This is a genomic window from Bacillus sp. SRB_8 (assembly GCF_003264205.1).
GTDB lineage: Bacteria > Bacillota > Bacilli > Bacillales > Bacillaceae_G > Bacillus_A > Bacillus_A mycoides.
In genome coordinates this window covers 1-115,343 of record NZ_NADT01000004.1, presented here as the reverse complement: position 1 = coordinate 115,343, position 115,343 = coordinate 1, and the positions used below count along the sequence as shown (strand labels likewise).

Genomic DNA, 115,343 nt, shown 5'->3' with positions numbered 1-115,343 from the left:
TCGCCAATACGCAGGGAAAGTACGCCAAGTAATTTCAGGATCAGTCGGATTCGACGATTTCGAGTGGGGCGTAACATTATTCGCTGACGATGTTCTTCAATTTAAGAAGCTTATATATGAAATGCGCTTCGATGAAGTAAGTGCCCGTTACGGTGAATTCGGTACATTCTTCGTTGGGAACATTTTACCAGACGAAAAAGTAGAGAAATTTTTACACATATAATAATGAAAAAGGAACGAATTTCGTTCCTTTTTTTATTATCCTCTATATTTACCCACAAAAAACTTCTTTTCTCTGCAAATTTGAACAAAAATCGACAAATTCTTTTCAATTTCCTTACAAAATTGTAACCTTTCTATATCCAAATTTATGCTAAAATGGTACGAGCTATATGCTAATAACGATGCGAAGGTGATAATGTATATGAAGAAAATCTTGTCTATTTTACTAGCGTCTCTATTGTCAATTTCTTCCTTAGTAGTAACAACATCCCATGCAGAAGAAAAAATACATATAGAGGCAGCTGCTGCACTGCTATTTGATGCGGATACAGGAAAAATACTGCATGAACAAAATCCAGATGAATTACTAGCTATCGCTAGTATGTCAAAATTAATTGTTATTTATGCCGTATTAGAAGCAATTAAAGAAGGAAACATCACTTGGGATACGAAAGTAACTATTTCTGATTACGCTTATGAAGTTTCACGTAATAATGAATTCTCTAACGTGCCGTTCGAAAAAGGACGTCAATATACTGTAAGAGAATTATACCATTCTATCGTTATCTTCTCTGCAAATGGATCTAGTATTGCTTTAGCAGAATTACTTGCAGGAAGTGAAAAGAACTTCTTAAATCTCGCAAATGAACATGCGAAAAAATTAGGGTTAAAGAAATATAAATTTGTAAACGCTACTGGGTTAAATAACGCTGATTTAAAAGGAAAACATCCTGAAGGAACTGATCCGAATGGAGAAAACTCCATGTCAGCTCGCGATATGGGTATTCTTTCAAAAACAATTATTACAAAGTATCCAGAAATGCTAGAGGATACAAAACAAAGATTTAGAAACTTCCCAGATAATCATCCAAAACCAATTCGTATGGAAAATTGGAACTGGATGTTACCAGGTGCTGCTTTCTCTTATGAAGGAGCAGATGGTTTAAAAACAGGAAGCTCTGATACCGCTGGGTATGGTTTTACCATTACAGCAAAACGCGGTGATTTACGTCTTATATCTGTTATTATTAAAACGAAATCAATGGACGAACGTTTCACAGAATCTCGCGCATTAATTGAATATGGATTTAATAACTTCGAAAAACAGAAATTAAAAATAGATAAAAACAACAAAATTTCTGTAGTAAAAGGAAAAGAAGACTACGTAACAGTTGCACCAGAAAAAGAAGTGACAGTAGTTACTGCAAAAGGTAGCAAATCACCTTACAAAATTTCTACTGAAGCAGATAAATCACTTGCTGAAGATGAGCATTTAGTTGCTCCTATTAAGAAAGATGCAAAGGTAGGTTCAATCGTCTTAGAACCATCTGATAAATATGGTTTCTTAGACGGAAATAAAAGTATAAAAGTTACTGCAAAAACGACTGAAGAAGTAGAAAAAGCAAATTGGTTCGTATTAACAATGCGTTCAATTGGCGATTTCTTCTCAAATTTATGGTCTAAAGTATTTTAATGATGAAAAGCTAGCCCACGCTAGCTTTTTTTCTTTTCCTCTCAAAATGTAAAACTTCGTTTGGTTGTCATATCTGCGTCCTTTTTCTCATACGTATGAACTAGTAATTGTTCCACACTTCATCTAGAAAAAACCTCTTTCCGAAGGGTATTCCAAAAAGAGAGGTGACACATAATGGGTGTTATCGCGCATACAGAAGAAGATGTAAAGTTATTAGCTAGACTCATGCGTGCCGAAGCTGAAGGAGAAGGACAACAAGGCATGTTAATGGTTGGAAATGTCGGCGTAAATCGTGTCCGCGGAGATTGCTTAGACTTTAAAAAAGTCCGAAATTTACGTCAGATGGTTTATCAAAATCCTGGTGGTTTTGAAGCAACTCAAAAAGGGTATTTTTATCAACGAGCGAGAGAACAAGATATCGCCTTAGCCCGCCGGACAATTCAGGGACAACGTTTTTGGCCCGCCAACTTTTCCTTATGGTTCTTTAGGCCTGAAGGTCCTTGCCCGCCAACTTGGTATAACCAACAAAATTCAGGACGTTTTAAAAAGCACTGCTTCTTCCAACCATCTGGTGAAGATTGTCCTGGCGTATATTAAGGAATGAAAATGAGGAGGGATTTTTGAATGGCACAGCAACAAAACCCATACTATGGAACAGGTTTTTATCAACCATCCGGAACTTATGTGCAACCACAACAAATGACCCCACAGCAACAGCAGCAACAGCAACAACAGCAAGCGATGCAACAACAAGCTGCTCAGGCTCAACTTGCAGTTTCTCAAGGTATGTTACCACTAGAGCAATCGTATATTGAAAACATCCTTCGTTTAAATAAGGGTAAGCCAGCTACAGTTGTAATGACTTATGAACGCGGTAGTTCGCTTGGTACACAATCTTATACAGGGATCATCGAGGCAGCTGGCCGTGATCATATCGTAATTAGTGAGCCGAAATCTGGAAAACGCTTTTTACTACTAATGATTTATTTAGATTATGTAGAATTCCCAGGAGAAATTACGTATTTACCTGGTCAACAAGCAACTTATGCTCCAAGACCATAAAAAAAAGCTGGCGAATGCCAGCTTTTGTTTTTTATAACCCTTTTACAACTGCAGTTCCGACTAAAATCCACGCCACAATAAACGCTACACCACCAAGGGGTGTAATTGGGCCAAAGAATTTAATACCTGTTGTACTTAATGCATAAAGACTGCCTGAGAACATAATAATCCCAGCTACCATAAGCCAACCTGCAGTGTTTAAAAGTGATGATTGCATTTTGTCCATTAATAGAGCAACTACGAATAAGCCACCTGCATGAAACATTTGATATGTAACGCCCGTCTTCCACACTTCTAACATTTTTGCAGAAATTTTATTTTCTAAACCATGTGCTCCAAAAGCCCCTAATGCAACAGATAGCCCCGCTGCAATACAACCTAGTAAAAAGAAAATTTTCATCTTAATTCCCCTTTTTATTTTTATCATAAGCAATTTTCACATATAATCCAAACGATTTAATCCCTAAAAATCAAATAAAGAATTACCATTTGCACCTTCTTCTTTTATATACACAGGTTCTCCAGAAACTGGAATAACCGGTTGAACTGTTGTTATAGGCTGAGATCCGATTATTTGTGATTGAACTTGTGGTTCTCTATACGTAGAAGGCTCAACTTGTTCATCTAATAATAAATCACATAATGCACGCACAACTAATAAATGCTCTTTTGATTTTTGTCCTTCACTACTTTTTGCCTTTGCAATTTCACTCGCCATTTTATTTAAAACCTTATCGCTAGATACTTGCATTCCTTGTCACCTCTTACTTTGTAGTTCTTTCTCAAATTGCCTCAGTTTCTCCACTGAACCAAATACTATTATCATATCATGTTCTTGCAGTTTTTCCTGCCCCGTTGGATTATGGATAATATCCCCATCTCTTAAAATCACTAAAATTGTTACATCAAATTGATTTCTCACATTACTCTCTAATAAATATTTACTGGCTAAGTTAGAATCTTTACCAACTTGAATTTCTTCAATTACAAATGATTGCTCTATTCCATACAATACTGTATCAATATAATGCACTGTTAACGGATTCGCAATATCCAACCGTTAATACAGTAATCATCGTCATCCAAAATACTTGAAACAAGCTAATCTCTTCAATTGTCATAAATCCTAGCGTTCCTAGAATTACAACAAAAGTCATACATATAACCGCTATCCATAATTGCTTCCGTGCATTCATATTATGTTTCAATTCTTTTCTCTATCTACAATCTTTGCCAGAGGAAATGAAATACGTATATACTAGAAAACGGAATCTATGAAAGAGGTTGATATAATGAAGCTATTTCTTTCTGCCTTACAATGGGCACTATTTATTTTAGCTGGAAGTCTTATTGTACCAATTAGTGTCGCAACTAGTTACGGCCTTAATGGCGCTGAAGCTATCGCGTTTGTACAGAGAACATTATTTGTTCTCGGTTTTGCCGGTCTCTTGCAAGCTATATTTGGTCATAAACTTCCTATCCAAGAAGGTCCTGCCGGCCTTTGGTGGGGAATTTTCTCCTTGTATGCAAGTTTAGGCGTCGTATTATTTGGATCAAACAATGAAACACTTAAGGTCCTTCAGTACGCTTTCCTATTAAGTGGCATCATTTGTATTATTCTTAGTGTTTTTGGACTTATTGATAAACTAGTTCGTTACTTTACACCGACAGTAATTGGAACGTATTTATTCCTTTTGGTCGCACAACTTAGTGGCTCCTTCTTAAAAGGCATGTTTGGCCTTGATGGACAACATACAGAAGTACAGCCAAAGGTATTTATTCTTTCACTCATTGTTATTTTACTATCTTTTTTCATTATGAAGCTACCTATTATTGGACAATATTCCGTTCTTTTCAGTATCGTCTGCGGCTGGATATTATTTGCGTGCTTCGGATTATCTAATCCAGTAACACCTGTGACAGATATAATTCGTCTTCCATCTCTGTTTGTTTTCGGAATGCCTCGCATTGAATGGAACATGGCAATTACGGTAGTTTTCGTCACACTACTACTTCTAACAAATATGTTAGCAAGTATTCGCGTTGTACAAAAGGTTGTTTCTAAGTATGAAGAAAATGCTGCTCCAGATCGCTTCAAACAAGCTGGCATTATAACAGGAATAAATCAATTGCTAGGCGGTCTATTTTCAGCCATTGGCCCTGTTGCCATTTCTGGATCCGCAGGATTTATTGCAACGACAAATATTTATAAGCGCCTTCCATTTATGTTAGGGTCAAGCTTTATCATTCTTGTTAGTATATTCCCAAAGATTACTTCATTCTTTGCAGCCATCCCCGTTGCAGTTGGGTATGCTGCAATTTATCCTGTATTTGCAAGCATGATTGGTCTCGCTTTCCGCGAATATGACACTGTACAAAATAAAGAACAATTATTTAAAGTAGCAGGCCTTTCAATCTTTACAGGAGTCGGCGTTATGTTCGTTCCAGCAGGAGCGTTTTCTACGCTATCACCATTTTTAGCTTCATTTTTAAGTAACGGTCTTGTTCTTGGATCTGTAATGGCTATCTTGCTGGAAATATTATTTTCTCGTTCGCACGAAAAACAACCATCGTAAATTGGAAAACTTCCATTATTGCACTCTATCTTTAGAGTTGTTACGATAATGATAAATTATCATGGGCAACACGCTCATGATAATTTATACTAACAATGCAGAACTTCTCCTAGTTTCATGCAAAGAAGTTCGATGTCTTACTATATATTCCCCACTATCTTCATAAAAATTTATTTCTATTTCAACAAAGAAAGGAATTTTCTATATGACTTATAAAATGATTGTTTTAGATTTAGATGATACTTTATTACGCGACGACCATACAATTTCACCTCGTACGAAAGAGGCTTTAATGACAGCACAAGAGCAAGGAGTTAAAGTTGTACTTGCTTCTGGGCGCCCAACGTTTGGTATGCGCAATGTTGCAAAAGAAATTCGTTTAGAGGAATACGGTAGCTTCATTCTATCTTTTAACGGCGCAAAAATTATTAACTGTAAAACAAATGAAGAAATCTTCAGTAGCACGCTATCTCCTGAAATCGTTCACAACCTATTTGAAATTAGTAAAACTGAAGATGTATGGATCCATACTTATATTGGCGATGATATCGTAACAGAAGAAAATAATCCTTATACTAAAATTGAGGGCGAAATTACTGGCATGCCGATTATTGAAGTAGATGATTTTAAAACTGCTGTTAAAGAACCTGTAGTAAAAGTATTAATGAATAAAGAAGCTGAACGCCTTGTTGAAGTAGAAAAGAAACTACAAAAACAACTAGAAGGTCAATTAAGCGTTATGCGCTCTAAACCATTCTTCTTAGAATTTACTGAATATGGTGTTACAAAAGGAACAAGCCTAAACCAGCTAATCCAAAAACTTGGTATTAAGCGTGAAGAGGTTATCGCAATGGGTGATAGCTATAACGACCAAGCAATGATTGAATTCGCTGGTCTTGGTGTTGCGATGGGCAATGCACCAGATGATATTAAAGAAATTGCAAACTATGTAACAGATACAAATATGAACGATGGCGTTGCAAAAGTTGTAGAGAAATTCGTTTTAAAAACGGAAGTACTTGTTTAATATTTTCATTCATAAAACCTATTTGAAGTCAAATACTTCAAATAGGTTTTTATTTAAATTGCAATGCTTTTGTGACTATATTTTGAACTTTGCACTATTCTCGTAGTGTAAACTTTCTTTTTGTATATAATTAAACAAAATAGACTATTTCATTTTGAAAAAGAATACAAATTTACTATATACAAGCATACATTAAAGGAGGCTACTTCATGTTATCTACACCAATCGGAAGATTAAGAGCAATCGGCTTAATTGAGGGGATTTCTTTCCTATTACTATTATTTGTAGCAATGCCATTAAAATATTTTGCAGGGTTTGCAACAGCTGTTAAAATTACAGGCATGGCTCATGGCGTTTTATTTATTCTATTCATCTTTGCAGTAATTCAAGTAACAATCGTACACCGTAAATCAATTTTATGGGCACTTGGGGCATTCGTTTCATCAGTTATCCCATTTGGTACTTTTGTACTAGATGCAAAACTAAAAAATGAACAATAATAGTAAAAAGGTAGTTAACAATTGTTAGCTACCTTTTTTGCGTTTATATATTCGGAATTTGCCAATCGATTTCTTTTTCATCCATGTTAGATAAAATCTCATTTACTTTAGAGTACGGCTTACTTCCAAAGAAACCTCGTCTTGCTGATAATGGACTTGGATGTACGGACTCGATAATATAATGATTCGTATTCGTAATTAACTTTTTCTTCGCCTGAGCATGGCGTCCCCATAATATGAAAATAACTGGCTTTTCACGTTCATTTAATAGCTCAATTACGCGATCTGTGAAATGCTCCCATCCTTTTCCTTTATGAGAATTTGCTTCACCTTGACGAACCGTTAATACAGTATTTAATAGTAAAATCCCTTGCTCCGCCCATTTTACTAAATAACCATTATTCGGAATTTCATAACCGTATTCATCTCGAAGTTCTTTATACATATTTAGCAATGATGGCGGCGTTTTAATATCAGGTTGTACCGAAAAGCTTAAACCATGCGCTTGATTCGGTCCATGATATGGGTCTTGTCCTAAAATAACGACCTTTGTATTTTCATAACTTGTATACTGAAGAGCGTTAAAAATATCTTCTACCTTTGGATAAATCACATGCTCCTCATACTCTTCTTTTAAAAAGTTAGATAAATTTTGATAGTATTCTTTCTCAAATTCTGACCCCAGTAATGGTCCCCAATCATTCTGCAAAATGTTTTCCATGCCTTCACTTCCTATCCAATTAATTCACCATATCCTGCCTTGTAAATACTACAAATGAAATGATAAGAGATACTACTGCCCAAACCGTTAAATTTATTAAAGAAAATCCCATTGATAACCCTTGTAATGCAGGAAGTTTTCCTGATAAATAATCCGTTAGCGATAAGTTGACACTAAAAATATATTTCGCACCTTCCCAAGACGTTGCGAATGAACTTAAAATGCCGCCTGCAATTAACGCAGCTAACATAACGCCCATACCAGCTGGTGTATTACGAATTAAAACAGAGACCATAAATGATATAGTTCCAACAACGATAGCAACAAACCAAGCTAGTCCGTACGCCATTAAAATGTATTGCCACTGCGGAATAAGGTGTACAAAGTTTGTATTTAACGTTTCCTTATCAATGACGAATCCTGTTAACACAGGTAAATTCCATCCAGAGTATCCAAATACAAGCCCTGATAATGCGTAAGCAAACAAACCGACAAGAAGCAATATGAGCGAAATGAAAAATAACATCGTCACATATTTACTAAGGAGTATTTTCCAGCGCCGAATTGGCCTCGTCAGAAGCATTTTCATCGTACCATCGCTTCGTTCTCCTGAAACAATATCAATGGCGACAATCATAACGAGCAATGGAATAAATAACGTTATTCCTTGTTCAATAAACGCCCTCACAAATGTCGGTGCTCCTGGCGCAGTCGGATTAATATTATGATCTAAATAATATTGTTGTTGTTCCACTCTTACTTTTAACCAATCCCGCCATTCTTCTGGCAATCTAGAATTGTTCAAGCGATTTTGTGAATCAACAATTTGTTGCTGTAATGATACTTTCCAATCGGTCGTACCAAGCCTTTTTTGCGTCGTTTCTATTTCACGATACTGAGCATACACAAAAAGTGGAATCAAGATTGCTAAAATAAGCATGACAACAACAATTCGTTTCTTACGATAAATCTTTTCTGATTCATTTAAAACTAGATTCGCAAATTCACGCATGTTGCTCACCCCTTGTGAGTTCAATAAATAAATCTTCTAGCGTAAATACAAGCTCTTTGACGCTATGTACATCTATCCCGTTTTCTACAAAATGCTTATTCCAAACATTAATAGACGCAACATCCATACGACATAATAAACGCTCATCTTCTACACTAACTTCCTCTATCTCTTCAGCAGCGTCTAACATGCCTTTCGCTTTGGAAATCGGTGTAACGACCCATTCCACACGATCACTCGCTGTTTTGATCAACTCTTCAATAGGTGCAACTGTTATCATTTTTCCTTTATGAATAATAGCAACACGGTCGCATATCAGTTGCACTTCACTTAGCAAGTGACTCGAAATAAATACACTCATATTTTCTTCTTTTACAAGCTTATGTATAAATTCCCTAAGTTCTCTAATCCCAGCTGGATCTAAACCATTCGTCGGTTCATCTAATATGAGCAATTTCGGGTTTCCAAGTAGCGCCTGTGCAATTCCAAGGCGCTGCTTCATACCAAGGGAATATGTTTTTACCTTATCGTGAATACGCTCATCTAAATGAACCATTTTTGCAATTTCAATAATACGTTCATCTGATATATCACCAAGCATGCGCGCAAATTGCTTTAAGTTTTCCCATCCCGTTAAATATGTATAAAGCTCTGGGTTTTCAACTATACTTCCAATTTGACGCATCGCTTCTCTGAAATTTTCCTTAATAGAATAACCACCGATAGAAATAGTACCTTCTGTCGCTTTAATCAGTCCGACTAACATTCGAATTGTTGTCGTTTTCCCGGCTCCGTTCGGTCCTAAAAAGCCAAACACTTCTCCTTGTTTTACATCAAATGAAATGTCCTCTACAAGCGTCTTCTTTCCAATTACCTTCTTCAAGTCTCGTACAGAAAGTATCGTCGTCATTTTATCCCTCCTTGCTCTAGTTTTAATTTACTTACGACGTTTTGGACTAATCGTTCTGCCATATATGTGTAGCCTACTTCATTCGGATGAAAATGATCGGAGTATAATAAATCTTTTCCACGATTTTGGAATAAATCAAATGTCGGTGTAATATATACATTTTTATCATTTAATGCTAACTTCTCTAAAGAAGCATTCCAATCAACAACAATATTTGATGAACCTCTTAAATCTTCTACATCCTCAAAAGGATTGTATAAACCTAGCCAAAAAATAGGACTATCTGTGTTTAATTTACGAATTTCTTCTATAATTTTCTTCGCTTCATTTTGAAACGTTTCCGTATCAGGACGATACGTCTCTAAATCTATCTTTCCGAGCGATTCCCATCCTGGGAATAAATCATTTCCTCCAATTGTTAAAACAATTACATCTGCTTGCTTAATTGAATATTGAGCTCCGCTGCTTTCGATTTGTTTTAATAAATCAGGCATTTTCGCACCACTAACTGCCAAATTGCTTAGTGCAACTTTTTGTTTATAATCTTTTTGTAAATTTTCTTTCATTCGTCCAATATAGCCAATTCCTTCTTTATCACCAACGCCGCGCGTTAACGAATCACCTAAACTAACTACTTGTAACGTTCCTGTTTTCTTTTTCTCTTTTTCCACTACGTCAGTCTTCGTAATTAATTTTGAAGCTTTCGGATTTAATACATCATTTACACCCGAAACAAAACCGTATGCAAATAAACAGAAAGACGCAATTGTAATGAGTAGAATTACTTTTACTAATTTTGATCTCATATCAAAACCCCTTTTAGCCCCTATAGATTGTCCATAATTATACCAAACGAATTTTCGAAAAGCGATTTTCACACCTTCTCTATTATGTCGTTTCCCTATCTACCAAATCTGGTAATAACTCTACATGTTTCACATCTATTTCCTCATCATTAATCTTTTCATATAATAATTCAAATGCCTTTACACCAACATTTTTACTAGAATGCGAAATCGTCGTAATACCTAATATATTTGCCACCTCTTGATCATCACATCCGATAATCGTAATATCCTCTGGGATACGAATTCCTTGTTTTTTCGCCTCCGTTACCATTCCTGCAGCAATATGATTGCAAGATACAAGAAAAGCCGTCGGTTTTACAGACATACGAGCCCATTCCCTGACTACATTGCGCCCATCTTCCACCGTAAAACAGCCCTTAAACTTCCAGGCATCTAACGGTGTTACAACAATCTGTTGAAGTGAATCCTCATACGCCTTTTTTCGCCTCTGGCTATTAATACTATTACTTCTTCCAATGCAATATCCGATACGTGTATGACCAGCATCTATTAAGCTTTTCATCCCGCGCAAAAATACTTTGTAGTAATCAATATGTACACTCGAAATGAAATTCGAATCTATTTCTTCACACATCACAATTGGACCAAACTTCGTATACTCTTCAAGTTTTTCCTTACTATTTGTCCGTGAACATATAATTACTCCATCAAGCTTTTTCATTTTTAACATATGTAAAATTTCAAGCTCTTTTTCTTCGCTATAATTTGTCTGGCAAAGCATCATATTATAATTGTTCTTTGCGGTTTCCTTTGATATCCCCCCAATAATGGCACTGTAATATTGATCATTTACGTGCGGCAATAACACGCCAATTACATTCGTTTTTCCTTTCACTAAATGAATCGCATTCACATTTTGCGTATAATTTAATTCTTCAATAATCGCTAAAATCTCTTTTCGTTTCTGTTCATTCACATACGGATGATTATTGAGTACACGTGAAACAGTTGAAACAGATACCCCAGCAAGTTCAGCAATCTTTCTTATATTAGTCATCTCATTCTCCCCTTCCCCTCAAAAATTCTCGCTTGACCTGGTAAGCTTTCCACAGTATATCCTTTCTTAGCAAATACATTTTGAAAGGATATACAACTATGCTTCGATTCAAACTAGAATATATATTTTTCATTGGCGGTTTACTCATTCTCGCCATCGGTATTAATATGATGACGACAATTACTTCCTTTGGACTTAGCCCTTATGATTCCTTCTTTATTGCACTATATCAAAATTTTGGGATAAGTATTGGTTTTTGGATTTTCATGATTAACTTTATTTTTACCCTGATCGTACTCTTTTGGGACAAAAAACAAATTACAATCGGCACAATTGTCACAATGATTCTTATTTCTCTTTTTGTTGATTGGGTTGGTTCTATTACGACTATTATGGATACTATCCGCTCTCTTCCAAAATATATAACACTTATTTGCGGAAATCTATTCATCGGAGCTGGAATTGGTCTTTACGTCTCTACAAACCTTTGCGCAGCACCTCAAGAGGCTTTCGTTTTAACTGTTGCTGAGAAAAAGAAATGGACATTTAGAAGAACAGAAATTTCATTAGCTTTTTTATTTTTAACATTAAGCTTCTTATTAGATGGGCCAATCTATTTTGGAACAATTATCTTATCCTTTACAACAGGTTGGATTATTCAAGCTTTTATTCAAGTTGGTACGAAGATTTTAAATAGAAAAAACCCTATTAAGCAAGCCGCTTAATAGGGTTTTTCGTTTTATTAGAAAAGATACTACTTAGCATCTCCCTCAATTCGATAATTTGCTTTCACACAATCTATTTCTTCATACGATTGCAATGTATGTAGAATGTACTCATAATCCGCAAGAGAAGCACGATGTGTTACGATTACGATTTCTGCTTTCCCTTTCTCTTCAAGCGGCATTTGAATAATCTTTTCAAAACTAACACCGCGTTCAGAGAACAATGATGTAATTTTTGCAAACACACCAATTTCGTCTTTCACATGGAGTCTTAAAAACTTTTTCACAACAATTTCATCTGGCTCTTTTAGTACCTTTTGATATTGCGGGACTACCGCACTATTTCCGTTTACACCAAGCCTAATATTTTGCATTACAGCAACTAGATCAGAAACAACAGCTGTCGCTGTCGGTAAGCTTCCTGCTCCCGGACCATAAAACATCGTTTCTCCTACCGCTTCACCATACACATACACAGCATTATATTCATTTTGCACCGCCGCAAGAGGGTGTGCATTTGGAAGTAGCGTTGGCTCAACTGTAACCTCTAATTTCTCGCCATCTCGCTTTGCAAGACCAATTAATTTAATCGTATAGCCTAAGCTCTTACTATATTCAATATCTTCTGCTGTAATAGAAGTAATCCCTTTTACCTTCACATCTCCAAGCTCTACATTTGTAGAGAAACCGAGAGTAGCCAAAATCGTCATTTTTCTTGCTGCATCCAAACCTTCTACGTCTGATGTTGGATCTGCTTCTGCAAATCCAAGCTGCTGAGCTTCTTTTAACACGTCGTTATATGCTCTCCCTTCGTCTGACATTTTCGTCAAAATAAAATTTGTCGTTCCATTTACAATTCCCATTACTTTCGTAATAAGATCTGAAGAAAGTCCTTCTACGATGCTTCGTAAAATTGGAATCCCTCCAGCTACACTTGCTTCGTAAAATAAATCAGCCTGATTATCTTTTGCTACCGCTAAGAGTTCCGCTCCGTGTAACGCCATTAAATCTTTATTTGCAGTCACAACGTGCTTCCCGCTTTTTAAAGCTTGTAAAATATATGCTTTTGCATCATCAATGCCGCCCATTACTTCAATGACAACATCAATATTAGGATTATCTAAAATTTCATTCACATCTTGTATTAATAGAGTAGAAGGCACGTCTACTTCTCTCTCTTTCTCAATGTTTTGCACCAATACTTTCGTTACTTTCACTGGACAACCTACTTGGTGTATAAGTCGTTCTTGATGATCTGTAATAATACGAACTACACCACTACCAACTGTCCCAAGACCTAATAACCCCACTTGAATTTCTTTCATAATACTGTCCACCCCTCAAAAATTGTGTTTAGATGCCATTATATAGACAAAAAATCTGAAAAACAATGTATTTTGAATATTGAGAAAAATAAAGGTTAATCTTTACAAATAAAACGCTACCACGTGTTATACAATCATTTACAATATATAAGGGGTTTCTTGATACACGTAATAATTCAGCCAATTAGAGAATAATAAATTCCCATGACTCCTCCACCTAACAATTGGCTCCTCATTTGGATTATTATGTTTAAAATAATTTTTTGGCACATCAATATTTAACCCTTTTTGGCAGTCCCGTTCGTATTCTTGCTTTAACGTATCACAACTGTATTCACTATGTCCGAGTGCGAAAACTTGCCTTCCCTCTTGCCCAATAGCAAGATGAACGCCTGCTTCTTCAGAATTGGCTAATAACGTTAATTCTTTCACTTCTTCAATATCGCTCTCTCGTACTTCTGTATGACGAGAATGCGGAGCAAAAAACACTTCATCAAACCCTTGTAACAATTTCACATGTTGCTCGCGAACCTCATGTTCAAATACACCAAACATTTTTTCCGCAAGAGGATACTTCGGCACACCATAGTGGTAATACAAACCAGCTTGTGCCCCCCAGCAAATATGAAGCGTAGATGTTACATTCGTTTTTGAATACTCCATAATACGTCCAAGCTCTTCCCAATAATCTACTTCTTCAAAAGAAAGAGTTTCAACTGGTGCTCCTGTAATAATGAGTCCATCAAATTTTTCATTCTCAATATCACGGAATGTTTTATAGAAGCTCGTTAAATGATCCTGCGCTACATTGCGAGACAGATGCGATTCCATATGAAGTAAATGAACATCTAATTGCAACGGTGTATTTCCAATTAAACGAAGTAATTGCGCCTCTGTTTCTTGTTTTGTAGGCATTAAATTTAATATAGCAATTTTCAAAGCACGTATATCTTGTGTTACTGCTCGCTCCTTCGTCATTACAAAAATATTTTCCTTCTGCAATACTTTGCGAGCTGGTAAATCTTTATCAATTATGATCGGCATGTTGTTTGCCTCCGACTAGCGCCGCTTCTAAATCTGCAACAATATCAGAAACATCTTCTATACCGACCGATAAACGGATTAAATCAGATGTAACGCCAGCTAAACGCTGATTTTCTGCGCTTAATTGTCTGTGCGTCGTACTAGCAGGATGTATTACACAAGTTCTTGCATCAGCTACATGCGTTACAAGAGTTGCAAGCTTTACATTTGCGATAAATTCTTTCGCTGCTTCTAATCCGCCCTTAATACCAAATGTTAAAACTCCACTAGCACCTTTTTTCAAATACTTTTGTGCTAACGAATAATTTTCATTACTATCTAATCCAGGATAATTCACCCATTCAATGCGATCATGATTAGCAAGCCACTTAGCAACTTCGAGAGCATTTTCACTATGACGCTCCATTCGTAAATGCAATGTTTCAAGGCCAATGTTGCTAATATATGCATTGAATGGGCTCATACAGTTTCCGTAGTCTCTTAATAACTGAACGCGTGCTTTCACAATATACGCTGCTGCTCCAAAATTTTGAACATAGCTTACGCCATGATAACTCGGGTCAGGTTCGACAAGCTCAGGGTATTTTCCATTTGTCCAATCGAAGTTCCCTCCATCTATTACAATCCCACCTAGAGAACTTGCATGGCCATCAATATATTTCGTTGTAGAATGGACAATGATATTTGCCCCATGTTCAAACGCCTGGCATAAATAAGGCGTCGCCAATGTATTATCAACGATAAAAGGTACTTCTAATTCTTTTGCTGCCGCTGAAAGTTCTTTGAAATTCAAAACGTTCATTGCTGGATTTCCTAACGACTCTGCATAAACGAGTTTTGTCTTATCATTAGCAAGTGCCGCAATTTCATCTGCCGTTAAATTAGGATTAAAGAACGTAACATCTATGCCCAGCTTTCGCAAACTCACTCCAAATAAATTAAACGTTCCTCCGTAAACAGTTGAAGAACAAAGTAAATGGTCTCCACTACTGCAAATATTTAAAACCGCAAGCATAATGGCTGCCTGCCCAGAAGCTGTTGCAACAGCCCCTACACCGCCTTCTAAATCTGATAACTTCTGCTCAAATGCAGCTAGAGTAGGATTTCCAATACGCGTATATATATATCCTTCTGCCTCTAAATTAAATAGTGCTGCTAAATCATCTGACGTATCGTATTTATACGTTGTACTTTGATAAAGTGGCAAAACACGCGGCTCACCATTTTTTGGCGAATAGCCACCTTGCACACAAATCGTTCCTTTCCCCCATGATTCTCCCATCTCTCATTCTCCTTTCTTTTATCCCGCTATTTGCGGGCAGTAAGACTCCCACCTCCAAATTCGGCAAATGCGAGGAAGTTAGGTGGGAGATAACTGCCCGATTGATGAAGGCTAATAATTAGCGGGGGAGGGACAAAACCCCCACTGATTAAAGTTTCACTTTATCCAAAATAAAAAACTGCCCCTTCCCTGAAAACAAGAAAGGAGCAGTTTGAAAACACGCTCTAAGGCTCTTTCTTATCTCTCAGGATTATCACCTGCAGGATTTGGCACAATTCCGTTATACGGCTGTTGCCAAGGTTTCATCGGGCCTGTCCCTCCACCTTTTCTTGATAAGACTATGCAATTACCGTTGATTTTATAGCAATAATTTCCTGATGTCAAATAGTTTTTCTGAATGTTCTAAATTAAATGCAAGGAATTTAATACAAACAATAAAAGAAATATATTCCATATTCATTTGAAAAAGACCTTTTAAAAACTCCAATCCATATATAGAATTAAATAAGTGGTTTAACCGCGTTGGTTTCAAATTTTCATGAGATCCCGATATATTGAATAAGCCACCCCCTCAAAAAGATACTATATATATATTCAATTCACACTAGCATATTTAATCCTTTCTACATGAAAATTTACATAACGGAGGTACAACATGACAAATAAAAAGGACATGCACCATATACTAGTCCTATATGGCATTCTTTTAGGCTCTATAGTCGGAGTCACGGTCTGGTCATTTTTAGTCACAATAAATATCGGAATTCACTTTATTTGGGGATACTTACCTACTCTTTTCTCTTCTCCCCCTTATTACACCATTTGTGTAACAATCATCGGTGGTATCCTCGTTGGTTTAACACAAAAATACTTCGGTACATATCCACGTCTTATGCCCGAAGTGATGGCTGAATATAAAAAAACAGGTAGAATTGAATACCGTTTTGTACATAAAGCTACTTTAACTGCGATTATCGTTTTAATATTTGGAGCAAGTTTAGGACCAGAAGCTGCACTTGTTGGAATTATCGGTGGACTTTGTACATGGGTAGGAGATCGCTTTAAATTTGCTTTAAAGGGAATGAATGAACTAACAGAGGTTGGAATTGGTGCCACTTTAAGTGTTATTTTTAATGCACCATTATTCGGTTATTTAGCTCCGAATGAAAATGAGGGTGAACAAATTAATGAATTTTCGAAAGGAAAAAAAGCAATTGTATATTTAGCTACCACTTTTGCCGGTTTTTCCGTTTACTTATTGCTTAGTAAACTCGATAATCGTGGATCCTTTATTGTTGATTTTGGGGAAGGGTCTCTTGCTCTTAATGAATGGATCGCCTTTCTACCACTTGCTAGCATTGGTGCTATAGTTGGTTTCTTTTATTTCAAATTAGAATTCACATTAGAGAAATTAATCCACCCCTTCAAAGAATACAAGGTATCACTTGGAATTATAGGCGGTATTTTATTAGGAATTACAGGAACTTTTCTTCCTTACACGTTATTCTCAGGGGAACATCAATTAAAAGATTTAGTCGTTGAATGGAGCCATTTATCCTTCTGGGTACTACTTCTTTCAGGAATTTTAAAATTATGTATTACTGCCGTTTGTTTAAATACGGGTTGGCGCGGCGGACATATTTTCCCAATTATATTTGCTGGATCAAGTATCGGATATGCTATAGCTTCTATTATCCCTATAGATCCAATAGCTTCTGTAGCCATCGTCACGACAGCTATTTCAAGCTATGCATTAAGAAAACCAATAGCTATAACATTACTATTACTCATGTTTTTCCCGCTCAATTTATTATTACCGATGCTCGGGGCAGCCGCGATTGGGAATGCATTTCCGCTTCCTAAACATAACGAAACTACAAATTAATATAAAAAAACAGCATTAACATGTAAATGTTAATGCTGTTTTTTCGAGTGGCGATTATAATTTTAATTAAAATTTGCTTGCTACTTTAGCTGCTTCTTCAAGACCTGCAGTAATGATTTCTTCTGCTTTATCTGGGAATTGGTTATGTCCCTCGATAATTACCGTTTCCATGTTTGTTGCACCGAAGAAGCCCATCATGCTCGCTACATATTTTACAGCCATTTCCATTTCAGCTGCTGGTCCTTCAGAATATACGCCGCCGCGTGCATTTAATAATGCAATCTTCTTATCTCCAATAAGCCCAACTGGACCTTCTGGTGTATATTTAAACGTTTTACCAGCACGGTTTAAATAATCAATATACGTGTGTAATACGGCCGGAATCGTTAAGTTCCATAATGGGAAACCGAAAACTACTTTATCAGCTTCTAAGAATTGATTTAAATACTTATCAGCAACCGCTACCACTTTTGCTTCTTCTTCTGTTAAATCAAATCCTCTACCTGCTTTGAATGTACCATTAATCATATCTACGCCTACATATGGTAATTCTTCTTTATATAAATCAAGTTCTACCACTGTATCATTTGGATGCGCTTCTTTATAGTTTGCTAAAAATGCCTCGTATAATTTCACACTAACTGCTTGTTCCGCTGGGCGGTTGTTTGCTTTTACAAATAAAACTGTTGCCATTGTTTTTCCTCCTACTACTCACTCTTATGTTGTTATATATCACTTACGAAAAAGGGTACTCCCTTATAATTATTGTTGCTTACAAATACATTTTATCTTTATATCAAAACAATTACGTCCTCACATAGACGTATTTTTCCATAAAAAAAGTCCACCTTCTAAAGGCGAACTAGGTCTTACGACTTTTGTCTTATACGATTCCATTTTTCACTGCATATAATGCTGCTTGTGTGCGATCGGATAAATGTAACTTACTCAAAATACTACTCATATGAGCTTTTACCGTTTTTTCTGTAATAACTAAAACAGAAGCAATTTCTTTATTACTCATCCCTTTCGCCAATAACTGCAATACTTCATTTTCTCTCGCTGTTAATACATCCACTTGAACGGAAGGTTCTTCTTCTTTCTCTTCCTGTGGTAATGTTTGAGAAAGAAGGGCATTTGCTATATCTGGATGTAATTGAATATTACCTTTATACGCGCTTCGAATAGCTTCAACAAGCTGATCTGGTTCGATATCTTTTAAAATATAACCGCTCGCCCCAGCTTTTAGTGCCGGCAATACATGAGCTTGATCAGAGAAACTAGTCAATACAATTACTTTCACGTTTGGATATTCTTTTTTAATACAAGCTGTTGCCTCAATTCCATCCATCTCAGGCATATATAAATCCATTAATACGACATCTGGACTTGTTTCGCCTACTTTCACTAGCGCCTCTTTCCCATTATTTGCTTCACCAACTAATTCAAAATCTTCCTGTGTGCTTAGAAAAAATGCTAATCCTTTTAAAACAACTGTATGATCATCAACTAACAATACTTTTATTTTCACAAACTTCCCTCATTTTCACATCATAATGGTACATTTACTTTTATACTCGTTCGTTTCTTACTACTTACAATTTTAATTGTTCCACCAACTAATTCTACTCTTTCACGCATCGTAGTCATACCGAGTGATTTCTTCTCTTTTATATCCTTTTCTACAAACCCATTTCCTTGATCGACTATTTCTAATGATACATTTTTCTCCGTCATTTTGAAATAAATCGTCGCTTCTCTTACATTCGCATGCTTACTTACGTTATTTAAAGCTTCTTGTCCAATTCGCCATAGCGCTTCTTCTACTACACGCGGCAAATCACGTACACCTGTAACTTGTTCCCGAATTTTCAATCCTAAACTTTCACCATATTGCTTTAAAGCTGGTAATAACCCTTTCTCTAATCCAGCCGGACGGAGCTGCCAAATTAATGTCCTCATTTCTTTTAAGGCACCTTGTGCTAATTCACGCATCTCATACAAAGACTGATCTACCTTTTCATTTTGACCCTTTAAGACAGCTTCAGCGCCTTTCGTCATAAACGTTAATGAAAACAACTTTTGTGAAACAGAATCATGTAAATCTCTAGCTAAACGATTACGCTCTTCCATTCGTACAAGTTCGCGGCGTTTTTCATTTAATCTTAAGTTCTCTATCATTAATGAAATATGATTTGCTAACGCTTGTACTACATCTATCGTATTTATATCAAATTCTCCATTATTAGAACTTACACTTAATACTCCAAATATATGATCTTGAATATGTATCGGAATAGCGATAACTGCCCTATTGGGATGCTCTATATTCCCAACCTGACGCTTTGACAAGACAGACTCTTCTTTTTCCAACGCTTCCTGTGCTGCTGCCCTCAAATCATCTTGTAGTTCACCTTTCTTATAAGAAGCTCTCACAGCTAGTTCATTTTCTTCTCTAATAAAGAATACAACTTGCTCCCATAGAAATAAGCTCCCTATTTGCATTACAATCTCTTCTGGTAATGCATTAAATTTATGAATTGTCCTTAAAGCTTGAATAAAGCGTTCTAACTTTACATAATAATGAGCTCTTCTCTTTTCATTTTCATACAGTTTTGTACGCTTTAATGCCGTTCCAATTTGAAAGGCAACTGATTGTAATAGTACTAATTCTTCTTCCGAAAAATGCGTTTTGCCTGGGCTAGCTACATTTAACACGCCAAATTCATCTTCTCCCGCTTTTAGCGGTACTGTCGCATGATGTACAATCCCTTCTGTATCTCCCCAGTTGTATTCAATCGCATTATTAATTCTCTTACATTCAATAATATTAACTGCTCGCTCTAGTTTTCCTTCCACAAAGCGGTGTAAGCACCAGCAATTCCCCTCACACATCGGTCGTTTATTTTCGAATTTCAATCCCTCTGGTAATTGGTAATCAATTAATTTTGTATATCTACCATTTTCATCCGCAAGGAAAATCCATCCTGTCGTTAAACCAGTTACATTCAACAGCTTTTCCAGCACAGCTTGAAGTACGTGATATGTATCATTTGAGGTATTCAATGTTTCTGCAATCTCTTTTAATATAACTAATTCATTTGTACGATTCTCTTGAAACATAATTCGTCTCCTACATACAAGATTTTAAATAGTACTTAACATAAATCATCTACTTTTCACTTTGTACTTATTCGTAACATTGATATAATGGTGAAAACATAGTTTTCATTATATCACTTGAGGGGGCTTTCATAATGACATTGAATAAGGCACTTACTATCGCTGGTTCTGACACAAGTGGCGGTGCTGGTATACAAGCAGATTTAAAAACATTCCAAGAACTTGGTGTATACGGAATGACGTCTCTTACGACAATCGTAACGATGGATCCACATAACGGTTGGGCACATAACGTATTCCCAATCCCAGCTTCTACATTAAAACCACAATTAGAAACGACAATTGAAGGCGTTGGCGTAGATGCTTTAAAAACGGGTATGCTTGGATCAGTAGAAATTATCGAAATGGTTGCGGAAACAATTGAAAAGCACAATTTCGAAAATGTAGTAGTTGATCCTGTTATGGTATGTAAAGGAGCGGATGAAGCGTTACATCCTGAAACAAATGACTGCTTACGTGACGTTCTTGTTCCAAAGGCATTAGTCGTAACGCCAAACTTATTTGAAGCATATCAATTAAGTGGTGTGAAAATTAATTCTCTTGAGGACATGAAAGAAGCTGCAAAAAAAATCCATGCTTTAGGTGCTAAATACGTACTGATTAAAGGTGGTAGCAAACTAGGCACAGAAACTGCTATTGATGTGTTATATGACGGCGAAACATTCGATCTTCTAGAATCAGAAAAGATTGATACGACAAATACACACGGTGCAGGTTGTACATATTCTGCTGCAATTACAGCAGAACTTGCAAAAGGAAAAACGGTGAAAGAAGCAGTAAAAACTGCGAAAGAATTCATCACAGCTGCAATTCGTCATTCATTTAAGATTAACGAATATGTAGGACCAACACATCACGGTGCATACCGCAAATTCGTTGCACCGAAAGAACTTGTCTAATCTAACATAAAGCTTTTTATTCATAAATTTAAAAATAGATTAAAACCCACAGAACATTTATTGTTCTGTGGGTTTTAATTACTTTACAGAAATCTTTTAAAGTACTCCCCGAATTCCTATGATGCTGAACTAACCTTGTTTCTACCATTTCTTTTTGAATAATATAACGCATCATCCGCTGATTGAATAAATTGCTCAGGTGATTTTTTATATTCTGAAAGCCCCACAGAAACTGTAATTTTAATTTTTTCCCCATTTTGCAGTTGAAATGAATGCTTTTCAACTGCTAGTCGAATTTGTTCCCCTATACGAGTTCCAAATGCTACCCTTTTTTTCGGTAACAACAGAGCAAACTCTTCGCCACCCTTTCGAAAGACTAAATTTGGGAATGGTGCATTTTCTAACAAAATACGCCCTAGTTGTTTTAACACTTCATCTCCAGCAGGATGCCCGTACGTATCATTTACATACTTAAAGTGATCAATATCTATAAGTAATAAACAAAGTGAATCATTTTTCATATGCTTGCTACCAATATGACGATTCATCTCGAAATCAAACTGTCTTACATTTCCTAGATTCGTTAATGCATCTATCGTTGCATAATGCTTCATCGTTTGAAATAATTCATTGGATTGCAATACGTAACTTGCACTTACAAATGTGATGTATGCCGCTACAATACAACAAATTAAATATAATACCACTACATATATATCCTTAAATAAAATATAAAGTGGTAGTATTAAAATAGACAAACTGTACACATTAAACCATATCCATTTTGTAAATATAGAAATCTTCATCCGCCAAATGAGAGTAATGCCAATCCCTATTGCCACGATAGTATAGCAGGCCAATTCAGAGGCTAAAGAATATTCAGTAAAAAATACCCGTGTTATTAAAGTGATCATAACTGTTATACTACTAGCTATCGGGCCACCGATTATAATCGCCAAAACAACAGCTAAATAACGTAAATCCAACATAATATCTTCAATATGCACACCAAAATGCATCAATAATATACTTAATATTCCAGTTAAAATACCGACCAAACATTTCTGCCAAAAAGAGAATCCTTCTTTTAATGGCTTATCTCTTAAAAGCTGAGCACCTACAAAGATAAAGGACAGAATGATTGTCATATTTACAAATAGATCTCTAAACATAAAATAATCTCCCTACTTTTTCTTTTCCATCTATCCCTTTCTATATGTTATTGTATTACGAAATCCCTATAATTCCCAAACTTTTTTATTATATTGTTCCACGTGGAACAGCAAAATAAAAAAGGAGACGAAATTTCGTCTCCTCCATTAACAACATCGCGATATCTTTCCGCCTTTTGCATTAAATCTAGCTTCTTGTGCCTCAGCAAAAAATTGCTTTTGACATAAAATTTTCTCTTCTGGATGATGTAATTTCATGTGATTTACATACGTTTCATAACTTGGAACTCCGACAAGTAAACTAATAAATTGCTTTCTCTTTCCCCATACGTTCCGTAAATTTTTAAGCATAGTTCCTCGACTCACTTTCATCTTTTGGAATATATGGTGCCTCTTTTAACGGCATTGGCTTATTTCTTAATACTTGAATCCAAATTCGAAGTGCAGAAATTAATACAGCAATTACAACTATCATAAAAATTCCACAAAGTGCCGCATCAATATAGTCATTAAAAATAATTTGTTTCATTTGCGCAACATTTTTAGCTGGAGCTAATACCTTACCATCATCTAATGCTCCCTGAAATACTTTCGCATGTGATAGAAATCCTATTTTAGGATTTTCATGAAATAACTTTTGATAACCGGCTGTCATCGTTACAATAAGTAATCCTATAGTCGGAATAAGCGTTACCCAAACGTATGCCTTTTTCCCCATTTTGAATAAAATTGTCGTTCCAAGTAATAGTGCAATCCCCGCTAACATTTGATTTGCAATACCGAAAAGTGGCCATAGCGTATTAATTCCACCGAGAGGGTCAACCACCCCTTGATATAAGAAGTACCCCCAGCCTAATACGCATAACGTTGTAGCAACCACATTCGCTATTGTGGAATCTGTTTTCGCAAACGGCTTGTACACATGCCCTAAAATATCTTGAATCATAAATCGTCCTACGCGTGTTCCAGCATCAATCGTTGTTAAAATAAATAGTGCTTCAAAAAGAATGGCAAAATGGTACCAAAATGCCATCATCGCCGTTCCACCTATTACTTGTGAAAATATATGTGCCATACCAATTGCTAATGTTGGTGCGCCACCTGTACGTGATAAAATGGTCTGTTCTCCGACGTTAACAGCAAGTTCTTTTAATTCATTCGGTGTAATAGCAAATCCCCACGAAGAAATAACTTGAGCCGCTTGTGATACATCTGTTCCGATCAGTGCTGCTGGACTATTAATTGCAAAATAAGTTCCTGGTGTTAATACACAAGCTGCAATCATAGCCATCGCTGCTACAAATGATTCCATTAACATTGCCCCATAACCAATTGGCTGTGCATGACCTTCTTGCTCAATCATTTTCGGCGTCGTACCTGATGAAACGAGAGCGTGGAATCCAGAGACAGCACCGCAAGCTATTGTAATAAATAAGAACGGAAATAAATTCCCGGAGAAGACAGGGCCTGTTCCATCAATAAACTTAGATACTGCCGGCATCTTCAAATCTGGAGCTACAATTAAAATACCAATTGCTAATCCAAGTATCGTTCCTATTTTTAAAAATGTACTTAAATAATCACGTGGTGCAAGGAGCATCCAAACTGGTAATGCCGATGCGATGAATCCATATACGATAAGCATAATAGCAATTGTTTCACCACTAAAAGTAAACATACTTGCAAGTGTTGGATTTTCTGCTACATACTGTCCACCAATAAGCGATAGAACTAGTAGAACAATACCGATTACTGATCCTTCCCCTACTCGCCCTGGTCTAATGTAACGCATGTAAACTCCCATTAAAATAGCAATTGGAATTGTTGCTGCGATTGTAAACATTCCCCATGGGCTTCCAACAAGTGCCTTCACAACTACTAAAGCTAATACTGCTAATAAAATTATCATAATACCTAAAATACCAATCATCGCAATTAATCCTGTAACAGGACCAATTTCATCTTTAATCATTTCTCCTAATGATTTACCATTACGTCTCATTGAAGCAAATAAAATTACAAAATCTTGTACAGCTCCGGCAATAACTACCCCAACGATAATCCAAATAATTCCAGGTAAATACCCCATCTGCGCCGCCAAAATTGGTCCTACTAAAGGACCCGCCCCTGCAATCGCAGCGAAGTGATGTCCGAATAAAACCCATTTATTTGTTGGAACATAATCCTTCCCATCATTTAACGTATGGGCAGGCGTTTGCCTATTATTATCTAGGCCAAAAACTTTCCTTGCTATAAATCTACTATAAAAGCGATAAGCAATCGCATACACTGATACAGCAGCAACTAATAGCCATACAGCATTAATTGTCTCACCTTGTGATAAAGCTATTACACCAAAAGCAGATGCTCCTACCGCTGCAATAACTCCCCAAAGTAAAATTGATTTCAATGTTTTCACGTACAATCCCCCCATTACTACTTCTTAGAGGAGATTGTACTAAATTTTCTGAATATTTAATTTGAATCCTCCTTATCATGAAGGATTTCTAGGCTATTATGTTAAAATTCTCTCATTACTTGTCATAGCTCAATTTTATTTCGAAGCCGTTTTACATAATTACGGCTTACTGGAATCGGTTGCTCATCGTACCTGTCTAAATGCAAATTATACGTGCCATTATAATAAGGTTTAAGTTCTTGTACATATGACATATTAATTAAATAGCTTTTATGTACACGTAAAAAATCATATGCATTTAGTTTATTTTCTAATTCCTGGAGTGTGTATGTTGAAATATACTGATTATTCGTTGTATAAATTGAAACGGTTTTATTTTCCTTATTTTTACTAATATATACAATATCCTCCGGGAGAATATATCTAATCCCCTCATGGCCTTCTATCGGCAGTTTACGCAGATGACTCTTTGCTTTCTCACCTTGTTCTTTTCCCATTTTATATAAAATGAATTGTAAATCTTCTTCACGAAATGGTCGTAATAAATAATAAAACGCTTGGAAACGAAAAGCTGTAATTGCCTCTTCTATATCCTCACCAATAAAAATAAATTTCGTATAACAATTCACTTCTCGTAACAAACTCGAATATTCAAAACCGGTACCATCCATTAATTGCGAATTTAAAAAAACAAAATCAGGTGTATGTTTTTTCATTATTAGCAAAGATTCTGTTCCAGTTTTCGCTTCAAAACATTCTACATTTCGAATGTTTTCAGTAAAGTTCTCAACTAATTTTCTTCGCTCTTCTGTTTCTTCCATGATAAGTAAGATTTTCATTTATCCAGCCACCTAATTCCTTTGTCCATATGTCTTGTTGTATACATTCGCTTTAGTAAGAAACATTCCCTTTTTCTTACTATACCATTATTTATCTAAAAAAACAGAAAAAAGGAAACCACTTTGGTTCCCCTTTTCTTTTATCCCGATTGGTGCGGGCTAATAATCAGTGGTTGATGGACAAAACACCACTGATTAAGGTTTCTCTTTATACTAATTCCCTCTGTTTCGTTTCTTGACCAAGTATAACTACAGCAAGTGCCCCAATTAAAATTGATCCACAGAAAATCGTAAATATTAGCGATAGTGAAGCTTGTGAAGCAACTAAATACCCTACTAATAGTGGTCCAAGAATACCACCAATACGCCCAAATGCAGCTGCCATTCCTGCACCTGTACCGCGAATAGTTGTTGGATACTGTTCCGGTGTATAAGCGTATAATGCACCCCAAGCACCTAAATTAAAGAAGGATAGTAACATACCCGCCACTATTAATGCTGTTAATGAATCCGCAATTCCGAACACATAAGCACTACATGCTGTACCAATTAAATACGTAACCAATACAAATTTACGACCAAGACGTTCAATAAACCATGCAGCTGTGAAATATCCTGGAAGTTGAGCTAAAGTCATAATGAGTACGTACTGAAAACTTTTTATTAAACTAAAGCCTTTCAGTACCATTACACTAGGTAACCAAAGGAACATTCCATAATAGGAAAAGACCACACAAAACCATAGAATCCATAACATAATTGTTGCTTTACGATATTCTCCAGACCAAACCGATTTTATATTTTCAATAACAGATGGCCTTTTTGCAACCTTTTGGAACCTTGGAGAATCGGGTAAATTCCATCTTAAATATAAAGCATATAACGCTGGAACTGCACTTAATACCATAGCAACTTCCCAACCGTATTTAGGAATAACAAAATATGAGATAAGAGCTGCGATTAACCAACCACCAGCCCAAAAGCTTTCTAATAGTACAACTATTTTTCCACGTTCGTGCGCTTCAACACTTTCTGATACAAGAGTAGATGCAACTGGAAGTTCCCCACCAAGTCCCATACCAATTAAAAAGCGTAAAACGAGGAACATCGCGAATGTCGTCGTTAAAGCAGTTAAACCACTACCGATAGAAAATAGTAATAATGTAATAATAAAGACTGATTTCCGTCCTATTTTATCTGATAGTATCCCAAAAAGGAGCGCTCCTACTGCCATACCAATTGAATTAACGCTACCTATCCAACCCATTTCTTGAGTACTTAATCCCCAATCTTTTTGGAGTGCTACGATTACAAATGAAAGCATTCCAACATCCATTGCATCAAATAGCCAGCCAAGCCCTGCTATACCAAGTAGCTTTCGCTTCGAAATTTCTTTTACCTTGCTCACAAGAAGTCCTCCTTACACAGGTGTCTTTACACATCATTTTACATGTGTGTATTGCATAAGTAAAATACTTTCTTATAAAAAATCCCCCTTCATCATTCCCAAAAAGTAAAATGTTTATCAAAAATAAACAAATAAAAAAGTAGCGATGTTCCGCTACTTTTTTGAACGCATTACTTCTTTTAAAAATTCAGCTAATACTAACTGACGACGCCAACGTGTTGGATTACTACATAATCTGTAAAACCACTCTAAATGAATAGATTGAATCCATTTTGGCGCACGTTTTACCTCTCCAGCCCACACATCTAAACTACCGCCTACTCCAACAGCCATTTTCGTTTCTAAACGATGCTTATTGTTTTGGATAAAGTTTTCTTGTCTTGGAAAGCCAAGTGCAACAAGTAATAGATCTGGTTTTGCCTCTTGAATACGTGAAACAATATTCTCTTCTTCTTCTTGTTTAAAATATCCATCTTGTATCCCCACGATAGATGCAGCCGAATATGTCTTCGTTAAATGATCAGCCGCGGCTTGTACAACATGTGGTTTTGCACCTAATAAGAAAACAGATACTGGTTTATTCTCTTCTGATAACTTCGCAAATAAATTACACATTAAATCAAAACCTGCTACACGTTCTTTTACAGGTGTACCAAGCATACCACTTGCTTTTACAACCCCAATACCATCAGGTGTAATTAAATCGGTATTTAGTAATGTTTTATGGAACTCTTCATCCTTTTTTGCACACATAACAATTTCAGGATTTGCTGTTACTACCTGAAAAGTATGAGTTTGCTCCAATTCTAGTTGTTCCTTTAAATATTGGACCGTTTCATCCATTGTCATTGTAGAGAAAGGAACACCTAGAATATCAACCGTTTGTACTGCCATAATTAACTATCCTCTCTATCATTAAAGGTTTTTTGCTATTAATTGCTTATATGTTTCTTTCGTATCTTCATATAATTTTTGAAGTGAGAAGTTCATAGTAGCATGCTCATAAATATGCTTGCCCATTACTGATAACTCTCCAGTTTTCCACTTATCATAAGCCTCTTCTAATGCCGATGCCAATGCTTTTCCATCACCAGTTGGTACAATCCACCCATAAGTTTCATCTGCAATTAACGGTTCGATTTCTCCAGCTCTAGTCACAATTGATGGTACACGTTGATTTGCCGCTTCTAATAAAACTAATGGAAATCCTTCGCTATGGGAAGTTAACAAATTGACATGTGATGAAGCAAATAATTGTTTCACATCTTGACGATGCCCTAAAAATTCAACTTTATCATTAATCCCTTTTTCAGTAGCTAACGCCTTTAGTTCTCTTTCTAACGGCCCGTCACCAACTAATAACACTTTAATTTTCTCCAATTTTGTTTGTTGTAACGCATCGAATAAAACTTCATGTCCTTTAACAGGATGCAAACGCGCTACTTGGATTGCCGTAAACACATCTTCATCAATATTAAACATTTCCTTTTTATTATAGCCATCTGCTTTTTCCTGATCATATTCAATCCCGTTATAGATAACATGCATCTTTTCATTTGAAATACCTAATGCGGCTAAGCTTTTTTTCAACCTATTCGTTACAACAAAAAATAAATCTATATTTTTTAAAGCTTTCAAATTTAATTTAGTAAAAATCCAGCCTTTTAAGCCTTGTTTAGTAAAGTCTTGAAATGGATCACTATGAATTGTCGTAACCCATTTTGCCGCGAATTTCTTCTTCATTAAAGAAACAAAGAAATTCGCCCTAGGACCGTGTGTATGAACTACATCAAATTTTTCTTTATTAATGAATTCACTTATGTTCTTTAAAATGGATAAATCATAGCGAGATTTTTGTGAAAACACATGAACTTTTATTCCTAGCTCCCTTGCTTCTTTCGCAACAATTCCATCTTCAAATACTGCTAATTCTACTTCACCATCCGGAAACTGATCGAGCAGTGAAATAATATGTGTTTTTCCTCCACCATCTTCTGCCCCTGCATTCATATGCAATATCCTCATATTTTTTCCTCCTTTAAATCCTCGCTACATTTCCATCTATCTTTATTTTACTGTACTAAAAAATAAAAGCTAACAAAAGTTAGCTTTTATTTTTATCATTCAATTTCTAAATCTACAATTAGACAAGCTAACACCACTACAAAGTAAATCCCTACTCCTGGTGCTGTCAAAATATGTCCTGCAATATATGCAATACCTAATGCTAATACTAAGCTTGCTGTAATCATTCCATATTTCACATTAAATATTTCCTTAAATCTTGTAACAAATGCTAGTAGGATTCTTACGCCGTAATAAATAAATGGAATCATCATTAACGCAAAACCAATAATTCCGAAATCATAAAACCAATCATGGAAGTCCATTTCGATTAGCTTCGGATCTGGCTCTTTTTGTTCATTATACTTAAAGTTACCTGCGTAACCCATTCCAAATAATTTTTGTGACGTTGGCGCTTCTTTAAAGAACTGCTTATGTCTCTCTTCATATACTTGACGTCCACTGAAAATAAGATTTTCTTGATTTTCTTTCTTTTGCTCTTTCTCAAGCTCTTTCTTAACTTCAGCTTCTACCTTCGCCTTTTCTTCTGGTTTCTCAACTTTATGTTGTTTTTCTTCTTTTTTAATTTTCTCTTTAATTTCTTTTTCTTTTTGACCTTGCTGCGCTACATTTTGTTCTGATAAATAGTTGTTATGAATACCCATATTTTGTGCTAATGGCGTCATTTTAAACGTTCCAACAACACCAGCCAATAGGACAATAGCAATTAATCCATTAAGTACAAGAGACATTTTGTTTGGATTTCTTCTATCAAATAATAATTGTAGTACGATAATCCCGATTACTGCTGCTAACGTAGCACCAATTGAGCCCATCCCTACTTTCGTACCAACTTGAATTAACGAGTAAATCATTAAAAGCGATGGAATCCAATATAAAACGTGTTTCACGCTCTTTGTTTTTTGAATAGAATATAGTACCACAATAGGGAAAATAATAGCTAAGATTGACCCTAGTTCATTACCTGCATAGAACCACCCTCGGGAACCAACTTTCATCCATTGATAACTACCAAAGTCTGTAGATGTCGAAATAGAAATAACCATAATAGCGTTAATGATTAATGTTGAATACACAATACTATTTCTGACTTTGTCACTAATATTTACTTTCTTTTTCAATGATTTTAAAGCTAAAATGTATGATCCTAGCATGATATATATATATAATGCCTTCGCAACAAACTTAACTTCTTCACCAAGTACAATAGGATTCTTAACTAGTTTATTATTAATAAACCCTATCCCTAAAACTACTGCTAATAGTATTAAGTAAATTAAAAACTTCCTATTTTCCTTCTCTTTTGCCTGAATTAAAATGTAAATACCACCAACAGCCATAATAAGAAATCTTACCAAAATTCCAACAGTGGCATTTGACTTTAATAAAACGATGCTAAGAGACGTTAATAAATCTAAAACAGGCTGTAAAATAATAAAAAAGAGCAAAAAATGCTCAAATCTAACCCTAGCTTGATTTGCTAACATTCCAAGACCTCCATACAAAATCTTCACATTATCTTTTAATCATAGTTTTCTACTGTTTAAACACACCTAGCAATTATAACATAACTCATATTTAAATTGAGAACTATTTTTCATGCCGAAACTAGTCAAGTCTAGCATTATTAGTAACCGAAAACATTGTCCTTTAGCTATCCTTCCCTATCCCTATAAAAACTATCTAACACATATGCACTTATTTTCGACCGTACAGAAATATTTTTTTATCATTTTATACAAATGTACAAAACGGACTTATCTTATTGTACCATCCCTCCAACTAAGCTACATCAAAAAACTATACTATTAATCTTTCCACACTTTTTCGCTTTACTTTATTGCTACTTATCAAGCATTTTCAAACGCTTTCTTTAGCTATTTCATCCATTTTTCTACATGTAGCGAAAAGTAATTGTTATTTCCAAAACTTTAGTGTATATTTTTTCTCTGGAACATCTTTAAGAGGAAGGAATTAAAGCCATGTTATTAATCGATATATTTACGTTTCTTGGCATTATCGCCGCTGCCATTTCTGGTACATTAGTTGGTTTAAAAAAAGATCTAGATTTATTTGGTGTCCTTTGTTTAGCTGTAGCTACTGCGCTCGGCGGCGGTATTATTCGTGATATTATGATTGGTAACCTGCCTCCTGTCGCATTTGTAAAACCCATTTACTTTTTCGTAAGTGTACTATCAGCATTATTCACATGTATGTTTTTTGAGCGCATTAATAAACTTCAAGTCGTTATTATGCTTTCTGATGCTGTTGGTTTAGGGGTATTTACAGCTATTGGTGCAAATGCAGCAATGTCACATCACGTTGACGCCTCGTTTTTAGTTGTTTCAATGGGAGTTATTACAGGTATTGGGGGCGGTATTTTACGTGACATTTGCGCTCAAGATATCCCGTATGTATTCCGAAAAGAGATATATGCAATTGCTTCTATTCTAGGAGCAGTTAGTTTCTTAATTACACATGCAATGGGGGCACACATATTAGCTTTCTATGTCTGTTTATTAATAACATTCGTTATTCGTGTAGTCACCGTAATATATAATGTACATTTCCCAGTTTTCTTTAAAACACATGCAAAAATTAATAAAGGCCATTAAGAGAATTCTACATAGAATTCTCTTAATTTATATACAATTCCATATACTATAGAGTAATTGCATATAAAAATAATATAATTACATTAGAATAAAAAAATGAAAATGTTTTATAAACAAGGGGAAGAATGATGCTTGGGGTTTTTAAAAGAAATAAAACAAACACCAGTATAATTGAATTAAGCAAAGGCCAACAAATCATATTTAACGTGCCTGCTAATTCTGAACTAAAAACTCAAATGGATATGCTACATATTTCAAAGGAAGATTTACAAATTGTTAAAGTATTACAGCCATTTATTTATGAGGAAATAGATTGGATAACAGAAAAATTCTACACCAACATCACAAAACAACCTAATTTAATTGCTGTTATTGAACGCTACAGCTCTATTCCCAAATTAAAACAAACTTTAAAGACACATATTAAAGAATTGTTCAGCGGGAATATGAATGAAGATTTTATTGAACAACGTGTTAGAATTGCAAAAAGGCACGTACAAATTGGTTTACATAGAAAATGGTATACCGCTGCTTATCAAGAATTATCCCGCTCCGTCATAAAGATTTTGCAAACGAAAATTTCAACGATAGATGATTTTTCTTATTATATAAACGTAATAAATAAATTATTCATATTAGAACAAGAACTTGTTATTGCAGCTTATGAATCCGAATATGAAAGAATCCAAAAAGAACATGAAAAAGAAAAAGAACTGACAACTATGACGATTACACATATTGCAACAGAACTAGCGGCAGTATCTGAAAAAACAAGCTCTTCTATTCAACAGTTAACATCTAAATCAGAAAGTATCGTAGGAATTGCAAAAACAGGTACATCATTAGCTACGACATCAGAAGAAAAGGCCAATAAAGGAAAAGAACAATTAAATTTGCAAAACAAACGAATGGAAAGCATCCAAACGAATATGGAAACTATCATTACTGATACTCATGAACTTCTTGATATTTCTAACAAAATTAACGAAATCATTGATATTGTAAAATCAATCGCCGAGCAAACAAATTTACTAGCATTAAATGCCGCTATTGAATCTGCACGTGCTGGCGAATTTGGTAAAGGTTTTTCAGTCGTAGCGGGAGAAATCCGAAAGTTATCAGAGCAAACGAAAGAATCAATTTCCAACGTTACAAAACTCGTTGAAAAAACTAATGAACAAATTATACACGTCTCTTCTTCCGTGGAACAAATAAGCTCTCTCGTATCTGAAGGGACAGATAGTATGCATGCGACAGATCAATATTTCCAAGAAATCGTAAAAGATATGTCTAACTCTAAAGAACAAAATAAAAAATTGAAAATGAATTAGAGACTATCTCACAAGTAATGAAGAGTATTCAAGACGATTCCTCAACAATGGCCTTAACAGCGGATAATTTACAACTAGAACTAAACCGATAAGACGAATCGATATAAAGTGGAGATTCTTCATCTCCGCTTTGCATTCATCCTTATCATCCATCTACAAAAAAAGAATCCAAAATGGATTCTTTTATTTTCTGAAAAATATTTTTTGGCAATAAAAATAACTCATATAAACACCAAAGCTTTGTAAAATAAACAAAGCTGGCATAATAATATTATAATATGCCATATCTACTCGGAAGAGCCTTAACGACACGTATCCGGTAATTAATAATACAAACAACATATATCCTTCATTTTGCTGTTTCTTAATTAGAAAATGTAATAAAGCTATGGCCATAAATAATGTCACCACTATATATATAAGCTTTTCACATTTAAAAATAATAGAATTTATTCCCTCGTCTGAAAGCTGGTTAATAACTGGTTTTAACAGTTTAAATCTTTCTACTTCCATTTCTTTTAACTCTTGATCAATGTGCTCTTTTACACTTTTATTTTTGGATGTTTTTTCTTCATTTTGACTTTTTCCAATTAAAACAGATTGAACATAAGTCTGATTAGAAATCGTATACTGTGACATTCCCATCATCTTGATACCATAGCTCACACCAAAATGAGTACTATAAAACAGAATAAGTATTCCCATCATTTTTAATAGTAATTTTTGTTTCGTTGCTGATTGAAATAATTCAATTAACAGCACATATACAACTATAAAAATAGGTAAAAATAACCCCATTGGGAAAATCATATTGCTAAGCGCAAATAAAATGGCTGAAATTACCCACATATAAGGATGGTCTAATCCCTTATATAAAAATATGTAACAAGCACAATAAAATAAAAATATTGCGAGTGATTCCGCCGTTAATACAGAACTCATAAATATATTTGGAATATATAAAGCGTAAAACATTGATGCAATACGACCACACTCTTCTCCAAAGACCATTGACGCAATGCGATAAATGAAAAATGCAGTTCCTGTACAAAATAAAATATTAAATAATTGTAAAGCGAATACCGTATCACCAAATATACGAATGATGATCGATTCATAAATAATAAAAGGTAACTGTGCTATATTTTCTATATTATTGCCAATTGCAATCTGCTTTGCAGACTCATACATAGCTTTCATATCACCTATCATTGGAACATCTACAAATAGAACTGTGATAAGTCTTACAACTGTAGATATGCTTATAAGAAAAACAAGAAATTGTTTATCTGTAAAACGATATTGCAAAATTGATGCTACTAACAAAATAAGAATAACAAAAATCACTAATACAATTGTTATACTTGTTGTACTTCCTCCAAAAAATTGCTTACTTGTTTCAAAAGCCGACCAACAACTATAGGCAAAAAATGCGAGCATCGCACCAATCATTATTTTACTGAAGAAAGACGAAAAATTTGTTCTTATATGATTCATATGTCCATTGCACCTCTATTTCCATTCATAACAAAACGATTCTATCATGAATAAGCACAAGGTTAATAGGGAATTTCTATGACAAATACATAGTCATTACTTTTTCACTTGCAATGTAAGCGAATCCTCTTTTACACTACATTTTATATATGATAAATTTTCTTTCAGTTACATGAATACAAATACAGAAATTTCAATAAAGTGAAACTTTAATCCACGGGGGTTTTGTTCATCCCCCACTGACTATTAGCCCGCAAATAGTGGGATAATCCTCTTTTGGAACACTTTACTTCATTAAATATCTAATATGGGTACTCCACTTACACATGTCACTCTGATTGAAAACAGAAAATAGGGGATGAATATATGGAAAAGAAATTCATGCGAGAATCAAAGGCAATTAAAACAACACGTGTTTTTCCTAACGATTTAAATAATCACCAAACACTTTTCGGGGGGAAATTATTAGCAGAAATTGATAGTATAGCTTCAATTGCAGCTGCGAGACACAGCCGCAAACATTGCGTAACAGCATCTATCGATTCCGTTGATTTTTTAACTCCAATTCACCAAGCAGATTCTGTTTGTTATGAAGCATTCGTATGTTATACAGGAAAATCTTCAATGGAAGTTTTCGTAAAAGTAATTGCAGAGGATCTACTAGCAGGCGAGCGTAGAATGGCCGCAACGTGTTTCATTACATTTGTCGCATTAAAAGACGGAAAACCTTCATCTGTACCACAAGTAATTCCTGAAACAGAGGAAGAACATTGGCTACATACAACTGGTTCAGAGCGTGCAGAAAATAGAAAAAAAGGACGTTTGAAAAGTAAAGAAATGGCTGAAGTGTTAACTTTAAGTAAGCCTTGGAATATGTAACATTAGGATTTTATATTATACATGCACAGGTTTTTTCTTCCTTGCATGTATTTTTTATTATAATAAAGTGTTACACCTTAGCGTTTTTATTCGATGCCTGTTTCCTAAAATCACCCATCAGCTTTTCCTTTATTTTGTTATGCTATTAATGGTATATTAAATAATGTTCGTTTAAAAATAACCATAATATGATTAAGTATATAAGGGATGGTGCGGTAATGTCTATTGAGGTACCAATTTCAATACCAAAAACGTTAATTATTATTCCAGCGTATAACGAGGAAGAAGCAATTGCAGATACATTAACAAGATTATTAGAACTAAAACAGCATTTTACAGCATTAAGCATTTGCGTTATTAATGATGGATCAAAAGATAAAACAGCTCAAATCGTAAAAGATTTCCCTGTTCATCTCGTTAATTTACCATATAATCTAGGTATCGGTTCAGCTGTACAAACTGGATATAAATACGCTTATGAGAACGGATATGATATTGCGATTCAGTTCGATGCTGATGGACAACATAATCCTGATGATTTATACAAAATCATACAGCCTATTGCCGAGGATCAATGCGATATGGTGCTGGGTTCACGTTTTACAGAAAAAACAGCATATAAAGGTAGTATTTCCCGAAGAATCGGTATTTTTTATTTTACCGCTCTATTGAAAGTACTAACAAAACAAACATTTATGGATCCAACTTCTGGGTATCGTGCTATCAATCGAGAAGTAATTAAGATTTTTGCACACAATTATCCAAAAGATTATCCAGAACCAGAAGTCCTTATTCATTTAAAAAAGAAAAAACTTCGCATTAATGAAATATCTGTAAATATGCAAGAGCGACAAGGTGGACAATCTTCCATCACTCCCCTTAAATCTGCATATTACATGGTAAAGGTGAGTCTTGCTATATTGATGCAAAAAATCGTGAAAGGTTGATAATGAATGCATATAATTACCTTTTCATTCATCTTTATTTTATTACTATTCTTCTCAATTATTAATTCCATTCGTCGTGGGACTTTAGAAACAAAATATGCTATTTTATGGATTTTCGTTTGTATTACAATGGCTATTTTAAGTTCTACGGATAAAATTATAAATTGGATTGGAAAACTATTAAACGTAGAATATCCTCCGTCCATTTTATTCTTATTCGGACTATTATTCTGTTTTATCTTAATTTTTGACCTGACGAGAAAAATCTCCAAATTACACCATCAACTTGTAACATTAACGCAAGATTATGCATTATTAAAACAAAAATTAAAGATAACAGATAAGGAATAACTTCCTAACTAAATACTAATATACTAAAGCTCCTGAATTTTGCTTGAAAAATTCAGGAGCTTTTATCATTTCAAATTATTTCTTTCTAATTATACGAGGTACCACAATAGAAAGTTGATTTACAAAGTTTATATGCGTTAAACTTATACAGATGTTCTTGTAGTCTTCTTCCTTTCAAAAGACTTGTATATATGGTACAAAACATAAAAAATTTGAGGAGATAAAAACTCTATGATGGAACAAAAACAACTCGTTTCCGTTGTCATACCTCTGTATAATACGGAAAAATATATTGAAGAAACAATGCAATCAATACTAGATCAAACATATAAAAACATTGAAATTGTAATTGTAGATGATGGAAGCAAAGATCAATCACCTTCCATCGTAAAAAACCTTGTACAAAAGTACCCCGGACAAATAAAATACGTCCCACAAGAAAATCAAGGCGTTTCAGTTGCTCGTAATACAGGAATTGAAAATGCTAGCGGAGAATATGTTGCTTTTCTTGATAGTGATGATTTATGGCATCCAACAAAAATCGAAAAACAAGTTGAAAGCATGCATAAAAACAACATGAACGCTTGTTATTGTGGCTATATGAACTTTTACGAAGAGACTGGTGAAAAAGTTGAGCACACGACAAACTTTATTAAAGGTGATATGACAAAAGCTTTCTTAACGCATCAAGTTGTTGCTCAGACGAGCACTTGGATTTTCAAAAGATCTATCGTGATGGATCATAATATTCGTTTCACACCAGGGTGTAGCTGGGGAGAAGATTTAGAATTTCTATTTAAATTAATGAGCGTTACAAATGTATGCTATGTAGATGAATATTTAACATATTATCGAATCTTATCCGAAGGAAATCTTTCTTCAAAGTATAAAGATTATGAATTAAAAACAGCAAAAGAATTAGAAGTGTTTAATCGAATGAAGGATTGGGTTCATAATAAATCAAAAGACTTAATCGTGAATGATTCTACAGAACTTATTGAAATCCTTGAAACTTATCTATTCCCATATACAGTCATTAACAATGCTTGTATATACATTAAAGGAAGCTCTAAGTTAGATAAATCACAAGTTCAATTAATCAAGGGCGATATAAATAAATATTGTCGCAAAATTTATTCGAAAAATGGAAAACGAAGCAAAAAGCTATACGCAATGCTTTGGTTTGTACGAATAAAGTTTATGTTTTCTTAAATAAAGAATACGCTTTTAAACATACTTTCCGTAAACAAATCAAATTTACAAATAGGACGAAGTGCGTCCTGAAAAATAGAAAGGTCTTGTTCCATGAAAACAAATAAAATCCTTAAAAACGCCTCCTACCTATTTGTAGGAAATATTACTGTTCGATTTGTACTTGCTATTGCGACCATTTTCTTTGCAAGATATGTTTCACCAAAAGAGTATGGGATGTTTACAACTGCTTTAGCAGTTTCCGCTGTTATTTGTTATTTTACAGATGCAGGTTTGACACATACATTTATGCGTGAAGGAACGAGAAGCAACGCTAACATTAGCGTACTAATTAGTAGTTATTTACGTATTCGTTTAGTATTAGCTATCGTAATTTCTGTGCTCTTCGCTATTTTCGCTCAGTTCTTCTATCCTGATGCTTACTTACGTGCGATGGTATATTGGGTTGTACTGCCGACAATGTTTGGAGCCACTTTACAAGGTGTTGGGATGGCTTACTTCCAAGTAACAGAACGCATGCAATTTACAGCGATTATTTCTGTAATACAAGGTGTAACAGCCGCAGCTGCTCTTCTACTAGGAATGTCCTTTAAATGGTCACTTATGATGGTTGCTGCCATGTACGGGATATCCAGTCTCGTAACAGGACTCATCGCCTTTATAATGGTAATTCGCCATACAACAGTTCATAAGGGCTGGGATAAAGGCATTTTAGATCAATTGCTCATTTTCACAATCAATGGCATTATCATTATGCTCTTACCACAGTTAGGGCCCATTATATTAGAAAAAGTTTCAACGTATGAGCAAGTTGGATTCTTTGGAGCTGCTTCTAAAATACCTGCTGTCCTTTATCAAATACCTGGTGTAATTGCAGCAGCCTTTTATCCAAAGTTATTTGCTTTTGGAAATGAAAAGAATATTGATGAACATAGAAAACTATCACAGTTCGAATTAAAACTTATGTCTTTCTTAGGAATGGGAATCTCCATTCCATTTATCGCTGATCCAAGCTTTTGGATTGTTACTTTATTAGGTGAACAATATGCACCAGCCGGTGATGCTCTTGCAATTTTAGCCTTTATGGTTATTTTACAATCTATCAACTATCCACTTGCTGATAATTTAACAACTATTGGTCAACAGTGGAAGCGTGCGACAACGATGGGAATTGGATTAGCTGTCGCTATCGTAAGTTACATCGTATTAGGTGGCCAATTTGGAATGATGGGAGCTGCGGTAGCTGCTATCATTACTGAGGTTACTTTATTAATCGGATTTACTTTATTCGTTCGTAAAGGATTTACATTACTATTCAAAGGGATTGTATTTAATACACTAGCATTTATAATCAGTTACGCCCTATACCGCACAGTATTAATTAACTTACCACCACTGGTAGCTCTAACACTTACTGGTATATTGTACGGTATTATTGGCCTTGCAATTGATCCACAAATACGCGGGTTGATTTTAGGATTTGTAAATAAAAAATTAGTTCGTAAAAACGCTTAAAAGCCAAAAGCTTTTCCTATTAAGAATGGAAAAGCTTTTGGCTTTTTATATACCATCATTTACAGAACATAAATTCTGAAGACTGCACTTCATTATTCTCGAATTTTCAGTGGTTAAAAATGCTATATATTCCATGTCAAATTGACTTACTTTCTGAGAATGCTTTATACTAAATTACAAGTAAACTATGAAACTCAATGCTTGTAAAATATATATGATACAACAAAAATATATATTTTTTTATGCTAAAACTAAAAAACACACCTTCATAATTGGTGTGTTTTTATATGTAACAACTTTCGAAGGAGGATTATAAATTTTTATGAGCATAAAGCCGAACAATAAGATTTTCTCAAAGAAAACTATAATGATTATTCCGATATTATTATTGTGTGCTTTTGCTTTTCATTATTTCTTTTTAACATCTAATCAAGTCTTTTCTGGTACAGGTGATGCATTAAGCCAATTTGGTTTCTTTACATTTCTCCTGCAACATGCCTTTAAAGATGGTAATCTTTTTTGGTCTTTTGATTATGGATTAGGTGGAGATTTATTTGGAGAGTTTAGTTATTATTACAGTACAGCGCCGTTCTTCTGGATTACGCTGTTACTTCCTAAATTAAATATTGAACAAATCTATGATATGAAATTATACATGAGTATTTTAAAAAACTTTTTAGCTATGTTATTCATGTATGGTTCTTTACGTTATCATAAGAAAACAGTCTTCTCATCTTTTATTGCTGCTATTATGTATGGTGGATGTATTACTTTTATGCGCCATTCATTACTTTGGGATTTCATGGCTGATGCCATCGTATTTTTACCATTAGTAATATGGGGACTTGATAAATATATTATAGAAAAGAAACGTGGACTTTTCTTAGTAGCTGCTACTTTAATGTTAGCATCGAACTTTTATTTTGCTTTTATTACAAGTATTTTCATTTTCATTTACGCATTTTTCCAATACTTTGCCACACAGCAAAATAAAACAATCGTCTCTTTTCTAGCCTATTATATTAAAATTGGATTATTATACGGTCTATCACTTGGCTTGGCTGCAGTTTGCTTTATTCCATCAGTCAATGCGGTATTTAGTGCGGATCGGTTAACGAAGAAATTTGATATACCTTTATTCTTTGAAGATACATTTTATAAAGATCTAATGGAAACTATCTTCTTCGTATATGATGCTGAAAATCATCAATTAGCTTTACCAGCTTTAATTTTATTCCTAATCATATTTGGAATGTTTATACGTGATAAACTTGTTAAAAATAAAGTATTCTTTACATTTTTCATGTTCATTCTGTTTATGCTTCCGTATACATACTCTGTATTTAATGGTTTCTCAGCAATGCAATATAGATGGCTTTATTTATTTGTATTTGTAATTGCTCAAACTATAGCATACATCTTAGATTGGATGATTGTTCATAAGAAAGAACATAAATTACCTTATATAATGAGCTCATTAGTATCAATAGGATTATTCATTTATGCATTTTATAGAAAAGTAAATATAAATGTAAGTGATAAACCTTTACAGGTAGTTGACAATATTTTAATCGGAACTATCGTTCTTTCTCTCATTACAGTATGTTTATGGCGTTATCTTTCTAAACCTTTCATACAATTTTTAGTTGTAGTGAACGTACTCGTTAGTACAATTTCCATGAATTACATGTATGCTAATAATATACTTAGTACCGCTTTCGGACAAAGCAATGCTACAAAAGAAGCTTTACATGTATCTGGCTATGATAACAAAGATGAGATTGCTGCCATTCGTTATATACAAGAATATGATAAGGACTTTTATCGTATTCTTAACCCAGGTAGCGCCCATAACACACCAATGTTACAAGGTTATCATGGTACAAGTACGTACCAAAGCTTGATTAATTATTATGTTCATGACTTTATGAAAAATAAATACAACGTATTCCAAGGGTTCGACACTCCTTCGATGTTCTTCCAAGTTGATAGTCGACTACTACTTGAAAATATGTTAGGTGTAAAATATCGCGTACTAAGCGCTGATACAGATCAAAAAAATATCCCATATGGATATAAACTATTAAAACAAGTAGGACCATATAATATTTACAAAAATGACTATGCTTTACCGTTAGGGTATGTATATGATTCTGGTATAAGTGAAGAAGAATTTTCTAAATTAAACTTCGCTCAGCGTGACCAATTATTATTACATGCTGTAGTCGTTAATAATGGAAAAGACTTTTCATTAACTCATTTTGATAAAAAGAACCTTAATTCAAAAGCGGTATCTATCAATATGGAAAAAGTACAACTAGAAAATATGGAAAAAGAGAATAATAAACTCATTGTCCACGGCAATGGAAATATGATTGTACCTATAAATTATCCTATTACTCCTGGAGATTTAATTGTAGAATTAAAGATAAAAAATAAAGGTTCATTCCATGCAGTAGTTAACGGGAAAGATATGGGGAAAGGTGAAGACACTGGTGCATACTCATATCCTTTAGAAAGATTTGTTTATAATTTAGGTAAAGACGATCGCCCAGACCAACTAACTATTTCTATTGATGCGCCAGGTGAATACGAACTTGAAGACTTACAAGCAAATATCGTAAATTACGAAGGTGTACAAAAAGAAACAAAAAAACTAACTGAAAATAGACTTCAAAATATTTATTATAAAAACAACTATTTAAAAGGTGAAATCAACTCAAAAAAGGATGGATTACTATATTTATCTGTTCCATATAGTAAAGGTTGGACTATAAAAGTTGATGGAAAAGAAACAGAATTCACGAAAGCAAATTCTGCCTTTATTGGCGTACCAATTACAAAAGGAGCACATGTAATCGAAATGACTTATGTTACACCTTACTTTAAATTAGGTATGATTATATCAATTATTTCACTAATTATTTGTGTAGCCTTACTAGTTTTTACAAATCAAAAAGGACGCCGAAAATTGCCTTTTAAAAAGCAGCAATGAGCACTCAATAAATCATGAAGCTATCCAAAGCGGATAGCTTCATAAAAAATATTAAATAACGTTTTAACCATTATAAACAAGGAGGGTCAAAAATGACTCTTTCAATAGTCGTACCATGCTACAATGAAGAAAAGATGCTTCGAGCCTTTTATTCAGAGACTTCTCTAGAAATTCATAAATTAACTACCGATTATGAATTTGTTTTTGTAAATGATGGTAGTAAAGATGATACATTAAATATTCTACGTGATTTGGCAAATTCAGATGCAGCTGTTCATTATATATCATTTAGTCGGAATTTCGGCAAAGAAGCCGCTATGTTAGCTGGTTTAAAATACGCTACAGGTGATGCAGTTGTTATTATGGACGCCGATTTGCAACATCCTCCTACACTAATAAAAGAAATGTTAGAAGGATATAACGAAGGTTACGACCAAGTTATTGCAAAAAGAACAAGAACAGGTGATTCACCCGTTCGCTCTTTCGTTTCTCGTCTATACTATAAAGTGATGAATAAGTTTGTAGATATTGAACTAGTAGACGGCATTGGAGATTTTAGACTTTTAAGTAGAAGAGCTGTTGATTCTCTATTATCTTTAAGCGAATACAATCGCTTCTCAAAAGGTTTATTCTCCTGGATTGGATTTAATGAACTAATTATTGGATATGAAAATGTATTACGTTCTGATGGAGAAAGTAAGTGGACTTTTTCTAAATTGTTAAATTACGGAATAGATGGTGTTATCTCATTCAATAATAAACCATTAAGACTATCTATATATCTTGGATTATTAACAACTATTTTAGGGATTTTATACGTAATTACTACATTTATTCAAATTATTGTTGGTGGTGTTGAAGTCCCAGGATACTTCACTTTAATTTCCGCTATATTATTTATTGGTGGTATTCAACTCATTTTCCTAGGTGTTATGGGTGAATACATCGGTCGCATTTATTATGAAACAAAACGTAGACCACATTTTATTGTAGCTGAAAAGAAAGTTAGTGAAGTCAAACAAAAAGCATAATAAAAAAGTTACTTCTACCTACAGAAGTAACTTTTTTTATACTAATATTTACATACCTTTTTTTGCATAGATATAATCGTTTCTTTTAGCCCGCTATAATAAGAAGTTTTAGGTATCTCACCAATATACCTCTCATATTTCTCTCCGCTTAATACAACAGGATTTTCTGTCAAATATAGCATTTCCACAAATTCTTTCATCTGCTTATCAAATAGTCCGATTAAATTTATCATACCTTTTTTTACTGTCATTACTGGTTTTGTATATCCCGTTAATTCTTGTATATGTTGAATCATCTCTTCACCTGTAATGACACCACAACCCGGTATGTTCCAATTTTGTCCATAGGCCTCATCACGTAAAGCTAATTCAACCATTGCTTTTGCACCGCCTGGTGTGAAAATATATTCACGAGCAATCTTTTTATCTCCAACAAAGCTTGATAACTTATTTGCAAGTACCCCATTTAAAGTATGATGAACAAGTGTACTTTCTGCATTTGGACCATAAAAATCAGGGAAATGTGCAATAAACATTTGTACACGAGCCTGTTTTGCCATCATTTCTAGCTGTAACCGAATTTTCCCTTTCTTCGTATGTGGTGCCTTTTTAACTTCTTCCACTACAGGTTCTTCCCCTTGCCTCCCATACGCATAAATAATATCAACTATCCCTAACTTACTGTCGTAATACATTGCTACTTCTAATATATTTTTTAATAATTTTGGTTGCTTCTTCTCCCAATCTGAATATGGAATGTTTACAGCATGAAATATAATATCAACGCCTTTCGCGGCTTCCATTATATCCTCCTGTATAAATACATCTCCCGCTACAACTTTCACATTTTCTTCTCCAGAAAATAATATCTCTAATTTCTCTTTATTCCTCGCAAAGGCCACTACATGAATTCCTCTGCTACATAATTCTTTTACAATTGCATACCCCATTGATCCAGATGCTCCTAGCACTAAAGCTTTTTTCATTATATATCCCCCCTAAATTAATTAACCGCTGTTCAATTAATATTAAAAAGAAAATCACTTACATAAGAAGTGATTTTGAAATAAACTCCACGTGTACTTTAGCTAATCCTTTTACTTCTTCAAATGTTTGATCATTCCCACAATAGTGTGCCACAAACCCATGTAATGATAGAAAAACAGACCATATTGTCATTACATTTACCTTCTCATTACACAAAGAAGATACAACAGTAGCAAATTTTTCGTAACTAACATTTGGGCCATCTGCTAAACATTCTTTTAACTCATCATCTCTAATTAAAAACATGATTTCATAATGACTTTGATTTTGCAAACCAAATTCAATAAAACCAAATAAAACAGCTTTCAATTGTTCCTCTTGTGGTAAATTTTGATCATTAATCTCACCTAATTTTTGATTCAGCAATTGAAAATCTTGCTCTACCATCGCATAGAAAAGCTCTGCTTTATTTTTAAAATGATAATAGATGGCACCATGGCTATATCCTAGTTCTGTTGCAATTTTACGCATTGAAGTATGCTGATAACCTAATTTTATAAATAAGTCTCTTGCTACATTCATAATCATTTCTCTCGTTAATTCTTGTTTAACTGCCCTTCTTGGCGACATTTTTCATACCTCACAATTTAATTAACCACTGTTCAATTAATATTATAACCTTTTCCCAAAAAAATACAATGAGTTTCTTACAAAAAGATACATTTTGAAAGGATAGCATTATACTCAATAATTTAGTATCATGATTCAAGGTACTATTTCAAGTTGGACGGAGGATACTATGAGCTTATTAACAGTAGAAAAACTAGGCCATACATTTGGCGATCGCACATTATTTAAAGATGTATCCATGCGTTTACTAGCAGGAGAACATGTCGGATTAGTCGGTGCAAACGGTGTTGGTAAATCAACATTTATGAATATTATTACTGGTCAACTTATCCATGATGAAGGCCGTGTAGAATGGACACCTGGTACAAATTACAGTTACTTAGACCAGCATACAATTTTAACACCTGGTCGCACAATTCGTGATGTATTAGCTGACGCGTTTTTACCTTTATTTGAAAAAGAAAAAGCTTTAAATGAAGTTGCAGAAAAAATGGGAACGGCAACACCGGAAGAATTAGAGGACCTTCTTGAGCAGATGGCAGAAATCCAAGATGCTCTCGAAGCAGGTGGTTTCTATTTACTAGATATGAAAATCGAAGAGGCAGCAAGAGGTCTTGGAATTGATGCAATCGGTTTAGATCGTGATGTTTCAGCACTAAGTGGTGGACAACGTACAAAAGTATTACTTGCAAAGCTATTACTTGAGCAACCAGAAGTGTTATTACTCGATGAGCCTACTAACTATTTAGACGTTGAACATATTCATTGGTTAACTAATTATTTAAAAGAATATCCACATGCATTCTTATTAATCTCTCATGATACGGAATTTATGAACAAATGCGTTGATGTTATTTTCCATCTAGAATTTACAAAAATGACGCGCTATACAGCGACATACGAAAAATTCCTAGAGTTAGCCGAAATTAATAAAAATCAACATATAAATGCTTATGAAAAACAGAAAGAGTTTATTAAAAAGCAGGAAGACTTTATTGCAAAGAACAAAGCTCGTTATTCAACGACAGGTCGTGCAAAAAGTCGTCAAAAACAACTTGATCGCATGGAGCGTATTGATCGTCCTGAAACAGCAATTAGGCCAGAGTTCTCATTTAAAGAGTGTCGTGCAAGTAGCCGTTTCGTCTTTGAAGGTGAAGATGTAGAAATCGGATATACACATCCGTTATTACCAAAACTAACAATGACAATTGAACGCGGTGAAAAAATTGCCATCGTTGGTTGTAATGGTGTTGGTAAATCAACATTACTAAAAACGATTTTAGGAAAAATTAAACCTTTAAGCGGTAAAACAAGTCTTGGTGACTTCTTAGAGCCTGCATACTTCGAGCAAGAAGTAAAAGCTGATAATATAACACCAATTGATGACGTTTGGAACACATTCCCTAGCATGGACCAACATCAAGTTCGTGCAATGTTAGCGAAATGCGGATTAAAAAACGAGCATATCTCTCGCCCGCTAAATCAATTAAGTGGTGGCGAACAAGCAAAAGTTCGTTTATGTAAGTTAATGGGTGAAGAAAGTAACTGGATCCTATTCGATGAGCCAACAAACCATCTTGATGTTACAGCAAAGGAAGAACTTCAAAAAGCTCTGAAGGCATATAAAGGGACAATCCTTCTTGTATGTCACGAACCAGAATTTTATGAAGGCTGGATTACAAAAACTTGGAATGTTGAAGAATGGTCACAAAATAATTCTTAATTATAATAGAAAATCCTTGCGTTCTATATGCAAGGATTTTTTATATTATAGTATGCCGTAAGCCTCAATCGAAACTCATTTAAACTAGGATATACCGCTAAATTAACAAGCATACCTCTAATGACTGGAATTCTTGGATTTTGCAATCTCATTTCTGCTTCTAAAACATCTAAAGTTACAAGTAACTCATCATTTTCTAATTGATCAGCTAATGTTCGTTTAAATACAATAATTTCACTTAGAAAATGTTCCTTCACCTGTTCCTTAATAAGTTCGGAACTACAAAGAAATTCTCCTAGTCTCTCTTCATGTAGGACAGGTTCCTCCGAAGATTCTAGAAGCCCCTCTACTAAATTATCTATCCTCTGTAAAATAAAGGTCGAAACATAGGATAAATCAATTTCCGGTGCATTTAAAATAATTAATTGTAAATAACCATGGCATATTCCTTCTACCATAATTACCAAATCTAATAAATATGGACTGACTTTGTCACCATAAATGGACAGTAAGCTATTCCGATAAAATGCATGAGACTCTAATTTCATCCTCATCATAAACTCTTCTACTTCTTTATTAAACGGAATTGCATTTTCTCTTGCATGCATAATAATAAATTCTTTATGTTTTTGCACATCAGTAAACTGACAATATAATTGTTTTTCAAATTTTTCACGTGGTAATAAAGATTCTTTTTCAATATCCAGCATTTTCTTCTGAATCTTGTCATAATAATATCGAAGTGTGGCCAATAATAACTCATCTTTTGATTTGAAATATAAATAAAAAGCTCCTTTTGATATACCACATGCGGTTACGATTTCTTGTACTGACGTTGCATTTACACCCTTAGTTGCAAATAACCTCATAGCCATCTCTATAATTAAGCGCTCTTTTTCTTTCATATTCTCTCTCCTAAATTTAATCTCGCATCTTATGTAAATTCAAACTTGATTTTATTCCACATTAACTGAAAATAAAACTCCCCATCTAAAATTTAATGGAGTAAATGGTTTATATAGAAGCCTTTCCATCTATAAAATCCGGTTAGTAAAAGCCAATGATCAGAAAAAGAATAGGAAACCGACTACTTACAGTTTGATTTTATTATACCATCTCTTTTCATTGACGACTGACCAATCGGTCAGTTATATTATGTATTAGACTGACCGATTGGTCAATATAATAAAAAGGGAGCGCAAACATGAACAAAATCATCAATTTCACGTTAAAAAATAAGTTCGCAGTTTGGCTACTAACCATTATTGTTACTATTGCGGGTATTTATTCTGGACTCAATATGAAGCTGGAGACAATTCCTGATATTACAACACCGATTGTAACAGTAACCACGGTTTATCCTGGTGCTACACCAGAAGAAGTAGCTGATAAAATTTCAAAACCAATGGAAGAACAACTCCAAAATTTAAGCGGTGTAAACGTTGTTAGTTCATCATCTTATCAAAACGCATCTTCTATTCAGGTAGAATATGATTTTGATAAAAATATGGAAAAAGCCGAAACGGAAATTAAAGAATCGCTCGCAAACGTGAAACTGCCAGAAGGTGTGAAAGACCCGAAAGTCTCACGAGTAAACTTTAATGCCTTTCCTGTTATTTCATTAAGCGTAGCGAGTAAAAATGAATCTTTAGCTGCCTTAACAGAAAATGTAGAAAAAAATGTTGTTCCTGGATTAAAAGGACTTGATGGTGTCGCATCTGTTCAAATCGCAGGTCAACAAGTAGACGAAGTACAGCTTGTCTTCAAAAAAGATAAGATGAAAGAATTAGGTTTAAGTGAAGATACTGTAAAAAATATGATTAAAGGTTCGGACGTATCGTTACCACTTGGCCTATATACATTTAAAGATACGGAAAAATCAGTTGTTGTCGATGGTAACATTACAACAATTAAAGCATTAAAAGAATTAAAAATTCCAGCTATCCCTTCATCACCGAATGGTCAAGGTAGCCAAAACGCTGGTGCTGGAACACAAGCACCACAGATGAATCCGGCCGCTATGAATGGCATACCAACGGTTACATTAGAAGAGATTGCTGATATTAAAGAAGTTGGAAAAGCGGAATCCATTTCTCGAACGAATGGAAAAGAAGCAATCGGTATTCAAATTGTGAAGGCTGCTGATGCGAATACAGTTGATGTTGTAAATGCAGTTAAAGATAAAGTAAAAGACCTTGAGAAAAAATATAAAGACTTAGAGATTATTTCAACATTCGATCAAGGTGCGCCTATTGAAAAATCAGTCGAAACAATGCTTAGCAAAGCTATTTTCGGTGCTATCTTTGCGATTGTTATTATTATGTTGTTCCTGCGAAACATTCGAACAACACTAATCTCTGTCGTTTCTATACCACTTTCTTTATTAATTGCAGTTTTAGTAATAAAACAAATGGATATTACCCTTAACATTATGACACTTGGAGCAATGACAGTTGCTATTGGACGCGTTGTTGATGACTCAATTGTTGTTATTGAAAATATTTACCGACGTATGTCTTTATCAGAAGAGAAATTACGTGGGAAAGATTTAATTCGTGAAGCTACGAAAGAAATGTTTATCCCGATTATGTCTTCTACAATTGTAACAATCGCTGTATTCTTACCTCTTGGGCTTGTAAAGGGTATGATTGGTGAAATGTTCTTACCATTTGCTTTAACAATTGTTTTTGCCCTACTTGCTTCCTTACTTGTGGCAGTTACAATTGTGCCGATGCTAGCACATTCCTTATTTAAGAAGGAAAGCATGAGAGAAAAAGAAGTACATCATGAAGAAAAACCAAGCAAATTAGCAAACGGCTATAAACGTATACTTGAATGGGCGTTAAACCATAAAATTATTACATCAAGTATCACAGTCCTCCTATTAGTAGGCAGCCTTGCACTTGTACCAATCATCGGTGTCAGCTTCTTACCATCTGAAGAAGAAAAAATGATTATCGCAACGTACAAACTTGAGCCAGGTCAAACGTTAGACGACGTTGAAAAAATTGCAACGAAAGCTGAAAAGCATTTCCAAGATAAAAAAGACGTCAAAACGATTCAATTCTCATTAGGCGGCGAAAACCCAATGAGCCCTGGTCAAACAAATCAAGCGATGTTCTTCGTTCAATATGATAACGATACGAAAAACTTTGAAAAAGAAAAAGAACAAGTCGTTAAAGATTTACAAAAGATGTCTGGAAAAGGTGAATGGAAAAACCAAGATTTCGGAGCAGGTGGCGGTAGTAACGAAATTAAGCTATACGTTTATGGAGATAGCTCTGAAGAAATTAAGCCTGTCGTGAAAGACATTCAAAATATCATGAAGAAAAATAAAGATTTAAAAGACATAGACTCTAGTGTTGCAAAAACATATGCAGAATATACTTTAGTCGCTGATCAAGAAAAGTTAAGTAAAATGGGGCTAACTGCTGCTCAAATTGGAATGGGACTTTCTAATCAACATGACCGCCCTGTTCTTACAACAATTAAAAAAGATGATAAAGATATAAATGTATATGTAGAAACTGAAAAACAAAACTATGAAACGATCGATGACTTAACAAATCGTAAAATTACAACACCACTTGGTAATGAAGTTGCTGTTAAAGATGTTATGACTGTAAAAGAAGGTGAAACTTCTAACACAGTAACACATCGTGATGGCCGTGTTTATGCGGAAGTTAGTGCAAAACTAACATCTGATGACGTTTCAAAAGCATCTGCCGCTGTTCAAAAAGAAGTAGATAAAATGGATCTTCCTTCTGGTATAGATGTTTCTATGGGTGGTGTTACACAAGATATTCAAGAATCATTCAAGCAACTTGGCTTAGCGATGTTAGCTGCGATTGCCATTGTATACTTCGTTCTTGTTGTTACATTTGGCGGTGCCCTTGCACCATTCGCAATTTTATTCTCGCTACCATTCACAATCATTGGTGCACTCGTTGCCTTATTAATTTCTGGCGAAACGTTAAGCGTATCTGCGATGATTGGGGCTCTTATGCTAATTGGTATCGTTGTAACGAACGCAATCGTGCTCATTGACCGTGTTATTCATAAAGAAAATGACGGCCTATCAACACGTGAAGCATTATTAGAAGCTGGTACAACACGCCTGCGTCCTATCTTAATGACTGCAATTGCAACAATCGGGGCTCTTATCCCGCTTGCATTAGGATTTGAAGGTAGCGGCTTAATTTCTAAAGGACTTGGCGTAACAGTAATTGGTGGATTAACAAGTTCAACATTATTAACACTTCTTATTGTTCCAATCGTTTATGAAGCATTAAGCAAATTTAAAAAGAAAAAAGTAAAATAAAAAAATAACCTCGCTGACTGCGAGGTTATTTTTTATTCCCAAACAAGATTAGGAAATCACCATATCCTTCCTTTTCTAAATCTTCTTTTTGAATAAAGCGTAGCGCTGCCGAATTAATACAATAACGAAGGCCGTTTTGTCCCGGGCCGTCTGGAAATACATGCCCAAGATGTGAATCTCCTTCTTTACTTCTCACTTCCGTACGCGTCATATTATGGCTAACATCCATTTTTTCTTTCACACTAGCTGACATAACTGGTTTCGTAAAACTCGGCCATCCACAGCCGCTATCGAACTTATCGAAAGAAGTAAATAATGGTTCCCCCGAAACAATATCTACATAAAGCCCTTCTTCTTTATGATTCCAATACTCATTTTGAAAAGGCGGTTCTGTCCCATTTTCCTGTGTTACATAAAACTGCATCTCGTTTAATCTTTCTTTTAAATGAGCATTATTCTTTGGCCAATGTTGTTTAATAAAAGCATCTCGACCTGAGCCTTTACGATATAACTCATAGCGAAATGTATTCTTCTTATAATATCCTTGGTGATATTCTTCAGCTGGATAAAACGTAGCAGCTGGCAATATTTTTGTCGCAATCGGCTTCGAAAAATTCCCACTTTTCTCGAGCTCTTCTTTTGAAGCCTCTGCCCTTTTATGTTGTTCTTCATTATGATAAAAAATCACCGTTTCATAAGACTGTCCACGGTCGTGGAATTGTCCCCCTATATCAGTCGGGTCAATTTGTCTCCAATATATATTTAACAACTCTTCATACGGCATTTTATTTGCATCAAATGTAATTTGTACTGCTTCATAATGCCCAGTTGTTTCCGAGCACACTTCTTTATACGTTGGATCCTCTTTATGGCCACCTGTATAGCCTGAAACAACCTGTATAATCCCTTCCATCTCTTCAAATGGCGAAACCATACACCAGAAACACCCTCCGGCAAACGTAGCTAACTCTATCTTTTCATTTACAGCCATTATTTCACCCCTATTCTATCTTCTCCTTACAGTATGGCATAAGGAACGTCATGTTATAAAAGAAAAAGCATCGAACATCGATGCTTTTTCTTTACTTCACTTTATTTTTTTCCAACGTCCTTCTCCATTTCATCACTTGTCACATCTAAGACATCTAATAAGAAAATGAAGATTGGAATACCGATAATAAGTCCCCACACACCTAAGAAATGCTCAGAGAAAATTAATATCATAAATGTGTAGAAGATTGGTAAGTTTGTTTTTTGAGACATAAACTTCGGATTTAATACATAACTCTCAAGTGCATGAATTACTGTTACGATAACTACAATATAAACGACATACATAATACCGCCAATATTGTAAGCAATCATACAGAGTGGGAATAACGAGATAATAACACCCGCCACTGGAATTAAACCAAGCAAGAAAATCATTAACGCTAAACCTAGTAATTGCGGGAATCCTAATATCCATAATGCAATAACAGATAAAACACAGTTAACAATTGCAATTAAAAATTGTGCTTCGATTACTTTTCCAAATGAACGTGCAAATTTCTTTCCGAAATACTCTATTTCGTTATAGAAAATTGCAAGTCGGCTTTCTTTAAATTTCGAAGTAAAAGCAACGATACGTGCTTTTTCAAGTAAGAAAAATAAGCTTAAAATTACAGAAAGTAAAACTTGAAGGCCAAATTTCCCAACATTCGTAATAGATTTATACAAAATGTCTACGCCTTGCCCCACATATTTAGAAAGCTCCATATGATTAACAGCATTAACTGCATACTTAATTAATTCACTATCAGGTGGATTTCTTAAAAATACATTAAATTGATAAATCAATTGTGAAATTTGTATTGTTAATACCGGTAAATATTTAAATAGCGTAATGGCAATTCCTGCCACTAACATTACATATAAAAGCGCTATAATAATTTTTCGATTAATTGGCATGAAATGATCTAATTTACGAGAAATAAACTTTTGGAATCGATCCATTAAATACGTCAACATAAACGTAATTAAAATTAAATTTAACATACTTTGCATCCCATACAATATGAGAGCAAGTAATACTAATACGATTAACCTCTGAAATCCTTTGCTTTGAAACAGGTTTTTTATTTGCATAATCGGCGAGTACTCTCTCCTGTCCTATAAAGTAAAACGTTAACAAGTAGATCTCTCTCTATTTTCTACTTATAATTATCCTTTAATATTAAAGCCATTGCGAGCAATTTATATTCAACCCTAACCACCCGTTAATTGTGCTATATATTATGTTACTTCTTATTTTACAATACAATGACCTATTTCAGAACGCATTATACGTAGTATTAATGAAGATTTAAGGAAACTTTTATCCTTCAATAGGTCTTACCACTACTGTAACATAAAAAGCAAGCTATCAGTAGAAATCCGTCCTACAAATAACTTGCTTTTATATTTTTTTTAGTAAGTTTTATCATCCAATAAACGGCATGAACATTGGAATAACCACCACTGTTACGACACCAACCACTGTCACAGCGATACTGGCCATAGCTGCTTCTACTTCACCCATTTCGATACCTACTGCAACCCCTAACGCATGTCCTGCTGTTCCAAGCGCTAAACCTTTAGCAATCGGGTGTTTCACTCTAAATGTTTTTAAGAATAACGCACCTAATGCGTATACGATAACAGCATTAAAAATAACTGCAAATGATGTAATTGCTGGAATACCACCGATACTTTCAGATATTGGTAATGCAATTGCTGTTGTCGCTGCCTGTGGTAGCATTGAGTTCATTACAGCTGTATTTAAACCAATTGCTTTTGCGACAATGAACACCACAACCACTGAACAAATAGATCCAACCACGATAGCCGATAAAATTTGCCACCAATATTTTTTTAACTTATCAACTTGTTTATATAATGGAATTGCAAAGGCGATTGTTGCTGGCTCTAAGAAGAAACTAATCATCTTCCCGCCCGTATTATATTCCTCAAAGGTAAAGTTACCTACCTTTAAAAATACAATCCCTAATACCATTGCTACGAATAGTGGTGTAAATAAGAAGAATCCTTTTGAGTGTTTGAATAAAAACGTTCCGATTCCGTATGCAATTAACGAAACGACGATTCCAAAATATGGAGTCATTGTGCTTGCCATGTTCATTCCCTCCTAACAATATATACTAAATTGGTTACGCAACTTTTCCGTGCTTGCGTCCTTTATTTACTACTTTCAATTCTTTCGTATCTTCTATTTCTTTATCGTCTTTTCCTAAAATAAATTGTGCAAATAATCCTGTTACAGCGAGTAAAATAATTGTTGCGACAACAATTACAGTTAAAATTTGTACAAAATATTGTCCCATTACAACGAGAGAATTAATAACCGAAATACCTGATGGAACGAAAAGGAATCCGATAATACCTGTTAAAGCCGTTCCGAGTGATTCAACTTGTTCCAATTTAATAACTTTTAAACATAATAGGCTAAATAAAATAACTAATCCGATCACCGATGAAGGCATCGGAATTGGTAAATGCGTTGCAATAATATTAGAAACTAACATAATAGCTGAAAATATGAATGCTTGTGATAAGAAACTATATACTTTTTTCGTACTCATTTTGGCCACCTCTTTCGATTTGGTACCTTTATTGTATAAGATAAAAACAAAACTGTAAGCGTTTACATAACGGAACGTCAAATATATAAAATTAGTTACAAAAATAGGCAGACGAAATACAAAAAGCTACTTCTTAAATACGAAGTAGCTTTTTGAGTTCTTTTGCATATGTACGGCTAACAGGTACTTTTGATCCTTCTTTCATAATTAAATTATATGTAGAATTGAACCATGGTTGTATTTCTGTAATATGATTAATATTTGCAATAAAACTGCGATGGACACGCATAAAACTTGCTTGCGGCAACTTCTTTTCCAAAATTACAAGTGTATCGTGTGTTACATATGTTTCTCTCGTCGTTTTTACTGTCACCTTTCCGTCCACAAGTCCTACATATATAATATCTTCAATATTCACGAGTACAATCGATTCTTCAATTGGTAATGCTAATTTATGCATCTCGGCCGTTACATCTACACTCTTTACATCTTGCTTTGTTTCTAACTTTATTTGCTTTTGTTTTTTATATTTCTTTAATGTCTGTACGATACGTTCTTCATCAAATGGCTTTAAAATGTAATCTAACGCATCTACTTCAAATGCTTGCAACGCATATTGATCATATGCAGTAGCAAACACAATTGAAGGTGGGTTTTTCATTTTCTTTAATATATTCGCGATTTCAAATCCATTATCATCAGATAATTGAATATCTAGAAAAACAATATCTGGTTTGTTTTTCATTAATTCTTCTAATGCATCCTCTACACAATCCGCCTCACCAATTATCTCTACTTCTTTTGTTTTCTCTAATAAATATTTCAATTCATCCCGTGCTAACATTTCATCATCAACTACTAATACTTTTAACACTCCGTTTTTCCTCCTCTACTTTTTTCGGAATCACAAAGAGGATCTTTGTCCCTTGCTCTAATTCACTTTCAATTTGAAGCATTGTCTCTTTCCCAAATAACCCGATAAGTCGTTCATTAATATTATATAAGGCTGTTCCCGTCCCTTTCTTTGATGGAACTACCATTTTTCCTAATTGCTCTAGACGTTCACTCTCAATCCCTTGTCCATTATCCTTTACTTCAAAGTGAACCATCCCTTCTTTTTCAAACACATGTACCTCGACTTGGCACACTGGCTGCTTTTTCGGAAAAGCATGGCGCAATGCATTTTCAACTAATAGCTGAAGCACAAATGGTGGAACTAAAGTCACCTTTAGTGCCTCTTCAATGTACATCTTCACTTCATACTTATTCGGAAACCTCGCTTGCTCTAACGATAAATATGCATGTACATGATTCAACTCTTGTTCTAATGGAATAAGTAATTGTCGTGCCCCTTGCAAATTACAACGAAAATAAACGCTAAGCTGCAATAATAATTTCCTCGCTTTTTCTACATCTGTTCGGCATAAAGCCGATACGGTATTAATTGCATTAAATAAAAAATGCGGATTGATTTGTGCTTGCAACGCTTTTATTTCGGCATCTTGCAATAACTTACTTTGTAACTCAGCTTCACCTAACTCAAGCTGTGTGGAGAATATTTTCGCTAGCCCTTCCGCTAACTCTTCTTCAACACGACTTAATTGATTAGGGTTTTTAAAATAAAGTTTTAATGTTCCTATCGTATTTCCATGTGAAGTTAATGGAATAACAACTGCCGCTTGTAATGGACACCCTTCATGTTGACAATTAATAATCTCACGTGATTTTGCCTTCATTATTTTCCCTGTTTTTAATACTTCTTTTGATAAACCTGTTATTAAACTGTGTGAAGGAATATGATGATCTGATGCTACTCCAACGTGAGCTAAGATTTCCTCTGTATCTGTTAAGGATACCGCATCTGTTCCCGTAAAGCGGTGAATAATTTGTGCCACATGTTTACAAGACTCTTCTGTTAACCCTTGGCGGAAATATGGTAACGTCTTATCAGCAATTCGTAATACTTTATGCGTTTGCAAAGCTTTTGCGTTTTCTTCTTGTCGTAAAATAGCTAGTATCATCGAAAGTAAAATGAAACTGCCAAAACTATTTACAAGAATCATCGGTAGCGCAATTGTTTTCACAACACTAAGTCCATCTTCTATAATTAATAGAATCATAAGCATTTCTAAAGTAACGATAAAAACACTTAAAATCGCAGAAAATTTAGGAGTAATAGTACGGTTATATTTTTTGAAAATGTATCCAATATAACCTGTTATAATCCCAGCCAAAATTGATGAAATTGCACAACTTACTGCCGTCGTCCCGCCAAGCATATAACGATGAATACCCGCAATAGAACCTACTCCAATTCCGACGATAGGACCGCCAAGCAATCCACTAATTCCAACACCCATGATTCGTGTATTCGCAATTGTGCTGGATGATGAAACACCTTGTAACCAATTTTCATTCATAATAGTATTTCCTGCTATTTCAATCCCTGTGTAATTGCTTACAATTGTAAACACTGAAAAAATACAAATAAGCTTAAACTTATCTACATATCCGTCTTGCTTATGAAGAAGACGCCGGAACGTTTTAATATGAGAGAGTAAAAATCCTAAAATAACAATAAGTCCGACGCGTTCAATCATCATAAGTACTAAATTTAGCATCTGTGATTCATTCCTTTTTATATTAGTTAGTTTTATTATGGGAAAATAATGAAGCGTGCGTCAAGGAGAATGAAATGTTTTTTGAAATATTTTACACATAACTATCCCCTCTTTATTTGACAATCTAACAGAAGAGTGCTAAAAATAAAGTAATATAATACAGTCCTTTAACCCAACCCCGTGAGGTTGAGAAGGAAGTCGGAATATACTATACGTATGGTCTTTTTTAGGGATACGTATGCTTTTTTGGCCTTCTCATCATATCAGGTGAGAAGGCCTTTTGTTATTCTTCCATAGCGACTGTAAAAGAAAATAAGGAGGAGTAATGATGAACGTCACTACTGATGTACAATCAACAACAGAGGAGACGAAAGAGAAAAGATATAAAACATTGTTTGGTTCTGCGCTAGGATATGCAGCAGAAGGTTTAGACATGTTGCTCTTATCTTTCGTACTCGTCTACATTTTAAAAGAATTTCATTTAAGCCCTGTTGAAGGTGGAAACTTAACATTAGCTACCACAATAGGAATGCTAATCGGGTCTTATTTATTTGGATTTATTGCTGATTTATTTGGGCGTATCCGTACGATGGCCTTCACAATCTTACTATTCTCACTAGCAACAGCACTTATTTATTTCGCAACAGATTATTGGCAATTATTAATTCTTCGCTTTTTAGTTGGAATGGGAGTTGGTGGTGAATTCGGGATTGGGATGGCCATCGTAACTGAAACATGGTCTAAAGAAATGCGCGCTAAGGCGACATCCGTTGTTGCACTTGGATGGCAATTTGGCGTACTAGTCGCTTCACTCCTTCCGGCATTTATCGTCCCGCATTTCGGATGGAGAGCTGTTTTCTTATTTGGACTCATTCCCGCTCTACTAGCTGTTTACGTCCGCAAAAGTTTAAGTGAACCGAAAATATGGGAACAAAAACAACGATACAAAAAAGAATTGTTACAAAAAGAAGCTAAAGGTAATTTAACAACTACTGAGGCAGAACAACTAAAGCAAATGAAAAAGTTCCCACTTCGAAAGTTATTTGCCAATAAAAAAGTAACGATAACAACAATTGGTCTTATTATTATGTCATTCATCCAGAACTTCGGATATTATGGGATTTTCACATGGATGCCAACTATTTTAGCGAATAAATATAACTACACATTAGCAAAAGCGAGCGGCTGGATGTTCATCTCTACGATCGGCATGCTAATTGGAATTGCGACTTTTGGTATTCTAGCCGATAAAATTGGTCGCCGTAAAACTTTTACAATCTATTATGTCGGTGGTACTATATACTGTCTCATTTACTTCTTCTTATTCACAGACTCAACATCATTGTTATGGGGAAGTGCATTGCTTGGATTCTTTGCCAATGGCATGATGGGGGGATTCGGAGCAATTTTAGCTGAAAACTATCCTGCTGAAGCTCGCTCGACAGCAGAGAACTTTATTTTCGGTACAGGACGTGGGTTAGCTGGATTTGGACCTGTTATTATCGGCTTACTTGCTGCAGGTGGTAATTTAATGGGAGCATTATCTCTCATCTTCATTATCTATCCAATCGGTTTAGTTACAATGCTATTATGTGTCCCAGAGACGAAAGATAAAGTATTAGAATAGATTGAAACTATACGAAATGTTTATCCAAATACTGTCCCCTCAGGAAAAGTATTTGGATAAATAGCAAAGAGGAAGCATCTCAAATGAAATGCTTCCTCTTCTTATATAAATACAATTATTTATTTTGATTTACTAGCTTTTTGGAACAAGAAGCTAGTTTTATCTTCTTCTTTTACAATACCTTGTTTTAACGCTAATTCCCCTGCGACTTTAGGCGCTAGCCATAGCATTGGGAATAACAGAATAGATACCGGAACAGCCGTCACTACAATGAAGGATTGTAAGGCGTTAATACTTCCCTCACCCATATATAAAAGAATCGCCGCAACTGCGCCCATAATAAGCGACCAAAAAACTCGCAAACTAATTCTAGGATCTCCATCTCCAGTCACTGCCATTGAAATCGAATAAGCCATTGAATCTCCTGTTGTCACTACAAATAAAATTGTTAATAAAAGAAATGCAGGTCCAATAATATTAGATAGTGGCAGTTGCTCTGTAATTGCAATCATAGCCGCTGGCATACCAGATTCACTTAATGCGGTCGAGATAGAACCAGGATTCATTAACTCATAAAACACACCTGATCCCCCTAGTATAGTAAACCAAAACGTTGTAATAATAGGTGCAATAATTCCAATTGCAACGATGATTTCTCGGATTGTTCTTCCTCTTGAAATTCTGCTCACTAAAATTGCCATCATCGGTCCATATCCAATAAACCATCCCCAGAAAAAGATTGTCCACGATCCTAACCAAGCTGTATCACCACGATATGTGCTCATTGGAATAAATTCATTTATATAAAATCCAAACGAAGAAACAAATGAATCGATAATAAATCCACCTGGTCCAAATAGTAATACAAATACCATTAATAGAACTGCTAACCTAACATTTAAATTACTTATAATTTGAATCCCTTTATCAATTCCTGTTACCGCAGATATAGTAGAAACAGCTACTACACAAACAATAATGGCTAATTGAGTAGTAAACACATCAGGAATGTTAAACAATGCTTGTAACCCATAACTTGCTTGTAGTCCTAAAAATCCGATTGGACCAATTGTCCCTGCAGCTACCGCAATAATGGCAAACACATCGATCATTGTTCCAAGCCAACTCTTTCGCAATTTCTCTCCAAAAATAGGATATAAAAGCGTTCGAGGTTTTAAAGGCATATCTTTATGATAATGCCCGTACATCATAACTACCGCACTAATTGTACCTAAAATCGTCCAAGCCAGGAAACCCCAGTGCATATAACTTTGTGCTAAAGCAGGCATTACCGCTTCTTTCGTTCCAGCAGTTATACCTTCATGTATTGGTGGCACCGTCATCAAATGGTACATCGGCTCTGCGGCTGCCCAAAAAACGCCACCTCCAGCAAGTAATGTAGACATAATAATAGCGAGCCATTTTGTCGTACTAATCTCAGGTTTTTCTAGTCCCCCAAGTTTAACTCTCCCATATTTCGAAAACGCCATACACATTGCAACAACAAATGTACCAATTAATAAAACCTGCCAAAAGGCACCAAAATATTTAATTGAAGCTGCAAAACTGCTATTAATAGCTCCCTCTACGTAACTTTTATTTAAAATAACTGCAATTACAAATAATAAAAGTGAGCCACCACTAATAAGAAATACAGGCCAATCCGTTTTTCGACTCTTCATCCTCATTTACACTTCCTCCTTCCTCAGCAATCTAAAAAAACAACTTTATTATGTTTTCTTGTTTACACCCAAAACACAATGATTATATAAGCATAATAATTCATCAATTTCCTACACACTTATGTTGTCCCTAAAAATATGCTAAATCCCTTATTTAAAAGAAAATTTCTATTCCTATTACATAAAAAAGCAAAACAAAAGACCTTATATTTCTATAAGGTCTTCGAAACAGAAATTTGATTATAACATAAGGAACTCCTTGGTTCAAAAAGCCCTTTCCAAAAATAGCCGATAGTAAAGGCTTCCATTTGCTACGTAACAGTAATTAAAAAAAATTATATTTTGCAGAAAAAAAACTATACTAGCTATTATTTATGAAAGAAATTCGGCTTCAAAATTTCATTTGGATACGGTTTATGATAAATATGAGTGGTAGCTGGCGACAACGGTGGAATGAGCCACACCCAATTACCTGTTACAACCCGTCCACATGCCGCTTCCTGCTTCTCAAATTGTTGAAATTGTTGTGCAGCTGTATGGTGATCCACAATACTAACTCCTTGTTTTTTAAAAGAATGTAAAACAGCCACGTTTAATTCAATTAGCGCCTTGTCTTTCCATAACGTACCGTTTCTCGATGTATCGAGCTTCATCATCTCCGCAACAGCCGGAAGTAAATTATAGCGATCATGATCCGCTAAGTTACGAGCCCCAATCTCTGTTCCCATATACCATCCATTGAACGGGGCTGCCGTATAAGAAATACCGCCAATTTCTAAGCACATATCTGAAATCATTGGAACCCCATACCATTTTGCTCCAAGTGACGAAATCGGGTATTCTGGGTGTTCAATTGGCACTTCTTTTACTTCTTCTCTCGGAATTTCTTTATATATAGGTGCCTTCCCGTTTATAGAAAACACAAGTGGCAATACATCGAAATTCGTACCTTCTCCTTGCCAGCCAAGTTCCTGACAAAAATCTGTAAACGCAGTGGAATGAGAGTCACCAATCACTCCCATTTCTGTTTTATATCCTGCATACCGAATCAATTGGTGATTATAAATTCGTATATTATTTTCTTCACCTTGATATTGCTTAAAAATTGTAATTGTCGGTTTAACTTTCCCATCGTTCGTTGCATATTTAATATGATGAATTAATGCATTGTATACACCTTCCTCATCATTTACCTCACGTGCATCTAATATGTGCATCTTACTCCAAAATAGTCTTCCGATACATCGATTACTATTGCGCCATGCCATTCGTGATCCATGAACAAGTTCTTCAAATGTATGCTCATACGTCCCCGTCTTCTCTATCTCAACTTGAATTTCTTTTATTCTCTCTTCTATGAATTGTTCTTTATTAAGCTCTTTATAGCAAACCGTAATAAAATGACTCGCTTCCTCTATTAATTGTTTCGTTTTACTCATAAACGATCTCCTTCTATTTCAACAAAACGTTACTACTTTACAGTATAAGCAAAAAGAATAAGAGTCACAAATGAAAGTCGAAGTGTTACTTTTATTGTAATATTTTTCAGAAAATTAAAGAGATTACTATTGACTTGTATAAAAAATAGGTGTATTTTTGACTCAGGTAAATTATTTTTACTTAGACCAACTTTTTTAATAAGAAAGGAGGGAATGTTATGTCTTCATTTCAATTGCCAAAGCTTTCATATGACTATGATGAACTAGAGCCATATATCGATAGCAACACGCTTTCTATTCATCATGGAAAGCACCATGCGACATACGTAAATAACTTGAATGCCGCTTTAGAAAACTATACGGAATTACATAATAAATCTTTAGAAGAGTTACTATGTAATTTAGAAACTTTACCAAAAGAAATTGTTACAGCTGTCAGAAATAACGGTGGTGGACATTATTGTCATAGTCTTTTTTGGGAATTAATGAGCCCGCGAGGTGGCGGTGAGCCTAATGGAGACGTTGCAAAAGTAATTGATTATTATTTCAATACCTTTGACAACTTAAAAGATCAACTTTCCAAAGCAGCTATTAGTCGTTTTGGAAGTGGCTATGGATGGCTTGTTCTGGACGGTGAGGAACTTTCCGTTATGAGTACACCCAATCAAGATACACCTTTGCAAGAGGGTAAAATCCCATTACTCGTCATCGATGTATGGGAACACGCCTATTATTTAAAGTATCAAAATCGGCGCCCAGAATTTGTTACCAACTGGTGGCATACGGTGAACTGGGACCGGGTAAATGAAAAGTATTTACAAGCAATTCAATCACAAACACATTAGTCGTGCGTATAAGGTAAATTTGGTAATGTAAAATTAGTATTGTCGAAATCCTCCAGAATCCCCCGGATTGCCACCGGGGGATTTATGATTATTTCATTGTATTTATGTAATAACATAAAACTTTTCCCGTCTCTAATTTCAACTCTCGGAACGGGAATCCTAATTCACGAGCCTTTCCATTATGTAACGTACAATTAATCACTCCATTATAAGGAGCTATATTATCTCCTACTTCTTGAATGAGCGCTTTTATCCCGGTATTCTCTTCTATGAAACGAATAACTTCTCTGGTAGAAACCACCCCGTTACTACAAGCATTAATTGGCCCTTCTATGTTTTCCATCCCGCACCAAGCTAAAAACTGTCCTGCTTCCTTTTCATGTATAAATGACAACTCTCCATCTACATGATCCACAACGATAGGCTCTTGTTTCACAACATGTTCAACGTAAAATTGTAATCTTTTCGTATAATCGTTTTCTCCAATAACGACGGGAAATCTTACCGCAACGACTGGGAATGTTGCATGTTGAAATAAAACTGCTTCAGCTAATCGCTTGCCTTCACTATAATTGAAATCATTCCTCCCTCCATACGTAATTGTATACTCGTACGGATTGAAGTTTTCTTCTAATAGGCCTAACCCAGGATCATAGACAGCCATTGAAGATGTCATAATGTATTTCTTCGTTTTTCCTTTTAGTACTTCACATATTATCTTCGCTGCATTCGAGCTATAGCATAAATTATCGTATACGATATCATAACTTTTACCTTCAAAACGCTCTTCTAGTAGCCTCTCATCTTCTCTATCTACAATCAGTCTTTTTACTGCACTTCCAAATGAATCTTCAGTAACTCCCCTCGTCGCAATCGTTACATCGTGTCCAGCTTGCAACAGTACTTCTACTAAATGTTTACCAAAAAATCTTGTTCCCCCTAGCACCAATACTTTTTTCACCTTCATCATCCCCGTTTTTACAAATTGTAAAATACTACCTCTATTATTATAAACGCTAAAATAAAAAAACATGGAATCAGTTTAACGATTCCATGTTTTTTCTACACACGATACATTAACGTACTCGATATTTAAAAATACAATAGCAGCAATATAAAATAGAAATTACTGATACATAAACCCATAGTTCATATATGAATCCCTCGCCCCATACTCCCATAAAATAAAAGAGTGAAGGCAACGTCAATGTTACCCATGATTGTACAAAGGCAATTCTGCCAAGATATTGATTGATATTCTTTTTTTGTGCATTTAATACAAAGAATAAATACCAAAGTAATGCCCACATAAACCATGTTAACGCATTAACAACATCGTGGAATTGAACAAATGAAACAATCATATAGAATAAAGCAATAATTGCTACCCAAATACAGAACCAGCCTAGTCCACTACTATCCATTCCTTTAATAAAAGTAACGCCTACATATAAATAAGTTAAACCAAATAAAAAAGTAGCCGCATATGAATATACCGTCCAATTACTTTGATCAGAAATCATAATCAAATAGAACGGAATGATAATTTGTAATGCCCCCACAAATAAATTAAAGACACCTGCACTTTTCATCTCTACTTTGCCTAATATGACAAGGCTATTTAAAAATAAAGCTGCACCTGAAAGTAATAATCCTACGTAACCCATATATATTCGTGTGAAAATCTTTCCCTTTCACACTTTTAACCTCCCCACAATATAAAGTGATACTTTATCCCGCATTAACGAGCAGTAAAACTCCCACCTCAAAATTCAGCTAGAGCAAAGAAGTTAAGTGGGAGATCAACTGCCCGTAAAGCCCGATTAGTGAAGGCTAATAATCAGTGGGGATGAACAACCCCCACCCACTGATTAAAGTTTCACTTTATTATTTTTCTTCCTATTTAAAACTACATACATAATTTTTAATCTGAATAAGTTAGACTTCCTACCTTAAAAAATAACAAATTTAAAACGCTTTCAATAATAAATAACCCTATCAAAACATGAAATAGGATTCCTTGATTATAAACGTACTCTAACAATGATACAAGTGTTGGAATACTTTTCAATACTACGTTTTGAATTTCTATAAAAAATTAGTAGAATGATACATTTTCCTTATCTCATTCTATTAATTATTTGCATAGAATATCGTACACTCATATTAATTTAGAAAGGTTTGATATTTATGCCTCTTCATTATCCAAATCATTTTGTTTTTCACTCCACAGGTGTATTAACAAGAGAGCCTGCAACTGTTTCAGCAGTAGTAAACATTGTAAATTTAGATGCATATTACACACACCATGTAACTATAGAGGTTTGGGATTGGTCTAACTATTCTAATCCTGTAAAATTACCTGTACTACTTGGTGAAAATACGGAAGTAGCATTCCCATATATTTTACAAGGCAACCACTTAGCAGTTTTTTATGCTGATTTAGATGACTCTATTGATTTGTATGAAATCCGTATTTCTTATCCCGGCCACTCCAATATTGTTGCAAATTGTTTTGGGCGAAGTATCCCGCCATATACAAGCCAAGAAGGTAATACAGTATACCATAAACAACTCGTTCGAATTCATTAAATCTCCCCTATTATGTGAAAGGGGCTGGTCAGTAATACATTTATCTTTATAAGATAATCGTATTACTGACCTAAAGCGTGATAGTCAATCTTGATAGTTTCTCATTTTGAACACTTGCTATTTATATGAAGAAAGTAGTGGATCCTTCTTAAATTACTTTTGGATGTGGAGATCTATGTTCACACCAATAATTCAAATTTTACAAATTGATTTTCCTGAATTAGATCTTATTCATTCTGTATCGACAGGGTATGGTGGATTGCTTGGTGCTGCAATTAGTGCCAAGTCCGATATACCATTTATTCTAACTGAACACGGTATTTATTCTCGGGAGCGTGAAGAAGAAATACTACAATCTACTTGGATACCAATTGAATATAAAAAAAGATGGGTTTCTTTCTTTCATCACTTGTCCCATCAAGCATATGAACAAGCCGCTGATGTAATTACGTTGTTCGGCCGAAATAGTGCATATCAAAAAGAATTAGGTGCTCCGGCCCATAAACTAAAAATCGTTCCAAATGGCGTTACTTTATCTGACTATAAAGGGTTACGTAAACCAAAATACAATTCGGATAAACTCATCATTTCCGCTATTATACGAGTTGTACCAATTAAAGATGTAAAAACAATGATTTATGCAGCTAAATTATTATTAGAAAAAGATATTCCATTTATATTTTACTTACTAGGTCCTGATACGGAAGAAGCAGAATATGCTCAGGAATGTCGTGATTTAATTCAACAATTAGGATTAGAAGAGCATGTAATAATGACCGGCAAAGTAAATATTAAAGATTACTTAAAACAAACAGATATTCTCGTATTAACAAGTATATCTGAAGGACAACCATTAGCCTTGTATTATAAAATCGTGATGCTATTTTTATTTTTAGCTTTAAACATCATTTGGATTCAATCCATTTATTTAACAGCAGCTAAAGATTATCAGTCCATCGCTCTTGCATTTTTAATTGGTTCTATTTTCTCCTTATCTGGAATTGCACTTATCGCTTACTGGCATCCAACACTTAGAATAGAACACGGATTGGCCCTATTACTTTTAATTTCTTTTACAATCGGGACTTTCATTACATTAGTGTGGTTAAGTATAGTTATTGTACGAATGTTTCCAAATAGTGATGCTACTGAACAACTTACCTTTCTTTCTTATTTAGATAAATATCCAGAACTATTTTGGTCAAGCTTACTTTACAATATTGGCATTTGGGTATGTAACTTTGTTATTTGGTTCGGAGAAGGGCGAGGAAATATTGAAAACACGTTTATTTATCATCAAATTTATGATACATCTGTTTTCTGGGCTTATTTAAGCATTATCCCAACCTATATTTTCTTCGTAGTATCCATTGAAACAAGGTTTTATGAACGGTATAAGAAGTTCTTCGGTTCAGTTAACAATGGGGCGACATTAAATACAATTTTACAATTAAAAGAATCAATGAACTTTGTCCTAAAGCAAGAAATGGAACGAATACTTCGTAATCAAGGTATTTTTTCTTTACTTATTATTTTTATAATATGGATGTTTAGTTCACAATCTGGGAACGTAACACTTGAATACTCTATTTTGCAGCTGACTATAATTGGTGCTTATGCAAATGGGATGGTCCTTGTTATCACATTACTACTCTTATATTTTGAAGATCGTAAAGGGGCATTTCGAACATCAGCCCTGTTCTTTTTTGCAAACCTGTTATTAAGTCTTCTTCTACTTCCATTTGGATTTAATGGTTACGGTATTAGTTTTGCACTCGGATCTTCTATTACATTCTTATATGCTATTTCTAGACTCTTTACTTACATTAAAGATATTGATTACTATACGTTTTGTCAGTCAAATACTCCTATAAAACGGCGAACTTTCTTTACTAAATTTGCTAATAAACTTAATGGAAATAAATAAATAAAAATGACCTTTTGCTCCCGCAAAAGGTCATTTTTTTATCTGTTTATTAAACTTCTAGATAGCCATTTTTGTTATTTGATTGCCATCTCCAAGAGTCTGCACACATCTCTTCTAATCCGCGTTTTGCTTCCCATCCTAATTCACGCTTCGCTTTCGATGCATCTGCAAAACATACTGCCACATCACCAGGACGACGTTCCGTAATTTTATAAGGAACTTCCTTGCCTGAAACTTTTTCAAATGCTTCAACCATTTCTAATACACTATAACCAGTACCTGTACCGAGATTGTATGCATCTATCCCAGTAGTGCCAAGTACCTTTTCAAGTGCCTTTACATGGCCATTTGCTAAGTCTACAACATGAATATAATCACGGACACCCGTGCCATCTTTTGTTGGATAGTCATTTCCAAATACACTTAATTCCTTTAACTTCCCTACTGCTACTTGTGTTACATATGGCATTAAGTTATTTGGAATTCCGTTTGGATCTTCTCCAATACGCCCACTTTCATGTGCACCAAATGGGTTGAAATAACGAAGTAATGCAATACTCCATCCTGCATCCGCAAATGCTACGTCACGCATAATTTGTTCAATCATTAATTTCGTTTGACCATATGGATTCGTTGCACTTAATGGAAACTCCTCTGTAATTGGTGATGTTTCTGGAATACCATACACCGTTGCAGATGAACTGAAGATCATCTTCTTCAAATCATGCTTCTGCATCACTTCACATAGCACTAATGTGCTTGTAATGTTGTTATGATAATACGTTAACGGAATTTCTACTGATTCCCCTACAGCCTTAAAGCCTGCAAAGTGAATAACAGCTTCAATTGTATTTTCTTCAAAAATCGTATCAAGTGCTTCTCGATTTAAAATATCTTCTTTATAAAATTTAAACTGTTTTCCTGTTATCTCTGTCACTCGATTTATAGACTCTACTGAGCTATTCGAAAGATTATCTACTACTATAATTTCGTAACCGTTTTTTAGTAATTCTACGCATGTATGACTACCGATATATCCTGCTCCACCTGTTACAAGTATTGCCATAATTATAGTCCTCCATATTTCATTCATTATAAACTTCTCAAAGTATATCACATATTTCTTATCATATGTTTATTATGCGAACACAGAAACTTACATTTTATCCCATGATTTTCTGTACAATACACGATTCAAATCAGGTAATAAAAAAACGCCACATAACAGACATCGCGTGGCGTTTTTTGATCAAATTACGTAACAATATACACTTAGAAAATGTGCAAGACTACCTAACAATACAAAAACATGAAAAATTTCATGGTGTCCCATATATTTAAACTCCAACCATTTTGGCTTCGCACCGTAAATAAACCCACCAATTGTATAAAAAATGCCTCCAAGTACTAAGAAAATAATACCTCCTGTACTTAGATTCTCAGCTAGCGGTGCAAAGAATAGAACAATTAACCAACCCATCAGAAGATAAATTGCTGTCGATAACCATCTTGGACAATTAAACCAAAACATTTTAAAAGCAATACCACAAATTGCCGTTGCATAAACTAAACAAAATAATAGTAAACCATTTGCCGAATTTAATGTAATTAAGCAAAAGGGTGCATATGTACCTGCAATTAATATGAAAATCATAGAATGATCTAGCTTCCTAAAGAAATAAATAACACGTTCACTGGCTACGACACTATGATACACAGCTGATGCCATATAAAGGACCATCATCCCGATACCGAATAAAATAACAGCTGTAATTGCAGCAACAGATGGCATCTTAACAGAAACTTTCACAAGCATAGCTAATAATGCAATAAATGATAATACAGCTCCTCCTAAGTGAGTAAATGCATTAACCGGTTCTCTTACATAAATATTCATATAAACACCCCTCATATAATTACATGTAGTTTTCATAACTACATGTAATTATATACATATTATCCGTGCGGGTCAACATTTACAATTCATTTGTTTCGTAATACCATATTTAAAGATATACTAAACATTAAGTTCCACTAAGTTATAAAAGTGAGGGGTTCTACGTGGAAAATATAAATAAATTACTTGAATCATTACATTTAGAAAAAAGTATTAAACTTGAGGATATCCCAAATGTCGACTTATATGTAGACCAAGTTGTCCAACTATTTGAGAATACTTATGCGGATACAACGAGAACTGATGATGAAAAAGTATTAACAAAAACAATGATTAACAATTACGCAAAAGGGAAATTATTCATCCCTATCAAAAATAAAAAGTATTCAAAAGAACATATGATTTTAATCAGCTTAATTTATCAATTAAAAGGAGCTCTTTCCATTAATGATATAAAAAGCTCCTTAGAAAATATAAATGCACCGTTAATAAACGATGATACATTCGAATTAAATACTCTATATAAAGATTACCTTTCTCTTACTGACACCAATGTGGAAAGCTTTAAGCAAGACGTGAAGAACCGTGTTAAGGAAGTAAACGAGGTTTCTTCCTTAGAAGATCCAAAGCTAGAAAAGTTTTTATTACTAACATCCTTCGTGACTATGAGTAATATGTATAGACGTTTAGCAGAGAAACTAGTTGATGACCTCAAAGAAACTTAAACAAAAAAACTATCCACCTGTTAGAGGTGGATAGTTTTTTTGTTTACTTAATTGCTTCATGAACCTTTAATTGTTTCCCTTTAATCGTTGTGTTTTTCATAATTTTTAAAACAAATGGTCCTTTTCCATTTAATATTTCAACGTAAGAAACATTGTCTTGTATCGTAATAATTCCTATATCTTCTGCTGTAACACCTTTAATTTTAGCAATTGTACCGACGAAATCTACCGCCCTAATTTTCTTTTTCTTCCCGCCATTAAAGTACAATTTCATAATTCCTTTGTTTAGGTCTGCATTTTTATCTTTCTTTATAATTGGTTTAGCATGTATCTTTTCCTCAAATACTGCTTTCCCTTTCATAACTTCTTCTTTTGAAGGTGCAAGTGCCTTTGGAATTTCAAAGCCAATGTACTCCTCAATCTCTTCTAAAAATCTATTTTCATACGGCGTCATGAATGTAATAGCTTTCCCGTTATTACCAGCTCGTCCCGTTCTTCCCGTACGATGTACATAACTTTCTTTTTCTAATGGAATATCATAGTTAATAACATGTGTAATATTATCAATATCAATTCCTCTAGCTGCTACGTCTGTCGCTACTAAATAACGGAACTTTCCTTTTCTAAAATCGTCCATAACTTCAAAACGATCTTCTTGTACCATACCACCATGTATTTTGTCACAAGGATAGTTAACGCGATCTAATTGTTTAAATACGTGATCTACATTTTCTTGTGTACGGCAAAAAATAATACAGCTATCTGGATTCTCAATCGTTGTTACATCTTTAAGAAGTGAAAGCTTCTCCTCTTCTCTCGTCTCAAAAAGTGTATGTTCAATTTTATCTGTTGTAATCCCAGCAGCCTTAATTTCAATATGCGTTGCCGAATCCATATACTTACGAGATAACTTTTCAACATCTTCTGGAAGTGTTGCTGAAAATAACATTGTCATTCGTTTTGTAGGTAACTCGTCAATAATTGCCTCTACTTGATCGATAAAGCCCATATTCAGCATCTCGTCTGCTTCATCAATAACTAAATACTTCAAACACGCTAAAGAAAGAGTACCTTTTTCAATATGATCTAACACACGGCCAGGAGTCCCAACTACAATATGTGTTTTTTGCTTTAACTCTAATTTTTGACGTGCAAATGGAGATTTACCATAAACTGCAGCAGCCTTAATTCTTTTGAAGCGGCCTATATTCGTAATATCTTCTTTTACTTGTACCGCAAGCTCTCTCGTCGGTGTTAAAACTAAAGCTTGTGGCTTATTCTCTTCCCACTCCACCATTTCACAAAGTGGTATGCCAAATGAAGCGGTTTTTCCACTTCCAGTCTGTGATTTCACGACAAGGTCTTTCTTTTGCAAGGCAACTGGAATAACCTCTCCTTGCACTTCCGTTGGATGTTCATATCCTAAACCAGTAAGTGCTCTTACAATTTCTTTACTTAATGCATAATCGGTAAAACTTCTTTTACTCATGTAATAACCTCATTTTATTCTGTATTTAATAATTATATTTTTTATTCCCCTACATTTAATTATACTAAGAGGATATATCAAACTAATATTTTTAATTCGCTAAAATATCAACTTAACCTAAGTATAACTCTTTTTATATTGTTTTTTAAAACAACATAAAAAAGGACAGTCTTAATAATAAGCCTGTCCACCTACATAACGAAAAATATTTTATTTTCAGATTTTTAATTTACGGAACTAGCCTTTTTACAACCGGTATTCTTTGCAATACTAAAGTTATTAACATACTAAGGACAAGTGTAATAATTACATTTATAGGTATTGCCAATATTGCATGTACATGTGCATTCACCTTTGGAATGACTATGTATAGATAATTATTTAATAAGAAAAAGTGAAGAATATAAATCCCAAGACTTGCTTGGTTTATGCCGCGTAATAAAAATGGCAATTGCCTTTCTGAATTTTGGAAAGCATATTTAAAAAAGACAAATAACCCAATTGCCATAAGTACAACACCTGGCGCAAAATATTCATACCAATATTGATCCAGCTGTCCATTTGCTTTCAATGTATAATGGTATGTCATAAAGAATGTACCAATACATCCTACAACTCCCCCAATATAAGAAATATTCCGCCATTTTTTCGCAATATCATAATTTGATAAGTAATAACCAAGTAGAAAATATCCTACATAATTTGTAACATAAAATAATTCAATATTAAAGTTGATAGGATAATAATAGTTTACTAGTTTAACTATTACAGATGCATATAGCCATAAAATTAAAAAATATTCTATCTCTCTCTTCTTAGCATTTTTCACAAATACTTTCAGTAAAGGTGCGATTAAATATATTCCTACAATCATATATAAGAACCATAGATGTAACCCGATACTATTTGTTAAAAAGTACTTTATCCCTTGCTTTAAAGAAGCCGGAAAATATCCTATGCAAGCCCCATAGATGTAAAATATAGCACTCCAACCTATAAAAGGTATAATCACTTTACTTGCACGTTTCTTTAAAAATTCCCCAATAGAAGTATCTTTTGTTCCCTTTAATAATAGGGCTCCACTAATCATTACAAAAATTGGTACACTAGCACGCGAAAAAGAGTCGTAAAAATTACCAGCCAGCCAACGCGACACGTTATTTGAATCTAACGTAGAAACATAACCAGCAGCAACGTGAATTGTAACGACCGCAATTGTCGCTAATACACGTAGCCAATCCATATACACTAATCGTCCCATAAAATCTCCCCTAAATTAATATATTTCTCTATTATTCTCCCTACATAATTCTACAGTAATCGATTACATATTAAAATACATTATAGCCATATAAATCCAAAAATATTAAATAAGCTTTATTTTTTAAAATTAAACATTAAAACCTTTGACTTATTACTAAAAATACTGTAAATTATCACTTGGACGAACGTTCTTAAGTAAACTATGTAAAATATTCGTATTTTAGGGGTGTAAACGATGGAAAACGTATTTGATTATGAAGACATTCAATTAATTCCTGCAAAATGTATTGTGAATAGCCGATCTGAATGTGATACAACTGTCACTTTAGGAAAACATAAATTTAAATTACCTGTCGTACCTGCAAATATGCAAACGATTATTGATGAAAGAATCGCAACTTATTTAGCTGAAAATAATTACTTCTATATCATGCATCGTTTCCAACCAGAGAAACGAATTTCATTCATTAGAGATATGCAATCACGTGGATTAATTGCTTCAATCAGCGTTGGTGTTAAAGAAGACGAGTACGAATTCGTACAACAATTAGCTGCTGAGCAACTTTCACCTGAATACATTACAATCGATATCGCACATGGTCACTCTAACGCTGTGATCAACATGATTCAACATATTAAAAAACATTTACCAGAAAGCTTCGTTATCGCTGGAAACGTTGGAACTCCAGAAGCGGTAAGAGAATTAGAAAACGCTGGTGCTGATGCAACAAAAGTTGGCATTGGACCTGGTAAAGTTTGTATTACTAAAATTAAAACAGGCTTTGGAACTGGCGGTTGGCAGCTAGCTGCACTTCGCTGGTGTGCAAAAGCTGCAAGTAAGCCAATTATCGCTGACGGTGGTATTCGTACACATGGCGACGTAGCTAAATCAATTCGATTTGGAGCAACTATGGTTATGGTCGGTTCTCTATTCGCAGGTCATGAAGAGTCTCCAGGGGAAACAATCGAAAAAGATGGCAAACTTTATAAAGAGTACTTCGGTTCAGCTTCTGAATTCCAAAAAGGTGAGAAGAAAAACGTTGAAGGTAAGAAAATGTTCGTTGAGCATAAAGGTTCTTTAGAAGACACTTTAATCGAAATGGAACAAGATCTTCAATCTTCTATCTCTTACGCTGGTGGAACAAAATTAGACGCAATTCGTACTGTAGATTATGTAGTCGTGAAAAACTCTATTTTCAACGGTGACAAAGTATATTAATTTATAAATTTAACTAGAAGGACAAGCATTTTTTATGCTTGTCCTTCTTTTTCATGTATAAAAATGTAAAATATTTTCATTTCACTGAATTTTCTAGTATCATGTTTTTAGATACTTATAATAAGGGGGATATAACAAATGAAAAATGTAATTGAGAAACGCCTTATTCGCGCGGAAGTCTCTACTGAATTGACATGGGACCTTTCTGATTTATACGAATCTGATAAAGAGTGGGAAACTGCATTACGTGTATTAACAGACGATATAAAAAAACTTGATGCATTTAAAGGACAATTACACACTAGCCCCGCTACCTTATTAAATTGCCTACTTTTAGAAGAAGAGCTTTTAATGAAGTTAACAAAACTCGGCGCATATGCAAATTTAAAAGAATCCGCTGATCGTACAGATTCAGTTATTCAAGCGAACTCTTCCAAAATTTCCGCTCTAGGAACGAATGTACATACCGCACTATCCTTTATTCATAACGAAATTCTCTCATTTGAGGAGGGAATAATTGAAAAATATTTAACTGAGGAAATAAAACTTGAACCTTTCCGTAAATCATTACTAGAGATACTCAAAAAGAGGCAGCACACACTCTCTCCTGAAACAGAAGAAGCTCTTGCTGCACTCGGCGAAGTTCATAGTTCACCCTACAAAATTTACGGCATGACTAAATTAGCCGATATGGATTTCCCTTCTATACAAGATGAACAGGGAAATGATTTGCCTGTATCGTTTGCATTATTCGAAAGCAAATATGAATTTTCTCCAAGCGCATATATACGTAAAAAAGCATATTCATCATTTGTTTCCACATTGAAACGATATAAAAATACAGTTGCAACAACATATGCTACTGAAGTAAAAAAACAAGTGGCGCTTTCTCGTTTGCGCAAGTACGAGTCCGTTACCCATATGCTTTTAGAACCTCAAAAGGTTCCACTTGAAATGTTTAACAACCAACTAGATATTATTTATAACGAATTAGCGCCTCATATGCGCCGTTTTGCAGATTTAAAAAAGAATGTATTAGGGCTTGATCAAATGCTTTTCTGTGACTTACATGCACCGTTAGATCCTGAATTTAATCCAACAATCACTTACGAAGAAGCTGGCAAACTCATTCAAGATTCTTTAAAAGTATTAGGAAATGAATATAGTTCCATTATCGAAAAGGGCTTCAAAGAAAGATGGGTAGACCTTGCAGATAACGTAGGAAAATCAACAGGTGCCTTCTGCTCTAGCCCATACGGTTCTCACCCTTATATTTTAATTACATGGCAGGGTACGATGCGCGGGTGTTTCACATTAGCTCATGAATTTGGACATGCTGGTCATTTTTATTTAGCAAATAAAAATCAGCGTATTATGAATGTGCGTCCATCTATGTACTTCGTTGAAGCTCCATCAACGATGAATGAATTACTATTAGCCCAGCATTTACTTGCGACTACTGAAGATAAGAGAATGCGCAGATGGGTTATTCTGCAACTACTCGGCACATATTACCACAACTTCGTTACCCATCTACTTGAGGGAGAATATCAAAGAAGAGTATACGCTCTAGCAGAAGAAGGGCAAGCACTCACAGCTACAACTTTAACTGAAATAAAAACGAAGGTCCTTTCGATATTCTGGGGAGATTCCGTAGAAATTGATGAAGGCGCCGGTTTAACATGGATGCGTCAACCTCACTATTATATGGGCTTATATTCTTACACATATTCTGCGGGACTAACTGCTTCTACCGCTGTAGCTCAAATGATTAAAGAAGAGGGACAACCTGCTGTTGATCGCTGGCTTGATGTACTCCGTGCAGGCGGTACAATGAAACCACTTGAATTAATGAAACACGCTGGAGTAGACATGTCAAAACCAGATGCAATCCGTAAAGCCGTTTCTTACGTCGGTTCCTTAATTGATGAATTAGAACGTTCTTATCAAGAATAAAAATAAGCCCTCGCTTTATGAGGGCTTATTCTATATTTACTTTCCAAATCTTTTGCGGTATCCGCACTTTCTACATAGTTCTTCTACTGCAACCCTTTTTGAAAATCCATCTACAATATTGTTCGCTCTTTCGCCTTCAATAATATTAGAGAATGAATCATTATTAATATTTCCAAGATTAATAATTCCCTCACCATCTAGACAACAAGGAATAACCGTTCCGTTCGCTAAGATTCCAGCCTGATTTCGAAGACCATGACAGAATCCTTTTCCATCATCCTCTTCTTCATGCAATGCCGGCCACTGGAATTCATAGTCTTGATTAATAAAGACACGTTCCGCAATTTTTATACCTTTTCCCGGTGTAAGCTTCTCTTCAATTTGATAAGATAGATCAAACTCATTTTCAATTATAGATAATAAATCCCTATTTTTTTGGATTTCAGCATTTGTTTTATTATCCTGAGTTAAATTCCATAATCTTAGTGAAACGATTAAGTCCGATTGACTTGTTGCCTCTCTAATGAAAGAAAGTATACTCCTTACATAGCCCTCTTTATCTTGCGAACCTGGGTGTCCATCAAAACTGTGCAGTGAAAAATTCATTTGTCTTAGAGCTGGCTTATTTAACAGTCTATGCCTTCTCTTATTAATTAACGTTCCGTTCGTTGTAATATTAACTTTAAACCCTTTTTCATGGCTTAAATCTAATAGTTGATCTATTTTCGGATGGAGCAACGGCTCACCCTTCACGTGCAAATAAATGTAGTCTGTGTGAGGTTTAATTTGGTCTAATCTTTTAGCAAAATCCTCTACAGAAATGAATTGCTTCTGCCTTTCCGTCGGCGGACAAAAGCTGCACGCAAGATTACATACACTCGTAATCTCCAAGTAAAACTTCTTAAACTTCTTCACCTTTAATTCCTCACTTCTATGACTACTTATACTTTTTCCCTCTTCATATTACAGCATATTTTTTTAGAAATAGAAACATACTTATTTTAGGAAATCTACATACCATCTATTAATGTTTAAAAGACCATCGGTGATTTTTGTCCAATGGTCTTTTTTACTCTTTATATACAAATGAAAAATTTATTTATGATACGGTTCACCACGATTAATCCGAAACGCTCTATACACCTGCTCAAGCAATACTAATCGCATTAATTGATGTGGTAATGTCATCTTCGAAAAAGAAAGAGATTCGTTTGAACGCTTCATTACTTCAGAACTAAGCCCCAGTGATCCACCAATTACAAATGTGATCTTGCTCTTTCCATATGTAGCAAGGCGATCTATACTTACCGCAAATTCTTCTGATGATTTTTGTTTTCCTTCTATAGCTAACGCAATGACATGCGTATCATCAGAAATTTTATCCAGTATACGAATACCTTCTTTTTCTTTTACAATTAACATTTCTGCTGCACTTAAATTTTCTGGTGCCTTTTCATCTGGCAATTCAATTACTTCTACTTTTGCGTAAGAAGATAATCGTTTTAAGTATTCTGCTATACCTTGTTTTAAGTATTTTTCTTTTAATTTTCCGATTGAAATAATCGAGATATTCACATTTATTCCCCACCTTACAAACACGTTATCCACAGGACTTATCCACATATCCACAAATGTTACCCACATATTGTGTGAGAATCTGTGTTCGATACAACATATGTCGCCTCATTTTGACAAAATTCACATGTTTTTTTCTCTTCTTTAGAGTTATCCACATTGTTAATAACCGGTGCAACTTCACACTCATCCACAATGATATCTAATGCTAATTCAACATGTTCTAAACAACAAGGTAAATTCATATTCTTCACCTCACTTTTCTACAATAGAAAACAGGAGGTAGACCCTCCTGTTTTTAATACTTTTGAATGCCTAATTTCACCGTTGTTGTCGCTCGTTTTGTACCACGATAAAACGTAAGAGTCATTTTATCATTAATTTTTTTATTATATAAGGCCGTGCGGAACCCAATAATATCGTGCACCGCTTTTCCATCTACCGCCACAATAACATCATGTTCTCTAAGACCCGCATCCGTACCTGGCGAAGGACTTTTCACATCTAAAATGCAGACTCCTTCTGTTACGTTACCTGGTAAGTGTAATGTTTTTGACCAATAGTAACTCGGAATCTCATTTAATGACCTTAGTTCAATCCCAACGTAAGGTCTTCTTACTTTACCGTACTTTTCTAGTTCATTCATAATAGGAACAGCTCTCGTAACTGGAATAGCTAGTCCAATTCCTTCTACTTCTTTTGCTGCAATTTTCATTGAGTTAATACCTATTAATTGTCCCGCTACATTTACAAGCGCTCCACCACTATTACCTGGATTAATTGCCGCATCTGTTTGCAATACTTCTACTTGCCAATCGTAATGTCCATCTTGATCTAAATCTACAGGAACAATACGCTCATTAGCCGAAATAATACCTTGTGTGACAGTTCCGGAAAATTGTAACCCCAGTGGATTTCCAATCGCAATAACTGGTTCTCCTCTACGAACGGTATTAGAGTCGCCAATTTCAATCACTTTCTTCACATGCTTCGCATCTATTTCTAGTACAGCTAAGTCCGTGACTACATCGGTTCCTAATACTTTACCTGGAATTTTCTTACCGTCACTTAAGCTCACTTCAATACGATTCGCCCCAGCAACAACGTGGTTATTCGTTACAATATACGCATGTCCATCTGTTCTCTTATAAATCACACCAGAGCCTGTACCAGCTTCCGAATCAGCCTCTGAAAAATTGTCTCGTTGAATATTAATAACACCAACAACAGCCTCTGAAGCACGATCAACAGCGTCTACAAAGCTAATCTGTTTAACAGGAACATTTCCACTTTGAGCTTCAGCCATATTTTTTTCACTTGCTTCAGCTTGCGGAAGCTTACCTGCATGATTTGAAAATAAAGGAGCTCCAAATGCAAATAATGAAGCCCCTACAATTGTCCCCGCTATACTAGAAATGACAATACCTTTATGTTTCTTTTTCCCTGCACGTTTAATACGATATTTTTCTTCATCAATAAAGGACATATTTGTTCACCTATCTTCCTGAAAACAACTATATTCACCTTTATTGTTTACTAAAATGAAGAATTATACGTATTGAATTTTCGTAGGCACTTTTTGATCTGTATCATGTATTTCAAAGGATTTTCCAACCCCAAAACCTTTTTCTTCTAATACTTGTGATACAGACATACGCGCTAATTCTTTCATGTTATTATCTAAGCTTAAATGTGCTAAATAAATGTGTTTTGTCTCATCTGTAATAACATCAGCCATCGCTAATGCAGCGTCCTCATTACAAACGTGGCCAACGTCGCTTAAAATACGTCGCTTAATGCTCCATGGATAGCGTCCCATACGAAGCATTTCCACATCATGATTGCTTTCAAACACGAAAGCATTTGCTCCCTTAATAACACCTTTCATACGGTCACTTACGTAGCCCGTATCTGTAATAAGAGCTAACTTTCTATTATTGTTATGAAAAGCGTAAAACATCGGTTCCGCCGCATCATGAGAAACACCAAATGATTCAACTTCAATATCCCCAAATGTTTTCACGTCTCCTACTGAGAAAATGAATTTTTGATCAGTTGGGATATTACCTATTAAATGTTCCATTGCATTCCATGTTTTCTCGTTCGCATAAACAGGTAAATCATATTTACGCGCCAATACACCTAATCCTTTAATGTGATCACTATGCTCATGTGTTACAAGAATACCTGATATGTCATTTATATTCAGTTCAGCTTGTTTAAATAAAGCCTCTGTCGCTTTACCACTTAAACCTGCATCGACAAGCAGTTTTTTTTCATCTGTTCCTACATATAGCATATTCCCTGTACTTCCACTTGCAAGTACACTAAAATGCATGCTCATTCTTTCTCACTCCATTATGTTCTTCCGGCACTTGAGTTTCCCCTAATTCCATAACTTGTCCTTCAATTGCATTCACAAAAAAATCCTTTTTTTGTTCTGTCTTTAAGTTCCATGTTGGAGCAAGCACTTGTATATTAGAAGAAGACTCCGCAAGAGTCGCATATCCAATCTGCGCCTCTTTCACGTGCGTATTTTCTGCAATTTTATTTTTCAAATATATATTTTCTAAAGCTGTTTGAGCAGTAATAATTTCTTGTTCTTTCGTCTTTTCGCTTTCGCCCATTTCCTTCAAATCCGTTAACATTGTTTGTGTATATGAAATAAGCTCATTTTTTTCATTTAAATCTACAACAATCATCGCACGATTATTGTAGAAGATTGGTTTATCTTTATACTTTTGAAAGAAGTAAATTTTTGAGTCCTTTATTGCTCCAAACTCATATTTTTGTCCATCCAGCACATAATTTTTCAAAAACTCATTATACTTATCTTTTGACAATGATTTTGTATTTAAAAAAGGCTCTTTTAATTTACCCTCTATTTGATATTCGTCTTGCACATGCGCTGTCTGATTTTTTAAAGATTCCACATCTTCTTCTTTGAAACCCTTATTTTTCGCCATTATAAATGACTCTTTTTTCGGTTCTTTAGGAAAATTTCCCATAGTAATTTTTTCAGCTTTTAATTGTTGATCAATTTTCGTTTCCGTCACAAGTTCTAATTGATTACTATCTTGCTTTTGAATGAACTGAAAGATAAGAAAGAGGTCTAAAACAAAAAAGGTCACAATAAATATGGTCTTAATTCGATCCCAATCCATTTAGTCCCCCCTCACTCCACTCATATATTTGTTGCTTACCATCTTCTTCACATTTTACATACCATATCGGCTGTAAGACAGCGATTCTCACATCACTGATGGACGGTTCCAATGACATTTTATAACCAATACCAACATCCTGAATTGATTTTTTATCAATTTCTGGATTATTCTCTAGTGATGTCATCACTGTACGACCTGATGCGAGAGAAGTTGTTTGTTGTTTACTAGGCAAAGTAATACTGAACTCAAAAAAGGGTCTTTCATACTGCATAATTTCACCTGAACCCCATACTTGTTTTAATTCCGCTATTCCATTTGCATTAAATACAGGCAAACCATCCTCATATAAACGGAATGAAGTTTTCCTCCCATTAATATAATCAAAACGATAGGACTTCAAGGATCCACTATGCCCACTTACAAAGTCAAAACTTTTTTGTAAAATTACCGCATTATCCGTAGATTTATCACCATGTACAGCGGAATTTTTATATTTCAACATTGCATCCGACTTATCAATTTCCATAGAACGGATGCCATCTGTAAATGTTTCCTTTGTTTTCTCAGAAATAGGACTTAAATAACGTGGATCACTAAATAAAGCATTTTTAAATGGATCCACTTCTAGTTTAGCTGTAATATACTCTGCCTTACTTAATTCCGTAATCCCCTCTGGTAAAAAAAGTTTTTTTGTATCATTTATTTGATACTCAAAATATGGTCTTGCTACTGTTATAAGTTGATTTTGAGCATTTATAATATCCTTTATATAAGCACCACTCAATGTTGCTTGATATATTTTATGAGGAGTATCATAGGAAACAAAGCTAACTTTAATTTCTTGGTCCTTACTTCTAGAAGGATCAATTATAATACGATTAAAACTCCTGTTACTTTCTATGTTTTTATCTTTAATATTAAACATATTTTTAATCGTATCTAACGGGATATTTGTAGGAAAAACAAATTCAATTTTTTCTTCTCCGTGTACATAAGACAGAAAATCACCTTTAGGGACTGTCCCCGTTATTTCCTCGAAATTATGTAATTCTCCGTTTTCAAGAATTTTATAGATCGAATCCACATTTTCCTTCTTTTCGCTTACATAATGATTTTTCTCTTTATGAATAACGACAGAGGATGGGCGAACAACCTCCGAAATCTTTATCGTATTTATCTCTTCGTTACCTTGAACGAACTTTGTATTTTGCATAGAAGTAGAATCAGGAACATATGTCCACAAGTTAAAAGTAAGAAATAGACTAATGACAACCAAATTAATTAGAACTATCGTTTTAAAGTTTTCCATACTCATTCCCAATCGTCCTCTTCATCTGTCGCCATTGGCAATGTGAAATAAATAGTTGTCCCTTTTCCTTCCTCACTTTTCGCCCAAACCGAGCCGCCATGTGCCTCAATCATTTCTTTCGCAATGGCTAACCCAAGACCTGTACCACCCATTTGTCTCGAACGCGCTTTATCTACACGATAAAAACGTTCAAATATTTTATCTACATTTTCTTTCGGAATTCCCATTCCTTGATCACTCACACTAATCTCTAATAACTCCCCGCGGTCACGTAGGCGATATGTTACTGTACCACCTTCTGGCGAATATTTTAGTGCATTGGAAATAATGTTATATAAAACTTGTGTAATTTTGTCTGTATCCATATCAATAAATCGAGATTTTTTAGAGAAAGATCGTTTGAAGCTTACATTTTGCTCTTTAGACATTTCAAAACGATCGATAACGTTATTAAAGAAATCAGTAAAGTCGACCCATTCCTTCATTAAGCGATGTTCTGTACTATCTAGTTTAGATAGTTGTAACAATGCATTTACAAGCCTGATCATTCTTTCCGTTTCTTCTTGTGTAACTGTTAAAAATTGCGGTGCAATATTGGGATCTTGCCATGCTCCATCAGTAAGTGCTTCTAAGTAACTGCGCATCGTTGTTAACGGCGTTCTTAACTCATGAGATACGTTCGCAACAAACTCACGGCGCTCTTGTTCTATCCGCTCCTGCTCTGTTACATCATATAATACAGCAATTAAACCATTTGCCTTCCCTGTTTCTTTTTGAATAACAGAGAAACTAGCACGTAAAATATATGGTTCATTTCTCGTACTAAAATCTAATAAAACTGAATCAGGCTCTTCATATAAATGATCCAGTGTAAATTCTTCTTGTATTCCTAGCACTTCTAACACTGATTGATCTAGCGCCGTTTCACGCGAAACATTTAACATCTTTTCCGCAGGATCATTTAATAAAATGATATCCCCTTTTCGATCAGTAGCAATTACTCCATCTGTCATATGTGATAAAACGGATGATAATTTTCGTCTTTCACTTTCTGTGGAGGAACGAGCTTGTTGTAATTTTTTAGATAAATTGTTAAAAGATAATGCTAATTGTCCAATCTCATCGTGACTATGCACCTTTACTTTTCGCGAATAATTTCCTTTCGCCATTTCAATTGCTTGTCTTCGCATATCTGAAATTGGTCTCGTAATTGTTTGAGCCAATAAAATTCCAAGTACAGCTGTTACTAATAAAGCAATTACTGTCCCCGTTGCGAAAATTTGGTTGATGTCCTTCATTTGTTTATACACATCTTCCATAGATGCAACGATATGAATGACACCAAGTACCTCTCCGCCTGGCTCTTTTAGAATAGGGGTAATCATAACTTGAACTCGATGACCTGTATTTCCATCTTTCTCAATCTTTGACTCTGGTTTCTTTTGTACCATTACCCGTTGTACAGCTGTATCTGCTGACGTTCTTCCTACCTTATTTTGCTTAGACCCGTCTGAAATTGCCATTAATTTTTTAGTAGCATCAATTACACTTACTTCTTGAATATCTTTCTTACGATCTGATGCGAATTTTTGAATCGAATCATTAATAGCTTTATCTACTGATTCTGTTTTAGGACGTTCTTTTACAAACTCTTGCTTCAGGTTATAAGAAAGTAGATTTGTTTGCTGCGTTAAGGAATCTTGAAAGCCTTTTACAAGGCTTTTTTCTAATTCCCTGACGAAATATACACCAATTACTTGCATTGCTATTAATATTAACAGCATATATATGAGCACAAATTTTAAATGAATAGATTGAAAAAAACCAACTTTCTTCATATACTATTCCTGTTCTGGGTCACGCATGTAATACCCTACCCCACGTCTAGTTACAATTAAAGTAGGATGACTTGGATTATCTTCAATTTTTTCGCGTAAACGACGTACTGTTACGTCTACTGTACGTACATCTCCAAAATAATCATAACCCCAAACTGTTTGTAATAAATGTTCACGAGTCATAACTTGACCTAAATGCTTCGCTAAATAATGTAGTAATTCAAATTCACGATGTGTAAGCTCAATGCTTTCTTCACGCTTTGTTACACTATAAGCGTTCGAATTGATAACGATTGGTCCAATAACCATTTCGGTATTTTCTTCTTTCTCTGCAGCACCACCCTGCTGATGGCGACGTAAATTCGCTTTCACACGAGCAAGTAACTCCCTCGTACTAAATGGCTTCGTTACATAATCATCTGCCCCAAGCTCAAGCCCTAATACTTTATCAATTTCAGAGTCTTTTGCTGTAAGCATAATAATTGGCATTTCTGAGCTTTTACGTATTTCACGACATACCTCTAAACCGTCTTTTCCCGGTAACATAATATCTAATAAAACCATATCTGGCTGTTCTTCATTTGCTTTTTCAATCGCCTCATCACCATCATGCGCCATTACAATTTCAAAACCTTCTTTTTCTAGGTTGAACTTCAAAATATCCGCAATTGGCTTTTCATCATCAACTACTAAAATTTTCTTTCCCATCATCGTCTATTTCCTCCTTATAAAAATATGATCAATAACCCTCAAACATATTGGTGTTTCTATAGTATGTTCCTATATGACAACAATCTTAGTCTAAGTATTTCTCCTCTATTCTCATAGACTCATGTATCATCCACTTTTACACAGAATCCTATACGATCTATAGAAAAACCTCTAGCTTCAACTGCTAGAGGCTCCTCATTCTATTGTAAAATAACTACCCACATTTGTAAAACTGGACAAAATAAAAAGGATATTAAGTGGGCCCACTTAATATCCTGAGAGTGGCTCGGGACGGAATCGAACCGCCGACACGAGGATTTTCAGTCCTCTGCTCTACCGACTGAGCTACCGAGCCAAAACTATATATAAAACCACTAATGGTGGTATAAACAAAAGTGGCGGTCCCGACCGGGGTCGAACCGGCGATCTCCTGCGTGACAGGCAGGCATGTTAACCACTACACCACGGGACCAAAAATGAACATAAAAAAAACATGACCCGTACGGGATTCGAACCCGTGTTACCGCCGTGAAAGGGCGGTGTCTTAACCACTTGACCAACGGGCCACGAAAAATAAAATGGTGAGCCATGAAGGATTCGAACCTTCGACCCTCTGATTAAAAGTCAGATGCTCTACCAACTGAGCTAATGGCTCATACTCACCAACGTCATATTTTCGTGACGACAAGACATATCATAACATGCTATCTTTCATTTTTGCAATACCCTTTTTTATTTTTTTATAAAAAATAAGAAAAAACTCATAAAAATATGAGTTTTTTCTTAAAAAAATCAATTTTTTATATCAATTAAGCTTCGTATACATTACGAACGATATTTGTTTGATTACGATCTGGTCCAACCGAGAACATAGATAATTGGATTCCTGTTAATTCAGAAACACGCTCTACGTATTTTCTTGCATTTTCAGGAAGCTCATCCAATGATTTCACAGCAGTAACATCTTCTGTCCAACCTGGAAGCTCTTCATATACAGGCTCACATTTCGCTAAAATGTTTAAGTTAGCTGGAACTTCATCGATAACTTCGCCATCGCATTTGTAAGCAACACAAATTTTAACAGTTGGAATACCTGTTAATACATCGATAGAGTTTAATGATAAATCTGTTAAACCACTAACACGACGTGCATGTCTTACAACAACGCTATCGAACCAACCTACACGGCGTGGACGACCCGTTGTTGTTCCGTATTCACGACCAACTTCACGAATTTGGTGACCGATTTCATCATTAAGTTCAGTAGGGAATGGACCATCACCAACACGGCTTGTATATGCTTTACATACACCTACAACGCGAGTAACTTTCGCAGGACCAACTCCAGTTCCAACTGTTACACCACCAGCAATTGGGTTAGAAGATGTAACGAACGGGTACGTACCGTGGTCGATATCAAGCATAACACCTTGTGCACCTTCAAATAATACACGATTATTGTTATCTAGTGCATCATTTAATACGACAGATGTATCGCATACGTAATGTGCGATTTGTTGTCCGTATTCGAAGTACTCTTCAAAGATTTCTTCTACGCTGAAACCTTCTGTATCGTACATTTTTTCAAACAAACGATTTTTCTCCACTAAATTACGCTCAAGCTTCTCTTTAAATGCTTCACGGTCTAAAAGATCAGCCATACGGATACCAATACGAGCAGCTTTATCCATATATGCAGGACCGATACCTTTTTTCGTTGTACCAATCTTGTTATCACCTTTACTCGCTTCTTCTAACTCATCTTGTTTTAAGTGATAAGGTAAAATAACGTGCGCACGGTTACTTACACGTAAATTATCAGTACTTACACCACGATCGTGTAAGTATTTCAACTCTTCAAGTAATGCTTTCGGATCTACTACTAAGCCATTTCCGATTACACAAATTTTCTCTTTATAGAAAATACCAGATGGAATTAAGTGTAATTTATATTTAACTCCGCCGAAAACAATTGTATGTCCCGCGTTATTTCCACCTTGATATCTTGCAACTACTTCCGCATGCTCAGAAAGAAAATCAGTGATTTTACCTTTTCCTTCGTCGCCCCATTGTGTTCCTACAACTACTACTGAAGACATTATTAAAGCACCTCCGCAATTTTCAAACGATCTATTCAAACAATATAATTGTACCAAAACAGAAAGAGAAGTCAACCAAAAAGCGAACATTTTTTTATCAAAAAACGTTTTCGTTCGTAAGAATTACATATTCATCTTATGAAAGCCCTATCTTTCATATAAAAAAAAAGAAACACATCTTATTATAAGAAATGTGTTTCTTTTTTATACTGCCTTTATGCGTGCGGTGCATGTCCATCCTCAAAGCGGCGTTCTAAGTTGACGAATTTATTAAATTCCTTAACAAACGCAAGCTCTACTGAACCTACCGGACCATTACGTTGTTTTGCAATGATAATTTCAATTGTATTTTTATTTTCTGTTTCACGGTCATAGTAATCTTCACGATATAGGAAGGCTACAATGTCAGCATCCTGCTCGATACTTCCTGATTCACGAATGTCAGACATCATCGGACGTTTATCTTGACGAGATTCTACACCACGAGATAACTGCGACAAGGCAATAACAGGTACTTGCAATTCACGTGCAATCCCTTTTAATGTACGAGAAATCTCAGATACTTCCTGCTGACGGTTTTCTCCTGATTTCCCACTTCCTTGAATAAGCTGTAAATAGTCAATCAAAACCATCCCAAGACCTTGCTCTTGCTTTAATCTACGACATTTTGCTCGAATCTCATTTACTTTAATCCCTGGTGTATCATCAATATATATACCAGCATTAGAAAGGCTACCCATCGCCATTGTTAATTTCGCCCAATCATCAGAAGTTAATGAACCGGTACGAAGTCTTTGTGCATCAATATTTCCTTCTGCACAAAGCATACGCATAACAAGCTGATCAGAGCCCATCTCTAAACTAAAAATCGCTACATTTTCATCAGTTTTCGTCGCTACGTTTTGTGCGATATTTAGTGAAAATGCAGTTTTTCCTACCGATGGACGCGCCGCCACGATGATTAAATCATTTCGCTGAAAACCTGCGGTCATCTTATCTAATTCAGTAAATCCAGTTGGTATCCCGGTAACTTCACCCTTTTGATTATGCAAAAGTTCAATTTTATCATAAGCATCTACAAGAACATCTTTAATGTTTTGGAATGCTTTTGCATTTGTTTGGTGAGATACTTCTAATATTTTTTTCTCAGCCTCATTTAAGAGGCCATCCACATCATCTTCTCGCTCGTATCCATCCGATACAATATGAGTCGCCGTTCGAATTAAACGACGTAAAAGTGCCTTTTCAGCGATGATGCGTGCATAATATTCTACGTTAGCAGCTGTTGGAACAACTTCTGCTAACTCTGCTAGATAAGAAACCCCACCAACTTCTTCTAGTAATCCTTGATCAGCCATCGCTGATGTCATTATTACTAAGTCAATTGGTTCTCCCTTATCAGACAACCCAAGCATGACTTCAAAAATCTTTTGATGTTTCGTTCGATAAAATGAGTCAGGTACCAATAGTTCCGATGCTGACGTTAACGCATCCTGATCAATTAATATGGCACCTAAGACTGCCTGCTCAGCTTCTATATTATGCGGAGGGGTACGATCAGCCATTACATCACTCATGCGCAATCCTCCTTGCTTAATTTATTTTTATTGTTCACTAACATGAACTTTTACTGTTGCTGTTACTTGCGGATGCAATTTCACATTGACGTTTGTATAACCTAATGCACGGATTGCATCATCCATTTCAAATTTACGTTTATCAAGTTTAATCTTGTGTGACTTTTGCATTACATCTACAATTTGTTTACTCGTGATAGAACCAAATAAGCGGCCACCTTCTCCAGATTTCGCCTTTACTTCTACAGTTAATTTCTCTAATGTTTCTTTCAGCTCTTTTGCATTCTCAACTTCTGCTGCTGCATCTTTTTCCTCTTTGCGCTTTTGAGCATCTAAAGTTTTCATACTGCTGTTTGTCGCTTCGGCAGCTAACCCCTGTTTTAGTAAGAAATTATTTGCATAACCGTCTGGTACGTTTTTTATTTCTCCTTTTTTACCTTTACCTTTTACGTCTTTTAGAAAAATTACTTTCATGATTGTGTGCCTCCCTGTAAATAGTCATCAATAACAAATCGAAGCTTCTCCTCCGCTTCATCTACTGTAACATTTTTCATTTGTGTGGCTGCATTTGTTAAGTGCCCGCCACCTCCTAAATTCTCCATAATTAGCTGTACATTCAATTCACCTAAAGATCTACCACTAATTCCAATGAAATTTTCTCCACGTTTTGCAATAACAAACGATGCAATGATACCTGTCATTGTCAATAATGTGTCTGCTGATTGTGCAATAAGTACTTGGTCATAATATTCATCACCATCAACTTTAGCAATCGCAATTCCATTTTTATAAATGTACGCATTTTTAATGGCTTTTGCAACTCGTAAATACTGACCCATATCTTCTTTTAAAAGCTCTTGTACAAGTACAGTGTCTGCGCCATGCGAGCGTAAATAAGAAGCGGCATCAAATGTACGAGCGCCTGTACGGAATGTAAAACTTTTTGTATCAACAATAATACCAGCTAACAATGCCGTTGCTTCTAACATTGTCATCTTTAAATTTTTCGGTTGATACTCAAGTAATTCTGTAACAAGCTCTGCCGTTGAAGAAGCGTATGGCTCCATATAAACAAGTAATGGATCTTCAATGAAATCTTCCCCGCGGCGATGATGGTCAATAACTACTACATTTTCAATCTTGTGTAACAGTTTTTCCTCCATCACCATTGAAGGTTTATGCGTGTCAACAACAACAAGTAATGAATCATCATTTGCAAATTCCATCGCTTGCCCTGGTGTAATAAAATGTGACCATAACTCTTCATTTTGTTTCACTTTATCCATCAAACGTTTGATTCCTTTATCAGAATCATTTTCATCTAATACAATATATCCTTTGCGCTCATTTAATTGAGCTACCTTTAAAATACCAATCGCTGCACCAATCGCATCCATATCAGGAGCTCTATGCCCCATTATAATGACATTACTGCTTTCTAATACTAAATCCTTTAATGCATGAGAAATAACCCTAGCACGTACACGAGTACGCTTTTCAACCGGATTCGTCTTACCACCGTAAAACTTAACTTTACCCGTTGCTTGTTTAATAGCTACTTGGTCTCCTCCTCGTCCTAATGCAAGGTCTAAACCAGATTGGGCCATCGCTCCAAGCTCTGATAAAGGTAAATCACCTGAGCCAACACCAACACTTAATGTAAGTGGTATATTCCTTTTTGATGTTTCTTCACGCACTTGATCCAAAATACTAAATTTCCCTTTCTCCATTTGCGCTAAAATACTTTCATTTAGTACAACGAAGAATCTTTCTGAAGATGCACGTTTCAAATATGCACCATACTTAACAGCCCATTCATTTAGACGTGACGTCACAAGACTTGTTATATTCGTACGTAATTGGTCATCTAATCCTTGTGTAACTTCATCATAGTTATCTAAATAAATAACAGCTAAAACAGTGCGTTGATCTTCATACATCTTTTCAATTTCTGTTTGTTCCGTTACATCAAAGAAATAAATTAGTTTTTCTTCTTTCCTTACAAAAACACGAAACTTTCGATTATTTAAAGAAACTATATCGTCAGAAGTTTCCCCCTTAATAAAAAGGAGTAATGTTTCTGATACATCGTAAAGGTGCCAACCAGCTAATGCATGCTGCCCCAAACATGATGATAAATAAGGATTCGCCCAATCAATCCCATAATCCTTATTGTATAACAAAATACCAATTGGCATTTGGTTAAATGCTTCATTACTCACTTTCTTTACCCTTGTAATCATATCTGTCGTATGTTTTTCAAAATTCCTTTGAAAAGTAAGTTCGAATCGTATAACGAAAAAAAGTACAATACAAAAGATAAAAAAGGCTGATATCCCCATAATTAAATGAAAGTAACAGAGGAGTGAAATTAGCACGAATACAAAAAATGCCAATACGTAAACAGGATATAAAAACCACTGTTTCTTATAAAATTCAGGCATGTATACAACTCCTATAAAGTAAAACTAACTCACTTTCCAGTTAGTTAAACAAATTAAAATAGTGTAAGGAATATTATTTTATTCCCCTATTTTAGAACGCAATGAAATCCCTAAATCAATTATACCTAAGATTGTTACAAGAGGAAACATCATCGGAATAAACATGCAGACAATAAAACTAATAATAGGAACACCTTTAGTAAATCCTTTTCTATGTGCTAAAAAGGCGATAAATGTCAAACCTTGCAGTACGAGCAATAGTGCAAAGATTACATATAGGTTAGAAAATACCATATGTAAATATGATGTTGGTTCTACCTTTATAAAAGTTGCTAACAAAATAAATATGACGTAATACCAAATAATACTCTTTGGCAATTGTATGTCTTTAAATTTAGGCCAAAGTGTTACTTCATGCTTTAACTTTTTCAAAACACTACCTGATATCATAACCGTAATCCAAGAAAGACACACAGAAACCATTACAAGTATACTCGGGAGTATCGTTTGTAATATATCATTCATTTGTGCGAATAATTTTTTTTGTTTCTTACTAACCTGCATACCAGCAGCATTTGCTATCTTTTCACTTTGTACTACACTTTCACTAAACATATTTTGCATTTTCTGTATTAAATCTATGTTGAAAAATTTTATACTCACAACATAAATGAGCATAATACCGATTAAGTATGCAAGTGTCCCTGCTATCAAAATTTCCAACGGCTTTCTTTGTTTTTTATACATGTATCCTAAAACAATACCCGTACACCCAAACATAATTGTCTTTACTAGACCTATCGGTTGACCCACAATAACAGCAATGAAAAATGCTGCTGTAAAAACTACAAAGGCATTAGGTACGCCATATTTTATCGTTAACAATATAAATGGTAACGGCAATACAAATGTTACAACTGTACCCAAAATCGGAACATACATAGATATGAGCAATAACATTGCATATATAGCCAATAACGCTGCGCCTTCGGTAATAAACCTTGCTTGTTTCACATTTTAACCTCTCTTTCAAAAAGAAAAGCATAGCAAAATGCACAGTAGAGTCCGACTCTACTGTGCATTTCATACGCTATTATTCACCAACATATGGTAAAAGTGCCATTTGACGAGCACGTTTAATTGCAACTGTAAGTTTGCGTTGGTATTTCGCGCTTGTTCCTGTTACACGACGAGGTAAAATTTTACCGCGCTCAGAAACGAAACGTTTTAATAAATCAACATCTTTATAGTCAATGCGAGTGATGCCGTTAGATGTGAAGAAACACACCTTACGACGCTTCGCACGTCCACCTTTGCGTCCTGCCATGTCTATTCCCTCCATTCTTTGTTAAAAATAGCCGATTCACACCATTAAAATGGTAAATCGTCGTCCGAAATGTCAATCGGTTGACCAACATTCGAAAATGGATCGTCATTCTTCGTAAATCCAGAGTTACCTTGATTACCTTGGTTACCTGAATTACTAGATTGACCAAATGGGTTAGAGCTTTGGTTACCGAAACCAGCTCCTGATGGTTGCTGATTGAATGAACCACGTTGCTCCCCACCGCCATTACGCGGCTCTAAAAATTGTACGCTCTCCGCAAGAACTTCTGTTACATATACACGTTTACCATCTTGTCCATCGTAATTACGAGTTTGAAGACGTCCGTCTACGCCTGCTAAGCTACCTTTTTTCAAATAATTTGCCACGTTTTCTGCTTGTTTACGCCATATTACACAATTAATAAAGTCAGCTTCACGCTCACCTTGTTGATTCGCAAATGCGCGATTCACAGCTAACGTAAAAGTAGCTACTGCAACACCATTGGGCGTGTAACGTAAGTCAGGGTCCTTAGTTAAACGACCAACGAGGATAACACGATTCATCAATCGAACCACTCTCCCTTATATATCAATTATTTTTCTTCTTCTTTAACAACGATATGACGAAGGATATCTTCGTTGATCTTAGCTAAACGGTCGAATTCGTTAATCGCCTCTGAGTTAGAGTTCACGTTTAAGATCATGTAGAAACCTTCACGTAAGTCGTTGATTTCGTAAGCTAAACGACGCTTACCCCACTCTTTTGTGTTAATGATTTCTGCACCATTGTTTGTTAAAACACCTGCGAAACGTTCAACTAAAGCTTTTTGAGCTTCTTCTTCAACGCCAGGACGAATGATGTACATAATTTCGTACTTTCTCATTACACTTTCACCTCCTTTTGGTCTAAACGGCCCATAATGGGCAAGGAGCAATTAATTTATAGTAATTACTCACGAGTTTAGATTATATCATAGTAAGTTATATGAATCAACTCACCAATACGTAAAAAACTTGGCAAACACATAATATATTTGCCAAGTTCATATCTTTATTTTTCCTAGGAAATATTAAATTAAACGTTAAAGCGGAAGTGCATAACATCTCCGTCTTTTACGATATACTCTTTTCCTTCTAAACGTACTTTACCAGCTTCTTTTGCAGCTGTCATAGAGCCATTTGTCATTAAATCAGTATAAGAAACTGTTTCCGCACGAATAAATCCACGTTCAAAGTCCGTATGAATAACACCAGCACATTGTGGTGCTTTCATACCTTGTTTAAACGTCCATGCACGTACTTCTTGCACACCAGCTGTGAAGTAAGTAGCAAGTCCTAATAAGTCATATGCAGCACGAATTAATTGATCTAAACCAGATTCTTCAATACCTAGTTCTTCAAGGAATACTTTCTTCTCTTCCTCATCTAACTCAGCAATTTCTGATTCTATTTTTGCACATACAACAATTACTTGTGAATTTTCATTTGTTGCAAATTCTTTTACCATTTGTACATATTTATTGTCGGAAGGATCCATAATATCATCTTCACTTACGTTTGCTACATATAGCATTTCTTTCGTTGTAAGTAAATGCAGGCCTTTAACAATCTTCATTTGCTCTTCTGTAAATTCAACAGTACGAGCTGGTTTTCCCTCTTCAAAAGCTTCTTTTAAACGAACTAAAATTTCATGCTCATATACAGCTTCTTTATCTTTTTGTCTTGCTAACTTCGCAACTCGTTCGATACGCTTATCAACAGATTCCAAATCCGCTAAGATTAGTTCTAAGTTAATTGTTTCAATGTCATCAATTGGATCTACTTTTCCTGAAACGTGCGTAATATTTTCATCTTCAAAACAACGAACAACTTGGCAAATTGCATCTACTTGACGAATGTGAGATAAGAATTTATTTCCTAACCCTTCACCTTTACTCGCACCTTTTACGATACCTGCAATATCAGTAAATTCAAATACAGTCGGAACAGTTTTTTTCGGTTCTACTAATTCCGTTAATTTATTTAAACGCTCATCTGGTACTTCTACAATCCCTACGTTTGGATCGATTGTACAGAATGGATAGTTCGCAGATTCTGCTCCTGCTTGTGTAATTGCATTAAATAAAGTGGACTTACCTACGTTAGGTAATCCAACAATCCCAGCCGTTAATCCCATATTTTTCACTCCTATGTCTCAATCTTTCATCATTATAGATAGTAACGAAAAAAATGACAAGTTTCCACCAAATGAAAAAAAGCAACGGCTGTCTACTGCAGCTGTTGCTTTTTCACTATTCTTCGTGCTTCACAAGTATTTTTTTCACCTTGCGATCAAACTCTCTTCGAGGAATCATTACCGAATGGTCACACCCCTCGCACTTAACGCGGATATCCATTCCCATACGAATAATCTTCCAGCGATTTTCACCACATGGATGGGCTTTCTTCATTTCCACAACATCGTACAAGTTATATTGTTTTTGCTCCATTCTCTAAATCCCTCCCACTATTAAATTGCTTTTTCACTAACTAATTCTTCGCGACTATATAAAACCATACGTGGGTATGGAATTTCAATCCCATGTAAATCAAGACGATTTTTAATCTCTTTGCGAAGAGCCCTCGCAATAACTGCATGCTGCATCGGCTCAACTTCAGCAATAACACGTAATACAACTTCAGACGCTGCCAATGTTTGAACACCTAGCAATTGAGGTGTTGTTACCATTTTCTCATATTTTTCTGGTAATTCTACTAATAAATCTTCAATAACTTGCTCCGCTCGTACTATATCACTTTCATAAGAAATAGATACATCAACAAATGCTACACTATTACTAACGGAAAAGTTCGTTACTTGTACAATACTACCATTTGGTATTATATGAATTTCACCTGTCCAGCTTTTCATCTTCGTTGTACGTAGTCCAATTTCCAAAACAGTTCCTTCAAATTGACCTATTCTTACATAATCACCTACTGAAAATTGATCCTCTAACAAAATAAATAATCCTGTAATAACATCTTTAACTAAGCTTTGTGCACCAAAACCGACTGCTAAACCAATTACCCCAGCACCGGCTAATAAACCTGACGCATTAATATCAAACACACCTAAAATCGCAATTAACATAATGAACATAACAACGTATGCCACAATATTTTCAAGCAACTTCGCTACCGTAACTGTACGACGTTCTGAAATTTGAATCGGCGAACGGCTTCCCATACGAAACGCATTTCGTACAATTGCCCTTGCAACTCGCACAACGATTGCACCAAGTATTAAAATAACGATTATTTTTAGTGACTTCACACCTATATTCGTCCAATCAATGGACTCAAACCATTTCAACGCTAAATCCATGTCCCTCTACCTCTCTAGCTAAAATTTCTTTTTAGTTATCCTTATTATTGTATCAGAACTCTCTCTGATTTCTGAAAAAAATTTATGACTTTAATTCCATTTGTTAACTTCCATTCAGGTATAAAATGAAACGAATATATATATACTAGTACTATTATTCCCGTTTTCATTCACAGTTTGTAAAAAGTATGCACTTATAATTTTCCATTTCACACACCATATAACATATTGTGAAAATTTATTAAAAGGATGGGTGCTTCATGAATATTAGAAGTTTTCGCTTACCTTTTTTTGAAAAAGAAACTCAAAATGTTATGCATCATGACTTAGAAGCCTCTGAGACAATCAGTAATTTCTTACTTTCCCATATTCCCATTAAGACTAATATGCCACTCATTCTCGTTTGTATCGGAACAGACCGTTCCACCGGTGATGCACTTGGTCCATTAGTTGGTACTAAACTAGAACAAATTGAAATCAAAAACCTTCAAGTATTCGGCACACTAGACGAACCAATACATGCACTAAATCTAGAAGAGAAAATTCAGAATATACAGAAAGAAAATCCTACTTCATTTATTATTGCTGTTGATGCATGTTTAGGAAAATCTCAAAGTATCGGTTCTATAACTACCGGAAAGGGCCCCAGTAAACCTGGAGCTGCGATGAATAAGAAATTACCTGAAATTGGTGACTTGCATATTCATGGCATCGTAAATTTAAATGGTTTCATGGAGTTTTTCGTACTTCAAAATACAAGACTAAGTTTAGTCATGAAGATGGCCGATGTAATTGTACAAAGTATAAAAGAAACCGATCAAAAATTATCTGCATTAAAAAAAGCAAACCATCTATAAACAATAAGATGGTTTGCTTTTTAATTTCCCTTTGATAATAATTCTAAAATTCGATTTAGATCTTCTTTATTAAAAAATTCGATTTCGATTTTACCTTTTTCTTTTTTCGTTTCTTTAATTTTTACATCCGTACCAAACTTTTCTCTTAAAAACGTTTCACGCTCTACAAAAAATATATTTCTTTCTTTTTTCACTTGTTGTGTTTCACGTGAAACACGTTGATTAATTTCCTGGACAATTTGTTCCAATTGGCGAACGTTCAGTCCTTCTTTTTCAATTCGCTTCAATAAAGATTTCAACTGTTCTTCATCTTTTATTGTAAGTAAAGTTCTTCCATGAGCCATTGAAAGTTGACCGTTTGCAATCATATCTTGAACGAATGAAGGGAGGCTTAACAAACGAGTATAATTTGCGATATAAGGCCTGCTTTTACCAAGACGTTTTGCTAATTGTTCTTGTGTTACATTTAGCTCGTTCATTAACATCTGATATGCCATTGCCTCTTCCATAGGATTTAAATCTTCTCGTTGTAAGTTTTCAAGCAAAGCAAATTCCATCATTTGTTGCTCATTTAATTGCCTTACGACAGCAGGCACTTTCTCAAGTCCGGCCTCTTTAGCAGCACGATATCTTCTTTCACCTGCAACTATTTCATATCCTTTAATACTCTTTCGAGCAATTAAAGGTTGCAATATACCGTGCTCTTTAATAGAAGCCGCTAATTCCTGAATCGCTTCTTTATTGAAATGTTTACGTGGTTGATATGGATTCGGCCTTAATTCAGTTACTATAATCTCCTGAATCGTTTCTTCTTCTTTCACATCTAAATCTGGAAAAAACACGTTGATTCCTCTTCCTAATCCCTTAGCCACCTGCAATCACTTCCTCTGCTAAATCTAAATATACTTCTGCTCCTCTTGATTTAGCGTCATACTGCATAATTGGTTTTCCATGACTTGGTGCCTCACTTAAGCGAACATTACGAGGAATAATCGAACGATATACTTTATCCCTAAAGTATTTTTTCACTTCATCTATAACTTGAATTCCTAAATTTGTACGAGCATCCAACATTGTTAACAATACACCTTGAATTGCTAAATTTTTATTTAAATGCTTTTGCACAAGTCGAACTGTATTTAATAGCTGACTTAACCCTTCCAGCGCGTAATATTCACACTGTACAGGAATAATAACAGAATCTGCTGCTGTTAATGCATTAATCGTTAATAACCCTAAGGATGGGGGGCAGTCAATAATAATATACTCATATTCATCACGAATTGGCTGTAACGCTCTTTGCAAGCGTACTTCCCGGGAAATGGTTGGTACCAATTCAATTTCAGCACCAGCCAATTGAATTGTAGCGGGTAGAACATCTAAGTTTTCAGTTGCGGTTTTCCGTATGGCACCTTGAACATCTGCATCTTCTACAAGAACATTATAAATACATTGATCTAATTCAGACTTTTCAATCCCTACACCAGTCGTTGCATTTCCTTGAGCATCAATATCTACGAGAAGGACTTTTTTTCCTACTTGTGCCAATCCAGCCCCTAAATTAACGGATGTTGTTGTTTTTCCAACACCGCCTTTTTGATTAGCAATAGCAATGATTTTTCCCATGATGTCACCTACTTTCAACCTTTCTTTCTTATTCTAGAAACAATTACGTTTATTGTAACATGAAATAAAAGTTTTTCTTTTACGTCCTTATTAAACTTCAAAATTTATTTCTAAACTCCTTCTTGCTTTAACAAGAAAATATAGTAAAAGAGACCTCTCCAATAGGATAAGGTCTCTAGCACGTAATTATTTTTTCTTCGGAATTTTAATCGTAATTTGATAGTATTCATCAAACTCTTCTTCCGCAGAATTAACATTCAAACCACTGTTAGCAACCATTTGTAATGATTGTCTAATCGTGTTCATAGCAATTCTCGCATCTCGACTTACTGCTTTTTGCTTCGCTTTGCGCTTTGGTTTTACTTCTTCTAGTAACTTTGCAATTCGTTCTTCTGTTTGCTTTACATTCAATTGCTTCTCCACAATCTCTTGTAAAACCTTCAGTTGTAATTCCTCATTTTTCAAAGGAATAAGGGCGCGAGCATGCCGTTCTGTAATACTTTTTTCTAATAATGCACTTTTGATTTCTTCAGGCAATTTTAATAATCGCAATTTATTTGCGACTGTCGATTGTCCTTTTCCAAGTCGTTGTGCCAATGCTTCTTGTGTTAAATTATGTAACTCAATCAGCTTTTGATATGCCACAGCTTCCTCAATTGCTGTTAATTCCTCACGTTGCAAATTTTCAATTAACGCTACAGAAGCTGTCTCAGTATCATTTAAATTCTTTATTATTGCAGGAACTTTTTCCCACCCTAACTTTGTTGCTGCGCGGAAACGCCTTTCCCCGGCAATAATCTCGTACTTATCATCCTCATACTGTCTCACAACAATCGGCTGGATAAGCCCATGTGTACGAATCGTTAATGCTAGCTCCTCAATACGTGCATCGTCAAAAACTGTTCGTGGTTGATAACGGTTAGGGGTAATGTTTACTATCGGAATTTCCTGTATTTCTTCATATACCTTTTTAGCTATTTCTTCATGGCTTTCGTCTTGTAATTCGAATTCGCTCTCTTTATCTCCAAAGCCAAATAAACGAGAAAACGTATTTTTCATACATATTCCACCACCTTTTAGGCCTATTGACTGTTCTACATAAAATGTTTCCTATGAAACATTTACGTTTTCATTTATATAATTTAATCTTACGTCTAATAAGATTTATTTTTCAATAGGTAATTTATTGGGCGTTCCCGGTTTGCGTGGATATTTCTTTGGTGTCTTGCGCTTTTTCTCGATTAATAAAATATTACGCTCGCTTTCTTCAAACGGTAATTGGAACGTAGACATTTCTTTCAATTCTCCACCAAGTACCTCTAAAGCATATTTGCCATTTTCGATTTCTTCGTTCGCCGCTGCACCTTTCATTGCAATGAATGTTCCCCCTACTTTTACAAGTGGTAAACATAGCTCACTTAATACAGAAAGACGTGCAACTGCACGTGCCATTACAATATCGTATGCTTCACGTACACCTTCTTTTTTCCCAAATGTTTCAGCACGATCATGACAAAATGCAACATCACTTAATTCTAACTTTTGCGCTAAGTGATTTAAGAAATTAATACGTTTTTGTAATGAATCTACAATTGTTACTTTTAAGTGTGGGAAACAGATTTTTAAAGGGATACTTGGGAATCCAGCTCCTGCTCCAACATCACAAATAGAAAATGGTTTCGAAAAATCATAATAAAAAGCCGCTGTAACAGAATCAAAAAAGTGTTTTAAGTATACTTCTTCTTTCTCCGTAATAGCCGTTAAGTTCATTTTTTCATTCCACTCTACTAATGTTTCAAAATAGATTCCGAACTGCTCTAACTGTCTAGAAGAGAGGGAAATACCCTTCTCTTCTAGCATAGATTGAAATTGTTCTATGTTCATCTAGCAATATCTCCTTACTATGTTATTGGTTCGATACTCGTGCAATTTTTCCTTGTTCAATGTAAATAAGCAAAATGGAAACATCAGCTGGATTTACGCCAGAAATACGTGAAGCTTGCCCCATTGAAAGCGGACGAACATCTTTCAATTTCTGTCTCGCTTCTGAGGCAAGGCTAGAAATCGCATCATAATCAATATCCACAGGAATTTTTTTGTTTTCCATTTTCTTCATACGTTCTACTTGCTGTAAAGATTTTTCAATGTATCCTTCGTACTTGGTCTGAATTTCAACTTGTTCCGTAATTTCATCACTTAATGCTACTTCACTTGGTACTAAAAGATGAATATGCTCATATGTCACCTCTGGACGACGTAATAAGTCACTTGCACGTATTCCATCTTTCAATTCACTTCCGCCAATACTACGAATTAATTCTTGAACTTCAGGACGCGGTTTAATAAAAATACTCTCTAACCGTTCCTTCTCCTGTTCAATTTGTAACTTTTTATTTGTAAATCGCTCATAGCGATCTTCTTTAATTAAGCCAATTTCACGACCAACTTCAGTTAAACGAAGGTCAGCATTATCATGGCGTAATAATAGGCGATATTCTGCACGAGACGTTAATAAACGATATGGTTCATTTGTACCTTTCGTTACAAGGTCATCAATCAAGACACCAATATAAGCATCAGCACGACCTAAAATAACTTCTTTTTTACCTAAAGAACGACACGCTGCATTAATTCCAGCCATAAGCCCTTGTCCTGCTGCTTCTTCGTAACCAGAAGTTCCGTTAATTTGTCCTGCTGTATATAAATTTTTAATTTTTTTCGTTTCAAGTGTTGGCCATAATTGAGTTGGTACGATCGCATCATATTCAATTGCATAACCCGTACGCATCATTTCAACATTTTCCAGGCCAGGAATTGTTCTAAGCATTGCACGCTGTACATCTTCTGGTAAGCTCGTCGATAAGCCTTGTACATATACTTCTTGTGTATTACGTCCTTCTGGCTCTAAGAAAATTTGATGACGTGGTTTATCATTAAATCTTACTACCTTGTCTTCAATTGAAGGGCAATATCTAGGCCCTGTTCCTTTAATCATACCAGAATACATAGCTGAGCGATGTAAGTTTTCATCTATTAAGCGATGTGTTTCTGTACTTGTATACGTTAACCAACATGGAATTTGATCCATAATAAATTTTGTCGTTTCAAAAGAGAAAGCACGCGGCTTATCATCACCTGGTTGAATTTCTGTTTTACTATAATCAATCGTATTACTGTTTACACGCGGAGGTGTACCTGTTTTAAATCTAACAAGATCAAAACCAAGTTCCTCTAAGTGTTCAGATAATGTAATAGATGGTTGCTGATTATTTGGACCACTTGAATATTTTAAATCTCCCATAATAATCTCACCACGTAAAAATGTTCCCGTTGTAATTACAACTGTTTTCGCTGTGTATTCAGCACCAGCTTGCGTAATTACCCCTTTACATACACCATCTTCAACAATTAAACGCTCTACCAGACCTTGAAACAACGTTAAGTTTGGTGTTTCTTCAATTGTTTTCTTTAATTCATGCTGGTAAGAGAATTTATCAGCTTGTGCACGAAGCGCGCGTACAGCTGGTCCTTTACCCGTATTTAACATACGCATTTGAATATGTGTTTTATCAATATTGCGTCCCATTTCTCCGCCTAATGCATCAATTTCACGAACAACAATCCCTTTTGCTGGTCCACCAACAGAAGGGTTACATGGCATGAACGCTACCATATCTAAGTTAATTGTTAACATTAATGTTTTTGAGCCCATTCGTGCTGCCGCAAGACCAGCTTCACATCCTGCATGACCTGCACCGATTACTATGACATCATATAAACCGGCATTGTATCCCATTGTTTATTCCTCCTAATAACCTCTATCTTACTAAAGCATCTCTGATTAAAGTTTTACTTTATTTTCCTAAACAAAATTGAGAGAACAATTGGTCAATTAAGCTTTCATGGACAGTATCACCAGTAATTTCACCAAGTATTTCCCACGCTCTTGTTAAATCAATTTGAACCATATCAATCGGAACACCATTTTCTATCGCTTCAATTGCATCGTTAATTGTTCTTCCTGCTTGTGTTAATAATCCGATATGTCTCGCATTAGACACATATGTCATATCCGCAGAATCAATTGTTCCTTCAAAGAATAAATCAGCTATTGCCTTTTCAAGCTCATCTATTCCTTGCTCCTCAATTAAAGATGTTGTAATAACACGATTTCCTACCGCTAAATCTGTAACACGTTCCATATCAATTTCTTGCGGTAAATCTGTCTTATTTACAATAACAATGAAATCTTTTCCTTGTACGGCACGGAATAGATCCTCATCTTCATTTGTTAAAGCCTCGCTATAATTCACTACAATTAACACTAAGTCTGCTTGGCTCATCATTTCCTTCGAACGCTCTACACCAATTCGTTCAACAATATCTTCCGTTTCACGAATTCCGGCTGTATCTATAAGTTTAAGTGGTACACCACGCACATTAACGTACTCTTCAATAACATCACGAGTTGTTCCTGCAATATCAGTTACAATTGCCTTTTTCTCCTGAACAAGACTATTTAATAGCGATGATTTCCCAACGTTAGGTCTACCGATAATCGCGGTAGAAATGCCTTCACGTAAAATCTTTCCTTGCTTCGATGTTTCTAATATCTTTGCAATTTCAGCACGAACATGTGTAGCTTTCTCAATTAAAATATTATGCGTCATCTCTTCTACATCATCATATTCTGGGTAATCTATATTCACTTCAATATGAGCTAATGTTTCTAATATTTCTTGACGCAGATGGCCGATTAATTTAGATAATCGTCCTTCCATTTGGTTAATCGCTACATTCATAGCACGATCTGTTTTCGCACGGATTAAGTCCATAACAGCTTCTGCTTGTGACAAATCAATACGTCCATTTAAAAAAGCACGTTTTGTAAATTCACCAGGCTCTGCCAGTCGTACTCCTTGCGCTAAAATAAGCTGTAATACTTTATTTACCGAAACAAGTCCACCATGACAGTTAATTTCTACTATATTTTCACGCGTAAAAGTCCTTGGTGCACGCATAATGGACACCATAACTTCTTCAATAACTTGATTTGTATCTAAATCGACAATATGACCATAATGAATTGTATGAGAAGAAACCTGTGTTAAATCCTTCCCTTTAAAAATACGATTGACTTTCTCAATCGCATCATCCCCACTTACTCGAACAATGGCAATTGCACCTTCCCCAAGTGCTGTGGAAATTGCGGCAATTGTATCAAATTCCATGTCCTTTCACCTCACTTGCTTATTTATCTCTATTTCAACATGAATTTTTTCCGTCACTAAATTATTAGGATACCATAACGAACCTATCTACAAAAGAATAATAACTCATTTTATTATGTCCTTATGTAAAAAACACTAAACTTATTCACAGTGGATAAGTTTAGTGTTTTTTAGTTATCCACATTTATTTTCTCCTCAAAAAAACCGGCACTCAATTGAGTAACCGGTCACTTGGAAGATATTACAACATACCGATGTGGTTCTTTTCCTTCAGAAGTTGTAATGATATTTTGATGATTAGATAATGCTTGGTGAATAATTTTTCGTTCGAAAGAAGGCATTGGTTCTAGAACAACTCTTTTTTTCGTACTCACTACTTGTTTTGCTAATCGATAGGAAAGAGATTCTAACGTATTTTTTCTTTTACTACGATAGTTTTCAGCATCCAGTGTAATACCAATATATTGCTTTGTATTACGGTTCGCAACAAGCTTTGTTAAATACTGTAAAGAATTCAACGTATTCCCTCTTTTACCAATTAAAACACCGATATTTTCACCAGAAATTGTAAATTCAACTTCGCGTCCTTTTACAATTTTTCTAATCTCAACTTCCACACCCATATTTTGAATAACATTTTTTAAATATTCTTCACATTCTTGGATTGGATCTTTTTTCAATACAACTTCTACAACAGCGGGGCGATTCCCAAATAAACCCAGGAACCCCCTCTTCCCCTCATCGATAATATTTATATCTACTCGATCTTTCGAAGCATTTAATTGTCTTAAAGCATCTTGTACTGCCAGCTCGACTGTTTGTCCTTTAGCAGTAATCATACTCACTTGCTTGATCCTCCTGCCTTACTAGCCTTAATTTCAGGCCCTTTGATCATATACATTTGAGCGATACCAAAGATATTACCAACTACCCAGTACAATGATAGTGCTGCTGGGAAGTTAATTGCAAAGACTAAAATCATAATTGGCATAAGCCAAATCATCATTGCCATTTGCGGATTTTGTCCAGCCGTTCCTGCCATTGCAAGCTTTTGCTGAATAAACGTCGTAATAGCTGCAACAATTGGAAGGATATAGAACGGATCCGCCTGTCCTAAATCGAACCATAAAAATGTATGTTCACTAATTGCTGTTGTTCTCATAATCGCATGATAAAACGCGAATAAAATAGGCATCTGAACAAATATTGGTAAACATCCTGCTAATGGGTTTACACCATTCTTTTGATATAACTGCATCATTTCTTGTTGTAGTTTTTGCTGTGTTGCTTGATCTTTAGAACTATATTTCTCTTTTAATTTCACCATTTCTGGTTGTAACGCCTGCATTGCTTTCGTACTCTTCGTTTGTTTAATCATTAATGGTAATAATGCAAAACGAATGATAAGAGTTGTAACAACGATTGCTAAACCGTAATTACTACCAAATAATTCTGCAAAATACGTGATTAACTGAGAAAGCGGGTATACGAAATATTCATTCCAAATCCCAGTGCTTTTCGGTGTAATCGGTTGATTTGTTTCACTACAGCCGGTAGCAATTGCCATTAGCATAATAACCATGGCTAATAAACCTATTTTCTTTTTCAAAGCCTGCTCCTCCTTGTTTCGGTATGTATATAGTGTAATTCATTTCCTTACGCTACTTTTTTATTCTTTTCATACCAGAGCGTTTAAAGACATGAATTAAGCTTTTCTTTAACTCTTCATATGTCATCTCTGCACAAGGCTTCCTTGCTATTATAACAAAATCTTTTCCAGAATCTATCTCATCTTTTAATTCTATAATCGATTGGCGAATCATACGCTTAATTCGATTACGCACTACTGCATTTCCTATTTTCTTACTAACAGAAAGACCAATGCGAAAATGTGGCTGTTTTTCTTTATCTAATTTGTATACAACAAACTGGCGATTGGCATTCGATTGTCCTTTTTGGAAAACAGCCTGGAATTCATCATTCTTTTTTATACGATTTTTTTTCTTCATATCATTTGACACTCCTGTATTTCATCAGCGGAAACTCATTATTATTAGAAAAAAAGACCACTGAACGATCAGTGGTCTACGCAGATAATACTTTTCTTCCTTTACGACGACGAGCTGCTAGCACTTTACGTCCGTTTGCTGTGCTCATACGGCTGCGGAAACCATGTACTTTGCTGCGCTTACGTTTATTTGGTTGGTAAGTTCTTTTCATTATATGACACCTCCCTGAGGAATATCTGTTAAAGACAGTCTAATAAATTATAGTAAATCAAATAGGAAAATGTCAATGGTTCTCGAAATTTTCATCAAATATTCATTTTTAACCTATTCACAAACTTTTTCACAGTACCTATATTCCCTTGTGGATAAATATATTTTCTCTTTTTTGTATCCACAAACTCTTTTTTTACTTTTACACAGTATATCGTGTTGTGGACAAGTTTATTCCACAAGGTATTGATTTTGTGGATAACTTTCTTAAATTCATTGCTATAGCTGCTTTTTTTTGATATTATAGTTGTGTTTTCACTTTGAATAAGTTTTCCACACCTTTATTTTATCCACAATTTGTGTATAACATGTGGATAGTTTAAATCACATGTGAGTAAATAGTTGTCCACATGTGTTATTTTGTCGAAAACTCTATCTCGGATACTAACGACGTTTTTATATTTTAAAATACGTTTCGTATAAATATGCATTAGAAGTATTTACAGGTTGTACAATTGTTGCGCAACCTTATTCTTTTACCATCTTTGTAAAGGAGGGACACCTTTGGAAAATATCTCTGATTTATGGAATAGTGCCTTAAAAGAATTAGAAAAAAAGGTAAGCAAGCCAAGTTATGAAACCTGGTTAAAATCAACAACTGCTCATAACTTAAAAAAAGATGTATTAACTATTACAGCTCCAAATGAATTCGCTCGTGACTGGCTAGAATCTCATTATTCGGAACTAATCTCCGAAACACTTTATGATTTAACAGGGGCAAAACTAGCTATTCGTTTTATCATTCCCCAAAGTCAGGCAGAAGAGGATATAGATCTCCCTTCTGTTAAGCAAAAACACGCACATGATGAGTCTAATCACTTACCACAGAGTATGTTAAACCCAAAATATACATTTGATACATTTGTTATTGGCTCTGGTAATCGTTTTGCACATGCTGCTTCTTTAGCTGTAGCTGAAGCACCAGCTAAAGCCTATAATCCGCTCTTTATTTACGGGGGCGTTGGACTTGGAAAAACACATTTAATGCACGCAATTGGGCATTATGTAATTGAACACAACCCAAATGCAAAAGTTGTATATTTATCATCTGAAAAATTTACAAATGAATTTATTAATTCAATTCGTGATAATAAAGCTGTCGATTTTCGTAATAAATATCGTAATGTAGATGTCTTATTGATAGATGATATTCAATTTCTTGCTGGAAAAGAACAAACACAGGAAGAGTTTTTCCATACATTTAATGCGTTACATGAAGAAAGTAAACAAATTGTGATTTCAAGCGATAGACCACCAAAAGAAATCCCAACTTTAGAAGATCGCCTTCGTTCTCGCTTTGAATGGGGGTTAATTACGGACATTACGCCACCAGATTTAGAAACTAGAATCGCAATTTTACGTAAAAAAGCAAAAGCAGAAGGTCTTGATATACCAAATGAAGTTATGCTTTATATCGCAAATCAAATCGATTCAAATATTCGTGAACTAGAGGGTGCACTTATTCGAGTTGTAGCTTATTCATCTTTAATTAATAAAGATATGAATGCTGATTTAGCGGCTGAAGCGCTTAAAAATATTATTCCAAACTCTATACCTAGAATTATTTCTATTTCTGATATTCAAAAGGCTGTTGGGGGCGTCTATCAAGTAAAATTAGAAGATTTCAAAGCAAAAAAACGGACAAAATCCGTTGCATTCCCTCGCCAAATTGCGATGTATTTATCACGTGAACTTACGGACTCATCTTTGCCAAAAATAGGTGAAGAATTTGGTGGCCGCGATCATACAACAGTAATCCATGCTCACGAAAAAATTTCGAAGCTATTAAAAACGGATACTCAATTACAAAAACACGTTGAAGAAGTTAAGGATATTTTAAAATAGTAGTAGCTGAATAGTGTGAATAACTTAGCTTATTTTACGCACAGTCTATCCACATGTAGATAGACTGTTTTTACATCTTTAAACAGAGTTATCCACATATCCACAAGCCCTAGTACTATTACTACTACTTTTATATCTTTATTAAATAAATAAAATCTTATACTTACCGGAGGTTTTTCGTTATGCGTTTTACAATACAAAAAGACTATCTTGTAAGAAGTGTACAAGATGTAATGAAGGCAGTTTCTTCTCGTACAACAATTCCAATTCTTACAGGGATTAAAGTTGTAGCAACTGAAGAAGGAGTTACTTTAACAGGTAGTGATGCAGACATCTCTATCGAATCATTTATCCCAGTCGAAGATGCTGGAAAAGAAATTGTGGAAATTGAACAAACAGGAAGTATTATTTTACAAGCAAAATATTTTAGTGAGATCGTAAAAAAATTACCTAAAGAAACTGTCGAAATTTCTGTAGAAAATCATTTTATGACAAAAATAAAATCTGGAAAATCAGAGTTCAACTTAAATGGTTTAGATGCTGCTGAATATCCGTTATTACCACAAATCGAAGAACATCATGTATTTAAGATTCCAACAGATTTACTAAAGCACATGATTCGTCAAACAGTATTTGCAGTTTCAAGTTCTGAAACAAGACCGATCTTGACAGGTGTAAACTGGAAGGTATATAACAGCGAGCTAACTTGTATTGCAACAGATAGTCACAGACTAGCACTTCGTAAAGCAAAAATCGAAGGGTATAATATTGCCGATGAATTTCAAGCGAATGTCGTTATTCCTGGTAAGAGCTTAAGTGAATTAAGTAAAATTCTAGATGAATCTGAAGAAATGGTAGATATCGTTATTACGGAGTATCAAGTATTATTCCGTACAAAACATTTATTATTCTTCTCAAGATTATTAGAAGGAAATTATCCAGATACAACGCGTTTAATTCCAGCTGAAAGTAAAACTGATATATTTGTAAATACAAAAGAATTTTTACAAGCGATTGATCGTGCGTCGCTGTTAGCAAGAGATGGTCGTAACAACGTTGTTAAATTATCGACATTAGAACAACAGATGTTAGAGATTTCTTCGAATGCACCAGAAATCGGAAAAGTAGTAGAAGAGGTTCAATGTGAAAATGTAGATGGAGAAGAATTAAAAATATCTTTTAGTGCAAAATATATGATGGACGCATTAAAGGCTTTAGACAGTACAGAAATTAAAGTTAGTTTTACTGGAGCGATGAGACCGTTTTTAATTCGCACAGTAAATGATAATTCCATTATCCAATTAATTTTACCAGTCCGTACTTACTAAGTAAGGATTAAGGGTTGCTAGTGTAAAGGTACTAGTGACCCTTATTTGATTTGTGGGGTATTACTTTCCTAATGCTAGTTTATTTAGTACAATGAAAGAATGAACACTTTCAGAAAGTGAGCGATTTTATGAAACTTATTAAGATTTCAACAGAATACATTACACTAGGACAATTTTTAAAGTTAGCTGATGTAATTGATACAGGTGGCGCTGTGAAATGGTTCTTACAAGAATATGAAGTATACGTGAATCAAGAACTTGAAAATAGAAGAGGCCGAAAGTTATATGCAAATGATATTGTTGAAATTCCGGGAAGCGGAACTTTCCAAGTTCAGGCATAAAGGGGGATCCCTTTGTTTATTACAGAAATACAATTAAAAAACTATCGCAATTATGAGCATTTAGAGCTTTCCTTTGAGGATAAAGTCAATGTAATTATTGGTGAAAATGCGCAAGGGAAAACGAATCTGATGGAAGCTATTTATGTATTGGCGATGGCGAAATCTCATAGAACTTCGAACGATCGTGAACTCATTCGTTGGGATGAGGATTATGGTAATATAAAAGGTAGATTACAAAGGCGAAATAGTTCAATATCCTTAGAATTAAATATTTCAAAAAAAGGTAAAAAGGCAAAGTTAAATCAGTTAGAACAACAAAAATTGAGCCAGTATATTGGTGAAATGAATGTTGTTATGTTTGCCCCAGAAGATTTAAATCTTGTAAAAGGAAGTCCTCAAGTACGAAGACGCTTTTTGGATATGGAACTTGGACAAATAGCTCCGGTCTATTTGTATGAATTAAGTCAATATCAAAAGGTACTCACGCAACGAAATCATTTACTTAAGAAGATGCAAGGGAATAGTAAAAATGAGGAAACGATGTTGGATGTATTTACACTTCAACTTATTGAGCATGGTGCAAAAATTTTGCGAAAACGTTTTGAGTTTTTGCATTTACTACAAGAATGGGCTGCTCCAATTCATCGCGGAATTAGCAGGGGATTAGAGGAGTTAGAAATCGTTTATAAACCAAGTGTAGATGTATCAGAATCAATGGATTTGTCGAAAATAAAAGAAGTATACTATGAAAGTTTTCAATCTGTGAAACAACGTGAAATTTTTCGGGGTACAACTTTACTTGGTCCTCATCGTGATGATTTACAATTCTTCGTTAATAGTAAAAATGTTCAAGTCTTTGGTTCACAAGGACAACAACGAACAACCGCACTATCCCTAAAATTGGCTGAAATTGAATTGATATACTCAGAGGTTAAGGAATATCCAATTCTTTTACTAGATGATGTGTTATCAGAATTAGATGATTATCGTCAATCGCATCTGCTAAATACAATTCAAGGAAAAGTACAAACCTTTGTGACAACGACGAGTGTGGAGGGAATTGAACATGAAACATTGAAAGAAGCGAAAACAATTCATGTAACGAACGGCACGGTAGATTGTGAAATAGACAGAAAATAATTTCTGTTTAAATGGAAAAGTAGGTGATCTTTGTGTCAATGGAACAAAAGCAAATACAGGAAAATGCATATGATGAAAGTCAGATTCAGGTGTTAGAAGGACTGGAGGCAGTTCGAAAGCGTCCTGGTATGTATATCGGTTCTACAAGTGGAAAAGGTCTTCATCACCTCGTGTGGGAAATTGTTGATAACAGTATTGATGAAGCTTTAGCAGGATATTGTGATGAAATTAATGTCAGTATTGAAGAAGATAATAGTATTGTTGTAACAGATGATGGTCGTGGTATCCCTGTTGGTATACAAGAAAAAATGGGACGTCCTGCTGTAGAAGTTATTATGACGGTACTCCATGCCGGTGGTAAATTTGGCGGTGGTGGTTATAAAGTTTCTGGTGGTTTGCATGGTGTAGGTGCATCTGTTGTAAATGCTTTATCAACAGAATTAGAGGTATTTGTACATCGAGATGGAAAAATACACTATCAAAAATATGAACGTGGGGTCCCGGCTGCGGATTTAAAAGTAATAGGTGAAACTGATCGTACAGGAACGATCACACGCTTTAAGCCAGATTCAGAAATTTTTACAGAGACGACAGAATACGAATTTGATACATTAGCGACTCGTATGCGTGAGTTGGCGTTTTTAAATCGTAATATTAAATTAACAATTGAAGATAAGCGTGAACATAAGCAAAAGAAAGAATTCCATTATGAAGGTGGAATTAAATCATATGTTGAACATTTAAATCGTTCAAAACAACCGATTCATGAAGAACCTGTATATGTTGACGGTTCAAAAGATGGGATTCAGGTTGAGGTTGCTCTTCAATATAACGAAGGCTATACAAATCATATTTATTCATTTACAAATAATATTCATACGTATGAAGGCGGTACACATGAGGTAGGTTTTAAGACTGCGCTAACACGTGTAATTAACGATTATGGTCGTAAAAATAATATTTTAAAAGATGCGGATAGTAATTTAACTGGTGAAGATGTTCGTGAAGGCTTAACAGCAATCGTGTCAATTAAGCATCCAAATCCACAATTTGAAGGACAAACAAAGACGAAACTTGGAAATAGTGAAGCGAGAACGATTACAGAGTCTGTATTCTCAGAGGCGTTTGAAAAGTTCTTACTAGAAAATCCCAATGTTGCACGTAAAATTATAGATAAAGGGACTATGGCAGCACGTGCACGTGTAGCGGCTAAAAAGGCTCGTGAACTAACGCGCCGAAAGAGTGCTCTAGAAGTTTCAAGTTTACCAGGGAAGCTAGCTGATTGTTCTTCTAAAGATCCAGCAATTAGCGAAATTTATATCGTGGAGGGTGACTCTGCGGGCGGATCTGCAAAACAAGGACGCGATCGTCATTTTCAAGCGATTTTACCACTGAAGGGTAAAATTATTAACGTTGAAAAGGCACGTTTAGATAAGATTTTATCAAATGATGAAGTTCGTACAATTATTACAGCAATTGGTACAAATATTGGTGGGGATTTTGCTATTGAAAAAGCTCGCTATCATAAAGTTATTATTATGACAGATGCCGATGTTGATGGTGCACATATTCGTACCCTATTATTAACGTTCTTCTATCGTTATATGCGTCAAATCATTGAGTGCGGATATATATATATCGCACAGCCACCGTTGTTTAAAGTACAACAAGGTAAAAAAATTCAATATGCTTATAACAATAAAGAACTTGAAAAAATACTAGCTGAATTACCAGCTCAACCTAAGCCTGGGATTCAGCGTTATAAAGGTTTAGGGGAAATGAATCCAACTCAGCTGTGGGAGACGACAATGGACCCAGAAGTACGTTCGTTACTTCAAGTTTCCCTTCAAGATGCAATTGAAGCGGATGAAACATTTGAAATTTTGATGGGTGATAAAGTAGAGCCGCGTCGTAACTTTATCCAAGAAAATGCAAAATACGTGAAAAACCTTGATATTTAAGTGAGTAATGACAGGAATCTAAGTATTCCTGTCTTCTACATATAAATCAATGTATGTGTAACGGAAATGTAAGAGGAGGTGCTCGTTGATGTCAGACAATCAACAACAAGCACGAATTCGAGAAATTAATATTAGTCATGAAATGCGTACCTCATTTTTAGATTACGCAATGAGTGTTATCGTGTCTCGTGCATTACCAGATGTTCGTGATGGATTAAAACCAGTTCATCGTAGGGTTTTATATGCGATGAATGATTTAGGAATTACAGCTGATAAAGCATATAAGAAGTCGGCGCGTATTGTCGGCGAAGTAATTGGTAAGTATCACCCGCACGGTGATTCAGCTGTTTATGAAACAATGGTACGTATGGCACAAGATTTTAGTCAACGTTACATGCTTGTTGATGGACATGGTAATTTCGGTTCTGTTGATGGAGATTCAGCGGCAGCAATGCGTTATACAGAAGCAAGAATGTCTAAGATTTCTATGGAATTAATACGCGATATTACAAAGAATACAATTGATTATCAAGATAACTACGATGGTTCTGAAAGAGAGCCAGTTGTATTACCAGCGCGTTTCCCTAACTTATTAGTCAATGGTACGACGGGTATTGCGGTTGGTATGGCAACAAACATTCCACCGCATCAACTTGGAGAAGTAATTGATGGTGTGTTGGCATTAAGTCATAACCCTGATATCACTATCGCGGAATTAATGGAATATATTCCTGGACCAGACTTCCCGACTTCAGGTTTAATCTTAGGGCGAAGTGGAATTCGAAGAGCTTACGAAACAGGTCGCGGTTCTATTATACTTCGTGCTAAAGTTGAAATTGAAGAGAGAGCAAATGGTAAACAAACTATTATCGTAACAGAACTACCTTATCAAGTTAATAAGGCGCGATTAATTGAAAAGATCGCAGAACTAGTTCGCGATAAGAAAATTGAAGGTATTACAGATTTACGTGATGAATCAGATCGAAATGGTATGCGTATTGTTATGGAAGTACGTCGTGATGCCAATGCCAATGTACTATTAAATAATCTATATAAACATACAGCACTCCAAACAAGTTTCGGTATTAATATGTTGTCTCTTGTAAATGGAGAGCCACAAGTCTTAAATTTAAAACAAAATCTATATTATTATTTAGAGCATCAAAAGGTAGTGATTCGTAGACGTACTGCTTATGAATTAGAGAAAGCAGAAGCGCGTGCTCATATTTTAGAAGGCTTACGAATTGCTTTAGATCATCTTGATGAAGTTATTACTTTAATCCGTAGTTCAAAAACAGCTGATATTGCAAAACAAGGTTTAATGGAACGTTTCGGCTTAAGTGAGAAACAAGCGCAAGCGATTTTAGATATGCGTTTGCAACGTTTAACCGGATTAGAACGCGAAAAAATCGAACAAGAATATCAAGATTTAATGAAGATAATTGCAGAGTTAAAAGCAATTTTAGCAGACGAAGAAAAAGTTCTTGAAATTATTCGCGAGGAATTAGCTGAAGTAAAAGAGCGTTTTAATGATAAGAGAAGAACAGAAATTACAATTGGCGGTATGGAAGCTATAGAGGATGAAGATTTAATCCCAGAACAAAATATCGCAATTACACTTACTCATAATGGTTATATTAAGAGGTTACCGGCTTCTACGTACAAAACACAGAACCGTGGGGGACGTGGTGTACAAGGAATGGGTACGAATGATGATGACTTTGTCGAACATTTATTAACAACGTCTACTCATGATCATATTTTATTCTTCACAAACAAGGGTAAAGTATACCGTACAAAAGGATATGAAATTCCAGAGTATAGTCGTACAGCAAAAGGTATACCGATTATTAATCTATTAGGGGTAGATAAGGGTGAGTGGATCAACGCTATTATTCCAATTCGTGAATTTGGTGACGACCAGTTCTTATTCTTTACAACGAAACAAGGTATCTCTAAGAGAACACCACTTTCGTCATTTGCCAATATACGTACAAATGGTTTAATTGCAATTTCTCTTCGTGAAGAGGATGAATTAATCTCTGTACGCTTAACATCTGGTGATAAGGATATTATCGTTGGGACAAGTAACGGTATGTTAATTCGTTTCAATGAGCAAGATGTGCGTTCAATGGGACGTAATGCGGCTGGTGTAAAAGCAATTACATTAGGTGATGAAGATCAAGTTGTAGGTATGGAAATTGTCGAAGAGGATGTAAATGTTCTAATTGTAACCAAAAATGGTTATGGAAAGCGTACACCGATTGATGAATACCGCCTGCAAAGTCGTGGTGGTAAAGGTCTGAAGACTTGTAATATTACAGATAAAAACGGTAAGTTAGTAGCGGTTAAGTCTGTAACAGGTGAAGAAGACATTATGTTAATTACAGCAGCAGGCGTTATTATTCGTATGCCGGTTGATCAAATTTCTCAAATGGGACGTAATACACAAGGTGTTCGTCTAATTCGATTAGAAGATGAGCAAGAGGTAGCGACAGTAGCAAAAGCGCAAAAAGATGAAGAAGAAGAATCTAATGAAGAGGATTCGTCTGAAGAGTAAGAGTGGGGATTTCTCCCCCTCTTATTTTTTTATAATAATACTTGCATAGCAATAGGAAAGTGTATATAATAGGAAAAGTCAGCAAATGAGAGATACAAGTTATCGAAAAAAACTTGTTGACGAAAATAATATACTATGATATATTATGAAAGTCGCTGAAACGCGATGTTGAACTTTGAAAACTAAACGA

General features: G+C 35.0%; 106 protein-coding genes, 4 tRNA genes, 2 pseudogenes and 1 riboswitch (1 of these 113 running past the window's edge). Of the genes and pseudogenes, 36 read left to right on the top strand and 76 right to left on the bottom strand.

Going from position 1 to position 115,343, the window contains the following annotated elements; translation table 11 throughout:
• The 4 genes from hemQ to gerQ form a co-directional block, all read left to right on the top strand.
• Positions 1-223, top strand: partial view of a hydrogen peroxide-dependent heme synthase gene (gene hemQ / locus B5P40_RS02745; RefSeq protein WP_001287592.1) — the end only. 521 nt of this gene lie to the left of the window's left edge; only the last 223 of its 744 coding nucleotides appear in the window; the start codon falls outside the window, past its left edge; the stop codon is at positions 221-223.
• 195 nt (positions 224-418) lie between these two features.
• Complete coding sequence (locus B5P40_RS02740; RefSeq protein ID WP_113708806.1) at positions 419-1,696, top strand: serine hydrolase; 1,278 nt, start codon at positions 419-421, stop codon at positions 1,694-1,696.
• A gap of 174 nt (positions 1,697-1,870) precedes the next feature.
• A complete protein-coding gene (gene cwlJ, locus B5P40_RS02735; RefSeq protein ID WP_002068596.1) occupies positions 1,871-2,293 on the top strand; it encodes a cell wall hydrolase CwlJ in 423 nt (140 codons plus the stop codon).
• Between the two features lie 27 nt (positions 2,294-2,320).
• On the top strand, positions 2,321-2,758 hold the full coding sequence (gene gerQ, locus B5P40_RS02730) for a spore coat protein GerQ (protein WP_002068595.1): 438 nt from the start codon (positions 2,321-2,323) through the stop codon (positions 2,756-2,758).
• A 31-nt stretch (positions 2,759-2,789) separates the two neighbouring features.
• Here gerQ and B5P40_RS02725 read toward each other — a convergent pair whose 3' ends face one another.
• The 4 genes from B5P40_RS02725 to B5P40_RS33985 form a co-directional block, all read right to left on the bottom strand.
• Positions 2,790-3,158, bottom strand: a complete 369-nt coding sequence (locus tag B5P40_RS02725) for a DUF423 domain-containing protein (RefSeq protein WP_002089827.1) — start codon at positions 3,156-3,158, stop codon at positions 2,790-2,792.
• Positions 3,159-3,221: 63 nt separating this feature from the next.
• Entirely contained in the window at positions 3,222-3,509 is a 288-nt protein-coding gene (locus B5P40_RS02720; protein WP_113708805.1) for a YwdI family protein, read from the bottom strand.
• Between the two features lie 6 nt (positions 3,510-3,515).
• Positions 3,516-3,815 carry a cation:proton antiporter regulatory subunit gene (locus tag B5P40_RS02715; protein ID WP_002191316.1) on the bottom strand — a complete coding sequence of 100 codons (300 nt, stop codon included), beginning with the start codon at positions 3,813-3,815 and terminating at the stop codon, positions 3,516-3,518.
• Entirely contained in the window at positions 3,778-3,966 is a 189-nt protein-coding gene (locus B5P40_RS33985) for an ion channel (protein WP_307838975.1), read from the bottom strand. The genes B5P40_RS02715 and B5P40_RS33985 overlap by 38 nt, the downstream gene beginning before the upstream one ends.
• Positions 3,967-4,050: 84 nt before the next feature.
• On the opposite strand from B5P40_RS33985, the gene B5P40_RS02710 reads away from it, so the two are divergent.
• The 3 genes from B5P40_RS02710 (at position 4,051) to B5P40_RS02700 (ending at position 6,861) form a co-directional block, all read left to right on the top strand.
• Entirely contained in the window at positions 4,051-5,334 is a 1,284-nt protein-coding gene (locus tag B5P40_RS02710) for a purine/pyrimidine permease (RefSeq protein WP_113708804.1), read from the top strand.
• Positions 5,335-5,539: 205 nt separating this feature from the next.
• On the top strand, positions 5,540-6,361 hold the full coding sequence (locus B5P40_RS02705) for a Cof-type HAD-IIB family hydrolase (protein ID WP_002191319.1): 822 nt from the start codon (positions 5,540-5,542) through the stop codon (positions 6,359-6,361).
• Between the two features lie 209 nt (positions 6,362-6,570).
• Positions 6,571-6,861, top strand: a complete 291-nt coding sequence (locus B5P40_RS02700) for a DUF3817 domain-containing protein (protein ID WP_002191320.1) — start codon at positions 6,571-6,573, stop codon at positions 6,859-6,861.
• Positions 6,862-6,904: 43 nt separating this feature from the next.
• Here the strand turns inward: B5P40_RS02700 and B5P40_RS02695 are convergent, their stop codons facing one another.
• Genes B5P40_RS02695 through B5P40_RS02675 form a run of 5 tightly spaced genes read right to left on the bottom strand, consistent with a single transcriptional unit; the run spans position 6,905 to position 11,370 of the window.
• Positions 6,905-7,582 carry a uracil-DNA glycosylase gene (locus tag B5P40_RS02695; protein WP_113708803.1) on the bottom strand — a complete coding sequence of 226 codons (678 nt, stop codon included), beginning with the start codon at positions 7,580-7,582 and terminating at the stop codon, positions 6,905-6,907.
• 19 nt (positions 7,583-7,601) lie between these two features.
• The gene (locus tag B5P40_RS02690; protein WP_002089839.1) at positions 7,602-8,594 is read right to left on the bottom strand and encodes an ABC transporter permease; all 993 of its coding nucleotides are present in this window, start codon (positions 8,592-8,594) and stop codon (positions 7,602-7,604) included.
• Positions 8,587-9,504 carry an ABC transporter ATP-binding protein gene (locus B5P40_RS02685; RefSeq protein ID WP_002191322.1) on the bottom strand — a complete coding sequence of 306 codons (918 nt, stop codon included), beginning with the start codon at positions 9,502-9,504 and terminating at the stop codon, positions 8,587-8,589. The genes B5P40_RS02690 and B5P40_RS02685 overlap by 8 nt, the downstream gene beginning before the upstream one ends.
• On the bottom strand, positions 9,501-10,382 hold the full coding sequence (locus B5P40_RS02680) for an SGNH/GDSL hydrolase family protein (RefSeq protein ID WP_002191323.1): 882 nt from the start codon (positions 10,380-10,382) through the stop codon (positions 9,501-9,503). The genes B5P40_RS02685 and B5P40_RS02680 overlap by 4 nt, the downstream gene beginning before the upstream one ends.
• 10 nt (positions 10,383-10,392) lie before the next feature.
• Complete coding sequence (locus B5P40_RS02675; protein WP_002089844.1) at positions 10,393-11,370, bottom strand: LacI family DNA-binding transcriptional regulator; 978 nt, start codon at positions 11,368-11,370, stop codon at positions 10,393-10,395.
• Positions 11,371-11,468: 98 nt separating this feature from the next.
• Between B5P40_RS02675 and B5P40_RS02670 the strand changes: the two genes are divergently transcribed.
• On the top strand, positions 11,469-12,095 hold the full coding sequence (locus B5P40_RS02670) for a YczE/YyaS/YitT family protein (RefSeq protein WP_002191325.1): 627 nt from the start codon (positions 11,469-11,471) through the stop codon (positions 12,093-12,095).
• A gap of 29 nt (positions 12,096-12,124) precedes the next feature.
• On the opposite strand, the gene B5P40_RS02665 is transcribed toward B5P40_RS02670, so the two are convergent.
• From B5P40_RS02665 to B5P40_RS02655, 3 genes are all read right to left on the bottom strand, one after another.
• The gene (locus B5P40_RS02665; protein WP_113708802.1) at positions 12,125-13,420 is read right to left on the bottom strand and encodes a homoserine dehydrogenase; all 1,296 of its coding nucleotides are present in this window, start codon (positions 13,418-13,420) and stop codon (positions 12,125-12,127) included.
• Between the two features lie 138 nt (positions 13,421-13,558).
• Positions 13,559-14,464, bottom strand: coding sequence for a homoserine O-acetyltransferase MetA (gene metA, locus B5P40_RS02660; RefSeq protein ID WP_002184490.1), 906 nt, complete (start codon positions 14,462-14,464; stop codon positions 13,559-13,561).
• Positions 14,448-15,746, bottom strand: coding sequence for a bifunctional O-acetylhomoserine aminocarboxypropyltransferase/cysteine synthase (locus tag B5P40_RS02655; protein WP_113708801.1), 1,299 nt, complete (start codon positions 15,744-15,746; stop codon positions 14,448-14,450). Before B5P40_RS02655 ends, metA begins: the two co-directional genes overlap by 17 nt.
• A 234-nt stretch (positions 15,747-15,980) precedes the next feature.
• A riboswitch (SAM riboswitch) is annotated at positions 15,981-16,085 on the bottom strand.
• Positions 16,086-16,401: 316 nt separating this feature from the next.
• Between B5P40_RS02655 and B5P40_RS02650 the strand changes: the two genes are divergently transcribed.
• On the top strand, positions 16,402-17,631 hold the full coding sequence (locus B5P40_RS02650; protein ID WP_002184488.1) for a chloride channel protein: 1,230 nt from the start codon (positions 16,402-16,404) through the stop codon (positions 17,629-17,631).
• Between the two features lie 66 nt (positions 17,632-17,697).
• Here B5P40_RS02650 and B5P40_RS02645 read toward each other — a convergent pair whose 3' ends face one another.
• From B5P40_RS02645 to B5P40_RS02635, 3 genes are all read right to left on the bottom strand, one after another.
• On the bottom strand, positions 17,698-18,324 hold the full coding sequence (locus tag B5P40_RS02645) for an FMN-dependent NADH-azoreductase (RefSeq protein ID WP_002184487.1): 627 nt from the start codon (positions 18,322-18,324) through the stop codon (positions 17,698-17,700).
• 190 nt (positions 18,325-18,514) lie between these two features.
• The gene (locus B5P40_RS02640; protein WP_002016393.1) at positions 18,515-19,162 is read right to left on the bottom strand and encodes a response regulator; all 648 of its coding nucleotides are present in this window, start codon (positions 19,160-19,162) and stop codon (positions 18,515-18,517) included.
• Between the two features lie 20 nt (positions 19,163-19,182).
• Positions 19,183-20,754 carry a GAF domain-containing sensor histidine kinase gene (locus B5P40_RS02635; protein WP_113708800.1) on the bottom strand — a complete coding sequence of 524 codons (1,572 nt, stop codon included), beginning with the start codon at positions 20,752-20,754 and terminating at the stop codon, positions 19,183-19,185.
• Positions 20,755-20,888: 134 nt separating this feature from the next.
• Between B5P40_RS02635 and pdxK the strand changes: the two genes are divergently transcribed.
• Positions 20,889-21,713 (top strand): pyridoxine/pyridoxal/pyridoxamine kinase, encoded by an 825-nt coding sequence (pdxK, locus tag B5P40_RS02630; protein WP_002016397.1) that lies wholly within the window; start codon positions 20,889-20,891, stop codon positions 21,711-21,713.
• A 116-nt stretch (positions 21,714-21,829) separates the two neighbouring features.
• On the opposite strand, the gene B5P40_RS02625 is transcribed toward pdxK, so the two are convergent.
• The 8 genes from B5P40_RS02625 to B5P40_RS02585 all read right to left on the bottom strand — a co-directional run bounded on the left by B5P40_RS02625 (position 21,830) and on the right by B5P40_RS02585 (position 31,123).
• Complete coding sequence (locus tag B5P40_RS02625) at positions 21,830-22,885, bottom strand: diguanylate cyclase (RefSeq protein ID WP_078213803.1); 1,056 nt, start codon at positions 22,883-22,885, stop codon at positions 21,830-21,832.
• A gap of 147 nt (positions 22,886-23,032) precedes the next feature.
• Complete coding sequence (locus B5P40_RS02620; protein WP_002184484.1) at positions 23,033-23,236, bottom strand: YbdD/YjiX family protein; 204 nt, start codon at positions 23,234-23,236, stop codon at positions 23,033-23,035.
• On the bottom strand, positions 23,229-25,304 hold the full coding sequence (cstA, locus tag B5P40_RS02615) for a carbon starvation protein CstA (RefSeq protein ID WP_113708799.1): 2,076 nt from the start codon (positions 25,302-25,304) through the stop codon (positions 23,229-23,231). Before cstA ends, B5P40_RS02620 begins: the two co-directional genes overlap by 8 nt.
• A gap of 122 nt (positions 25,305-25,426) precedes the next feature.
• Positions 25,427-26,143, bottom strand: a complete 717-nt coding sequence (locus tag B5P40_RS02610; RefSeq protein ID WP_002089871.1) for a LytR/AlgR family response regulator transcription factor — start codon at positions 26,141-26,143, stop codon at positions 25,427-25,429.
• A gap of 208 nt (positions 26,144-26,351) precedes the next feature.
• Positions 26,352-27,551 (bottom strand): MFS transporter, encoded by a 1,200-nt coding sequence (locus B5P40_RS02605; protein ID WP_002016404.1) that lies wholly within the window; start codon positions 27,549-27,551, stop codon positions 26,352-26,354.
• A 153-nt stretch (positions 27,552-27,704) separates the two neighbouring features.
• Positions 27,705-28,445, bottom strand: a complete 741-nt coding sequence (locus tag B5P40_RS02595) for a WecB/TagA/CpsF family glycosyltransferase (RefSeq protein WP_002016406.1) — start codon at positions 28,443-28,445, stop codon at positions 27,705-27,707.
• A gap of 21 nt (positions 28,446-28,466) precedes the next feature.
• On the bottom strand, positions 28,467-29,576 hold the full coding sequence (locus B5P40_RS02590; protein ID WP_002089874.1) for a glycosyltransferase family 4 protein: 1,110 nt from the start codon (positions 29,574-29,576) through the stop codon (positions 28,467-28,469).
• Between the two features lie 95 nt (positions 29,577-29,671).
• The gene (locus B5P40_RS02585; RefSeq protein ID WP_002184482.1) at positions 29,672-31,123 is read right to left on the bottom strand and encodes an O-antigen ligase family protein; all 1,452 of its coding nucleotides are present in this window, start codon (positions 31,121-31,123) and stop codon (positions 29,672-29,674) included.
• Between the two features lie 495 nt (positions 31,124-31,618).
• Between B5P40_RS02585 and B5P40_RS02580 the strand changes: the two genes are divergently transcribed.
• The 3 genes and pseudogenes from B5P40_RS02580 to B5P40_RS34315 all read left to right on the top strand — a co-directional run bounded on the left by B5P40_RS02580 (position 31,619) and on the right by B5P40_RS34315 (position 33,582).
• Positions 31,619-32,251, top strand: a complete 633-nt coding sequence (locus tag B5P40_RS02580; protein ID WP_002016412.1) for a trimeric intracellular cation channel family protein — start codon at positions 31,619-31,621, stop codon at positions 32,249-32,251.
• Between the two features lie 125 nt (positions 32,252-32,376).
• Positions 32,377-32,874 (top strand): annotated as a pseudogene (locus tag B5P40_RS34320) (protoglobin family protein); the annotation flags it as partial.
• Positions 32,875-32,973: 99 nt separating this feature from the next.
• Positions 32,974-33,582, top strand: a complete 609-nt coding sequence (locus tag B5P40_RS34315) for a methyl-accepting chemotaxis protein (RefSeq protein ID WP_431184037.1) — start codon at positions 32,974-32,976, stop codon at positions 33,580-33,582.
• A 183-nt stretch (positions 33,583-33,765) separates the two neighbouring features.
• Here the strand turns inward: B5P40_RS34315 and B5P40_RS02570 are convergent, their stop codons facing one another.
• Complete coding sequence (locus tag B5P40_RS02570; protein ID WP_002184478.1) at positions 33,766-35,079, bottom strand: ArnT family glycosyltransferase; 1,314 nt, start codon at positions 35,077-35,079, stop codon at positions 33,766-33,768.
• Between the two features lie 366 nt (positions 35,080-35,445).
• Here B5P40_RS02570 and B5P40_RS02565 point away from each other — a divergent pair, with 366 nt between their 5' ends.
• From B5P40_RS02565 to B5P40_RS02535, 7 genes are all read left to right on the top strand, one after another.
• A complete protein-coding gene (locus tag B5P40_RS02565; protein WP_000412118.1) occupies positions 35,446-35,958 on the top strand; it encodes an acyl-CoA thioesterase in 513 nt (170 codons plus the stop codon).
• 218 nt (positions 35,959-36,176) lie between these two features.
• Positions 36,177-36,905, top strand: coding sequence for a glycosyltransferase family 2 protein (locus tag B5P40_RS02560; RefSeq protein ID WP_000021472.1), 729 nt, complete (start codon positions 36,177-36,179; stop codon positions 36,903-36,905).
• A gap of 6 nt (positions 36,906-36,911) precedes the next feature.
• Entirely contained in the window at positions 36,912-37,256 is a 345-nt protein-coding gene (locus B5P40_RS02555) for a DUF2304 domain-containing protein (RefSeq protein ID WP_002143937.1), read from the top strand.
• A gap of 231 nt (positions 37,257-37,487) precedes the next feature.
• Positions 37,488-38,468, top strand: a complete 981-nt coding sequence (locus B5P40_RS02550; RefSeq protein ID WP_002184477.1) for a glycosyltransferase family 2 protein — start codon at positions 37,488-37,490, stop codon at positions 38,466-38,468.
• A 93-nt stretch (positions 38,469-38,561) separates the two neighbouring features.
• A complete protein-coding gene (locus tag B5P40_RS02545; protein ID WP_002184476.1) occupies positions 38,562-39,983 on the top strand; it encodes an oligosaccharide flippase family protein in 1,422 nt (473 codons plus the stop codon).
• Between the two features lie 322 nt (positions 39,984-40,305).
• Positions 40,306-42,978, top strand: coding sequence for a YfhO family protein (locus B5P40_RS02540; RefSeq protein WP_113708797.1), 2,673 nt, complete (start codon positions 40,306-40,308; stop codon positions 42,976-42,978).
• Between the two features lie 92 nt (positions 42,979-43,070).
• Positions 43,071-44,009: a glycosyltransferase family 2 protein gene (locus B5P40_RS02535; protein WP_002130144.1), complete on the top strand. Its 939-nt coding sequence runs from the start codon at positions 43,071-43,073 to the stop codon at positions 44,007-44,009.
• 41 nt (positions 44,010-44,050) lie between these two features.
• On the opposite strand, the gene B5P40_RS02530 is transcribed toward B5P40_RS02535, so the two are convergent.
• Together B5P40_RS02530 and B5P40_RS02525 are read right to left on the bottom strand one after the other, a co-directional pair.
• Positions 44,051-44,995, bottom strand: a complete 945-nt coding sequence (locus B5P40_RS02530) for an SDR family NAD(P)-dependent oxidoreductase (protein WP_113708796.1) — start codon at positions 44,993-44,995, stop codon at positions 44,051-44,053.
• 58 nt (positions 44,996-45,053) lie between these two features.
• Entirely contained in the window at positions 45,054-45,626 is a 573-nt protein-coding gene (locus tag B5P40_RS02525; protein WP_003192666.1) for a TetR/AcrR family transcriptional regulator, read from the bottom strand.
• A gap of 169 nt (positions 45,627-45,795) precedes the next feature.
• On the opposite strand from B5P40_RS02525, the gene B5P40_RS02520 reads away from it, so the two are divergent.
• Positions 45,796-47,349, top strand: a complete 1,554-nt coding sequence (locus tag B5P40_RS02520) for an ABC-F family ATP-binding cassette domain-containing protein (protein WP_113708795.1) — start codon at positions 45,796-45,798, stop codon at positions 47,347-47,349.
• Positions 47,350-47,372: 23 nt separating this feature from the next.
• Here B5P40_RS02520 and B5P40_RS02515 read toward each other — a convergent pair whose 3' ends face one another.
• Positions 47,373-48,254: a TetR/AcrR family transcriptional regulator gene (locus B5P40_RS02515; RefSeq protein ID WP_113708794.1), complete on the bottom strand. Its 882-nt coding sequence runs from the start codon at positions 48,252-48,254 to the stop codon at positions 47,373-47,375.
• Between the two features lie 299 nt (positions 48,255-48,553).
• On the opposite strand from B5P40_RS02515, the gene B5P40_RS02510 reads away from it, so the two are divergent.
• Positions 48,554-51,670: an efflux RND transporter permease subunit gene (locus B5P40_RS02510; protein WP_113708793.1), complete on the top strand. Its 3,117-nt coding sequence runs from the start codon at positions 48,554-48,556 to the stop codon at positions 51,668-51,670.
• A gap of 25 nt (positions 51,671-51,695) precedes the next feature.
• Here the strand turns inward: B5P40_RS02510 and msrB are convergent, their stop codons facing one another.
• From msrB to lytS, 7 genes and pseudogenes are all read right to left on the bottom strand, one after another.
• Positions 51,696-52,148 carry a peptide-methionine (R)-S-oxide reductase MsrB gene (msrB, locus tag B5P40_RS34310; RefSeq protein ID WP_370458379.1) on the bottom strand — a complete coding sequence of 151 codons (453 nt, stop codon included), beginning with the start codon at positions 52,146-52,148 and terminating at the stop codon, positions 51,696-51,698.
• A 45-nt stretch (positions 52,149-52,193) separates the two neighbouring features.
• Positions 52,194-52,661 (bottom strand): annotated as a pseudogene (msrA, locus tag B5P40_RS34305) (peptide-methionine (S)-S-oxide reductase MsrA); the annotation flags it as partial.
• A gap of 101 nt (positions 52,662-52,762) precedes the next feature.
• Positions 52,763-53,797, bottom strand: coding sequence for an AI-2E family transporter (locus B5P40_RS02500; RefSeq protein ID WP_002016425.1), 1,035 nt, complete (start codon positions 53,795-53,797; stop codon positions 52,763-52,765).
• 334 nt (positions 53,798-54,131) lie between these two features.
• Positions 54,132-54,824, bottom strand: coding sequence for an antiholin-like protein LrgB (gene lrgB, locus B5P40_RS02495; protein WP_002184461.1), 693 nt, complete (start codon positions 54,822-54,824; stop codon positions 54,132-54,134).
• Positions 54,825-54,858: 34 nt separating this feature from the next.
• Positions 54,859-55,290, bottom strand: a complete 432-nt coding sequence (lrgA, locus tag B5P40_RS02490) for an antiholin-like murein hydrolase modulator LrgA (RefSeq protein ID WP_113708792.1) — start codon at positions 55,288-55,290, stop codon at positions 54,859-54,861.
• 133 nt (positions 55,291-55,423) lie between these two features.
• Positions 55,424-56,164 (bottom strand): LytR/AlgR family response regulator transcription factor, encoded by a 741-nt coding sequence (locus B5P40_RS02485; protein ID WP_088004937.1) that lies wholly within the window; start codon positions 56,162-56,164, stop codon positions 55,424-55,426.
• Positions 56,142-57,911, bottom strand: coding sequence for a two-component system sensor histidine kinase LytS (gene lytS, locus B5P40_RS02480; protein WP_113708791.1), 1,770 nt, complete (start codon positions 57,909-57,911; stop codon positions 56,142-56,144). Before lytS ends, B5P40_RS02485 begins: the two co-directional genes overlap by 23 nt.
• Before the next feature lie 328 nt (positions 57,912-58,239).
• On the opposite strand from lytS, the gene B5P40_RS02475 reads away from it, so the two are divergent.
• Positions 58,240-59,538: an MFS transporter gene (locus tag B5P40_RS02475; RefSeq protein WP_016127605.1), complete on the top strand. Its 1,299-nt coding sequence runs from the start codon at positions 58,240-58,242 to the stop codon at positions 59,536-59,538.
• Positions 59,539-59,657: 119 nt separating this feature from the next.
• Here the strand turns inward: B5P40_RS02475 and B5P40_RS02470 are convergent, their stop codons facing one another.
• Both B5P40_RS02470 and B5P40_RS02465 read right to left on the bottom strand, forming a co-directional pair.
• Positions 59,658-61,226: a BCCT family transporter gene (locus B5P40_RS02470; RefSeq protein WP_002089904.1), complete on the bottom strand. Its 1,569-nt coding sequence runs from the start codon at positions 61,224-61,226 to the stop codon at positions 59,658-59,660.
• Positions 61,227-61,588: 362 nt separating this feature from the next.
• Positions 61,589-62,659: a nitric oxide synthase oxygenase gene (locus B5P40_RS02465; protein ID WP_002089906.1), complete on the bottom strand. Its 1,071-nt coding sequence runs from the start codon at positions 62,657-62,659 to the stop codon at positions 61,589-61,591.
• A 218-nt stretch (positions 62,660-62,877) separates the two neighbouring features.
• Here B5P40_RS02465 and sodA point away from each other — a divergent pair, with 218 nt between their 5' ends.
• The gene (gene sodA, locus B5P40_RS02455; RefSeq protein WP_002068665.1) at positions 62,878-63,504 is read left to right on the top strand and encodes a superoxide dismutase [Mn]; all 627 of its coding nucleotides are present in this window, start codon (positions 62,878-62,880) and stop codon (positions 63,502-63,504) included.
• Between the two features lie 88 nt (positions 63,505-63,592).
• Here sodA and B5P40_RS02450 read toward each other — a convergent pair whose 3' ends face one another.
• Positions 63,593-64,537 (bottom strand): NAD-dependent epimerase/dehydratase family protein, encoded by a 945-nt coding sequence (locus tag B5P40_RS02450; protein WP_181462926.1) that lies wholly within the window; start codon positions 64,535-64,537, stop codon positions 63,593-63,595.
• Between the two features lie 43 nt (positions 64,538-64,580).
• On the bottom strand, positions 64,581-65,171 hold the full coding sequence (locus tag B5P40_RS02445) for an AmiS/UreI family transporter (RefSeq protein ID WP_002068662.1): 591 nt from the start codon (positions 65,169-65,171) through the stop codon (positions 64,581-64,583).
• Positions 65,172-65,694: 523 nt separating this feature from the next.
• Between B5P40_RS02445 and B5P40_RS02440 the strand changes: the two genes are divergently transcribed.
• Both B5P40_RS02440 and pelG read left to right on the top strand, forming a co-directional pair.
• Positions 65,695-66,096, top strand: a complete 402-nt coding sequence (locus B5P40_RS02440; protein ID WP_002143948.1) for a hypothetical protein — start codon at positions 65,695-65,697, stop codon at positions 66,094-66,096.
• Between the two features lie 106 nt (positions 66,097-66,202).
• Positions 66,203-68,023 carry an exopolysaccharide Pel transporter PelG gene (pelG, locus tag B5P40_RS02435; RefSeq protein WP_113708789.1) on the top strand — a complete coding sequence of 607 codons (1,821 nt, stop codon included), beginning with the start codon at positions 66,203-66,205 and terminating at the stop codon, positions 68,021-68,023.
• Between the two features lie 49 nt (positions 68,024-68,072).
• Here pelG and galE read toward each other — a convergent pair whose 3' ends face one another.
• Positions 68,073-69,089 carry a UDP-glucose 4-epimerase GalE gene (gene galE / locus B5P40_RS02430; RefSeq protein WP_002184448.1) on the bottom strand — a complete coding sequence of 339 codons (1,017 nt, stop codon included), beginning with the start codon at positions 69,087-69,089 and terminating at the stop codon, positions 68,073-68,075.
• A 183-nt stretch (positions 69,090-69,272) separates the two neighbouring features.
• On the bottom strand, positions 69,273-69,920 hold the full coding sequence (trhA, locus tag B5P40_RS02425; RefSeq protein ID WP_002184447.1) for a PAQR family membrane homeostasis protein TrhA: 648 nt from the start codon (positions 69,918-69,920) through the stop codon (positions 69,273-69,275).
• Positions 69,921-70,084: 164 nt separating this feature from the next.
• Here trhA and B5P40_RS02420 point away from each other — a divergent pair, with 164 nt between their 5' ends.
• Complete coding sequence (locus B5P40_RS02420) at positions 70,085-70,645, top strand: DUF1836 domain-containing protein (RefSeq protein WP_113708788.1); 561 nt, start codon at positions 70,085-70,087, stop codon at positions 70,643-70,645.
• A 43-nt stretch (positions 70,646-70,688) separates the two neighbouring features.
• Here the strand turns inward: B5P40_RS02420 and B5P40_RS02415 are convergent, their stop codons facing one another.
• Complete coding sequence (locus tag B5P40_RS02415; RefSeq protein ID WP_113708787.1) at positions 70,689-72,134, bottom strand: DEAD/DEAH box helicase; 1,446 nt, start codon at positions 72,132-72,134, stop codon at positions 70,689-70,691.
• Between the two features lie 229 nt (positions 72,135-72,363).
• Positions 72,364-73,395, bottom strand: a complete 1,032-nt coding sequence (locus B5P40_RS02410) for an acyltransferase (protein ID WP_113708786.1) — start codon at positions 73,393-73,395, stop codon at positions 72,364-72,366.
• 237 nt (positions 73,396-73,632) lie between these two features.
• On the opposite strand from B5P40_RS02410, the gene guaC reads away from it, so the two are divergent.
• The gene (gene guaC, locus B5P40_RS02405) at positions 73,633-74,616 is read left to right on the top strand and encodes a GMP reductase (RefSeq protein WP_002068771.1); all 984 of its coding nucleotides are present in this window, start codon (positions 73,633-73,635) and stop codon (positions 74,614-74,616) included.
• Positions 74,617-74,754: 138 nt separating this feature from the next.
• Positions 74,755-76,572 (top strand): oligoendopeptidase F, encoded by a 1,818-nt coding sequence (gene pepF / locus B5P40_RS02400; protein ID WP_113708785.1) that lies wholly within the window; start codon positions 74,755-74,757, stop codon positions 76,570-76,572.
• A gap of 36 nt (positions 76,573-76,608) precedes the next feature.
• Here pepF and B5P40_RS02395 read toward each other — a convergent pair whose 3' ends face one another.
• The 24 genes from B5P40_RS02395 to B5P40_RS02280 form a co-directional block, all read right to left on the bottom strand.
• Positions 76,609-77,487 carry a radical SAM/SPASM domain-containing protein gene (locus tag B5P40_RS02395; protein WP_002016446.1) on the bottom strand — a complete coding sequence of 293 codons (879 nt, stop codon included), beginning with the start codon at positions 77,485-77,487 and terminating at the stop codon, positions 76,609-76,611.
• 180 nt (positions 77,488-77,667) lie between these two features.
• On the bottom strand, positions 77,668-78,147 hold the full coding sequence (gene rlmH, locus B5P40_RS02390) for a 23S rRNA (pseudouridine(1915)-N(3))-methyltransferase RlmH (RefSeq protein ID WP_002130178.1): 480 nt from the start codon (positions 78,145-78,147) through the stop codon (positions 77,668-77,670).
• 59 nt (positions 78,148-78,206) lie between these two features.
• Entirely contained in the window at positions 78,207-78,392 is a 186-nt protein-coding gene (locus B5P40_RS02385) for a CxxH/CxxC protein (protein WP_002035001.1), read from the bottom strand.
• A 53-nt stretch (positions 78,393-78,445) separates the two neighbouring features.
• Positions 78,446-79,633: a S1C family serine protease gene (locus B5P40_RS02380; protein WP_002035000.1), complete on the bottom strand. Its 1,188-nt coding sequence runs from the start codon at positions 79,631-79,633 to the stop codon at positions 78,446-78,448.
• A gap of 63 nt (positions 79,634-79,696) precedes the next feature.
• Positions 79,697-80,491, bottom strand: a complete 795-nt coding sequence (locus B5P40_RS02375) for an MBL fold metallo-hydrolase (protein WP_002167283.1) — start codon at positions 80,489-80,491, stop codon at positions 79,697-79,699.
• On the bottom strand, positions 80,475-81,311 hold the full coding sequence (locus B5P40_RS02370) for a two-component system regulatory protein YycI (RefSeq protein WP_002130182.1): 837 nt from the start codon (positions 81,309-81,311) through the stop codon (positions 80,475-80,477). The genes B5P40_RS02375 and B5P40_RS02370 overlap by 17 nt, the downstream gene beginning before the upstream one ends.
• Positions 81,292-82,629, bottom strand: coding sequence for a YycH family regulatory protein (locus B5P40_RS02365; protein ID WP_002143957.1), 1,338 nt, complete (start codon positions 82,627-82,629; stop codon positions 81,292-81,294). Before B5P40_RS02365 ends, B5P40_RS02370 begins: the two co-directional genes overlap by 20 nt.
• Positions 82,626-84,461: a cell wall metabolism sensor histidine kinase WalK gene (gene walK, locus B5P40_RS02360; protein WP_002130184.1), complete on the bottom strand. Its 1,836-nt coding sequence runs from the start codon at positions 84,459-84,461 to the stop codon at positions 82,626-82,628. Before walK ends, B5P40_RS02365 begins: the two co-directional genes overlap by 4 nt.
• 3 nt (positions 84,462-84,464) lie before the next feature.
• Positions 84,465-85,172 (bottom strand): cell wall metabolism DNA-binding response regulator WalR, encoded by a 708-nt coding sequence (walR, locus tag B5P40_RS02355; protein ID WP_113708784.1) that lies wholly within the window; start codon positions 85,170-85,172, stop codon positions 84,465-84,467.
• 282 nt (positions 85,173-85,454) lie between these two features.
• Positions 85,455-85,527 (bottom strand) — tRNA-Phe (locus B5P40_RS02350).
• A gap of 41 nt (positions 85,528-85,568) precedes the next feature.
• A tRNA-Asp gene (locus tag B5P40_RS02345) sits at positions 85,569-85,644 on the bottom strand.
• 22 nt (positions 85,645-85,666) lie between these two features.
• A tRNA-Glu gene (locus B5P40_RS02340) sits at positions 85,667-85,738 on the bottom strand.
• 13 nt (positions 85,739-85,751) lie between these two features.
• A tRNA-Lys gene (locus tag B5P40_RS02335) sits at positions 85,752-85,827 on the bottom strand.
• A 154-nt stretch (positions 85,828-85,981) separates the two neighbouring features.
• Positions 85,982-87,271, bottom strand: a complete 1,290-nt coding sequence (locus B5P40_RS02330; protein WP_060750783.1) for an adenylosuccinate synthase — start codon at positions 87,269-87,271, stop codon at positions 85,982-85,984.
• 215 nt (positions 87,272-87,486) lie between these two features.
• A complete protein-coding gene (gene dnaB, locus B5P40_RS02325) occupies positions 87,487-88,848 on the bottom strand; it encodes a replicative DNA helicase (RefSeq protein ID WP_002016457.1) in 1,362 nt (453 codons plus the stop codon).
• A 27-nt stretch (positions 88,849-88,875) separates the two neighbouring features.
• Positions 88,876-89,322 (bottom strand): 50S ribosomal protein L9, encoded by a 447-nt coding sequence (gene rplI, locus B5P40_RS02320; protein WP_002130186.1) that lies wholly within the window; start codon positions 89,320-89,322, stop codon positions 88,876-88,878.
• Positions 89,319-91,292 carry a DHH family phosphoesterase gene (locus tag B5P40_RS02315; protein ID WP_002016460.1) on the bottom strand — a complete coding sequence of 658 codons (1,974 nt, stop codon included), beginning with the start codon at positions 91,290-91,292 and terminating at the stop codon, positions 89,319-89,321. The genes rplI and B5P40_RS02315 overlap by 4 nt, the downstream gene beginning before the upstream one ends.
• A 78-nt stretch (positions 91,293-91,370) precedes the next feature.
• Complete coding sequence (locus tag B5P40_RS02310) at positions 91,371-92,306, bottom strand: YybS family protein (protein WP_113708783.1); 936 nt, start codon at positions 92,304-92,306, stop codon at positions 91,371-91,373.
• 79 nt (positions 92,307-92,385) lie between these two features.
• On the bottom strand, positions 92,386-92,619 hold the full coding sequence (rpsR, locus tag B5P40_RS02305) for a 30S ribosomal protein S18 (RefSeq protein WP_000918874.1): 234 nt from the start codon (positions 92,617-92,619) through the stop codon (positions 92,386-92,388).
• A 44-nt stretch (positions 92,620-92,663) separates the two neighbouring features.
• A complete protein-coding gene (ssb, locus tag B5P40_RS02300) occupies positions 92,664-93,185 on the bottom strand; it encodes a single-stranded DNA-binding protein (RefSeq protein WP_000981963.1) in 522 nt (173 codons plus the stop codon).
• A gap of 26 nt (positions 93,186-93,211) precedes the next feature.
• Positions 93,212-93,502 carry a 30S ribosomal protein S6 gene (rpsF, locus tag B5P40_RS02295; RefSeq protein ID WP_001233782.1) on the bottom strand — a complete coding sequence of 97 codons (291 nt, stop codon included), beginning with the start codon at positions 93,500-93,502 and terminating at the stop codon, positions 93,212-93,214.
• Positions 93,503-93,693: 191 nt separating this feature from the next.
• Positions 93,694-94,794 (bottom strand): redox-regulated ATPase YchF, encoded by a 1,101-nt coding sequence (gene ychF, locus B5P40_RS02290; RefSeq protein ID WP_002159666.1) that lies wholly within the window; start codon positions 94,792-94,794, stop codon positions 93,694-93,696.
• A 115-nt stretch (positions 94,795-94,909) separates the two neighbouring features.
• A complete protein-coding gene (locus tag B5P40_RS02285; RefSeq protein ID WP_000436054.1) occupies positions 94,910-95,107 on the bottom strand; it encodes a DUF951 domain-containing protein in 198 nt (65 codons plus the stop codon).
• A 20-nt stretch (positions 95,108-95,127) separates the two neighbouring features.
• Positions 95,128-95,985, bottom strand: a complete 858-nt coding sequence (locus B5P40_RS02280; RefSeq protein ID WP_002089952.1) for a mechanosensitive ion channel family protein — start codon at positions 95,983-95,985, stop codon at positions 95,128-95,130.
• A 260-nt stretch (positions 95,986-96,245) separates the two neighbouring features.
• Here B5P40_RS02280 and yyaC point away from each other — a divergent pair, with 260 nt between their 5' ends.
• On the top strand, positions 96,246-96,842 hold the full coding sequence (yyaC, locus tag B5P40_RS02275) for a spore protease YyaC (RefSeq protein ID WP_088293170.1): 597 nt from the start codon (positions 96,246-96,248) through the stop codon (positions 96,840-96,842).
• 20 nt (positions 96,843-96,862) lie between these two features.
• On the opposite strand, the gene spo0J is transcribed toward yyaC, so the two are convergent.
• The 10 genes from spo0J to rpmH form a co-directional block, all read right to left on the bottom strand.
• The gene (gene spo0J, locus B5P40_RS02270; RefSeq protein WP_171902578.1) at positions 96,863-97,714 is read right to left on the bottom strand and encodes a stage 0 sporulation protein Spo0J; all 852 of its coding nucleotides are present in this window, start codon (positions 97,712-97,714) and stop codon (positions 96,863-96,865) included.
• The gene (gene soj / locus B5P40_RS02265) at positions 97,707-98,468 is read right to left on the bottom strand and encodes a sporulation initiation inhibitor protein Soj (RefSeq protein WP_002016469.1); all 762 of its coding nucleotides are present in this window, start codon (positions 98,466-98,468) and stop codon (positions 97,707-97,709) included. The genes spo0J and soj overlap by 8 nt, the downstream gene beginning before the upstream one ends.
• A gap of 186 nt (positions 98,469-98,654) precedes the next feature.
• The gene (noc, locus tag B5P40_RS02260) at positions 98,655-99,527 is read right to left on the bottom strand and encodes a nucleoid occlusion protein (protein ID WP_002016471.1); all 873 of its coding nucleotides are present in this window, start codon (positions 99,525-99,527) and stop codon (positions 98,655-98,657) included.
• Positions 99,528-99,632: 105 nt separating this feature from the next.
• Entirely contained in the window at positions 99,633-100,352 is a 720-nt protein-coding gene (gene rsmG / locus B5P40_RS02255; RefSeq protein WP_002016472.1) for a 16S rRNA (guanine(527)-N(7))-methyltransferase RsmG, read from the bottom strand.
• A 22-nt stretch (positions 100,353-100,374) separates the two neighbouring features.
• Positions 100,375-102,264, bottom strand: coding sequence for a tRNA uridine-5-carboxymethylaminomethyl(34) synthesis enzyme MnmG (mnmG, locus tag B5P40_RS02250; protein ID WP_002089958.1), 1,890 nt, complete (start codon positions 102,262-102,264; stop codon positions 100,375-100,377).
• Positions 102,265-102,322: 58 nt separating this feature from the next.
• The gene (gene mnmE, locus B5P40_RS02245) at positions 102,323-103,699 is read right to left on the bottom strand and encodes a tRNA uridine-5-carboxymethylaminomethyl(34) synthesis GTPase MnmE (RefSeq protein WP_113708782.1); all 1,377 of its coding nucleotides are present in this window, start codon (positions 103,697-103,699) and stop codon (positions 102,323-102,325) included.
• Positions 103,700-103,926: 227 nt separating this feature from the next.
• Complete coding sequence (gene jag / locus B5P40_RS02240; RefSeq protein ID WP_002166368.1) at positions 103,927-104,544, bottom strand: RNA-binding cell elongation regulator Jag/EloR; 618 nt, start codon at positions 104,542-104,544, stop codon at positions 103,927-103,929.
• Positions 104,541-105,308 (bottom strand): YidC family membrane integrase SpoIIIJ, encoded by a 768-nt coding sequence (gene spoIIIJ, locus B5P40_RS02235; RefSeq protein WP_002089960.1) that lies wholly within the window; start codon positions 105,306-105,308, stop codon positions 104,541-104,543. Before spoIIIJ ends, jag begins: the two co-directional genes overlap by 4 nt.
• 52 nt (positions 105,309-105,360) lie before the next feature.
• Positions 105,361-105,708: a ribonuclease P protein component gene (rnpA, locus tag B5P40_RS02230; protein WP_002089963.1), complete on the bottom strand. Its 348-nt coding sequence runs from the start codon at positions 105,706-105,708 to the stop codon at positions 105,361-105,363.
• Between the two features lie 76 nt (positions 105,709-105,784).
• Positions 105,785-105,919: a 50S ribosomal protein L34 gene (rpmH, locus tag B5P40_RS02225; protein WP_000831901.1), complete on the bottom strand. Its 135-nt coding sequence runs from the start codon at positions 105,917-105,919 to the stop codon at positions 105,785-105,787.
• 563 nt (positions 105,920-106,482) lie between these two features.
• Here rpmH and dnaA point away from each other — a divergent pair.
• The 6 genes from dnaA (at position 106,483) to gyrA (ending at position 115,153) form a co-directional block, all read left to right on the top strand.
• Positions 106,483-107,823, top strand: coding sequence for a chromosomal replication initiator protein DnaA (gene dnaA, locus B5P40_RS02220; RefSeq protein ID WP_002016481.1), 1,341 nt, complete (start codon positions 106,483-106,485; stop codon positions 107,821-107,823).
• 182 nt (positions 107,824-108,005) lie between these two features.
• A complete protein-coding gene (gene dnaN, locus B5P40_RS02215) occupies positions 108,006-109,151 on the top strand; it encodes a DNA polymerase III subunit beta (protein ID WP_107888244.1) in 1,146 nt (381 codons plus the stop codon).
• Between the two features lie 128 nt (positions 109,152-109,279).
• Positions 109,280-109,492 carry a S4 domain-containing protein YaaA gene (yaaA, locus tag B5P40_RS02210; RefSeq protein ID WP_002016484.1) on the top strand — a complete coding sequence of 71 codons (213 nt, stop codon included), beginning with the start codon at positions 109,280-109,282 and terminating at the stop codon, positions 109,490-109,492.
• 12 nt (positions 109,493-109,504) lie between these two features.
• On the top strand, positions 109,505-110,632 hold the full coding sequence (recF, locus tag B5P40_RS02205) for a DNA replication/repair protein RecF (protein ID WP_002034987.1): 1,128 nt from the start codon (positions 109,505-109,507) through the stop codon (positions 110,630-110,632).
• Between the two features lie 38 nt (positions 110,633-110,670).
• On the top strand, positions 110,671-112,593 hold the full coding sequence (gene gyrB / locus B5P40_RS02200) for a DNA topoisomerase (ATP-hydrolyzing) subunit B (protein WP_033708486.1): 1,923 nt from the start codon (positions 110,671-110,673) through the stop codon (positions 112,591-112,593).
• A gap of 88 nt (positions 112,594-112,681) precedes the next feature.
• Complete coding sequence (gyrA, locus tag B5P40_RS02195) at positions 112,682-115,153, top strand: DNA gyrase subunit A (protein ID WP_002034984.1); 2,472 nt, start codon at positions 112,682-112,684, stop codon at positions 115,151-115,153.
• Positions 115,154-115,343 lie beyond the last annotated feature (190 nt).

What these genes read in the sequence shown, in the direction of transcription:
- B5P40_RS02475 (WP_016127605.1), top strand. Translation starts at nt 58,240, where the DNA reads ATGAACGTCACTACTGATGTACAATCAACAACAGAGGAGACGAAAGAG.
- B5P40_RS02635 (WP_113708800.1), bottom strand. Translation starts at nt 20,754, where the DNA reads ATGTTTCAAGAGAATCGTACAAATGAATTAGTTATATTAAAAGAGATT.
- B5P40_RS02610 (WP_002089871.1), bottom strand. Translation starts at nt 26,143, where the DNA reads ATGAAAATCTTACTTATCATGGAAGAAACAGAAGAGCGAAGAAAATTA.
- guaC (WP_002068771.1), top strand. Translation starts at nt 73,633, where the DNA reads ATGGAAAACGTATTTGATTATGAAGACATTCAATTAATTCCTGCAAAA.
- B5P40_RS02565 (WP_000412118.1), top strand. Translation starts at nt 35,446, where the DNA reads ATGGAAAAGAAATTCATGCGAGAATCAAAGGCAATTAAAACAACACGT.
- pdxK (WP_002016397.1), top strand. Translation starts at nt 20,889, where the DNA reads ATGACATTGAATAAGGCACTTACTATCGCTGGTTCTGACACAAGTGGC.
- B5P40_RS02315 (WP_002016460.1), bottom strand. Translation starts at nt 91,292, where the DNA reads ATGCCTGAATTTTATAAGAAACAGTGGTTTTTATATCCTGTTTACGTA.
- B5P40_RS02450 (WP_181462926.1), bottom strand. Translation starts at nt 64,537, where the DNA reads ATGTTTTTTTATTTTAGCGTTTATAATAATAGAGGTAGTATTTTACAA.
- rplI (WP_002130186.1), bottom strand. Translation starts at nt 89,322, where the DNA reads ATGAAAGTAATTTTTCTAAAAGACGTAAAAGGTAAAGGTAAAAAAGGA.
- B5P40_RS02675 (WP_002089844.1), bottom strand. Translation starts at nt 11,370, where the DNA reads ATGACTAATATAAGAAAGATTGCTGAACTTGCTGGGGTATCTGTTTCA.
- gerQ (WP_002068595.1), top strand. Translation starts at nt 2,321, where the DNA reads ATGGCACAGCAACAAAACCCATACTATGGAACAGGTTTTTATCAACCA.
- B5P40_RS02500 (WP_002016425.1), bottom strand. Translation starts at nt 53,797, where the DNA reads ATGCAAATAAAAAACCTGTTTCAAAGCAAAGGATTTCAGAGGTTAATC.
- B5P40_RS02380 (WP_002035000.1), bottom strand. Translation starts at nt 79,633, where the DNA reads ATGTCCTTTATTGATGAAGAAAAATATCGTATTAAACGTGCAGGGAAA.
- B5P40_RS02555 (WP_002143937.1), top strand. Translation starts at nt 36,912, where the DNA reads ATGCATATAATTACCTTTTCATTCATCTTTATTTTATTACTATTCTTC.
- B5P40_RS02330 (WP_060750783.1), bottom strand. Translation starts at nt 87,271, where the DNA reads ATGTCTTCAGTAGTAGTTGTAGGAACACAATGGGGCGACGAAGGAAAA.
- B5P40_RS02440 (WP_002143948.1), top strand. Translation starts at nt 65,695, where the DNA reads ATGCCTCTTCATTATCCAAATCATTTTGTTTTTCACTCCACAGGTGTA.
- B5P40_RS02385 (WP_002035001.1), bottom strand. Translation starts at nt 78,392, where the DNA reads ATGAATTTACCTTGTTGTTTAGAACATGTTGAATTAGCATTAGATATC.
- B5P40_RS02725 (WP_002089827.1), bottom strand. Translation starts at nt 3,158, where the DNA reads ATGAAAATTTTCTTTTTACTAGGTTGTATTGCAGCGGGGCTATCTGTT.
- B5P40_RS02365 (WP_002143957.1), bottom strand. Translation starts at nt 82,629, where the DNA reads ATGAGTATGGAAAACTTTAAAACGATAGTTCTAATTAATTTGGTTGTC.
- rnpA (WP_002089963.1), bottom strand. Translation starts at nt 105,708, where the DNA reads ATGAAGAAAAAAAATCGTATAAAAAAGAATGATGAATTCCAGGCTGTT.
- B5P40_RS02670 (WP_002191325.1), top strand. Translation starts at nt 11,469, where the DNA reads ATGCTTCGATTCAAACTAGAATATATATTTTTCATTGGCGGTTTACTC.
- B5P40_RS02560 (WP_000021472.1), top strand. Translation starts at nt 36,177, where the DNA reads ATGTCTATTGAGGTACCAATTTCAATACCAAAAACGTTAATTATTATT.
- galE (WP_002184448.1), bottom strand. Translation starts at nt 69,089, where the DNA reads ATGGCAATACTTGTAACAGGTGGAGCAGGATATATCGGTAGTCATACA.
- B5P40_RS02285 (WP_000436054.1), bottom strand. Translation starts at nt 95,107, where the DNA reads ATGGAGCAAAAACAATATAACTTGTACGATGTTGTGGAAATGAAGAAA.
- B5P40_RS02665 (WP_113708802.1), bottom strand. Translation starts at nt 13,420, where the DNA reads ATGAAAGAAATTCAAGTGGGGTTATTAGGTCTTGGGACAGTTGGTAGT.
- pepF (WP_113708785.1), top strand. Translation starts at nt 74,755, where the DNA reads ATGAAAAATGTAATTGAGAAACGCCTTATTCGCGCGGAAGTCTCTACT.
- B5P40_RS02705 (WP_002191319.1), top strand. Translation starts at nt 5,540, where the DNA reads ATGACTTATAAAATGATTGTTTTAGATTTAGATGATACTTTATTACGC.
- B5P40_RS02740 (WP_113708806.1), top strand. Translation starts at nt 419, where the DNA reads ATGTATATGAAGAAAATCTTGTCTATTTTACTAGCGTCTCTATTGTCA.
- gyrB (WP_033708486.1), top strand. Translation starts at nt 110,671, where the DNA reads ATGGAACAAAAGCAAATACAGGAAAATGCATATGATGAAAGTCAGATT.
- B5P40_RS02545 (WP_002184476.1), top strand. Translation starts at nt 38,562, where the DNA reads ATGAAAACAAATAAAATCCTTAAAAACGCCTCCTACCTATTTGTAGGA.
- B5P40_RS02710 (WP_113708804.1), top strand. Translation starts at nt 4,051, where the DNA reads ATGAAGCTATTTCTTTCTGCCTTACAATGGGCACTATTTATTTTAGCT.
- gyrA (WP_002034984.1), top strand. Translation starts at nt 112,682, where the DNA reads ATGTCAGACAATCAACAACAAGCACGAATTCGAGAAATTAATATTAGT.
- B5P40_RS02530 (WP_113708796.1), bottom strand. Translation starts at nt 44,995, where the DNA reads ATGAAAAAAGCTTTAGTGCTAGGAGCATCTGGATCAATGGGGTATGCA.
- sodA (WP_002068665.1), top strand. Translation starts at nt 62,878, where the DNA reads ATGTCTTCATTTCAATTGCCAAAGCTTTCATATGACTATGATGAACTA.
- B5P40_RS02590 (WP_002089874.1), bottom strand. Translation starts at nt 29,576, where the DNA reads ATGAGGATATTGCATATGAATGCAGGGGCAGAAGATGGTGGAGGAAAA.
- B5P40_RS02415 (WP_113708787.1), bottom strand. Translation starts at nt 72,134, where the DNA reads ATGAGTAAAAGAAGTTTTACCGATTATGCATTAAGTAAAGAAATTGTA.
- B5P40_RS02625 (WP_078213803.1), bottom strand. Translation starts at nt 22,885, where the DNA reads ATGTTTAGAGATCTATTTGTAAATATGACAATCATTCTGTCCTTTATC.
- walR (WP_113708784.1), bottom strand. Translation starts at nt 85,172, where the DNA reads ATGATGGGAAAGAAAATTTTAGTAGTTGATGATGAAAAGCCAATTGCG.
- walK (WP_002130184.1), bottom strand. Translation starts at nt 84,461, where the DNA reads ATGAAGAAAGTTGGTTTTTTTCAATCTATTCATTTAAAATTTGTGCTC.
- B5P40_RS02620 (WP_002184484.1), bottom strand. Translation starts at nt 23,236, where the DNA reads ATGCTTAAAAATTTACGGAACGTATGGGGAAAGAGAAAGCAATTTATT.
- yyaC (WP_088293170.1), top strand. Translation starts at nt 96,246, where the DNA reads ATGAATATTAGAAGTTTTCGCTTACCTTTTTTTGAAAAAGAAACTCAA.
- B5P40_RS02690 (WP_002089839.1), bottom strand. Translation starts at nt 8,594, where the DNA reads ATGCGTGAATTTGCGAATCTAGTTTTAAATGAATCAGAAAAGATTTAT.
- cwlJ (WP_002068596.1), top strand. Translation starts at nt 1,871, where the DNA reads ATGGGTGTTATCGCGCATACAGAAGAAGATGTAAAGTTATTAGCTAGA.
- B5P40_RS02470 (WP_002089904.1), bottom strand. Translation starts at nt 61,226, where the DNA reads ATGAGGATGAAGAGTCGAAAAACGGATTGGCCTGTATTTCTTATTAGT.
- B5P40_RS02515 (WP_113708794.1), bottom strand. Translation starts at nt 48,254, where the DNA reads ATGAAAGAAAAAGAGCGCTTAATTATAGAGATGGCTATGAGGTTATTT.
- mnmE (WP_113708782.1), bottom strand. Translation starts at nt 103,699, where the DNA reads ATGGAATTTGATACAATTGCCGCAATTTCCACAGCACTTGGGGAAGGT.
- B5P40_RS02280 (WP_002089952.1), bottom strand. Translation starts at nt 95,985, where the DNA reads ATGGATTTAGCGTTGAAATGGTTTGAGTCCATTGATTGGACGAATATA.
- B5P40_RS02720 (WP_113708805.1), bottom strand. Translation starts at nt 3,509, where the DNA reads ATGCAAGTATCTAGCGATAAGGTTTTAAATAAAATGGCGAGTGAAATT.
- trhA (WP_002184447.1), bottom strand. Translation starts at nt 69,920, where the DNA reads ATGAATATTTATGTAAGAGAACCGGTTAATGCATTTACTCACTTAGGA.
- B5P40_RS02695 (WP_113708803.1), bottom strand. Translation starts at nt 7,582, where the DNA reads ATGGAAAACATTTTGCAGAATGATTGGGGACCATTACTGGGGTCAGAA.
- B5P40_RS02570 (WP_002184478.1), bottom strand. Translation starts at nt 35,079, where the DNA reads ATGAATCATATAAGAACAAATTTTTCGTCTTTCTTCAGTAAAATAATG.
- B5P40_RS02585 (WP_002184482.1), bottom strand. Translation starts at nt 31,123, where the DNA reads ATGTTAGCAAATCAAGCTAGGGTTAGATTTGAGCATTTTTTGCTCTTT.
- ychF (WP_002159666.1), bottom strand. Translation starts at nt 94,794, where the DNA reads ATGGGATTAACGGCTGGGATTGTTGGATTACCTAACGTAGGTAAGTCC.
- rpmH (WP_000831901.1), bottom strand. Translation starts at nt 105,919, where the DNA reads ATGAAAAGAACTTACCAACCAAATAAACGTAAGCGCAGCAAAGTACAT.
- B5P40_RS02370 (WP_002130182.1), bottom strand. Translation starts at nt 81,311, where the DNA reads ATGGATTGGGATCGAATTAAGACCATATTTATTGTGACCTTTTTTGTT.
- lrgA (WP_113708792.1), bottom strand. Translation starts at nt 55,290, where the DNA reads ATGAGTACGAAAAAAGTATATAGTTTCTTATCACAAGCATTCATATTT.
- dnaN (WP_107888244.1), top strand. Translation starts at nt 108,006, where the DNA reads ATGCGTTTTACAATACAAAAAGACTATCTTGTAAGAAGTGTACAAGAT.
- B5P40_RS02580 (WP_002016412.1), top strand. Translation starts at nt 31,619, where the DNA reads ATGTTATTAATCGATATATTTACGTTTCTTGGCATTATCGCCGCTGCC.
- B5P40_RS02550 (WP_002184477.1), top strand. Translation starts at nt 37,488, where the DNA reads ATGATGGAACAAAAACAACTCGTTTCCGTTGTCATACCTCTGTATAAT.
- yaaA (WP_002016484.1), top strand. Translation starts at nt 109,280, where the DNA reads ATGAAACTTATTAAGATTTCAACAGAATACATTACACTAGGACAATTT.
- mnmG (WP_002089958.1), bottom strand. Translation starts at nt 102,264, where the DNA reads ATGGGATACAATGCCGGTTTATATGATGTCATAGTAATCGGTGCAGGT.
- B5P40_RS02510 (WP_113708793.1), top strand. Translation starts at nt 48,554, where the DNA reads ATGAACAAAATCATCAATTTCACGTTAAAAAATAAGTTCGCAGTTTGG.
- B5P40_RS02540 (WP_113708797.1), top strand. Translation starts at nt 40,306, where the DNA reads ATGAGCATAAAGCCGAACAATAAGATTTTCTCAAAGAAAACTATAATG.
- dnaB (WP_002016457.1), bottom strand. Translation starts at nt 88,848, where the DNA reads ATGAGTGATGTAATGGCTGATCGTACCCCTCCGCATAATATAGAAGCT.
- B5P40_RS02700 (WP_002191320.1), top strand. Translation starts at nt 6,571, where the DNA reads ATGTTATCTACACCAATCGGAAGATTAAGAGCAATCGGCTTAATTGAG.
- noc (WP_002016471.1), bottom strand. Translation starts at nt 99,527, where the DNA reads ATGAAAAATACGTTTTCTCGTTTATTTGGCTTTGGAGATAAAGAGAGC.
- lrgB (WP_002184461.1), bottom strand. Translation starts at nt 54,824, where the DNA reads ATGGCAAGCACAATGACTCCATATTTTGGAATCGTCGTTTCGTTAATT.
- soj (WP_002016469.1), bottom strand. Translation starts at nt 98,468, where the DNA reads ATGGGAAAAATCATTGCTATTGCTAATCAAAAAGGCGGTGTTGGAAAA.
- B5P40_RS02520 (WP_113708795.1), top strand. Translation starts at nt 45,796, where the DNA reads ATGAGCTTATTAACAGTAGAAAAACTAGGCCATACATTTGGCGATCGC.
- B5P40_RS02410 (WP_113708786.1), bottom strand. Translation starts at nt 73,395, where the DNA reads ATGGGACGATTAGTGTATATGGATTGGCTACGTGTATTAGCGACAATT.
- B5P40_RS02465 (WP_002089906.1), bottom strand. Translation starts at nt 62,659, where the DNA reads ATGAGTAAAACGAAACAATTAATAGAGGAAGCGAGTCATTTTATTACG.
- metA (WP_002184490.1), bottom strand. Translation starts at nt 14,464, where the DNA reads ATGCCGATCATAATTGATAAAGATTTACCAGCTCGCAAAGTATTGCAG.
- B5P40_RS02375 (WP_002167283.1), bottom strand. Translation starts at nt 80,491, where the DNA reads ATGAGCATGCATTTTAGTGTACTTGCAAGTGGAAGTACAGGGAATATG.
- B5P40_RS02595 (WP_002016406.1), bottom strand. Translation starts at nt 28,445, where the DNA reads ATGGCAGTACAAACGGTTGATATTCTAGGTGTTCCTTTCTCTACAATG.
- rpsR (WP_000918874.1), bottom strand. Translation starts at nt 92,619, where the DNA reads ATGGCAGGACGCAAAGGTGGACGTGCGAAGCGTCGTAAGGTGTGTTTC.
- rpsF (WP_001233782.1), bottom strand. Translation starts at nt 93,502, where the DNA reads ATGAGAAAGTACGAAATTATGTACATCATTCGTCCTGGCGTTGAAGAA.
- B5P40_RS02685 (WP_002191322.1), bottom strand. Translation starts at nt 9,504, where the DNA reads ATGACGACGATACTTTCTGTACGAGACTTGAAGAAGGTAATTGGAAAG.
- B5P40_RS02525 (WP_003192666.1), bottom strand. Translation starts at nt 45,626, where the DNA reads ATGTCGCCAAGAAGGGCAGTTAAACAAGAATTAACGAGAGAAATGATT.
- B5P40_RS02535 (WP_002130144.1), top strand. Translation starts at nt 43,071, where the DNA reads ATGACTCTTTCAATAGTCGTACCATGCTACAATGAAGAAAAGATGCTT.
- rsmG (WP_002016472.1), bottom strand. Translation starts at nt 100,352, where the DNA reads ATGAACATAGAACAATTTCAATCTATGCTAGAAGAGAAGGGTATTTCC.
- B5P40_RS02445 (WP_002068662.1), bottom strand. Translation starts at nt 65,171, where the DNA reads ATGGGTTACGTAGGATTATTACTTTCAGGTGCAGCTTTATTTTTAAAT.
- B5P40_RS02655 (WP_113708801.1), bottom strand. Translation starts at nt 15,746, where the DNA reads ATGGGAGAATCATGGGGGAAAGGAACGATTTGTGTGCAAGGTGGCTAT.
- lytS (WP_113708791.1), bottom strand. Translation starts at nt 57,911, where the DNA reads ATGCTAAATTTAGTACTTATGATGATTGAACGCGTCGGACTTATTGTT.
- B5P40_RS34315 (WP_431184037.1), top strand. Translation starts at nt 32,974, where the DNA reads ATGACGATTACACATATTGCAACAGAACTAGCGGCAGTATCTGAAAAA.
- B5P40_RS02645 (WP_002184487.1), bottom strand. Translation starts at nt 18,324, where the DNA reads ATGGCAACAGTTTTATTTGTAAAAGCAAACAACCGCCCAGCGGAACAA.
- B5P40_RS02650 (WP_002184488.1), top strand. Translation starts at nt 16,402, where the DNA reads ATGACAAATAAAAAGGACATGCACCATATACTAGTCCTATATGGCATT.